Genomic DNA, 115,343 nt, shown 5'->3' on the forward strand with positions numbered 1-115,343 from the left:
CCGAGCGCGCCCCGGAGTCGCCGTGGTCGGTGCCACCCGCGTCGGGTCGCACCGCGGGCAGCACGGCCGTGGCGTCCGCGGGCCGCGCGGCCGAGGGGGGGGGGCCGACGGGGGGGGGCCCCGGCGGCACGGTTTGCGGCCCGGGGGGCGGCCCCCCCCGGCGCCGGGCCCCCACCCGGGGTCGGTCCCAAGGGCCGCCGGTCGTCGTCGCCGCGGGACCGGTCCACGGCGCGGCGCGGGTTCAGTTCAGCGCCGGGTGATCCGCGGCTGCCCGCGATCGTGCGGGCCCGGCTGCCCGCGCTCGTGGGGCCCCGGCTGCGCGGGAACCGCGCCGCCGACCTCGCCGCCGCCCTCCACCGGGACGGGGCCCACGCCCTCCCGGGCCGGTGCGCCACGACGTCCGAAGGGGTTCCAGCCCGTTCCCACCAGGACGCCGGCGACTACCGCCGTGCCGCCGATCGCGGACCAGGCGGTCGGCTGCTCGCCGAGGGCCAGCCAGGCTCCGAGGACGGCGACCACCGGCACCAGCATGGAGAACGGCGCCACCTTCCCCGCCTCGTACCGCTTCAGCAGGGTGGTCCAGATGCCGGAGCCGACCACCGAACCGGCCAGCGCGGTGTAGACGAGCGCGACCAGGCCGGGCCAGCCGTCGGCGGAGAACGAGGCGCCGAAGTCGCGCCATCCGGTGCCGGGGCCCTCCATGGCCGCCGAGAGCGCCAGCAGCGGAAGGGGCGGAACGACCGACATCCACAGGGCGAACCGCAGTGGGTGGTCGGGCCGCGCCTGCCGGCTGGCGATGTTGCCGAACGCCCAGCCGAGCGCCGCGAGCAGGGTCAGCAGCAGCGGGAGCAGAGCGGCGCTGCGGGCCCGCTCCACGGCGATCACGGACATGCCGACGACGGCGACCGCGACGCCGGCCAGCTGCCGCCGGGAGATCCGCTCCCCCAGCAGCAGCGCGCCGAGGAGCATGGTCAAGGGCGCTGCGGCCTGCACCACCACCGAGGCCTGTCCGGAGGGCATGCCCTGGTCGATGGCGAGGAAGAGCAGCCCGAACTGCATGGCGCCGAAGCCGAGTCCGTAGATCACCAGCCAGCGCAGCGCGACCTTCGGGCGGGGCACGAAGACCATCACCGGCACGGCCAGGACGACGAAGCGCAGCGCGGAGAGGAAGAACGGCGGGTAGTGGTCGAGCCCGACCCGCACCGCGAGGAAGTTCAGTCCCCACAGCACGGCGACGAGGACGGCGAGGAGTCGGTCCCGGACGCTCACCGGGCGGTGTCCCCCGTCAGAAGACCGGAGTTGACGACCCGTGAGCCGAGGCCGCGCAGGAAGAGTCCGTCGCCGATGGGCTTCTGCTCGTCCGCCGACTGGCGCAGCACCAGCACGTGGGCGGTGCCGTCCCCGTCCTCCAGGAGCCAGCAGAACATCATCACGCCCGGGCAGGACCCGGCCTTGAAGTAGGCCCTGCTCCACCGCGCCGGGTCGACGGCGATGCCGGGGTAGGCGGTCAGGATGTGCTCGACGGTTCCGGTGGTGTCCCGCGCGCTGTCGCCGCGCAGCCCGTCGAGGACGTGCAGGACGTCGTACGCCGTCATGTGCCAGTCGAGGCCGAGCCGGTGCACGGTCTCGCCGAGGTCGGAGCCGCGCACCGTCATCGGACGGGCGATCGTCCGCAGCAGCTTGCGTCGGCCCGCCTCGTCCCGCTCCGCCCACGCGGTACGCAACTCGGCTTCCCCCCATCCGAGTTCGAAGACCTCGTGGCTGGTCAGGAAGGGCCGCAGGAGCGCCGGGTCGTGGTGCCCCGACGCGGCGACGGCCCGCTCGACGGCCTCCCTGCCGATCCGGTCCGCGATCAGGTCGGCTCCGGTGTTGTCGCTCATCGCGATCATCTTGTAGGCGGTCTCGCGCACGGAGACGCGGGTGCCGTCCGGCAGGTCCTGCATGTCACCGGTGGGCAGGCTGCGCAGTTCGGGGCGGACGGTGACCTCGTCGTCCCAGGTCAGTTCGCCGTTCTCGACGGCCTGCACGAGGGCCCGCATCACGTAGAGCTTGTACGCCGAGCCGGTGGGCATCGGCCGGTCCGCGTCGGAGGCGTGCAGGACCTCGATCCCGTCGGGTGTCAGACGCGCCGCGAGGACGGAGTGCTCGACGCCGGGGGTGCGCAGCACGTCCTCCAGCGCGCCCCAGCCGGCGATCTCCGGGATCTGGATCTCGGGCAGGAAGGTGAGGATGCGGATCAGCCCGGAGGAGTCGAGCGTGAGCGACAGCGTGTGCCGCACACCCGTCGGGCCGGCCAGGGTGACCCAGCCCTTGTGCGCGATCGGCTGGTAGTCCAGGACGGTGAACGGCCCCTTCTCGCGCCACTCGCCGAGCGTCGCGGAGAAGCCCTGGCTGCGCCGGGGCGGGAAGGTGGGGACGAAGCGTTCGACCGTGACCTCGTCCGCCGCGAGGTCCGCTGCCGTGAGCAGCCCGACCGCCCAGCGCGCCGCCCCTCCCATCGGGGAGTCGTCGGCCGCGAGCACCGCCTCGGGGGCGGCGGACGGGGAACCAGGGGCTTGGATCATCATCGCTCCACTCAGCTCTCGGTGACCGTGATCGCGCCGCACGGGCACAGCTCGGCGCAGAGCCGGGCCGAGGCGTGCAGGGCGGGTTCGGGGGTGGCGTCGAGCAGGACGACGGTGCCGGTGGCCGGGTCCTGGTCGAAGAGACCGGGCTCGGCCGCGGCGCACCGGCCCATGGCGCAGCAGGCGTCGGGCACGATGGCGATCGTCAGGCCCGTCCCGCCCTCCGCGCCCTTCCCCGCGCCCGGCTCCGGGTCCGGGCCGCTCGGCTCGTGCTCGTCGCTCACCAGGTCACCGGCAGCGCGCCGAGCCCGTAACTCGACACCTCGTGGCGGAAGTCCAGCTCGTCGAAGGGGACCGCGAGCCGCACGCCGGGCATCCAGCGCAGGACGGCCCCGAGCATCTCCTCGATCTCGACCTTGGCGAGCCACTGGCCGAGGCACTGGTGGATGCCGTGGCCGAAGGCGAGGTGGCGGCGGGCGTCGCGGTGCGGGTCGAGGGTGTCGGGGGACGGGAAGACCCCCTCGTCGCGGTTGCCGGCGGCCAGCGAGAGGACGACGCCCTCCCCGGCCCGGATCGTCACGTCGTCGAGCCGGACGTCCTCGACGGCGGCGCGGGCCAGCCCGTTCTGCACGATGGAGTGGAAGCGCAGCAGTTCGTCGACCGCCTTCGGCAGCAGGCTCTCGTCCTTGGCGAGCGCGCCGGCCAGGTTCGGGTCGGTGGCGAGACTGAGCAGGCTGAGCGCGGCCTGGCTGGCGGTCGTGCCGTGTCCGGCGACCAGCAGCAGGCGGCACATCGGCACGAGCTCCTCCACGCTCAGCCCGCCGGTACGCACCTGCTCGGTCACCAGCCGGCTCACCAGGTCGGTGCCCGGGGCGGCCACCCGCTGCTCGACGAGGTCACGCAGGAAGCCGTCCAACTCGTCCCGCGCGGCGGCCACTTGGTCGGGCGTGTAGCCGCGGTCGATGAGGATGGCGCTGCGGCTCTCGATGAAGTCCCCCTCGGACACCCCGAAGAGCAGGGTGATGACCTTGGAGGGCACGGGTGTCGTGAGCCCGGTGACGAGGTCGACCGGCCGCTCGCCGGAGGAGACCAGCGCGGACAGCATCTCGTCGAGCAGATCCCGCAGCACCGGTCGCATCTCCTCGGCGCGGCGCGCCAGGAAGTCCCTCGTGAGCATCGAACGCAGCCGGGAGTGGTCCGGGTCGTCCATCCGGATGAAGGAGGCCGTGTGCGGTGCGGCGCGCACCAGTTGGGAGGTGCGGGTCAGCATCGGGAAGCCCGGGGCGCTGGTGACGGCGGTGAACCGGCGGTCACCGAGCACGGCCCGTACCCCGGCGTGCGAGGTGACCAGCCAGACCCGGCTGCCGTCCCACAGGGTGACCCTGCTCGCGGCCGGCCCGGCGCGCAGACCGGCCAGCTGCGGGGGCGGGTCCACGGGACAGCCCCGTGGCATCGGGTACGAGGGTGCCGCCTCCTCGTCCCGGAGTGCCGCGTCGTTCTGCATCATCCACCGCCTATCGCTGCGCAGGTCGCTGCACAGGGGTCGCGCCGACGTGCTGTCGCCGTCCCAATCTGCCGTGCTCGCGCGAAGGCGTCGCGGCCTGGGGTCCGGCGCGCATAACCGGCCGGAAACCGTCATAACCTGCTGCTCCTGCGGCCATTCACCCGGCCACGGCCCTGCTGCTAACGTCCTCGCGTCCCGACGGAACGGGGTCCGGCGTCCCGGCCGGAATGAGCAGGCGTCCCGGCCGAATCGGCCCGGCGTCCCGGCCGAATTCCCGGACCCGTCCGCCACCGGCACTCGCCCCCGGGGAGAACGATGACCATGACGTCAGCACTGCAGGGAAAAGTCGCGCTCGTCACCGGCGCGAGTTCGGGGATCGGCGCGGCCACCGCGCGGGCGCTCGCCGCGGAGGGCGCGGCGGTCGCCGTCGCGGCCCGCCGGGTCGACCGGCTGACCGCGCTCGCGGACGAACTCGCCGCGTCCGGAGCGACCGTGCACGTCGTCGAACTGGACGTGACCGACGAGCGGGCCGCGGCCGACGCCGTACGGTCCACGGTGGAGACGCTGGGGGGCCTCGACATCCTCGTGAACAACGCCGGGATCATGCTGCTCGGCCCCGTCGAGGACGCCGACACCACCGACTGGACCCGGATGATCAACACCAACGTCCTCGGGCTGATGTACATGACCCACGCGGCCCTCCCGCACCTGCTCAGGAGCCAGGGCACGGTCGTGCAGATCTCCTCGATCGCCGGCCGCGTCGCCGGGCGCGGGGCGGCGGGCTACAACGCGAGCAAGTTCGCCGTGAACGGCTTCAGCGAGGGGCTGCGCCAGGAGGTCACCGAACGCGGGGTGCGCGTGGTGGTCGTCGAGCCGGGCACGGTCGAGACGGAGCTGCGCGAGCACATCACCCACGCGCCGACGAAGGCCGCGATCGAGGAACGGGTCGCCAAGATCCGCCAGTTGCAGGCCACCGACATCGCCGAGGCGGTGCGCTACGCCGTCACCGCGCCGGCCCGCGCGACGGTCAACGAGATCTTCATCCGCCCGACCGACCAGGCCTGAGCGACCCCGCCCGACCCGGTCTCCGGACGGTCTCCGGTGCCTCTCCCGAATCGAGGAGAGCCCGGAGAGAGGACGTGCCTAGCATCACCGCAGCGCCATACGGAGAATTCGGCCACTCTCGAATTCATCGAGCCACTGCGGACAATCACACGGCACAGTCCTTGACCACAAAGGAAACCGACATTGTCTTCCGGGTCAGAAATAACGCCTGCGGTACATCCTGCACTCGCCTCTGTTCCCGACCGGCCGACACCCTTTCCCTCCTTTCCCCCATCCCCATCCCCTTCCCCCACCGCCACTCCCACGCCGGCGTCGTCCGGCGCCGTGGCCGCGGGCTTCCCCTTCACCCGACCCGACCTGTCCCTGCTGGACGCGGTCGGGCAGTGCGGGGACCTCGCCGAGGCCGCCCGCCGGACCGGGTCGCGGGGCGGCGCCGTGGAGCGCCAACTGGAGCGCCTGGACAAGGCGGTGGGACTGCCGCTGACCCTGCGCGGCCGGCACACGGCACGGCTCACCTCGGCGGGCTCGCGCCTGCTGGCCGCCGGCCGCCGGTTCTTCCGCCAGGTCGACCTCGCCGTCCGGACGGACATCTTCGGACACGGACCCGAGGCCGTCGACGCCCCCGCCGTCCTGGCCATCGCCTCCGCCGAACCGTTCCTGGAGGACGTCGTCGAGGACGCCGCCGCCGCCCTGGACATCCTGCTGTCGGTGCACCACGACACACCCCAGCAGGTCATGCGCAGGCTCGCCGGCTACCACGTGGACGCGGCCCACACCTGGAGCCTGGACGCTCCGGGCCGGTCCGTCGAACGCCCGCTACGCACCTACCCGGTCCTCGACGACCCGCTGTGGGTCACCCTGCCCCACGGTCACCGGCTGGCCGGCGGCGGCGCGGTCTCGCTCGCCGATCTGCGGGACGAGACCTGGGTGTCCGAGGTCGGCCCCGACTCCGAGGTCCTGGTCGCGCGGGTCTTCCAGGCGGCCGGGCTGCCCGCCCCCGCCGCCCTGCACGTCACCGGCGCCTCCGTGGCCCGGGGCATGCTGCGGCGCGGCGACGCGATCGGCCTCGGCTCCCCCACCCGCCCGGCCGTCGTCGCCCCCTCCGTGGTGCACCGGTCCGTCGTGGAGCGCCCCCACCGTTCCACCAGCCTCCTCGTCGACCCGACGGTCGTTCCCGGCGCGCTCGCGGAGCACCTGGCCGAGCTGCTCGCCGACCGCTACCTGCGGCGGTTCGCCGACCGTCACCCCGGTCTGCTCGCCGACCCCTGGTGGACACGCTGGTACCGCGAGCGCACGGCCGGAGCCACCCGCGGCGACGGTCCGGCGCCGGCCGCGCCCACGGCACCGGACACCGCGCAGGGCACCAGGAAGCTCGACGTCGACGACCTGCACGTCCTGCGGGCGGTGGCGCGGCACGGCAGCATCAACCGGGCGGCCGCGGTGCTCTCCATCAGCCAGTCCGCGCTGACCCGCCGCATCCACCGGCTCGAACTCGGCCTGGGCACACAGCTGTTGCTGCGCAGCGCACGGGGCACGGACCTCACCGGGTCCACCCGCAGCTTCCTGCACCGGCTGGGCCGCTTCGAGGCCGAGTTCCACGAGGCGGCGCAGTCCTGCCGGAGCCTCGCCCTGCCGGTGGTCACGGGGACCCACCGGCAGGACCCGCGCGCGGTGTCTCAGCTCGCCCCGAGCGCCACGTAGTCGTACATCCCGAAGGACCCGGTCACGTAGACGTTGCGGGCGTCCGGGTGCCGGTAGAGGAGCGAGCGCGGATACAGGTACGGCACGATCACCGCGTGCTCCATGGTGAGGCGGTCGATCCGGTGCCAGATCTCCGCGCGCTCGGCCTGGTCGGAGGAGGTCGCACCGCGGTCGAGCAGGGCGTTGATCTCCGGGTCGTCGAGCTCGCCCATGTTCTGGTTGCCGCGCTCCTTGATGGCCCGGCCGTCGACGATCTGCTGGAGGAACCCGTACCCGTCGGGGAAGTCGGCGCCCCAGCCGAACATGATGATCCCGATGCCGTGTTCGCGCAGATAGGCCGGGCAGCCGCCGTAGATGTCGAAGTAGTCGCCCGAGGGGAAGTCCAGGACCTCGGCCTCGATCCCGACCCGGGCGAGCCCGGCGGCCAGCGCCTCGGCGGCCCGGTACTCCTTCAGCCGGTCCTTACGGGCCGCGATCTTCGTCCGGAACCCGTCGGGCATCCCGGCGGCGGCGAGTTCGGCCCGCGCCGCGTCGAGGTCGCCACGCCCCTCGGGGCCCACCGGGTAGCGGTCGAAGTCCTGATGGCCGTCGAGGGTCGGCGGCAGGATCGTCGTCGCGATGTCCCCGCCGACCGAACCGCCGTACGCCTCCTGCATCGCCGCCTTGTCCGTGGCGAACTGCACGGCACGGCGCGCGTGCACGTTGTCGAACGGCGCGATCCGGCTCGACAGGCAGTAGATCCAGGTGAACCCGGACAGCGGGTTGTCGGCGTCGGCACGCAGCGCCGGGTCGGCCAGGATCCTCTCCTGGGTCGAGGGCTGGACGCCGAACCCGGCGAGGTCGATGTGCGCCTCCCCGGCGAGCAGCATCCGGTCCACCTCGTGCGGGTCCTTGCCGAGGTGCACCTCGATGCGCTCCGCCCGCTGCCTGCGGACCGGGTCGGTCTCCGGGTCCCAGTGCGGATTGCGTTCCAGGACGGCGAGTTCACCGCGGGTGTACGAGACCACGCGGTACGGGCCCGTCGCGACCGGCCGCAGCCGGTACGCCGCGCCGGTGTCGAGCCGGCGCGGCACCGGGGTCGTGCTCGGCATCGTCGCCAGCAGGTCCATCCCCGCGAACGGCTCGGCCAGCCGGAACACGAGGGTGCGCTCGTCGGGGGTCTCCAGGGTGACCGGCCCGTCCGTCTCGGGCTCACGCCACGGGCCGCCGTACTCGGTGCCCAGCAGATGCCGGAAGTAGGTGGGCCCCGCGCCGAGCACGTCCGTGCCGTAGTTGCTGCGGGCTATCGCGTACTTGACGTCACCGGCGGTGACCGGACCGCCGTCCTCGTACCGCAGCCCCTCGCGCAACCGGTACGTCCACACCCGGCCGCCCTCCGAGGCCTCGCCGAGGGACTCCGCCAGGTCCGGCACGAGGCGCTGGCCCGCCTTGCCCGGCGCGGTGTCGAAGGTGACGAGCGTCCGCCCGATCAGCCGCAGGAAGTTCCACGTGTACGCGTAGTAGGTGTTCCCCGGGTCCAGCGAGTCGAAGTCGTCGGTGCGGACGAGGCGGAGGGTGCCGCCGAGTGCGTCGCCCGGCCTCACCACGCCCCGGACGCCCGCGTCGTACCCGGCCGCCTCGCCGGTGGATGTCCTCGTGCTCTCCATGTCCCTGCAGCCCTCCTGCCGGATGCATTCCGCTCTCATCCTGGGGTCGCCCCCTGCCCCGGAGGGCCCCTGGACAGGGGGAACGCATAGCGACTGCGGGCTCGGCATACCCGTACCCGGGGGCGCTGTCCCCGGGCCCCCGCTCCACAATCGCCGGACGGGCTGGATATTCCGGCGATCGGCGGAGGGGGCGAGGGCCCGCTGGGGGTGGCCTCAGGTCGTGTACTCCGAGTTGAGGCGGACGTAGCCCTCGGTGAGGTCGCAGCCGTACACGGTGAACGCTCCCCCGGCGATCCCGAGGTCGATCCCGATGACCACCTCGTCCCCCTTCAGGTGCTCCGCGACAGCGGCCCGCACGGCGTCCTCCTCCACCACGTCGGCGGACCCCGCCGGGTACACCTCCGTCTCCCCGAACCGGATCCGCACCGCCTCCTGCTCGATGTCGGTGTCGTCGGAGCACTTCCCGACCGCCATCGCGACCCGGCCCCAGTTGGGGTCGCTGCCGTGCACGGCGGTCTTCACGAGCGGCGAGTTGACCACGGTCTTGCCGACCCGCTTGGCCTGGGCGGTGTCCCGCGCCCCGGTCACCCGCACCTCGATGAGCTTGCTCGCCCCCTCGCCGTCGCTCGCGATGTCCTTGACGAGCGCGAGGGCGGCCTCGTGGAGGACCTGTTCGAACTCCCCGGGATCGACGTCGCCGGCCAGCCCGTTGGCGAACAGGACCGCCGTGTCGCTGGTCGAGGTGTCCGTGTCGATGCTGACGGCGTTGAACGTCCGGTCCATGACCCGCCGGAAGATCCGGTCCTGCTCGGCGGGGTCGAGGCGGGCGTCGGTGGCGAAGAAGGTGAGCAGCGTCGCCATGTCGGGCTCCAGCATGCCGACGCCCTTGGCGATCCCGACGACCGTCGCGGCACCGCACCGCAGCCGGACCTCCTTGGGCCGGGTGTCGGTGGTCATGATGGCGCGGGCCGCCCGGTCGAAGCCGCCCTCGGGGAAGGGCAGCGCCAGCGACGCGAGGTGCTCGCGGATCTGCGGCATGGGGTACTGGCGGCCGATCACGCCGGTGGAGGCGACCAGCACCTCCGCCTCGGGCACGCCGAGCGTGGCGGCGACCGAGGCGCGGATCTCGCGCGCGTTGGCCTCGCCCTCCCCGCCGGTCGCGACGTTGGCGTTGCGGGCCAGCACGACAACGCCCCGCGCCTGTCCGTCGGCGACCGCCTCGCGGCTCAGCAGAACGCTCGGCCCGACGAACCTGGACCGGGTGAACACCCCGCTGACCTGGGCCGGGACGGTCGAGGCGAGCACGGTGAAGTCGTCCCGGCCGTCGTCGCCGAGACCGACCGGAGCGGTGTGCACGACGAAGCCCAGCGGCGTCGCCCGTGCCGTCGATGTGGAGTCGGACATGTCCATCGTCTCCCGTCTGTGGTGCTTGCAGTGAGCCAGCGTTTCACGCGCCGCTCGGGGCGCCGCCGAGAACGAGCCGAACGTGCCGCGGCCCCCTCCGCGCACCCCGGCGCCAGGACCGGGGTGCGCGAAGAGGGCTCGACGGCCGTGCGACGGACTCCGCCTAGCGGCGCGGGGAGAACGACACCACGTCGCCCGCCCGTTCGCCCCCCGACAACTGCCCGTTGCGCTCGGTCCTGATGTACACCCGGTGCAGCCAGCGGTCCTTGCCGTCCCAGCGCGGGCTGAACGGCGTACGGGCGTGCGTGGTACGGAAGTTGTCGATGATCAGAAGGTCGCCCGGGGTCAGCTTCACGGCCTCCGTCACATCATCCAGGGCCTGCGACAGCGCGGCGACGGCCTCCTTGTCGCCCGCCTCCTCGGGGGCGAGCAGCTCACGGTCGTAGCCGAGGAACGGGTCCTTCTCGTCGCCGTACAGCGCCTTGACCTCGGCGATCGCGCCCGGGTCCTCGACGCCGCCGCGGAAGGCGACGTCCACGCAGCACGGCAGCTTGCGGTCGAAGAGCCGCGCCTTCGTGTCGTCGTCGAGCAGGGTGAGCGCCTTGCGCACCGAGCCGACCAGCGTCTCGGCGCGGCGCTCGTGGTCCGCGCGGGAGCAGGCGAGCATGACGTAGTTCGGCTGGAGGACGTGGTACGCCATCTCGGTGTGGAACTCCAGCAGCGTCTCGGAGGTCTCCGAGCTGAGGTAGTGCGCGCCCGGCGAGGGATACACGTCGTGGTAGACCGTGCCGGAGCGCAGCTCGGCGTAGCCGGTGTGCAGTCCGAGCCGGCGGCCCGCCAGGGCGAGCATCGCCTCCATGAGCAGCCGGCCCCGGTCCGCCGGCGCGGGCGTCGAGACGGGCGTGGGCGGCAGTTCGCCCTCCGTCTCCAACGGCAGCCCGCGCAGCAGCAGATAGCCGTCCTCGGTGCCCTCGGCGTTGAACCTGTCGAGGGCGGCGCCTATGTCGCGCGGCAGCCGCTCGGACAGGGCCTTCGCCTGCTCCAGGAAGCCGTACAGGTCGGCGCGCGGCACCTCGGGGAGTTCGGCCGCGAGGGCACGCAGGTGTTCCTGGTGGGCGGTGCAGTCGATGATCGGAGAAGCCATGGGTGCGATGTCTCCTTTGCGTCTGGATGCGACGGGCGCGGGCCGTGCCGGGCCGGGACGGCCTCGGGGCTACGCCGGGGCGCGGTGGGCGCGCGCGTACTGGTAGAGCAGTTCGGCGCCGATCTCGGTGGCCAGGACGGAGGTGATCCCGGCGTGGTCGTACAGGGGCGAGACCTCCATGACGTCGAAGCCGACCGGTCTGAGGTCGCCGACGCAGCGCAGCAGGGCGAGGACCTCGCGGGAGCTCAGGCCGCCGGGAGCGGGGGTGCCCGTCCCGGGGGCGAAAGCGGGGTCGAGGACGTCGATGTCGACCGACACGTACACCGGCCGGCCGCCGACCCGTTCCCGTACGAGGTCCGCGGTGCCCGCCACCCCGAGGTCGCCGAACTCGTCGGCGGTCACGACGCGCACGCCGTTGCCGCGGGCGTAGTCGAGCGAGTCGGGCTTCGGGTTGTGGCCGCGGATCCCGATCTGCACCATCGCGGCCGGATCGATGAGCTTCTCCTCGATGCCGTGCCGGAAGGGCGTGCCGTGGTGGTACTGGCCGCCGTAGAACGCCGGGTTGGTGTCGGAGTGCGCGTCCAGGTGCACGACGGCGACGGGCCCGTGCTGCTCGGCCACGGCCCGCAGGGCGGCCACGGTCAGGGAGTGGTCGCCGCCCAGCATCATGAAGGCGGCGTTGCTCTTGAGCAGTTCCGAAAGATGCCGCTGCGCGGTCTCGATCGCGATGTTCATGTTGAAGGGCGTGAGGTCGATGTCGCCGCCGTCGACACAGTTGATGAGGTCGAAGGTGCCCGGGCCCCGGTCGATCCCGACGCCGTGGATGAGCCCGGACTCGTTGCGGATCGCGCGGGGTCCGAAGCGGGCGCCGGGCCGGTAGCTGGTGCCGCCGTCGTAGGGGGCGCCGATGACGACGACGTCGTAGCCGCGCGGGTCCTGGTCGTGCGGCAGGCGCATGAAGGTGGGGATCTGCGCGTAGCGGGGCGAGACGTGCGAGTCGATGCGTTCCACGGCTCAGTTCCCCTCCGGGAGGTCGTCGGCGCGCACGGTCCCGGCCGGGGCCGTGCGGCGGGTGTACGGCCTGGTGCTGGGGCCACGCGGTGGCCGGCCGGCGCGGGCGCGGGGCCCGCCGCCGGGGGATCTTCGGTGCGCTGTACGGGAGTTCGGTCCCGTGCGGCCGGCGGGCGCGCTCATGCCGCACCCCGCCCCAGCCGCTCGGCGACCGAGCGGACCACCTCGGTGGTGCTCACCTGGCCCGGGTCCTCGCCCGCCACCACGGTGCGGTCGAACAGCAACCGCACGACCTGCTGCTTGGCCGCGTCGACGGAGCGCTCCGCGATGCCCTCCTCCAGCAGCAGCAGCGAGAAGGACGAGGTGGTGCCGGAACCCTCGTGGACGCCCAGCTTCGGCCGCTTCACGGTCTGTTCGGGCAGCAGCTCGGCCATCGACGCCCGCAGCACCCACTTGTCGCGCCCGTAGCGGCGCTTGAGCCCCGCCTCCAGCGACACGAGCAGGTCGAGCACGTCACGGTCCCAGTAAGGGTGTGTGGACCAGTGGCCGCACACGGCGGACAGTACCGGCGACATCTCGTTGAGCCCGTCGTACGTCGCCATGTCGTACGCGACCGCCGTGTCGAGGTCGGGCAGGCGGTCCTCACGGTGCATGCCCGCGAGCGGGATGTCGGCGCCGTACCCGGTGAGCACCCGGCGGGGCGGCCCGTCGAGCGCGCGGTACAGCGCGACGAGGGGCAGCAGGTACTCGATGATGTTCGGGTCCTCCGACTCCGACGCCCAGACGGCGTACGGGAGTTGGCCGAGCAGGTCCGACGTCGGGACGGTGATCTCCCGGTGCCGGCTGCCGAGGTGGTCGGCGACCGTGCGGGCCTGCGCGAACTCGTCGGAGACGTCGGTGCCCATGGACAGCGAGTCGATCCGCCCGGCGGCCCGGTGGGCGAGCGCGGCCACGCCGGAGGAGTCGATGCCGCCGGACAGCACGACCAGCGGGGTGGCGCCGGGTGTGACGCGGGCGCTCACCGCCCGGTCGAGCGCCGCGTGCACGGCGTCCACGGCCTCGCTCTCGTCCATGACGCGGCGGGCCAGCGGCGGCGCCCAGGTGCGGTGTGCGGCCGCCGTGCCGGTGCCGAGGTCGATGTCCATCACGGTGCCCGCGGGCACCTGGTAGACGCCGGGAAGGCCGCGCACCCGGCGGGCGTCCGCGAACGGGAAGCCGCGCGGACCGCCGTGTCCGGACAGGGTCTTGGCCTCGGTCGAGGCCGTGACCTCGCCGGGGCCCGCGCACACGTACAGCGGGACGGAGCCGGCGTGGTCGGTGGCCAGCAGCACCCGCCCGCCGGAGCAGACGACCGCCGCGAAGCGGCCGTTGACCAGGCGGAAGGCGTGCAGGCCGTAGCGGCCCAGCAGGTCCAGCAGCAGCTGGGCGTCGCCCGCCGAGCCGGCGCCGGGTCCGAGGACGGAGGAGAGGTCGCCGCGGTTGTAGATCTCCCCGGCGAGCACGACGGCGGTGTCCCTGTCGTGCGCGAGGGCGGCGTCGGGCGGGGTCCCGGGGGTGTGCACCAGGGTCGTGCCGAGGGTCTGCGAGCGCAGTCTCAGGTCGACGCCGGTGTGGGTGCCCCGGGTGGCGAAGGCGGCTCGGGGGGCCCGGCCCCCGCTCGGACGAGCGGAGGCCAGGAACCCGAAGGCCGCGGGAAGGTCCTGGGAGGCCATGATCAGATGCTCAGTGCCCCGAAGCCACCGGGCTGGAAGTCGTAGTTGATCGGGACCTCGATCAGGAACGGGCGGCCGAGCCCGGCGCCCTTGCGCAGCGCGGCGAGCAGTTCCTGACGGTCGGTCGCCTTGGTCGCCTCGACTCCGTTGGCCTCGGCGAGGGCGACGAAGTCGACGCCGTTGAACTTGACCGCCGGGTCGTGGCTGCGGTGGTGACCGAGGTTCTGGTAGAGCTCGATCAGTCCGTTGGTGTCGTTGTTCACGACGACCGTGACGATGGGCAGGTTGAGGCGGGCGATGGTCTCCAGGTCGGCGCTGTTGGAGTGGAAGCCGCCGTCGCCCGCGATGAGGAAGGTGGGCTGGCCGGGGCGCGCGAGCTGGGCGCCCATGGCCGCGGGGATGCCGTAGCCGAAGCTGGAGCAGCCGGCCGAGGTGAGGAAGCCGAAGGGCTGGTCGGCGCGGGCGAACAGCACCCCGTAGTGCCGGAAGAAGCCGATGTCCGAGACGATCGTGCCCTCGCCGGACTCGGCGACCTCCTCCATGACGGTGTTCATGGAGTCCATGACCTGGTGGACCCGCATGCCGTCCTCGTGCACCGTCGGGTCCGCGAGGAACTCGGCGACCCGGGCGCGCAGCGGCTCGATGTCGTGGCGCTCCTTGGCCGGGAACGGGGCGGTGGCCGCGTCGAGGTGCTCGACGAAGGCGAGGACGTCGGTGACGACGTCGACGGTGGGCCGGTAGACGCGCGGGACCGGGTTGGCGGTGGGCGAGACGCGGACGGTCTTCTTCTCGGCGCCCTTCTGCCACATCGAGGGCCGCAGGTCCTCGGCGTAGTCGTAGCCGACGGTGAGGATGAGGTCGGCGGGGCCGAACAGGGTCTCCAGGGCGGGGAAGTCCAGGATGCCGTCCATGTAGCCGGTGACCGCGCCGTAGTTCAGCTCGTGTCCGTGCGGCAGGACACCCTTGGCTATGTAGGTCGTGATGACCGGCACGTTCAGCCGCTCGGCCAGCGCGCGGATCGCGGGCACCGCGCCGGAGCGGATCGCGGCGGCGCCGACCACCAGCACCGGGTGCTCCGCGGACCGGAACAGCTCGACGGCCTCGTCGGCGGCCTTCTGCCAGCCGTCCTGCACCGCGCCGATCGGCTTGCCCGGGGTGTTCGCCGGCGGGCGCTCCGCCTCGGCGTCGATGCCCTCGGAGGAACCGAGCAGGTCGACCGGCAGCGAGATGAAGCTGGGGCCGACCGGTTCCGTCATCGCGGCGGTCACCGCGGAGTCGACGAGGTCGGTGATCTCGTGCGGACGCTCCAGCTCCACGGCGTACTTGGACATCGGCGCGATGATCGACACGGAGTCCAGGCACTGGTGCGTGTCGTTGGGGAAGATGTCGTGCGACTCCGACTGGGCGGCCAGCGCGATGACCGGCGACCGGTCCAGGACCGAGGTGGCGATGCCGGTGGACAGGTTGGTCATGCCGGGGCCGAGCGTGGCCCAGCAGGCCTGCGGACGCCCGGTGATGCGGGCGAGCACGTCGGCGGCGACGCCGGCGGTGAACTCGTGCCGGGTGAGGACGAAGTCGATCCCCTCGACCTCGTCGAAGAGGATCGACGCGGCCTCGCGGCCGACCACGCCGAACACCTTCTCCACGCCGTGGTCACGCAGTCGCGCGAGGAGCGCGTGCGCTGCGGTCGGCTTGCTGCTGGGGCCGGTCGATACACGGGACATGGATGGTCTCCAGACTCGGTCAGCGGTGAACACGTCGCCGCAACCCTGACCAGAGCCGCTCTTCGCGGCCTCTCCCTGCCCTATCGGAGAGCCCGCCGGGGAGCACGCGGAGAGAATCCGAAGACCGGGCGGAACAATGGGTTCCGATTCAACTCTCTTCAAATCGGACAGAGTTCGTCCGATATCGCTTATCGGTGAACCCCACGCCTGATGAGTTCAGGCCACTGTTGATCCCGGCACGGGCCCCTCAGGCAGTCTTTTCTTCTGAGGTCTAGACCATTAAAGGCGAATGAGCGCTCGTTCCCGGCCAGCCCACCCGGGCGTATTCGGCCGGACCCCTGCGACGACCAAGCGGAGGGGTCGGATACCCGCCACCACCCGTCCATGATTTCTTTCTCCTTTACCTTGTCTTGAACCGTGCGTCCGGGGAGAGACCGGAGAGGGGCGGGCGATTAATCTGCGCCACATGATTCGTTCGGATGGCTACGTTGACCGCCCGCGGTACGACAGGCGCAGGTCCCGCCGTCGCGCCGTCGTATCAACGTTTGTGGCACTTGCGGCGACCGCCGGAATCGGCTACTGGGCATACAACGCCCTGGTCGAGGACGACGGGGACGATCCCCAGGTGAACGCGGCCGGCGGGCGGCTCGACACGTTCCTGACCGCGTGGGCGTCGGGCGACGCCCGGCGGGCGGCCCGGCTGACGGACACCCCCGAGAACGCCGAGTCGTTGATCAAGTCCGTCATGACGAACCTGGATCCGACCAGGACAGAGATCACGGCCGGCGCCGGAAAACGGGAAGCGGAAGGGGAAGTTGAGATTCCGTTCACCGTCAAGATGGCTCTTTCGGGCGCCGGGGATTACGAGTGGAACTCGAAGGCCCACCTCATCCGGAAGAACGGCAGCTGGACGGTCGAATTCCATACACCTCTCATTCACCCGGATATGGTTCCGGGCCAGACCCTCGCGCTGAAGTCCAAGGAACGCGCGGAGATCCTCGACCGCAACGGCGACGAACTGCAGTCCGCGTCGCTCGCCGGCGCCGTCGACCCGAAGACCGGAAAAGGCGTCTCCGGACTCCAGGCCCGCTACGACAAGCAGCTCACCGGAGGCGGCGGGGCGACCCGGTCCGTCGTCGTCGTGGAACGCGAGAGCGGCCGCGTCGTGAAGCGGCTCACCGGCTCCGGCAAGGCCGCCGGCAAGGCGGTGCGGACGACCATCGACCCGAAGGTGCAGGAGGCCGCCGCGGCGGCACTCGACGGCGTCAAGAAGAACGCGGCCGTGGTCGCCATCGACCCGGGCACCGGGGACATCCTCGCGGCGGCCAACCTGCCCTCCGGCATGAACCGCGCCCTGGAGGGCCGCTATCCGCCCGGCTCCACCTTCAAGGTCGTCACCTCCGCCGCCCTCCTGAAACAGGGGATGCGGCCCTCCGACAAGGCCGACTGCCCCAAGTTCGCCTACGTCAACGGCCAGCGCTTCGAGAACCAGGACCAGTTCGTGCTGCCCGCCGGCTCGACGTTCAAGGACGCGTTCGCCCACTCCTGCAACACCTTCTTCGTCGGGGCCCGCGGAAAGCTGTCCGCCTCGGCGCTGCACGACACCGCCGAGGCGTTCGGGATCGGCGGTTCCTGGGACGCGGGCACGGTCACGTACGACGGCAGCGTCCCGGTGGCCACCGGCGACAACGACAAGGCCGCCTCCACCATCGGCCAGGCCAGGACCCAGGCGTCGCCCCTCGTCATGGCCTCCATCGCGGCCACGGTCAAGGAGGGCACCTTCAAGCAGCCCGTCCTGGTGCCGGACGCCGTGAAGAAACGCTACGAGGCCCCCGCCCGGCTGGAGCCGGGCGTGGTCGGCAGCCTGCGCGAGATGATGCGCGCCACCGTCACCGACGGAGCGGGCTGGGCGCTCAAGGGACTCCCCGGCGAACCGCACGCCAAGACGGGCACCGCCGAGTTCGGCAACGACACCCCGCCCCGTACACACGCCTGGATGATCGGCTACCAGGGCGACCGCCAACTCGCCTGGTCGGTCCTCCTGGAGGACGGCGGATCCGGCGGCTCGGACGCCGGCCCGATCGCGGCCAGGTTCCTGAAGAACCTCGGCTGAGCCCGCACGACACCGACCGACCCACGGCCGCCGGCGGAACCTCCGTCGGCGCACGCCACCGAGAGACCCACCCATCCGTGACCAGCACAGCGGGACCGGCACCCCGGGACCGAAGCGGCGGGAACCGGCACCCCGGGACCCGCAGCGGTCGGATGTCACGGAGCACTTGAGCCGACGGTACGGGGGACGCACCAGCACGCTCCACGAAACGCCGACGGGACCACCCTCCAGGTCCCCGCGGCGGTTCCCTCCGCTCCGTCACCACCTCAGCCCCTGTTGGGCGACGGCTTGATACACACAAACAAGGGGAACCGTCATGAACAGCAGGACCAGCCTGACGATCCAGCTCCTCGGCCCCGTGACCCTGGTGAGAAACGGGATACCCATACCCATCCGGGGTCAGCGGCAGCGACGGTTCCTCGCTTCCTTGGCGCTGAAGCCCGGACAGGTCACCACCAAGGAAGCGATCATCGAGGACTCCTGGGACGGCGAACCGCCGCTGACCGTCTCCGGACAGCTCCAGACCTCCGCCTGGATGATCCGCACCGCCCTGGCCGACGCCGGCCTCACCCGGGACGCGCTCGCCTCGCACACCCTCGGCTACGAACTGCGCGTACCCGCCGACCGTATCGACGTCTTCGTCTTCCGCGACGCCGTACGGCACGTCCGTGAACTCCACGCCCGCGGCCAGTACAAGAGCGCCTCCGAGTCCCTCGACGGCGCGCTCGGCATGTGGCGGGGCGCCGCCCTCACGGACGTCACGTCGAGCCGGCTGCGCATGAAGGGCGACGCCCTGGACCGCGAACGCACGGCCGCCGCCGAACTGCGCGCCCTGATCGACGTCGGGCTCGGCCACTACGGCGAGGCGATCTCCCAGCTGTCGGAGCTGGTCGACCACGACCCGCTGCGCGAGGACCTCTACGCCGGGCTGATGAAGGCGTACTACGGCGAGGGGCGGCAGGCCGACGCCATCCGCGTCTTCCACCGCGCCAAGGAGATCCTGCGCGAGCAGATCGGCATCAACCCCGGCTCGCGCTTACGGGAGTTGATGCAGGCGATCCTCCAGCAGGACGAACAGCTCCTGCGGGCCACCGGCATCCCGCTCTCCGGGGACCGGGTGGGGTGAACCCGGCACCCGGCGGGCGGCCGGCCCCGGCCGCCCGGCGCGCGTGAGCGCACTCCCGCCGCACCTGGGGGTGTCGTCCGGACCACGGGTCCCCGAGATCCGCCGGACCCTCCCGACACCCCCGCCGGCCCCTCCCGACACCCGTGCCGCAATGACCGAAAATCCCCCCATACGCCACCCCCTGTCGTAGCGTTCCTCGGACTCATGACCCTCGTCAGTCGTCGGTCATCAGCCGTCAGAGGAAGCGGGGCAGAACATGGCCGGGCGGCGTGCGGTCCTCAAGGGAGTCCTGGCGGTGTCGGGCACGGCGGCCGGCGCCACCGGCCTGGTCGCGGCGGCACCGACGGGGCGCCGCGGCGCCCCGTACGCGACCTCCGTGGAAATGCGCTGGCTGGGCGTCTCCGGCTGGGAGATCGTCATCGACGGCGGCCGCAGCATCCTCTTCGACCCGTACCTGAGCCGGATGCCGTACGCGGACAGGAAGGGCGACCTGGACCCGTCCCTGCCTCTGCGCTGCGACCGTACGGCGGTGGAACAGCTCGCCGCCCACCACCTGCGCGGCGCCCCGGAACTGATCCTCGTCAGCCACGGACACTTCGACCACGTGGCGGACGTACCGCAACTGCTGGCCCGCCCCGCCTGGGCGAAGCACCGCATCCGCGCGGTGTGCGACGAGACCGTGGGCCATCTGCTGACGGCGATGGGTACACCACGCGCCCGAATGGACGATGTGATTCCGGTCAAGGGCGGCGAGTACCTCCAGTTCGACGGCTACACGGTCGAGGTGTTCCGCAGCCTGCACAGCCAGCAGGCCGACCACGGCTACTTCGCCCCCGGCAGCAGGACCGCCCCGCCCCGCCGACCCAGCACCCTGGGCGACCTCGTCGAGGGGGACACCCTGGCGTACCAGGTCACGGTGGACGGCGGACCGAGCATCCTCCTCATGGGCGCCAGCAACTTCGCGGAGCGCGAGCTGTCGGGCATCCGCCCCGACATCGCGACGATCGCGATGACCTCCCACTCGGCCCTCCACCGCTACGTGGAGCGCCTCCTGTCCGCGACCGGCAATCCGTCCCTGCTCATCCCGAACCACCACGACGACATGACCACCGCCCTCTCGAAGACCCCCTCGCTGCTGGCCGCCACCACCCCCACCACGGCGGCCGAGCAGCTGACGGCCGCCTCCGCCCCCTCCTCACGGGTCCTGAACCCGCAGCATCTGCGGGCCGTGGACGTCACCGCCGCGCTCGCCTGACCCCGGCGGCCCGGGCGCCGTCCGCCGCACGGATCGCCCCCGCGGCCCCGCGGGTCCATGCTGAGGAGAGCGGGCGCCCGGTCCAGCACCAGCGGGCGCCACGAGGTTCCGGAGGGCGTCATGAGCTCACCATCCGTCCCGCCGCCCGCGCCGGTCCCCCCGCAGGGGCCGGGCGGCACGGACAAGGGCCTCAAGGGCGGCGCCCTGGGCCTGTTCGCCAGCACGGTGATCGGGCTGGCCTCCACCGCACCCGCCTACAGCCTCGCCGCGACCCTCGGCGTCATCGTCGGCATCGTGGGCTTCCAGTCGCCGATCATCATCGTGCTCGCCTTCGTCCCGATGTTCCTGATCGCCTACGGCTACAAGGAACTGAACCGGGCCGACCCCGACTGCGGCACCACGTTCACCTGGGCGTCCCGGGCCTTCGGCCCCCGTACCGGCTGGCTCGGCGGATGGGGCATCGTCGCCGCCGACATCATCGTGATGGCCAACCTGGCGCAGATCGCGGGCGCGTACGGCTTCCAGCTGATCGGGGCGGACGGGCTCGCGGAGAACACCTTCTGGGTCACCTTCGTCGGCGTCGTGTGGATCGCCCTGATGACCCTGATCTGCTACATCGGCATCGAGCTGTCGGCCAACCTGCAGAAGGCCCTGCTCACCATCGAGATCGTGGTGCTGGTCCTGCTGGCGGTGACCGCCCTGGTCAAGGTCTACGGCGGCACGGCGCCCGCCGTCTCCTCCGAGATCCACTGGTCGTGGTTCAACCCGTTCGAGATCAACTCGTTCGACGACCTGACCAAGTCCATCCTCGCCGGGATCTTCATCTACTGGGGCTGGGACACCGCCGTGTCCGTGAACGAGGAGACCGCCGACCGCGACCGCACCCCGGGCCGAGCCGCCGTCATCTCCACCGTGATCCTGCTGCTGGTGTACCTCATGGTCACGACGTCGGCGCAGTCGTTCGCCGGCGTCGGTGACAAGGGCATCGGCCTCGGCAACCCCGACAACTCCGGGGACGTCCTGTCGAGCCTCGGCGCGGAGGTGTTCGGCACCGGGGGCTGGGGCACGGTCGCCACCAAGCTCCTGATCGTCATGGTCCTCACCTCGGCCGCGGCCTCCACCCAGACGACGATCCTGCCCACGGCCCGCACGACCCTGTCCATGGCCGCGTTCAAGGCCATCCCGCAGCGTTTCGCCCGCATCCACCCGCGCTTCCTCACCCCGACCTGGTCCACCGTCGGCATGGGGATCGCCTCGATCGCCTTCTACGTGATGCTGACGCAGGTCAGCGAGAACGTCCTCGCCGACTCCATCGGCTCCGTCGGCCTGATGATCGCCTTCTACTACGGCCTCACCGGCTTCGCCTGCGTCTGGTACTACCGCAGGGTCCTCACCCGCAGTCCACGCGACCTGTGGACCCGGGGCATCATGCCGGGCCTGGGCGGCCTGATGCTGCTCTACTTCTTCATCAACGCCTGCATCGTGTACGCCGCCTCCGACTACGGCAGCACCTCCTGGACCCTGCCGTTCCCGCCGCACTGGCAGCTCGGCGGTGTCTTCGTCACCGGCATCGGCGCCCTCCTCGTCGGCGCCGTCCTGATGCTCCTGTACGGCGCGTTCCGCCCGGGGTTCTTCCGCAAGGAGACGATCCCGGTCTCGGCCCACGACAAGGAGGGCCACTGACCGGCGGCGCCCCGCCCTTCGGGCGTCCCGCGCCACCGGGCGCACCGCCCCTTCGCCCTCAGGCGTCCCGCGACGCCCCCGGGAGCCCGTCGATCATCAGGCGGAGGGTGAAGTCGAAGCGGTCGTCCACCGTTCCGGCGGTGAGTTCGGCGGCGTAGCGCTTGGTGTGCGGGAAGGTGTCGTCGGGCAGGGCGGCGAACCGGCGCAGCAGTTCGTCGCGGCTCACGACCCAGTCGCCCTCCCCGCGGCCGAGCCAGCTGTTCACCAGGGCGACCTCGAGGCTGTAGGCGTTGACGTACAGCGACAGCGAGTCGAGGGCCCAGGCGGCGATCTGCGGTTCGACACCCCCCGCGAGCAGGAGGGCGAGCATGCCCTCGCCGACCCGCAGCGTCTCCAGGTTCGAGGGGGCGGCGGCGATGGCCGCGCGGGAGATCCCCGGATAGCGCAGGTACTGGTCGCGCAGCCGGGTGCAGACGCCGATGAGCTGCTGCCGCCAGCGCGCGGGGTCCGGCTCCGGCAGCTCGATCTCGGCGCACAGCCGGCCGATGAGCAGCTCGTCCAGGTCCTCCTTGTTGACCACGTGGGCGTAGAGCGACGAGGGCCCCGTCTCCAGCGCGGTGGCCACCCGCCGCATGGTGAGGGCGTCGTACCCCTCCGCCTCGACGATGCCGAACGCGGTGCCGATGATGGCCTCGACCGTGATCGGCTTCTTGCGCCCGCCGGACGGTCCACGCCGGGCCGCGGGCGCGCCCGTGCCGGTGCCGAGCTGGTGCCGGGCCGCGCGGCGTTGCTCAGGAGTCGGTGACATGGGGGCAGTCTAACCAATCGACGAACGGTGTTCCGCATTACCAAGAACACTGTTCGCCTTGCTAGGAACGACGTTCTTCTGTAGAACAGTGTTCGTGTCCATAGACCAGCGCTCGCCCGCAGCGCCCCCCACGCCTCCCTCGCCTCCCGCCGGCAACCCGCCGTCACGCACCGCATGGCTCGTCCTGACCGTCGTGGTCATGGCCGACGTCATGGACCTCATCGACTCCAGCATCGCGAGCCTCGCGGGACCGTCCATCCACGCCGATCTCGGCGGCGGACAGGTCACCGTCCAGTGGGTGCTCAGCGCCTACACCGCCGCCTTCGCGCTCGGTCTCGTCACCTCGGGCCGGCTCGGGGACGTCCTCGGACGCCGCCGCCTCTTCCTGCTCGGCATGACCGGCTTCACCCTGACCTCACTGGCCTGCGGCCTCGCGCCCGACCCGCTCTTCCTGATCGTCGCCCGCACCCTTCAGGGCCTGTGCGGATCGGTGATGATCCCGCAGGGCCTGGCCCTCGTGAAGGTCGTGTTCCCGCCGCAGCACCTGCGCAAGGCACTGACCCCCGTCGGCCCGCTGATGGGCATGACCATGGTCGGCGGGCCCATCCTGGCCGGCTGGCTGCTCCACCTGGACCTGTTCGGCAGCCAGTGGCGGTCCATCTTCCTCATCAACGTGCCGCTCGGCGTCCTGGCCGGCGCCCTCGCGTGGCGGGTGCTGCCCCGCCGGGGCGGCGAGGACCCGACCGCCCGCCTCGACCTCACCGGCGTCGGCCTGCTCACCGCGGCCTCGGCCCTGCTGATCGTCCCGCTCATCCAGGGGCGTGAACTCGGCTGGCCCGCCTGGACCTACGCCATGATGGCCGCCTCGGTCGTCCTGCTCGCCGCGTTCGTCGCCTCCCAGCGGCGCAGCCGCCACCCCGTCATCACACCGTCGCTGTTCCGCAAGCGCAGCTTCGTCGTCGGCCTGCTGATCGTCGCCGGGTTCTACGCCTCGCTCAGCGCGTTCGTCCTCGTCATCAACCTGCTGCTGCAGCAGGGCCTGCACTGGTCCCCGCTGCACACCGGCCTCACCCTGATCCCCTGGGCCCTCGGCACGGCCGTCGCCGTCCTCCTCGCGGGCGCCGTGCTCGCCGAGAGACTGGGACGCGCGACCCTGCACCTCGGGCTGGCCGTCGCCGTCGTCGGCCTGCTGTCCCTGTGGTGGTCCGTCGCCCACTTCGCCGCCGGCATCACCGTCTGGAACCTGGCCCCCGCGCTCGTGCTCACCGGCTTCGGCTCGGGCCTGGTCTTCGTGCCGCTGGTCGACTTCATCATCGGCGACGCCACCGCCGAGGAGGTCGGCACGGGCGCGGGCCTGCTCAACGCGGTCCAGCAGTTCGCGGGCGCTATCGGCGTCGCCGCCCTCGGCACGCTCTTCTTCACCAGGGTGGGCCACCCGTCCCTGAACTCCTACCTCTCCGCGGCGGAACTCGTCTTCGCCACAGCGGCAGCCCTGAACTTCCTCACCCTGCTCCTGGTAGGCCTGCTCCCCCGCCACGCCCAACAGGCCCACGGCTGACCCCACCCCACCAGTGCCTGCAACAGGGCATGAAAAAACCCCAGGTCACGGCGAGTGAGTCCTGGGGTAATTCCGAGCCGCCTTCGGGATTCGAACCCGAGACCTACGCATTACGAGTGCGTTGCTCTGGCCATCTGAGCTAAGGCGGCGCGTTGCCCACACCTATGGTGCGATCAGCAACGCGGTAAGTCTACACAGTTTCGAGGGGTGCTCCGCACACCCGTCGGGGGCACCGGGGAGTGCGGGTGCAACAGGGCTATGAGCAGCGCTTTCCCTTCTCCGGAGGGGTGCCCTGGAGGAGGTAGCGGTCGATCGCGGAGTCGATGCAGGCGCTGCCGCGGCCGTACGCCGTGTGCCCGTCGCCGACGTAGGTGAGGAGCGTCGCGGAGGAGAGCTGGGAGGCGAGGGACTGGGCCCACGGGTACGGGGTCGCCGGGTCCCGGGTGGTGCCGACGACGAGGATCGGGGCCGCGCCCTTCGCCTCGATGCGGTGCGGTTCCCCGGTGTTCTTCACCGGCCAGTAGGCGCAGTTCAGGGAGGCCCAGGCCAGCCCCTCGCCGAAGACGGGGGACGCCTTCTCGAACGAGGGCAGCGCCTCGTCCACCTGGTCCGGCGTGGAGAAGGCGGACGGCAGGTCGAGACAGTTCACGGCGGCGTTGGCGAACATCAGGTTCGCGTACTTCCCGTCGGCGTCCCGCTCGTAGTAGCTGTCGGACAGCGCGAGCAGGCCCGCGCCGTCCTTGCCCTTCATCGCCGAGGTCAGCGCCTCGCGCAGCTGCGGCCACGCCGACTCGTCGTACATCGCCGCGATCACCCCGGTCGTCGCGAGCGCCTCACCGACCTTGCGGCCGTCCGCGTCACCCGCCGGGATCGGCGTCTTGTCGAGCTGCTGGAAGAACGCCTTCAGGTTCCGGCCCACCTCGTCCGGGCCCGTACCCGCATCGCCCAACGGGCAGTCGCTGTGCCGGACACAGTCCTTCGCGAAGGACTGGAACGCCGTCTCGAACCCCGCCGTCTGCTCCTCGTTGAGCTTGCGCGCGGTCAGGGACGGGTCCAGCGCGCCGTCCAGCACCAGCCGGCCCACCCGCTCCGGGTAGAGCCCCGCGTACGTGGCTCCCAGGAACGTCCCGTACGACGCCCCCACGTAGTTCAGCTTCCGATCGCCGAGGACGGCCCGCAGGATGTCCATGTCCCGGGCCGCCTCGACGGTGGAGACGTGCCGCAGCAGTTCGGGCGACCGTTCACCGCAGCCCTCCGCGAACTTCTTGTACGCGGCGACCAGTTGGTCCCTCTCCCGGCCGTCGTCCGGCGTGCTGTCCGTTTGGGTGTACGTGTCCATCTCGGGGCCGGTGAGGCACTCGACCGGCTCGCTGCGGGCCACACCGCGCGGGTCGACCGCGACCATGTCGTAGCGGGCGCGGACGTCCGCCGGATACCCGATGCCGGCGTACGACTGGAGGTAGCCGATCGCCGAGCCGCCGGGGCCGCCCGGGTTGACCAGGAGCGAACCGATGCGTTGGCCCGGCCCCGTGGCCTTCTTGCGGGAGACCGCCAGCCGCACGTCACCGCCGTCCGGCTTGGCGTAGTCGAGCGGCGCCTTCATCGTGGCGCACTCGAAGCCGGGCACACCGCAGCTGCGCCAGTCCAGCTTCTGCGCGTAGTACGGCGACAGGGCCGCCGGGGTGGCACGCGGCAGCGCGGTCAGCACCGCGTCCGTCTTCGCGGCCGTCGCCGTGGAACTCCCCGAGGAGCAGGCGGAGATGAGCAGCGCCGCGGCGGCCAGCAGCAGGCCGCTCGCACGGAGGGGTCGGGTCGGCCGGGAGGTGCGCCTCAGGTACATCCCGCGAGCGTAACCGTGCGCGATCAATTGATCACCTTCAGTCGCTTGTGCGGCTCGTACGAGTGACTCGGTCAACATGTCACCGGATGCGGCACCCGCCAACGCCGGGCGGAGCGGACGGGGGACGCCCCCACAGGGCCGGTCCGTGCCACCCGGACGGCTCGCCCGGTGCCGGGGACCCTGCCCGCACGACGGGCACGAGAGGGAACCCGGCCCGCTCGCGGAACCGGCTCAGCCCGCCCGCAGTGCCATCGTCATCGCCTCCACCGCGAGCAGCGGGGCGACGTTGCGGTCGAGTGCCTCGCGGCACGCGGCGATCGCGTCGATACGGCGCAGGGTCGACTCCGGTGAACTGCCGCGCGCCAGCCGCTCCAGCGTGTCCCCCGCCTCCGCGTTGGCGATGGCCAGGCGGGAGCCGAGCTGAAGGGCGAGCACGTCGCGGTAGAACATGGTGAGGTCGATCAGCGCCAGGTCGAGGCTGTCGCGCTGCGTACGCGTTCTTCGACGCTTCTGCCGGTCCTCCAGCTCCTTCATGACGCCCGCCGTGCCCCGAGGCATCCGGCCGCCCTGCGCCGCGCCGAGCGCCGTCTTCAGGTCCTCGGTCTCCTTGACGTCGACCTCCTCGGCGAGCTGCTTGGCGTCTTCCGCAGCAGTGTCGATCAGCTCCTGGGCCGCCTTGAGGCAACTGCCGACGTCGTCGGTCCGCATCGGGAGCTTGAGGACCGCGGCCCGGCGCTGGCGGGCACTCGGGTCGGTGGCGAGGCGACGGGCCCGCCCGATGTGCCCCTGCGTTGCCCGCGCGGCGACGGCCGCCACGTCGGGCTCGACGCCGTCACGCCGTACGAGAATGTCGGCGACCGCCTCGACCGGCGGAGTGCGCAGCGTGAGCAGCCGGCAGCGGGAGCGGATGGTGGGCAGCACGTCCTCGATGGACGGCGCGCACAGGAGCCAGACCGTACGGGGTGCGGGCTCCTCGACGGCCTTCAGCAGGACGTTGCCCGCGCCCTCCGTGAGGCGGTCCGCGTCCTCGACCACGATGACCTGCCAGCGCCCGACGGCCGGGGACAACTGCGCGCGGCGGACCAGCTCGCGGGTCTCCTTGACGCCGATGGACAGCAGGTCGGTGCGGACGATCTGCACGTCGGCGTGGGTGCCGATCAGGCTCGTGTGACAGCCGTCGCAGAACCCGCAACCGGGGATTCCGCCGAGTGCGCGGTCGGGGCTGACGCACTGCAACGCGGCCGCGAAGGCGCGCGCCGCGGTGGAACGGCCCGAACCGGGCGGGCCCGTGAACAGCCAGGCGTGCGTCATCTTGGACGCCTCGGGGACCGGCGTGCTCGCGGCGACGGCCGTGACGAGGGCGTCGGCGTCCCGGGCAGCGGCGGCGAGCTGCTCGCTCACCTTCTCCTGGCCCACCAGGTCGTCCCACACAGGCATGGGGCCCGCCCTTCCGTCGCGTTTTGTCGTGCGTCGTCCATTGTGCGGGTCCCCACCGACAATCGGCCCCGGCGGTCCCTTCTCGGCACCGAGAACGTGCGGTTCTCCGGCACCGAGAACGTGGGGCTCTCCGGCACCGAGAAGACGCGGAGCGCGGCCGGCCGCGCTCCGGACGTCCGTTCACTGCCGGCGCCGGTTCAGAGGGCCTCGGTGCCGGCCCGCCCACCGGGCGCCGGGCGGAGGGCACGGGCAGGCGCGGCGCACGAAGGTGCGGCGCGCCTGAACCCGTGCGGAACGGATCTCCTTGGAACCCGCGGACTCCGAGGAGTCCACGGACTCCAAGGACTCCAAGGACCGGCCGAGGCCGGTCGGCAGCCCGCCTGCGCGGTCCTACCGGCGGCGCCTGCCGCGTCCCTCGTCCCGGTCGTCGTCGTCGCGCGGGCCGAGCAGCTCGTCCGCCAGGGTCGGAAGGTCGTCGAGCGGGGTCTCCTCGGCCCAGTCGGAACGGGGCCGGCGCCGCGGGGCGCCGCTCTCGTCCACCTGGGGCAGTTCACGCGTGCGGTCGACGGAGTTCTCGGGCTCCCGCTCCGGCGTCGACGCCGGCCGCTCGTCGCGGAAGAAGCCTCGGGGCATCCGGTCGGCCGGAGCACCGGACGGCGCGTCGGCCGAAGCCTCCGCACCCCGGTCCCGTACCGGAGGAAGCACGGCCGTCTCGTCCGCCGCACCCGGGGTGACGGGCGGGAGCACCGCGGTCTCGTCCGCCGCGCGGTCAGGCGTCGGCGGCTTCGGCAGCGTGGCCGTCTCCTCGACGTCGCGCCGCGGCTCCCTGCGGGAAGCCGAGCGCGCCCCGGAGTCGCCGTGGTCGGTGCCACCCGCGTCGGGTCGCACCGCGGGCAGCACGGCCGTCTCGTCCGCGGGCCGCGCGGCCGAGGGGTCGGGCACGACGGGCGTGGGCACCGTCGTCTCGTTGTCCGGCACGGGGGCCGGCGCGGTCCGTGAGGACGCGCGCGCGGTGGACCCGACCCCGGACGCCGAGGCGTTCGTGGCGTCGCCGGTCCGTCCCGCACCGGAACCGGAACCGGCCCCAGTCATTCCACCGGCCGGCGCGGAGGTCCCGAAGCCCGCTCCGGTCTTCGACGCCGCGGAACCGGCCGAAGCCGCCGCGGCTGCCGAAGCGGCCGCCGCGTCCGCGGCGAGCTGCCGGGCCTGCTCGGCCCGCAGCAACGCCTCTTCGGCCTTGCGCTGCTTCTCCAGGCGACGCTCCTCGGCCTCGGCCCGCAGACGCGCCTCCTCCTCGGACTGCCGGCGCAGACGCTCCTGCTCGGCGGCGCGGACCTGCTCCTCGGCGAGCTTGCGGACGCGCTCCTCCTCGGCACGACGACGGGATTCCTCGGCACGCTGCCGGGCCTCCTCCGCCTGCCGCTCGGCCTCGCGCCGCTGTGCTTCCTCCAGCTCGCGCCGCTTGCGCTCCTCTTCCTCGGCGCGCAGCTTCGCGAGCTGTTCCTGCCGCTCGCGCTCTTGGCGCTCCTCCTCGGCCTTGCGGGCGGCCTCGGCCTCGGCCTTGCGCCGGGCCTCCTCCTCCGCGGCCTTGCGCGCCTCCTCCTGAGCCTTCACCTCGGCCTCGGACAGGGGCAGCATCGTGTCGAGCCGGTGCCGGACGACCGTGGTGACGGCCTCGGGCTCCTGGGCCGCGTCGACCACCAGGTAGCGGCCCGGGTCGGAGGCGGCAAGCGTGAGGAAACCGGACCGCACGCGCGTGTGGAACTCCAGCGGCTCCGACTCCAGTCGGTCGGGCGCCTCGGTGAACCGCTCGCGGGCGGCTTCCGGCGACACGTCGAGCAGCACCGTCAGGTGCGGGACGAGACCGTTGGTCGCCCACCGGTTGATCCGGGCGATCTCCGTCGGGGACAGGTCGCGGCCCGCACCCTGGTAGGCCACGGAGGAGTCGATGTAGCGGTCGGAGATGACGACGGCGCCGCGCTCCAGCGCGGGCCGCACCACCGTGTCGACGTGCTCCGCGCGGTCGGCCGCGTAGAGCAGCGCCTCGGCGCGGTGCGAGAGCCCGGCGGACGACACGTCGAGGAGGATCGAGCGCAGCCGCTTGCCGACGGGCGTGGCGCCGGGCTCACGGGTGACCACGACCTCGTGGCCCTTGCCGCGGATCCAGTCCGCGAGGGCCTGCGCCTGCGTCGACTTGCCCGCTCCGTCGCCGCCCTCCAGGGCGATGAAGAAGCCGTTCGTGGTCGGCACCTGGTCCGGATCGTCGCCGCCGCGCAGCGCGTCCAGCAGGTCCTTGCGCAGCGGCACCCCGGAACGGTCGTCGACCTTCGCGAGCACCACGGCGGCGACGGGCAGCAGCAGCGCGCCGACCAGCATCAGGGTGAAGGCGGCGCCGCCGTGCGCGAAGACGAACTTGCCGTTCTCCAGGCGGTGCGGGCCGATGGCGGCGGCCACCAGGGGCGCCACGATCGCGCCGGCTCCCACGGCGAGCCGTACGACGGCGTGCAGGTGCTCCGTGGTCCGGGCGCGCCGGTACTCCTCGGTCTCCTGGTCGAGCAGGGCGTGCCCGGTGTTGGCGGCGACGCCCGCGCCGACGCCCGCGAGGGCGACGATCAGCAGCACGGTGGTGACGTCCGGGACGAGTCCGGCGGCCAGCAGCGCGACGCCGGTGAAGGCGATCGCGATGGCGAGCAGCCGGCGCCGCGACAGCGACGGCAGCAGCGAGGGGGCCGTCCGGATGCCGGCGACGACACCGCCGGTCAGGGCGAGCACCAGCAGTCCGTAGGTGACCGGTCCGCCGCCGAGGTCCTTGGCCTCCAGGACGGCGACGGCGACGGCGGCCGAGATGGCTCCGGCGACCGCCGCGCAGGCCGGCACCAGGAGCGGGATCGCGCCGGTGCGGCCCTTGTCGACGCCGGTGCCGGTCTTCGGGCGCCGCAGTCCTTCGAGCGGCGAGCGCGCGCGGGGGGTGCGGGCGTCGGGCAGTTCGAGGAAGGTGACGACGGACAGGCAGGCCGCGAAGAGTCCGGCCGCGACGTACGAGGCGAGGGCGGCCTGGTGCTGGTCGAACCAGTCGATCCCGGCACCCAGCAGGTTGCTGACGAGGGAGACGACGACCAGGGTGGCGGCCGCGACCGGCACGGAGACGAACGCCGTACGCAGCGACAGCCGCCGCAGCGCGTCCATGTGGTCCGGCAGCGGGCGCACCGTGGCACCCTCCAGCGGCGGCGCGGGCAGCAGCGCCGGGGCCGCACCCTCCCGGCACACCGACCAGAACCGTTCGGCGACTCCGGCCACGAAGGCGATGACGAGGAGGACGGCGAGGGCGTTGTCCGGGGTCCAGTCGATCCACATCGGCGCGACGATGAGGAGCCCGGCCCGCAGACCGTCCGCTCCGAGCATGGTCCAGCGCCGGTCGAGGAGACCGTCGGGTGAGGTCAGGGTGGTCAGGGGTCCCAGGAGTACGGCTCCGAAGAGCAGCGTCGCGAGGACGCGTGCTCCGAAGACGGCCGCCACGGCGAGGGCCGCTCCGCGGTAGCCACCGCCGAAGGATCCCTCGGAGATCGCCGCCTGGAGGGCGAGGACGACCAGGACGAGCAGGGCGAGCGCGTCCGCGACACCTCCCACAAGGTGTGCGCTCCACAACCGCTTCAACTGCGGTTGGCGCAACAGCGCGCGGACGGCGCGCTCGCGTGAATCCGCGACCAGGGAGTCGTCGGGGGCCGGATTGTGGGCCGTTGGCTGCTCGGCTCGCGTCATCCTGCCAGCCTATCCGGACCCACTGACTCCCCGAAGGGGTGCCCGAACATACGGACGCCCCCGCACCTTTCGGTACGGGGGCGCACATGCTCTGACGTGGGCGGGAAGCCTGTGAACACCGCTGGATCGCGGAAAGTTCACGGGCTCTGGAGCCCGGCTTCGCCGCTCCGGTGGCGGGACCCGCCCGGGCGGCCGACCGAACCGGCCGCACGCTCGGGAAGCCCCCGGATTCGGCTGGTTTCCACCGGTCTCGGGCGAGTTCGGCCGAGTCGGCCGGCCTCGGGCCGAGGCCGGCTCAGCCTTCGGAGGCCGCCGTCTTCTTCGCGGCGGTCTTCTTGGCGGGCGCCTTGGTGGCGGCCGCCTTCGCCGTCGTCGTCTTCTTGGCGGCCGTCTTCTTCGCCGGTGCCTTCTTCGCGGTCGCCTTCTTGGCCGGCGCCTTCTTCGCGGTCTTCTTCGCCGGGCCCTTGGCGCGCTTCTCGGCGAGCAGCTCGTAGCCGCGCTCCGGGGTGATGTCCTCGACGCTGTCGTCGGACCGCAGGGTCGCGTTGGTCTCGCCGTCGGTCACGTACGGACCGAAACGGCCGTCCTTGACCACGACGGGCTTCTGGCTGACCGGGTCCTCGCCCAGCTCCTTGAGCGGCGGCTTGGCGGCCGCGCGGCCCCGCTGCTTGGGCTGGGAGTAGATCTCCAGCGCCTCTTCCAGCGTGATGGTGAAGAGCTGGTCCTCGGCCGTGAGCGACCGCGAGTCCGTGCCCTTCTTCAGGTACGGCCCGTACCGGCCGTTCTGCGCGGTGATCTCGACACCCTCGGCGTCCTTGCCGACGACGCGCGGCAGGGACATCAGTTTGAGGGCGTCCTCGAGAGTCACCGTGTCGAGGGCCATCGACTTGAACAGCGACGCCGTCCGCGGCTTCACGGCGTTCTTGCCCGTCTTCGGGGTGCCCTCGGGGAGCACCTCGGTGACGTACGGGCCGTAACGGCCGTCCCTGGCGATGATCTGGTGACCCGACTGCGGGTCGGCGCCCAGCTCGAAGTCGCCGCTCGGCTTGGCGAGCAGTTCCTCGGCGAGTTCCACGGTCAGCTCGTCCGGCGCCAGGTCCTCCGGCACGTCGGCGCGCTGGTGGTTCTCGGAGTCCTTCTCGCCGCGCTCCACGTACGGGCCGTAGCGGCCGACGCGCAGCACGATGCCGTCGGCGACCGGGAAGGAGGACACCTCACGGGCGTCGATGGCGCCCAGGTCGGTGACGAGTTCCTTGAGGCCGCCCAGGTGGTCGCCGTCGCCGTTGCCGGCCTCGGCGGCACCGGCCGCGTCGCCCTCGCCGAAGTAGAACCGCCTCAGCCACGGCACGGCCTGCGCCTCGCCCCGCGCGATGCGGTCGAGGTCGTCCTCCATCTTGGCGGTGAAGTCGTAGTCGACGAGCCGGCCGAAGTGCTTCTCCAGGAGGTTGACCACGGCGAACGACAGGAAGGACGGCACGAGGGCCGTGCCCTTCTTGAAGACGTAACCGCGGTCGAGGATCGTGCCGATGATCGACGCGTACGTCGACGGGCGGCCGATCTCGCGCTCTTCGAGTTCCTTGACCAGCGAGGCCTCGGTGTAGCGGGCCGGCGGCTTGGTGGCGTGGCCGTCGACCGTGATCTCCTCGGCGGACAGCGGGTCGCCCTCGCTGACCTGCGGGAGACGGCGCTCACGGTCGTCGAGCTCGGCGTTCGGGTCGTCCGCGCCCTCGACGTACGCCTTCAGGAAGCCGTGGAACGTGATCGTCTTGCCGGACGCGCTGAACTCGGCGTCCCGGCCGTCGGAGGACGCGCCCGCGATCTTCACGGTGACGGAGTTGCCGACCGCGTCCTTCATCTGCGAGGCGACGGTCCGCTTCCAGATCAGCTCGTACAGCCTGAACTGGTCGCCGGTCAGACTCGTCTCGGCCGGGGTGCGGAAACGATCACCCGAGGGGCGGATCGCCTCGTGCGCCTCCTGGGCGTTCTTGACCTTCCCGGCGTACGTGCGCGGCTGGGCCGGCAGGTAGTCGGCGCCGTACAGCTGCGTGACCTGGGCGCGGGCCGCGCCGATCGCCGTCTCCGACAGGGTCGTGGAGTCCGTACGCATATAGGTGATGAAGCCGTTCTCGTACAGCTTCTGGGCCACCTGCATGGTCGCCTTCGCACCGAAGCCCAGCTTGCGCGAGGCCTCCTGCTGGAGCGTCGTCGTACGGAACGGTGCGTAGGGCGAACGGCGGTACGGCTTCGACTCGACCGAGCGCACCGCGAAGTTCGTGTCCTGGAGGGCGGCGGCGAGCGCGCGGGCGTTCGTCTCGTCCAGGTGGAGCGTGTTCGCGCCCTTGATCTGGCCGAGCGAGTCGAAGTCGCGGCCCTGGGCGACGCGCTTGCCGTCGACCGAGGTCAGACGGGCGACCAGGTTGGACGGGTCGCTCGCGTCCCCGGCGCGGCCGGTGCCGAAGGTGCCGGTCAGGTCCCAGTACTCGGCGGAACGGAAGGCGATGCGCTCGCGCTCCCGCTCGACGACGAGCCGGGTCGCGACCGACTGCACACGGCCGGCCGACAGGCGCGGCATGACCTTCTTCCACAGGACCGGCGAGACCTCGTAGCCGTAGAGGCGGTCGAGGATACGGCGGGTCTCCTGGGCGTCGACCATGCGCTTGTTGAGCTCGCGCGGGTTGGCGACGGCGCTGCGGATCGCGTCCTTGGTGATCTCGTGGAAGACCATCCGGTGGACGGGAACCTTGGGCTTCAGGACCTCCAAGAGGTGCCACGCGATGGCTTCGCCCTCGCGGTCCTCATCGGTGGCGAGGAAGAGTTCGTCGGAGTCCTTCAGCAGGTCCTTGAGCTTCTTGACCTGGGCCTTCTTGTCGGCGTTGACGACATAGATCGGCTGGAAGTCGTTCTCGACGTCGACGCCGAGGCGGCGGACCTCACCGGTGTACTTCTCGGGCACCTCCGCGGCGCCGTTGGGGAGGTCACGGATGTGCCCGACGCTCGCTTCGACGACATAGCCGGGGCCGAGATAGCCCTTGATCGTCTTCGCCTTGGCAGGCGACTCGACGATGACGAGTCGGCGGCCGCCGTGTGCGGTGTCGCTGGTCGGGGACAACTTCGCTCTTCTTTCCGGTCGACGCGGTGCTCCCCGGGGGCTCGGCTCCCGGGGGTTCGGGTCATGCTGACGCTGCGGAGTGTGACGGTACATCCCGCCCCCGTGTCAAACGGGAAAAGCCCGCAACGGCCACTCGAACGGTAACCCGACTACCGCCATTCCTGCCGCCCGGAGTGCCGACCAGCTCTTTCGGGCCCATCCGGAGCGTAACTTCCCAGTTACCGGAGTCGCGATCCTCACGCGCGTTGTCCCTCGCGCGTGAGGGGCTCCCTCAGAGTCGGGTGAAGCACCACATTCCGACCGTGAGCGCCACCGCTCCGGCGAGAGTCGCGAGGGTCGCCGATGCGACGCGGTTCACACCGTGGGCCACCGGCTCGCCCTGCCGCAGCCTGATCCCGGTCCAGGCGAGCAGCCCGCCCCCGAACAGGGCGAACACCACCCCTGTGAAGATCGTCGGTCCGCTTTCCATGGATCTGCCCTTCCGCCCCGAGTACCGGACTCGGGAGGCTGACACGCCCCGGCGACGCCGGCGCGAACCCACGGTGAACGCACGGCGACCGCCGACCCGTGCCGGGCCTCGACCCCGCCCGTACCGAGCCTCGCCTCGGCCCCGTCCGAGCCTCGACCGGGCCTCGGCCCGCCCAGCTCGGGCCCCCGCCGCCGGGCCGCACTTCGTCGTCCGTGTCCGGCGTGGCGGCCGGAGGACTGCCGCCGATCGACACCCGCGGGCTCGTCCCACGCGCACCACCCGGCCCGGAACGGGTTGGCCGGTTCCGCGTCCCGGGGCGCGGCGCCGCTCGGGACGGGTGACGCGCCGCTCGGCCGCACCTCCCGATCCGGGATGCCCGCCCGTACCGCCCGCTCGCTACTCGACCGGCTCCAGGAACCCCTGCTCCACCAGCAGGCGGATCTGCGCGGGCGTCCGGTCGCGCAGCAACACCGGATCCTCGCCGACCAGTTGGGCGATGGCATCGAGGATCCGACCGGCGCTCAGCGTGCCGTCGCACACACCGGCGAAGCCCGCGCCGACCGTGTCCACCTTGGTGGCTCTGCGCATCCCGCGGTGCTGACGCAGCACCACATGCTCCGGATCCTCCGCACCGGGGAGCCCGACCTGCTCCTGCACGATCTCCGTCACGAGCCTGAAGTGCCCGGCGAGCAGGCCCGCGTCGTCGTGCGCCCGCAGATAGTCGACCCGGTCGAAATGGGCGCGCACGGTCTCACCGAGGGGCTGTTCCACCGAGTGCGGCCACTCCTCGACGGTGATCGACGGCTCGGCGGCGGACGTCCTGCGCAGGGTGATCCAGCCGAAGCCGACGGCCTTCACCTTGCGTGCCTCGAACTCGTCGAGCCACGCGTCGTAGAGCGCCTGGTACTCCGCCGGGTCGGAGCGGTGGTCTCCGGCGTCGCGAAGCCACAACTCCGCGTACTGCGTGACGTCCTGTACCTCCCGCTGAACGATCCACGCGTCACAGCCGCGCGGCACCCAGGAGCGGAGCCGGTCCTGCCAGTCCTCGCCCTCCACGTGCTGCCAGTTGGCCAGGAACTGGGCGTACCCCCCTTCGTTCAGCCGGTCCCCCGCCTCCTGAACGAGCGTGCGGCACAGATCGTCCCCGGCCATGCCTCCGTCGCGGTACGTGAGGCGGGCGCCGGGCGAGATGACGAAGGGCGGGTTCGACACGATCAGGTCGTACGTCTCGTCGGCGTGGACCGGCTCGAAGAGGGAGCCCTCACGGAGGTCGGCGGCGGGAGCGCCGGAGAGGGCGAGGGTCAGCGCGGTGATGTGCAGGGCACGGGGGTTCAGGTCGGTCGCCGTCACGCGCGTGGCGTGCTGCGCGACGTGCAGGGCCTGGATACCGGAGCCGGTGCCGAGGTCGAGCGCGGAGTCGACGGGCGTGCGGACGGTGATGCCGGCCAGCGTCGTGGACGCGCCGCCCACGCCGAGGACGACACCTTCCTCCCGGCTGCCGATGCCACCGGCGCCGCCGACGGCGCACCCGAGGTCGGACACGATGAACCAGTCCTCGCCGTCGAGCCCGCCGTACGGGCGGATGTCGACGGTCGCGGCCACCTCGTCCTCGCCGGCCGGGGTCAGCCAGCCGCTCTCCAGGGCGTCCTCGACGGGCAGCACGCCGGCCACGCGCGCGTGGGCCACAGGCTGCTGGAGCAGGAACAGCCGGACGAGCGTCTCCAGCGGTGTGTCGCCCCGGGTCGCCCGGAGGGCGGGCACGGTCTCGCTGCGCGCCAGCGCCGCGTAGGCGGGGGCGCCGAGCAGGTCGAGGAGTCCGTCGGCGGTGAAGGAGGCGCCGAGCAGGGCGCTCCGGAGCCGGACGGCGACGTCGGCGCGGTCGGACGAGGGCAACGGTGACAGGCTGCTGTGGCTCACGCCTCCCATTGTGTCCGCTGTCGTCCGCGGGCACCCACACCTGTGGACAGAGCCCTGTCTGCGCCTGTGGACAACCCTGCCGTGCGCTCCGGCCGAAGGGGCCGCCGAACGCGGCACGTCGAGAGCGTCAGGCTCTCGGCGTGCCGGCGCACGGAAGGCTTCCGCCTCGCGGGTCCGTCGGGGCGGCTCCTTGCGGCTTCCGGGCCCCGGATGCCGACCAGGCCGACCGCGAGCGGCTCTCAGCCCTGGGTGGCCGCCGGGCTCCCCGAGGCGGTCTTGCAGCTCTCCTGCTGCGACATCGCCTTGCCCACGTCACCCTCCTCAAGCTTCTTCAGCGCGTCGTTCCCGCTCTGGCTCAGCTTGTCGAGCTGGGTGGCGACGTCCTTGAGGCCGTCGGCGAACTTCGCCTGGTCCTTGGTGTTGAGCTTGTCGACCTGCTTCTTCAGGTCGGCGTACGACGCCGAGATGCCCTTGAGTTCCTTGACCGCGTTGGTCTGCTTCGTCTTGCCGTCCTCGACGTCCGGAGCTCCGGCGTTGTCGACGGCGGTGCCGATCGCCTGGTAGGCGTCGGACATGTCCTGGAAGGCCTTTGCGTCCGTCTTCTGGACGGCTTCCGGCGTGCTGTTGTCCGAGGTCTGCTTCTGGATCGCGGCGTTCGCGTCCTCGATCTTCTGTGCCTGCGGCTTCACCGCGTCACAGACCTGCTTGGCCCAGGAGTCCAGCTTGTCGTTGCCGTCGTCGCTGCTGCATCCGGACAGCGCGAGTACCAGTACCGCACCGCCGGACAGTGCGGCCGCGAGCTTCTTGTTCACCGGTTTGGTCCCTTCCATGGCTCTCGGCCCCGGAACATACACGCCAAGTGGGCTACACCAGTATGCCGAATGTCCGCTAAGACCCTTATTGAAGCCATTTGCACCAAGCGAGAGAAGGCTCACGGCCCCGAAGTGAACACACACAGGGCGGGCGCACGACGTGTCAACACACGCCGTGCGCCCGCCCGTTGACTCTGCCCCGACCCGGCACGCGAACCCGTGCCGCGCCGGGGGCGCGTCGGGTGAGCTACGAAACCGCCGCCGGATCCGCCGACTTGGCGACCCCGTCGGTGTCGTCCTCCTCGTCCCCCATGGCGATCCCGCGCCGCTTGGAGATGTACACGGAGCCGCCGATCACCAGGAAGGCGAGGATCGCGATGAACACCCGTACGCCGACGCTCTTGTCGTCGCCGTACGAGAACTTGACGATGGCCGGAGCGATCAGCAGCGACACCAGGTTCATGACCTTCAGAAGCGGGTTGATCGCAGGGCCCGCCGTGTCCTTGAAGGGGTCACCGACCGTGTCACCGATCACCGTGGCGGCGTGGGCCTCGCTGCCCTTGCCGCCGTGGTGTCCGTCCTCGACGAGTTTCTTGGCGTTGTCCCAGGCACCTCCGGAGTTGGCGAGGAAGACGGCCATGAGCGTGCCGGTGCCGATCGCGCCCGCGAGGAACGAACCGAGAGCCCCGACGCCGAGCGTGAACCCGATCGCGATCGGTGTGAGCACCGCGAGCAGACCGGGGGTGGCCAGTTCGCGCAGCGCGTCCTTGGTGCAGATGTCGACGACACGCCCGTACTCCGGCTTCTCGCTGTAGTCCATGATCCCGGGGTGCTCGCGGAACTGCCGCCGCACCTCGTAGACCACGGCGCCCGCGGACCGCGACACCGCGTTGATCGCCAGCCCCGAGAAGAGGAAGACGACCGCGGCGCCCGCGATGAGACCCACCAGGTTGTTGGGCTGCGAGATGTCCATCATCAGGTTCATCGGCGCGCCCGGTCCGGAGACCTTCTCGCCCACGTCGCTCGCCGCCGTGGTGATCGCGTCACGGTACGAGCCGAAGAGGGCCGAGGCGGCGAGGACCGCGGTGGCGATGGCGATGCCCTTGGTGATGGCCTTGGTGGTGTTGCCTACGGCGTCCAGGTCGGTGAGCACCTGCGCGCCCGCGCCCTCGACGTCGCCGGACATCTCGGCGATGCCCTGCGCGTTGTCGGAGACCGGTCCGAAGGTGTCCATCGCGACGATGACGCCGACGGTGGTCAGCAGACCGGTTCCGGCGAGCGCGACCGCGAACAGCGCCAGCATGATCGACGTACCGCCGAGCAGAAACGCCCCGTACACGCCGAGGCCGATCAACAGGGCGGTGTAGACGGCCGATTCGAGACCGATGGAGATGCCGGCGAGGACGACGGTGGCCGCGCCGGTCAGGGAACTCTTGCCGATGTCCCGGACGGGACGGCGGCTGGTCTCGGTGAAGTAGCCGGTCAGCTGCTGGATCAGCGCGGCCAGCACGATGCCGATCGCGACGGCCAAGACCGCGAGGACACGTGGATCGCCGCTCTTGGCCTTGATCGCCGCGTCCGTGACACCGTCCAGTTCGCCGTAGGAGCCCGGGAGGTAGATGTAGACGGCCAGGGCGACCAGCACCAGCGAGATCACCGCGGAGATGAAGAACCCACGGTTGATCGCGGACATGCCGCTGCGGTCCGAGCGGCGGGGGGCCACCGCGAAGATGCCGACCATCGCGGTGAGGACACCGATCGCGGGCACGATCAGCGGGAACGCGAGCCCGGCGTCACCGAACGCCACCTTGCCGAGGATCAGCGCGGCGACGAGCGTCACGGCGTACGACTCGAAGAGGTCGGCGGCCATACCGGCGCAGTCGCCGACGTTGTCGCCCACGTTGTCGGCGATGGTCGCGGCATTACGGGGGTCGTCCTCCGGAATGCCCTGCTCGACCTTGCCGACCAGGTCGGCGCCGACGTCGGCGGCCTTGGTGAAGATGCCGCCGCCGACGCGCATGAACATGGCGATCAGTGCCGCACCGAGACCGAAGCCCTCCAGGACCTTCGGCGCGTCGGCCGCGTACACGAGCACCACACAGGAGGCGCCCAGCAGACCGAGCCCCACCGTGAACATGCCGACGACGCCACCGGTACGGAAAGCGATCTTCATGGCTTTGTGCGAGACCGCGGTGAGATCCTTTTCGGGCTCACCCTCTGCCGGGGTCGCTTCCCGCGCGGCGGCGGCCACGCGGACATTGCTCCGAACGGCGAGCCACATACCGATATAGCCGGTGGTCGCCGAGAACGCCGCGCCGATCAAGAAGAAGATCGATCGGCCGGCGCGCTGATTCCAGTCGTCCGCGGGAAGCAGCATGAGCAGGAAGAACACCACGGCGGCGAATACGCCGAGCGTGCGCATCTGTCGTCCCAGGTAGGCATTGGCGCCCTCCTGGATCGCCTTCGCGATCTCCTTCATGCTGTCGGTTCCCTCGCCGGCCGCGAGAACCTGGCGCACCAGGATCCCCGCGACCACGAGCGCGGCCAGCGCGACGACGGCGATGACCACCACGATGAGGCGGTTGCCGTCCGTCAGGACCGCGGCTGCGAGGGTTGTGGGATGGCCAAACTGCTGAGGGGTAGAAAGCCCCGCCATTCGTCCTCCTTGACGCTTGGGCTGAGCTCAAGATGTGGACGGATTCTAGGTACCGGAACCTGATCAAAACAGTGGGCGGTAAGCGGAATTAATCTTGACGTACTCTTCAGCAAATGATCGCCGAGCGCCACAGGGCCCGAATGGAGTAATGCCTCTGAGGCATTGACGCGTGATCCAGATATCACGCCACTGATCGTGAATGAATTCACGAAAGGCCGTAAGCGATCACCCGTACAGCCGCCCTACAGGGCGCGTGCCGACGCGGCACATGCCTCGGACGTGGCGGAAGGGTCCTGAGGGAAACGGCGGACGCGGCGGAGCGGGGCGCCGCGCGGGACCCCGGACATGCCGAAGGGCCCCACCGAGTAGGGCCCTTCGGGGCAAGAAAAAAGAGGGGCGGTTGTCAGGTAAGAGCCACGGCCGGCGGCGTGGTGGGCCAGCTCATCCTGATCAGTCCGCCGTTCTCTCCGGCGATGACTTCCACGTCGTCCACGAGACCGCTGATGACCGCGAGGCCCATCTCGTCCTCTTCGGTCTCCACATCCGGGCCGCCGGAGGCGGCGCCGGACGCCGCTCCACCGGGCACCGAACCGGGCGCCTCGTCACCGACCTCGATGGAGAACTGCTTCTCCTCCTCGATCAGCGACACATGCACGGGAGCCGAGATGCCACCGCTCTGGTGCAGCCCGACGGCACGAGAGCAGGCCTCGCCGACAGCGAGCCTGACCTCGTCGAGTACGGCCTCGTCCACTCCGGCCCTGCGCGCCACCGCTGCCGCCACCAGTCGGGCGGTCCTGACGTGCTCGGGCAGCGCGCTGAAGCGGAGTTCAACGGTGGCCATGCATCCCCCTCTGAACTACGGGCGTGCTGTCAGGAGGCCGGGCCGCGGGCCCGGCCTCCCACTTCTCGAGCCCGGGCCGGAACCCGGGAGACCGGTGGTCAGTCGGTCGCGTTGACCGCCTCATCCACCGAGGTGTGAATCGGGAACACCTTGGTGAGACCGGTAATACGGAAGATTTTCAGAATGCGCTCCTGGTTGCAGACCAGACGCAGCGAGCCCTCGTGGGCACGGACGCGCTTCAGGCCGCCGACCAGCACGCCGAGACCGGTGGAGTCGAGGAAGTCCACGCCCTCCATGTCGACGACGAGGTGGAAGCTGCCGTCGTTCACCAGCTCGACCAGCTGCTCGCGCAGCTTGGGCGCGGTATATACATCGATTTCGCCGCCGACCTCGACGACCGTACGGTCGCCATTGGGGCCGGACACATTGCGAGTCGACAGGGACAGGTCCACGGATCCTCCAGCACCTTGCTATCGAGCGGTCGCCCCATGGGACACCTCGGCAGAGCCCCCGGGACGGTTCGCCAGCCGCGATGGCATTCAATCACTTACCGGCAGGCGTGCACGACGCCTTGGGTCCATTGTCCGTCACGCCAGTGACACACTCGATGCCGATGGCCAAGAATCACCGATCCGATCGATCCTCGACGGACACAGCTTCCCGCCCCTCGCCGAGTACGGTCCTGGACCGGCTCGCCTCGGGGCCGAGCCGGGCTTCGCGCATCACTCATACGGAGCACTTGCCCCCGCGAGCGGGTCGCCATGCCGTCTGGCCGGACCGGATCCGTTCGGAGGTCATCGCCGCGGTGCAGGCCGCGGGTATCGAACACCCGTGGGCCCACCAGGCCCGCGTCGCCGAGCACGCCCTGGACGGCGAATCGGTGATCGTCGCGACGGGCACCGCCTCCGGCAAGTCCCTGGCGTACCTCGTCCCGGTCCTCACAGCCCTCCTGGACGGCTCCGAGGCGCCGAACGGCCGTGGAGCCACCGCGCTGTACCTGGCGCCCACGAAGGCCCTCGCAGCCGATCAGCGGCGTTCCGTGAAGGAACTTTCACAACCGCTCGGCAATGCGATACGCCCGGCCGTGTACGACGGCGACACGCCGTTCGAAGAACGCGAGTGGGTTCGCCAGTACGCGAACTACGTCCTGACCAACCCCGACATGCTGCACCGCGGGATACTGCCCTCCCACCCCCGCTGGGCCTCCTTCCTGCGCTCCCTGCGCTACGTCGTCATCGACGAGTGCCACACCTACCGCGGTGTCTTCGGCTCCCACGTCGCCCAGGTGCTGCGCCGCCTGCGCCGCCTGTGCGCCCGCTACGGGGCCTCCCCCGTCTTCCTGCTGGCCTCCGCGACCGCCGCCGAACCCGCCGTCGCGGCCCGCCGTCTGACCGGCCTCCCGGTCGTCGAGGTCGCCGACGACGCCTCCCCTCGCGGAGAACTGGTGTTCGCCCTCTGGGAGCCCCCGCTCACCGAACTGCACGGTGAGAAAGGTGCACCCGTCCGGCGTACGGCAACCGCCGAAACGGCCGATCTCCTCACCGACCTCACCGTCCAGGGCATGCGCTCGATCGCCTTCGTACGGTCCCGGCGTGGCGCCGAGCTGGTCTCGGTCATCGCCCAGGAACGCCTCGCCGAGGTCGACCGCTCGCTCGCCCGGCGCGTCGCCGCCTACCGGGGCGGTTACCTCCCCGAGGAACGCCGCGCCCTGGAACGTGCCCTGCACTCCGGCGAACTCCTCGGCCTCGCCGCCACCACCGCCCTCGAACTAGGTGTCGACATCTCCGGCCTCGACGCCGTCGTCATCGCCGGCTATCCCGGCACCCGTGCCTCGCTCTGGCAGCAGGCGGGCCGCGCAGGCCGCTCCGGGCAGGGCGCGCTGGCCATCCTCGTCGCCCGCGACGACCCGCTGGACACCTTCCTCGTCCACCATCCCGAGGCTTTGTTCGACCAACCGGTCGAATCCACCGTCCTCGACCCCGACAACCCGTACGTCCTCGCCCCGCACCTGTGCGCCGCTGCGGCCGAGATCCCCCTGACCGACGCCGACCTCGAACTCTTCGGCCCCGCCACCGCCGATCTGCTGCCGCAGCTGGAGGCCGCGAAGCTGCTGCGCCGCCGGGCGACGGCCTGGCACTGGACGCGCCGCGAACGGGCCGCCGACCTGACCGACATCCGCGGCGGGGGCGGCACCCCGGTGCAGGTCGTCGAGTCCGGCACCGGGCGGCTGCTCGGCACGGTCGACGCGGGTGCCGCGCACACGGCGGTCCACGAGGGCGCGGTCCACCTGCACCAGGGCCGCACGTACCTGGTGCGCAAACTGGACCTTGAGGACTCCGTCGCCCTGGTCGAGGAGGCCAGCCCCCCGTATTCGACGGTCGCCCGCGACACCACCTCCATCGCCGTTCTCGAAACCGACATCGAAGTCCCCTGGGGCGACGGACGGTTGTGCTACGGCTCCGTCGAAGTCACCAACCAGGTCGTCTCCTTCCTCCGTCGCCGTGTCATCACCGGCGAGGTGCTCGGCGAGACGAAGCTCGACCTCCCTCCCCGCACACTCCGTACGCGCGCCGTCTGGTGGACGGTCACCGAGGACCAGCTGGACGCGGCGCGGATCAACCCGGAGATCCTCGGCGGCGCCCTGCACGCCGCCGAACACGCTTCCATCGGCATGCTGCCGCTCTTCGCCACCTGCGACCGCTGGGACATCGGCGGCGTCTCGGTCCCCCTCCACCCGGACACGCTCCTGCCCACCGTCTTCGTCTACGACGGCCACCCGGGCGGCGCCGGATTCGCCGAGCGCGCCTTCCACACGGCGCGCTCGTGGCTCATCGCCACCCGCCAGGCCATCGCCTCCTGCGAGTGCGAAGCCGGCTGCCCTTCCTGCATCCAGTCCCCCAAGTGCGGCAACGGCAACGACCCCCTGCACAAGCGAGGCGCCGTACGCCTCCTCACAGAACTCCTGCGGGCTGCGCCGGACGAGTGACGCCGCCCGCCCCGCGGCGCCCCGCCCCGCTCGGCTCGGCTCGGCTCGGCTCGGCTCGGCTCGGCTCAGCTCGGCTCGGCTCGGCTCGGCTCGGCTCGGCTCGTCAGGGTCTCGTGCGTCCCGCCACGAGCGCCGCATTTCCCATGGGCGCTCGCGAGGCCGGTGGCCGAGCAGGCCGCGCCGCCTCCGCCTCCGGAACGGGCAGCTGCACCGGCACCGGCACCGCGGGCGGTATCGACTACGAGTTCGTCGGGACCTTCCGCCCCGCAGGCACTTCCGCCCTCGTGGATGGCTGTTCCTCCGGCCCGGCTGCCGCTCTCTCCTCCGACTCCGCGGCAACCGCCGGCCCCAAGCGGGCCTCCCTCTCCTCGATCGCATCGGTTCCCGCGGATGGCTCCCCCCTCGGCGGTCGCCATGCCTCAGCCCGCGCAGAAGCCTCAGGTCCTCCGGAGGACTCCGTCCCCGGCGGTACCGATGCTTCGGTATCGGGTGGACCGGCGGCATCCGTCCCCGGCGGTCCCGCCCGCGCCCTGGCCTCGGACGTGAACAGTCCGTCCTCCGACGCCGCCGTCACATCCGAGATCTCCCCCTCGACCGCACACCGGACGAGCCGAGCGTTCTGCGCCCGGGCCACCCGGTCCGCGCGGGCGCACGCGGCCACGCTGCCGTCGCTCCAGTGGTCGGCCGCGGCGAGGGCCGCCAGATCGGCTGCCCCTGCCGCCCGGTGCCGCGCCACGGCGGCGTGTCCCATCACCAGCACCACACCGAACACGGCACAGAGTGCGGCCATCGCGCCGACCGTCCACACGGTGGCCGACCCTCGGTCGGAGGGCCTTCCCCTCCTCGCACTCTCCCGGGCCCTACCCCCGCTCTCGTCACCTCCCGTCTCGCTCCGTCCCCGGCGCCTGTCCCGCCAGGCGCTCCGCCTGCTCATCGTCCGCTCACCCCCACCGTCTCCTCCGCCAGCGCCACCGCCTCGTCGCCGACCCCCAGGGAGAGCGTCGTGGGGCCCGGCGTCCGCGCGTCGACCGTCACCCTGACCAGGTCCGTCTCACGGCTCACCGTGACCTTGGCGCCGGCGGGGGCTACTCGCCGAGCGGTCGCCACGACGGCTTCCTGCGAGTCCTGGCGTGCCGCCGCCCGGGCACCCGCCCTCGCCGCGTCCACGCACTGGATCTGCGCGGACGCGGCGAGCAGGGCCCAGACCAGCGAGATCCCGACCAGTACCAGTGAGGGCAGGACCACCGCCGCCTCGGCGGTCACGAAACCACCGTCCCTGCCGGCTCCGCTCTCCCTCAACAGGGCCGCGCGTTCCCCTCGTTCACGTCTGGCCATTGAGTGCCCGCCCCACGATGCCCTGCAGTTCCTCGCTGACCTGCCCGCTCGTCACCACCTTGTAGAGCACGGCGGCGAAGGCCACCGCCGCGATGACTCCGACCGCGTACTCGGACGTCACCATCCCCGCGTCCCTGCGCACCAGTCGTGCGAGCATCCACGCCCGCGTCCGCGTACGTCCTCGCCTCAGAACCCGTACCGTCCTGCGCATTTCCAACCCCCGTAAGGTCGAACCCTGTCTGTCGTGTGGTCCACGTGCCGCGGTCCACCTGTCTTCGTCAGTCACCACCTCCGTCCGTCAGCCGGCACCTCCTTTCAGCAGCCCGCCGGCCAGCCCGATCACCACGGGCAGTACGCCGATCGCGAGGAACGCGGGGAGAAAGCACAGCCCCACAGGCGCGGTGACCATGACGGCAGCCCGGCGTGCCCGTGCCGTCGCCGTGCGGCCCCACTCGGCGCGGGCCTCCGCCGCGAGCCTCCCGACCGGCACGGCCGCCGGCACGCCCGAGTCACCCGCCCGTTCCAGCAGCCGCGCCAGCCCCTGGGCACCCGGTATCGACGCCAACCTCCGCCACGCCTCGACCGGTTCACCCCCGAGCCGCACCTCCGCCGCACCTCGTGCCAGCCGCTCGCCCACCGGTCCGCCCAGGGCCTCACCCACCGCCTGCGCCGCCGTCACGGGACTCGCACCGGCCGCGATGCAAGCGGCCACCAAGTCTGCGGCGAGCGGGAGTTGCCGGGCCGCCACGGCTTCGTCGTACTCGACGGGATCCCCGGCCGCCTTCCGCAGCTTCCTCTCCCGCCACCACCGGATCCCGACGCCGGCCGCCAGGCCCACCACAGCCCCGACGAGACCGCCGACCAGGATCCAGCCCACACACACTGCGGCCGGCACGGACAGCCACCTGCGGCCGGAGCCGCCGAGGTCGAAACGCCGTCGCGGTGGAGGCGCCTCCAGGGCCAGCAGCACGGCCAGCCGTCCGCGCATCCTTCGCTCGCGCCGCACCGCCCCGATCCACCGGGCGGACGATCCGAGCAGGAGCACCCCGCACACCGCCGCCCCCAGCCTGTGGACAACGTCCAGACTCATGTCGCCTCCGCTCCTCGTACGATCCGCAGCGCCCACCACAGGCCCACGCCCTCCAACACCCCGCCGACCAGCAGGCACCCCAGCCCCGGACCCGTGTGCAGCAGCACGTGCAGCGGATCGGCGCCGAGCGCCGTGCCGAGCAGAAGACCGAGAACCGGAAGGCCCGCGAGCATCGAGGCCGTCGAACGGGAGCCCGCCAACTGCGCCCGCATGTCCGCTCTCTGATCACGCTCGGCACGCAGCGCACCCTCCAGCCGGTCCAGCCCCGCTGCGAGTCCCGCACCCCGGTCCACGGCGACGCGCCAGCACGCGGCGAGTCCCACCAGACCGTCGGCGCCGGGCTGACGAGCCGCCTCCGTGAGCGCACCCGGCACATCCCCTCCGAACCGGGCCGCCGCCAGCACCATCGGCTGCCCGCCACCGAGCCCGTCCGAGTCGCGCGCCGCTCCGAGCAACGCCTCACCCGGCTGCCGTCCAGCCCGCACCTCACCGGCGAGAGCACCGCACAGGGCGATCACCGCGTCGCCGCGCCGCTCCCTCTCCCGCCGCGCCTCCGACGCCCGCCTCACCCGGCCCAGCAACGGGACTCCGGCCGCCCCCAGGAGAAGAGGCACCAGCGAGGAGCCGATCACCGCGATCACCAACCCGGCCACGAGCGACCAGAGTTCAGGCCGCATCCGTGCCCGCAGGCGCCTCCACTCGGCGCCGGCCCGCTCCCGGTGGGGCGGACCGACCCCCTCGGCCACGCCGCCCGCCAGCAGCAGCCGCGCCCTGCGCGCTTCCGCGCCGCGCCCGCTCATCAGCCAGGCCGCGATCCCGGCACACGCCATGGCGGCACTCACGTGCACATTCGCCGTCTCACCGATCGCCATCCCACTCTCCGTCCGCCTCCCGGCCACCGGGCGCGGGTGCGCCCCCTTCTCGGCCCGTTGCCGCAGGGGCCCTAGCAGTTCTCGTAGCGCCCTCGACCCCGTGAACTCCCCGCGCGTCGATGCGAATCGGCCCCTGATGGGCTTGTCCGCCGTCCCGAAGCAGCCCCCGCAACCGCTCCCAGCCGCGCTCGTACGCGAAGGCCTCATCGCCCCACCGAAGGGCCGGCACGGTGAACACCAGCCCCGACGGGTCGCGTTCGAGGACGTGCACCTCGGCGATCCGGCGTCGGCCCGCCCGGTCCCGGACGAGGTGCAGCACCACGGACAACGCCGCCGCCAACTGGCTGTGCAGAGCCGCCCGGTCGAGCCCTGCCGCGGTACCCAGCGCCTCCAGGCGGGCCGGAACCTGCGCCGCCGCATTGGCGTGGACCGTGCCGCAGCCGCCCTCGTGACCCGTGTTCAGCGCCGCCAGCAGCGAGACGACCTCAGGGCCGCGCACCTCACCGACGACCAGCCGGTCCGGGCGCATCCGCAGGGCCTGTCGGACCAGGTCCTGGAGCGCGACGAGCCCGACGCCCTCCTGGTTGGCCGGACGCCCCTCCAGGCGCACCACATGCGGATGGTCGGGCCGCAGTTCCGCCGAGTCCTCGGCGAGCACGATCCGCTCACCGGGGCCCACGAGACCCAGCAGCGCGCTGAGCAAGGTCGTCTTGCCCGACCCCGTGCCTCCGCTGATGAGGAAGGACAACCGCGCGTCCAACAGCGCTCTGAGCACCCGGTCCCCTCCCGGTGGCACCGTCCCCGCCGCGACCAGTTCCTCGAGCGTGAACGCACGCGGCCGCACGACGCGCAGGGAGAGGCAGGTGGACCCGACGGCGACGGGTGGCAGCACCGCGTGCAGCCGTGTCCCGTCGGGCAGCCGGGCGTCCACCCACGGCCGGGCGTCATCGAGCCTTCGGCCCGCCACGGCCGCGAGCCGTTGCGCGAGACGTCGTACGGCTGCCGCGTCCGGGAAGGAGACGGATGTCAGCTCCAGGCCGCCACCCCGGTCCACCCACACCCGGTCGGGTGCCGACACCAGGACGTCGGTCACCGACGGGTCGGCGAGCAGCGGTTCGAGGGGGCCGCTGCCGACCAGCTCCGACCTCAACCGGTCAGCCGCACCGAGGACTTCGGCATCCCCGAGCACCCGGCCCTGCGCACGCAGTGCCTGCGCCACCCTCGCCGGGGTCGGTTCGGAACCGCTCTCGGCGAGCCACCGGCGCACTCCGTCCAGCAACTCGGCGGGCTCGTCGGCCACGGACCATGTGTCCCCCGGTGTTCCGAGCGCCTCTCCGGCCGCGGCCCACGCTTCCGCCCTGCCGGTCGGAAAGCCTCGGGGTAAGCCCCTCGCATCTGTCGTGCCGGCCATCCGACTCCCGTACGCCCCCGCGCCGTCCCCGGGTCGCGCACCCGATGTCCCCGTGGGCGACGCGTACGCAGGGCCGTCCCGCGCGTCCGTCCGCCCGTACGGCAAGCCCTGGCGCGGATCCAGCGGCCCCCTGCCCTGTCGACCTTCGAGGCCCGCTCCGCAGTCCATGCCTGTCGTCGCGTCCCAGCTCATACGCCCCCTCCTTCGACCGCAATCCGCTCCCAGAAGGCCGCACAGAACCGGGCCAGTGGCCCGCGGGCCACACTCCCGGGCGGCGGGCCGCCGTCCAACGGGAAGGGCTCTTCAGGCACTTCACCCACCAGGGGCAGGTCGAGCAGTCGAGCGACCTCGCGGTCGTCCAGCCCCGGGGCGAACGGGCCCCGCACCGCGACCCGCAGATCGCGCAGGACCATGCCGGCCGCGGACGCCATTCGCCCGGCCGCCGCGATGGCGCGCAGATCGCCCGGGACCACCAGCACCCCCACATCGAGCTGGGAGAGGACCTCGGCGACCCCCTCGTCGATGCGGCGGGGCAGGTCGACGACGACCGCGCCGCCACGTCGTCTGGCGGCGGCCAGTACCGCTCGTACGGCTCGCGGCGGGATGGTGACCGCGTCACCCCTGTCCCAGCTGAGGACCCGGAGGGCGTGCAGTTCGGGCAGAGACTCCTCCAGGGCCCCGCCGCCGACCCGGCCGCGGGAGGCGGCGAAGGCAGGCCAGCGCAGTCCCTCGGCCGCCTCTCCGCCCAGGAGTACATCGAGTCCGCCGCCCAGGGGATCCGCGTCCACGAGCAGGGTGCGCCTTCCCTGGCGCGCCGAGGTGAGGGCGAGTGCGCAGGCCAGCGTGGACGCGCCGGCACCGCCGCGGCCGCCGAGGACGCCGACGGTGAGGGCGGGCCTGCCGATGCCCTCGGTCACGTCGGCGATGCGGTCGACCAGCCACTGCTCGCCGTCCGGCAGCATCAGGACGTGGTCGGCCCCGATCTCGACGGCTCGTCGCCAGACTCCGGAATCGTCCTGATCCCGGCCGACAAGCACGACCCCCCTTCTCCGGGTGGCCCCGCGCACCCGCGGAGCGGCGTCGTCGCCCACCAGGACGAGGGGGGCCGCCTCCCAGCTGTCCCTGCGTTCCGGAATCCCGTGATGGACCTCGGGCCGTGCTCCCGCCGCCGCGCAAAGGCGCAACAGGTCGTCGAGCAGTTCGACGTCCTCGGTGACGATCAACGGTCCGCCCTGCCGCCCCTCGGCGGTGGGCGGCCGGTCGTGTGTGATGGTTCCCGCCACGATCTCCAGCCCCCTTCGCTGCTTCTTGCGCGGGGCCCTCCAGGACCCCGCGATTCACGCCCGTATGAAGAGCCGGCCGGCGGCCTCCATATGAACGGCCGATACGAACCGGCCGAACGCGTCCGACAAACGGAACCCGCCATGAACTGGCGGCGAGCGGAGCGCGTGGGAATCACGGTGCAGCGATCCCGGAAATCGTGTGGATCTTGGTCGAAAACTGTGGACAACTCAGTGGCTGTGAATATCGCCTTCACTCATACCGGTGAGCTCTCAATATCTTCCACAGAGCAGCCTCATGACTACACACAGTCATGAATCATGGACATGAAAAAAGCGCGGCCTGAACGGTGCCGAAGGGCTCCGAGGCCGCGCAGAAGAGGGAAGGAAAAGCATCCGGACATGCGACGACCCCCGCCGGGGGGGAGAGCGGGGGTCGTCCCCACGGCCGACTCGGGGGGGGAGGAGCCGGACCGGGTTAGCACGGTCGCGAACGATCCGTGACTTCCATGGTGTACCCGAGAGCCTTCTCAGGCAAACCCACGCGCCTCACCTTACGCCGAATGGTGGGCCCTATGCTCAACCTTGTGGAAAGCCACTCCTTGCCCCGTACAGCCGCCTTCTTTGACCTGGACAAGACGGTCATTGCGAAGTCGAGCACGCTCACGTTCAGCAAGTCGTTCTACCAAGGCGGACTGATCAACCGCAGGGCGGCCTTGCGCACCGCGTACATCCAGTTCGTGTTCCTGGCCGGTGGTGCCGACCACGACCAGATGGAACGTATGCGCAAGTACCTGTCGTCGATGTGCCGCGGCTGGAACGTCCAGCAGGTCAAGGAGATCGTCGCCGAGACGCTCCACGACCTCATCGACCCGATCATCTACGACGAGGCCGCCTCGCTCATCGAGGAGCACCACACCGCCGGACGCGACGTCGTGATCGTGTCCACGTCCGGGGCCGAGGTGGTCGAGCCGATCGGTGAACTGCTCGGCGCGGACCGCGTGGTGGCCACCCGCATGGTCGTGGGCGAGGACGGCTGTTTCACGGGCGAGGTGGAGTACTACGCGTACGGGCCGACGAAGGCCGACGCGATCAAGGACCTGGCCGCGTCCGAGGGCTACGACCTCTCCCGCTGCTACGCCTACAGCGACTCGGCGACCGACGTGCCGATGCTGGAGTCCGTCGGCCACCCGCACGCCGTGAATCCCGACCGCGCCCTGCGCCGTGAGGCGGTCGCCCGCTCCTGGCCGATCCTGGACTTCCACCGCCCCGTCCGCCTCAAGCAGCGGCTGCCCAACCTGTCCGTACCGCCCCGGCCGGCCCTGGTCGCGGCCGCGGCCATAGGAGCGGCGGCCGCCACGGCCGGGCTCGTCTGGTACGCGAGCCGGCGCCGCGCCGCGGTGGTGTGAACAACCCCGCCCCAGGGGGCGGGCACACACGTCTCGCGCGAGCCCCGAAGCGAGCGCCACGCGTGCGCGTGCAGCCCGCGAGCGCCCTTTTCCCACCCTTTGAACCTAAAAGTAAAGAAGTGTGGCCAGGGGTTCCGCTTCCTCCGGACCAGGAGTACAAAGGGGTTAACGGCCCGCGAGACCAAGGACATCCGCGAGGATCACCTTTGAACGCAACAAGGCCCCACGGACCGAGCATGGACATCGAGCACCCACGCGACGTCGACCCGTCGATTACGGGCCAGCCGCACCAGGTGACGGGCCGAAGTTCCCGACCTGATGGGCAACATCCGAGGACGCTTGGTAACCCGGTGAACATGCCAGCGGCGGTACGAGACCTCGTACCGCCGCAACCCTGTCCAGGGTGTGTCCCCTTCCCGGCCCGCGGACCGGGAAGCCTGTCACGCTAGGCCGCGCCTCGCTGAAGCGCCTCGCAGACCGCCGCGGACTCCCGCGCGCCCAGCTCGACAGCCTTGCCGCAGTGGGCGATCCACGCAGCCATGCCCTCCGGCGTGCCGGAGACATAGCCGTCCAGCGCCGCCAGATAGGCCGCGCGGCCCAGCTCCGCGTGACCGACCTCCACCGGACAGATCGACTTGGGGTCGAGACCACTGCCGATCAGCACGATGCGCTCGGCCGCGCGCGCGACCAGACCGTTGCGGGACGTGAAGGGGCGCACGGCGATCAGCTCACCGTGCACGACGGCCGCCGTGACCAGCGCGGGCGCGGAACCACCGGCGATGATCAGCTGCGAGAGGCCTTCGAGCCGGCCGGCGACCTCGTCCGCGTCCGGCAGCGGCAGCTCCACCAAGGGCTCGTCGACCCGCTCGCCGCGCTGCCGCGGCCGACCGGTGTCGTCACCCTGGTCCGCCGCCGCCACCAAATGCAGCCGGGCCAGTACCCGTAGGGGCGACTGCCGCCAGATGGACAGGAGTTGCCCCGCCTCGGCGGTCAGCCGCAGGGCCGCGCCGACTGTGCGCGCCTCGTCGTCCGAGCTGAAGTCGGTCCGTCGGCGCACCTCTTCGAGAGCCCAGTCGGCTCCGGACACCGCCGCCGAACCGCGCGCACCACGCAGCGCCGCCTCGGATGTGATCTCGTTGCTGCGGCGCCGCATGATGCGGTGCCCGTAGACCCGGTCCACGGCCTTGCGGACGGACTCAACGGATTCGGCCACCCCGGGAAGCGAGGCCAGCGCCGCGAGCGGATCGGCGGTCGCACCTGTCGTACTCATGAGTACGACCCTACGCACCTCACGGCCGCACCCCACGAAGGAGTGGTCTTCTTCACGCAGTGCGACCACAGAGTGCGATCAACGCACTACTCTTGGTGAACATGAAAATTGCTTTCGTCGGGAAGGGCGGCAGCGGCAAGACCACCCTGTCGTCGCTCTTCGTCCGTCACCTCGCCGCCTCAGGGGCTCCGGTCGTCGCCGTGGATGCCGATATCAACCAGCATCTCGGGCCCGCACTCGGCCTTGAGGAGACGGAGGCCGCGGCCCTCCCCGCCATGGGTGAGCGACTGCCCCTCATCAAGGACTACCTGCGCGGTTCCAATGCGCGCATCACCTCCGCCGAGACGATGATCAAGACAACCCCGCCCGGCCAGGGGTCGCGGCTGCTGCGGATCGACGAGACCAACCCGGTGTACGAAGCCTGCGCGCGACCGGTGGAACTCGACGGCGGCACGGTCCGTTTGATGGTCACCGGCCCGTTCACCGAGGCCGATCTGGGAGTTGCCTGCTACCACTCCAAGACCGGCGCGGTGGAGCTCTGCCTGAACCACCTCGTCGACGGCCCCGGCGAGTACGTCGTGGTCGACATGACGGCCGGCTCCGACTCCTTCGCGTCGGGACTCTTCACCCGCTTCGACATCACGTTCCTCGTCGCCGAGCCGACCCGGAAGGGGGTCTCCGTCTACCGCCAGTACAAGGAGTACGCCCAGGACTTCGGCGTCACCCTCAAGGTCGTCGGCAACAAGGTGCAGGGCCAGGACGACATCGACTTCCTGCGCGCGGAGGTCGGCGACGACCTCTTGGTGACGGTCGGACACTCCGACTGGGTGCGCGCCATGGAGAAGGGCCGGCCGCCCCGGTTCGAGCTCCTGGAGGAGGTCAACAGGCAGTCCCTCTCCCGCCTGAAGACCGCCGCCGACGCCACCTACGAGCTGCGCGACTGGGATCGGTACACGCGTCAGATGGTGCATTTCCACCTGAAGAACGCGGCCAGTTGGGGCAACACGAGGACCGGGGAGGACCTCACGGAGCAGGTCGACCCCGCCTTCGTGCTGGGTGAGAGCCCGCTGGCCACAGCCTGAGCAGCCGGACGGCCCCAGCTCCTCCGAAGAGGGGCGAGGGGCCGGTCCGGACGGGTGCGTCCCTACTGCTTGAGGGCCGGCGCGCCGGGGACGCCCTTCGGGGCCGGGGCGGGGCTTCCGGAGAGGAAGGACGCCCAACCCTGCCGAGGAGCCTCACCGACACCGAGGCCGCGGAGCTTGGCGACGGTGGCCGGGTCCTGGGCGTCGAGCCAGTCGGCGAGCTGCCGGAAGGAGACGCAGCGGACCTCGGCCTTGTTGCAGACCCCCTGGACGACCTCGTCGACGGCACGCATGTAGTTGCGGCCGTTCCAGGACTCGAAGTGGTTGCCGATCACCAGGGGCGCGCGGTTCCCGTCGTAGGCGCGCTCGAAGCCCTTGAGCAGGCCGTCACGCATCTGGTCGCCCCAGAGCTGCTGCTTGTCGGGGTCGCCCTGGGTCTGGGTGCCCGACTGGTTGACCATGAAGTTGTAGTCCATGGTCAACTGCTCGTAGGAGTGGCCGGGGAAGGGCACGAGCTGCATCGACAGATCCCACAGCCCCTCCTTCTTCTGCGGCCAGAGCTGGTCGTTGACGCCGCTGGTGTCGTAGCGGAAGCCCAGCTGGTGGGCGGCCTTCATGAAGTTCTCCCGTCCCTCCAGACAGGGAGTGCGGGCGCCGATGAGTTCCTTGTCGTAGTCGAACGGAAGCGCCGATTCCTTCTTGAGCCCCGTGTTGGTCTTCCAGGACTTCACGAACGACTTCGCCTGGGCGATCTCGCTCTTCCAGTCGGCGACCGACCACTGGCCGACCCCGCCCTCCGTGCCGCAGAAGTGGCCGTTGAAGTGGGTGCCGATCTCGTTGCCCTCCAGCCACGCGCCGCGCAGCTGCTTCACGGTGTCCTCGATGCCCTGCTGGTCGTTGAAACCGATCTCCGAGCTGCCGGCCGAGTGCTGGGGCGGCCGGTACAAATCGCGCTTCTCCTCCGGCAGCATGTACACGCCACTCAGGAAGTACGTCATGGTCGCGTTGTTGGCCTTGGAGATCTTCCGGAAGTGGGAGAAGAGCTTCTGGCTGTCCTCGCCGGCACCGTCCCAGGAGAAGACCACGAACTGCGGCGGCTTCTGGCCGGGCTTCAGGCGCTCGGGCCGGGGCAGATGCGGCTGCGCCCCGGTGTACGAGGTGGAGCCGTCGCCGATCAGACGGACCGCTGCCTTGGGGGCGGGCGCGCCTTCCGCCTTCTTCACGGTCTGCGTGGCGTGGGAAGAGGGTGTACCGCCCGCGCAACCGGCGAGCGCCATGGCGCAGGCCGCGGCGAGTGCTGCACCCGCGGCGATCCTCTGGGTGGCGGCCATCTCCGCCCTCCTTTTCCTCGGTCGGTCAACCCCTGGTCAGGGCGTCATGGGGTTGGTGTGCAGCCGTGTTGCCGACAGCGCCGCCAAGGTTTCACGGGACCGAGAAGGAATAAGTACGACAAGCCGATAAAAAGCTCCCTTCACTCCAGAGGGTGATTTACTGCCCCATTTGCTCCGATTTACCGCATGAGCGCTTTACCCTGCATTACGATCCGTTTACCGAGCGTTGAAAATCCCGCCGCTGCACGCCGTGACCCACGGCCGCGACCCGCCCCCCGCCGCAATCGGACGGGGGACCACCTGTTCCGCGACCGCGCTGCCCCGGAGGAGACGGGAACATGTCTGCCTGCGTCCCCACTCGCGCCGCCGATCCCACTCGGCCCGCCCACACCCACCAGCCTCACAGCCCCCCACCGACCCCACCCCGCCGATTCCGCATCGAGAGCGCGGACCTGTCGGCCGCCATCGCGGTCTTCCTGATCGCCCTCCCGTTGTCCCTCGGCATCGCCCTCGCCACCGGCGCCCCGCTCCAGGCCGGCCTCGTCGCCGCCGCTGTGGGCGGACTCGTGGCCGGGCGCGTCGGCGGTTCGGCGCTCCAGGTGAGCGGCCCCGCCGCCGGCCTGACGGTCGTCACCGCCGAGCTGATCCAGCACTACGGCTGGCGAGCGACCTGCGGCATCACCGTGCTCGCCGGCATCACCCAACTCGGCCTCGGCTGCCTGCGCGTCGCGCGGACGGCACTCGCGGTCAGCCCCGCGATCGTGCACGGCATGCTCGCCGGCATCGGCGTCACCATCGCCGTCGCCCAGTTGCACATCGTGCTCGGGGGCGTGCCGCAGAGCTCCGTCCTCGACAACCTCGTCGGCCTGCCGGACCAGGTGGCGCGCATGCAGCCCGCCGCGGTGTCCATGAGCGTGCTGACGCTGGTGCTCCTGTTCGCCTGGCCGCGCCTGCCCGGGCGAACCGGCCGAATGCTGCGCAAGGTGCCCGCCGCCCTGGTCGCCGTCGCCGGCGCCACCGCGACCGCCTCGCTCGCCGGACTGACCCTTCCCCGGGTCGACCTGCCCTCCTGGAGCAGCCACGCACTGGCCGGACTCCCCGAAGGCCCTGTACTCGGCATCGCCGCCGCCGTCCTCACCGTGACGCTGGTGTGCAGCGTGCAGTCGCTGCTCGGCGCCGTCGCGGTGGACAAGCTGGTGAGCGCCCGGCCTGAACTCCAGGCCCGCGTGGGCCGTTCCCGCCTCGACAGGGAACTCCTCGGCCAGGGCGCCGCCAACGTCGTCTCCGGCGCGCTCGGCGGACTGCCGGTCGCCGGTGTGGCCGTCCGCAGTTCCGCGAATGTCCAAGCGGGCGCCGTGAGCCGGAACTCCACGATGCTGCACGGCGTTTTCGTTGTAGTCGCCGCGCTGCTGATGGTCCCGATCCTGGAGCTGATCCCCCTCGCATCGCTCGCCGCCCTGGTGATGGCCGTCGGCATCCAGATGGTGTCCCTGCACCACATCCGCACGGTCACCCGCCACCGCGAAGTGCTGGTCTACGCCGTCACCACACTCGGCGTCGTGTTCCTCGGAGTCCTCGAGGGCGTGGCGCTCGGGGTCGCCGTGGCCGTCGGTGTCGCCCTGCACCGTCTCACCCGCACCCGCATCACGCACGAGGAGAAGGGAGGAGTCCATCACGTCCGCGTACGAGGGCAGTTGACGTTCCTGGCGGTGCCGCGACTCAGCCGCGCCCTCCACCTCATCCCGCGCGGGGCCGACACCGTCGTGGAGTTGGACGGCTCGTTCATGGACCACGCGGCGTACGAGTCACTGCAGGACTGGCAGAGCGGGCACAGCGCCCAGGGCGGCACGGTGGAGATCACCGGCCGGGCCGGGACCCGGATCGCCGAGCCGGCCGACTCCGCGCACTGCCGCTGCCGACCCTGGACGCCGTGGCGGAACCATCACTGCGAGGATCCCAGCGCCATGGGACCCACCTCCCGTTCCGACGGGGACGACCAGGAGGCCGGTGAGCCCCGGCCGAGCGGGCACCAACTGGCGCGCGGCATCAGCGCGTTCCAGCGGAACACCGCTCCCCTGGTGCGCGAGGAGCTGGCCAGGCTCGCGCGGGAAGGGCAGCGGCCGTCGCAGCTGTTCCTGACGTGTGCCGACTCCCGGCTCGTCACATCGATGATCACCTCCAGTGGTCCGGGTGACCTCTTCGTCGTGCGGAACGTGGGCAACCTCGTGCCGTTGCCCGGGGAGGAGAGCGGGGACGACTCGGTGGCCGCCGCCATCGAGTACGCCGTGGACGTGCTCAAGGTGCGGTCCATCACCGTGTGCGGGCACTCCGGATGCGGGGCCATGCAGGCGCTGCTGGCGTCGGAGCCCGGAGGGGCCCTCACGCCGCTCAAGCGGTGGCTGCGACACGGGCGGCCGAGCGTGGAGCGGATGACCGACGCGGACCGGCCGAAGCCGCGCCTCACCGGACGGGAACCCGCCGACACGGTGGAGCAGCTCTGCCTGACCAACGTGGTGCAGCAGTTGGAGCACCTGCGGGCGCACGACTCCGTCGCGCGGGCGCTGCGCGAGGGCGCGCTCGAACTGCACGGGATGTACTTCCACGTCGGTGAGGCCCAGGCGTATCTCTTGGCCGACGGGCTCGAGGCCGAGGTGTTCGGGCACGTGGGCGCGGCGGACGATCTGCGTCACCCCGCTTGAGCGACGCTGGTGCGCGGCCCCGGTCGACAGGGCCGCGCACCCCGCCTGCCACCTGATGACCCCCTTTCCCTTCCCTCGCTTTCCCTTCCCTTCCTCGGCGCTCTCCGCCGCACTCTCTCGATCTCCCTCCTCCGCCGTCGGCCCACCGCGACGGTGCGTCCGGCAGGTGGGAGAGGGGCGGCGGCGCCGGGCAGGGTGTTCCGTGAACCCGGTGTCCGCGTCGTCCGTGCATCAGAGTGTGGCCCCGCCCGCCAGGGCGTCCGCCCTCGTGTGATCTTGTGGGGGCCGGCCGGGCCGCACCCCGTGGCGAGGACGCGTCACAGGGCCGACGAGCCGGAGCGGCGACGGACGATAGGTCTAAACCAATTTGGGGCCGACCCTTGTCACCGAGCCCCCCGGTCTGATGAGCTGTGGCCTGGGACACAACGGACACCCTGGGAAAGGGAGATGTCGTGAGCAACGAAAGCCTGGCCAACCTGCTGAAGGAAGAGCGCAGGTTCGCGCCGCCCGCCGACCTGGCGGCGAACGCCAATGTCACCGCGGAGGCGTATGAGCAGGCCAAGGCTGACAGGCTCGGCTTCTGGGCCGAGCAGGCCCGCCGGCTGACCTGGGCCACCGAGCCGACCGAGACGCTGGACTGGTCGAACCCGCCGTTCGCGAAGTGGTTCGCCGACGGCAAGCTGAACGTCGCGTACAACTGCGTGGACCGGCACGTCGAGGCCGGCAACGGCGACCGCGTCGCCATCCACTTCGAGGGTGAGCCGGGCGACAGCCGTGCCATCACCTACGCCGAACTCAAGGACGAGGTCAGCCGGGCCGCCAACGCGCTGACCGAACTCGGTGTAGGCAAGGGCGACCGGGTCGCCGTCTACCTGCCGATGATCCCCGAGGCCGTCGTCGCGATGCTGGCCTGCGCCCGGATCGGCGCCGCGCACTCGGTGGTCTTCGGCGGCTTCTCCGCCGACGCGATCGCCACCCGCATCAAGGACGCCGACGCGAAGCTGGTCATCACCTCCGACGGCGGTTACCGCCGCGGCAAGCCCTCCGCCCTCAAGCCCGCCGTCGACGACGCGGTCAGCCGGGCCGACGGGGTCGACAAGGTGCTGGTCGTGCGCCGTACCGGCCAGGACGTCGCCTGGACCGAGGGCCGCGACGTGTGGTGGCACGACATCGTCGGCAAGCAGTCGGCCGAGCACACGCCGGAGGCGTTCGACGCCGAGCACCCCCTGTTCATCCTGTACACCTCCGGCACGACGGGGAAGCCCAAGGGCATCCTGCACACCTCCGGCGGCTACCTCACCCAGGCCTCGTACACGCACCACGCCGTGTTCGACCTGAAGCCGGAGAGCGACGTGTACTGGTGCACCGCCGACATCGGCTGGGTCACCGGACACTCGTACATCACCTACGGACCGCTCTCCAACGGCGCGACGCAGGTCATCTACGAGGGCACCCCGGACACCCCGCACCAGGGCCGGTTCTGGGAGATCGTGCAGAAGTACGGCGTGACGATCCTCTACACCGCACCCACCGCGATCCGCACGTTCATGAAGTGGGGCGACGACATCCCCGCGAAGTTCGACCTGTCCTCGCTGCGCGTCCTCGGCTCGGTCGGTGAACCGATCAACCCCGAGGCCTGGATGTGGTACCGCAAGCACATCGGATCCGACAAGACGCCGATCGTCGACACCTGGTGGCAGACCGAGACCGGCGCGATGATGATCGCTCCGCTGCCCGGCGTCACGGAGACCAAGCCCGGCTCTGCCCAGCGCGCACTGCCCGGAATCGCCGCCACCGTCGTCGACGACGAAGCCAACGAAGTACCGAACGGCGGCGGCGGCTACCTGGTGCTGACCGAGCCGTGGCCGTCGATGCTGCGCACCATCTGGGGCGACGACCAGCGCTTCCTCGACACGTACTGGTCGCGCTTCGAGGGCAAGTACTTCGCCGGTGACGGCGCGAAGAAGGACGACGACGGCGACATCTGGCTGCTGGGCCGCGTCGACGACGTGATGCTCGTGTCCGGCCACAACATCTCCACCACCGAGGTCGAATCCGCCCTCGTCTCCCACCCCTCGGTCGCCGAGGCCGCGGTCGTGGGCGCCGCGGACGAGACCACCGGACAGGCCATCGTCGCGTTCGTCATCCTGCGCGGCACCGCGTCCGCCGAGGACGAGAACCTCGTCGCCGACCTGCGCAACCACGTCGGCACCACCCTCGGCCCGATCGCCAAGCCCAAGCGGGTCCTCCCGGTCGCCGAACTGCCCAAGACCCGCTCCGGCAAGATCATGCGCCGCCTGCTGCGCGACGTCGCCGAGAACCGCGCGGTCGGTGACGTCACGACCCTCGCCGATTCCACGGTGATGGACCTGATCCAGGCCAAGTTGCCGGCAGCGCCCAGCGAGGACTGACGCGGGACTTTTTCCCCTAAGGCCGCCCAAAAGGGGTGGCGGGGCATCCGGTTTCCGGAGCTCCGCCACCCCTTCCGCGTCTTTCGGCACCTCTGGCTCGGTTACGAGCACCCCGGCTCGATTCCCGTGCCTCGCGGTCGGTTCCAGGCCCTGTCGGTCAGCTCCGGGCACCCGAGCGCGATCGGAGCGACCAGCGCGGCGTCACGCCGTCACGTGTCCGCTTTACCCGTAATGTGAAGACGCCCGGTGCCGACCCGGGCCGCACTTTGGGTACGGTAGTAAGCAAAACGTCAAAGACGCGACAAGATCCATCATGGTGTGCCGGGAAGTCTGGTCGGCGAGTGCTCAGTCCTGCCTGCCGACCGGAGGTCCTCACCGTGACCGCGCCCCGCACCAGCACCCGTAAGTTCTTCGGACGGATGTCCCTGCCCGAACGCAACTTCGTCGCGGAGGCGTTGCGCACCGAGACCGTCGGCGGCGTTCTCCTGCTGATCGCGGCGATCGTCGCGCTGATCTGGGCCAACACCCTGCAGGACAGCTACGCGAGCGTCTCGCACTACCACTTCGGACCCGCCGCGCTCGGACTCGACCTGTCCGTGGCGCACTGGGCGGCCGACGGCCTGCTCGCCGTGTTCTTCTTCGTCGCCGGAATCGAGCTGAAGCGCGAACTGGTCGCCGGGGACCTGCGCGACCCCAAGGCCGCACTGTTGCCCGTGGCCGCCGCGGTCTGCGGCATGGCCGTCCCCGCGGTCGTCTACACCCTGACCAACGTGGTCGGCGGCGGCTCCCTCGACGGCTGGGCCGTCCCCACCGCCACCGACATCGCCTTCGCGCTCGCCGTACTCGCCGTCATCGGGACGTCGTTGCCGTCCGCGCTGCGCGCCTTCCTGCTCACCCTCGCCGTCGTCGACGACCTGTTCGCGATCCTGATCATCGCGGTCTTCTTCACCGACTCCATCAACCTCCCCGCACTCGGCGGGGCCGTCGTCGGCCTCGGCGTCTTCTGGCTGCTGCTGCGCAAGGGCGTCCGCGGCTGGTACATCTACGTGCCGCTCGCCCTCGTCATCTGGGGGCTGATGTACAACAGCGGCATCCACGCCACCATCGCCGGTGTCGCGATGGGCCTGATGCTGCGCTGCCATCCGCTCGAAGGCGAGGACCACTCCCCCGGCGAGCACATCGAACACCTGGTGCGCCCGGTGTCGGCAGGCCTGGCCGTCCCCCTGTTCGCCCTGTTCAGCGCCGGCGTCTCGATCTCCGGCGGAGCCATCGGCGACGTCTTCACCCGGCCCGAGACCCTCGGCGTCGTGCTGGGACTCGTCGTCGGCAAGGCCGTCGGCATCTTCGGCGGCACGTGGCTGACGGCCCGGTTCACCCGCGCCTCGCTCAGCGACGACCTCGAATGGGCCGACGTCGGCGCCGTCGCCACCCTCGCCGGAATCGGCTTCACCGTCTCGCTGCTCATCGGCGAACTCGCCTTCGTCCGCAACACGGCCCTCACCGACGAGACCAAGGCGGCCGTGCTGATCGGCTCGCTCATCGCGGCCGTGTTCGCCACGGTTCTGCTGAAGATACGGAACGCCAAGTACCGTGCGCTGTGCGAGGCGGAGGAGCGCGACGAGGATCTCGACGGCATCCCCGACATCTACGAACAGGACAACCCGGCGTACCACCTGCGCATGGCCGAGATGTACGAGCGGAAGGCCGCGGAACACCGCAGGCTTGCCGAAGTGGCGGGTGGGGCAAGCGAGGGGAACGACGGTCCGGCATGATCTGACAGGACCGCACAAACACATGCAGAAGAGGGAGATCGCGATGAGTGCACCCGACGGCAGCCCGGTCGGCGCCGAACGCAGCATCGGCCAGTTGTTCGCCTCGGCGACGACCGAGATGTCCGCGCTGGTGCACGACGAGATCGCACTGGCGAAGGCGCAGCTCAAGCAGGACGTCAAGCGCGGAGCGGTCAGCGGCGGCGCGTTCTCCGCGGCCATCGGCGTGCTGATCTTCTCCCTGCCGATGCTCAGCTTCGCGCTCGCCTACGGCATCCGGACCTGGAGCGACTGGAACCTCGCGATCTGCTTCCTGCTGTCGTTCGCGGCGAACGTGCTGGTCGCGGCCGTCCTCGCACTGATCGGCCTGTTCTTCGCGAAGAAGGTCAAGAAGAGTCAGGGCCCGCAGAAGGTGGCCGCCTCCGTGAAGGAGACAGCGGGTGTCCTGCCGAACGCCAAGCCGCACCCCCGGCCCGCGCCGGTCGAGGACGCCGTCAAGGCTGTGGCACGCTCGTCCTCATGACGGACCCCGCCACACCTTCGGCCCAACCCGCCTCGGCCGTTCGGATCGAAATTCCCGGACGCACGGTGACCCATCGGGACGTGGCCGCCAACGGCGCGCGCTTCCACATCGCCGAGGTCGGCGACGGCCCGCTCGTCCTGCTGCTGCACGGCTTCCCGCAGTTCTGGTGGACCTGGCGGCACCAGCTGGGAGAGCTCGCCGACGCCGGGTTCCGGGCGGTCGCCATGGACCTGCGCGGCGTCGGCGGCAGCGACCGCACCCCGCGCGGCTACGACCCCGCCAACCTCGCCCTCGACATCACCGGGGTCATCCGGTCCCTGGGCGAGCCCGACGCCGCGCTGGTCGGGCACGACCTGGGCGGCTACCTGGCGTGGACCGCGGCCGTCATGCGGCCCAAGCTGGTCCGCCGGCTCGCCGTATCGTCCATGCCGCATCCACGGCGCTGGCGGTCCGCGATGCTCTCCGACGTCCGGCAGACCACGGCGGGCTCGTACATCTGGGGGTTCCAGCGTCCCTGGATCCCCGAGCGCCAACTCGTCGCCGACGAGGGCGCCCTGGTGGGCCGTCTGGTCCGGGAGTGGTCGGGTCCGCGGCAACCGGACGACGAAGCCGTGGAGACCTACCGTCGGGCCATGTGCATCCCGTCGACCGCGCACTGCTCCGTCGAGCCGTACCGCTGGATGGTGCGGTCCATGGCCCGCCCGGACGGCATCCAGTTCAACCGGCGCATGAAGCGGCCCGTGCGCGTGCCGACCCTGCATCTGCACGGCTCGCTCGATCCGGTGATGCGGACACGCAGCGCGGCGGGCTCCGGCCAGTACGTCGAAGCGCCGTACCGCTGGCGGCTGTTCGACGGGCTCGGGCACTTCCCGCACGAGGAGGATCCGGTCGCCTTCTCCACCGAACTGATCAACTGGCTGAAGGATCCGGAACCCGATCGGTGACCTGAGAGTCACCCCTGCGGAACCGTCCGGACACGGGCCGTATCGCGCCGGTCGCGGGGACGGTGAACACCTGTCCTTCGAACAGCCAATTGCCTGACGCATAGGCCAATTGAGGGCTCCGCGCGAGGTTATGGACCTTGGGGCCCGGGCAGACGTCGGGGTATGGGCTGGACGCACGACTACAGTGACGCAGCACGCAATCGCCGCTCGGCCTCGGGTCTGAGCTCCCATCAGAGGGGCACCCCGCAGCTGACGGGTGTCGATCCTCGCGTGGGGATTCCGCACATTCTGCGCCGCCGGGCCCGCTGGGTCTCGGTACGGCTCCGCCATCCCCGCGGCTGACGCCCCGACCGTCGGTCAGAGCGCGCAGCTGTCGCTGTCCACCTGCTGATTGGCCGTCCGCCCCTTGGCGATGTCCTTCTGGATCTCGTCCGCGGTGAGCGCGTAGCCGGTGTCGGCGTCGTCCAGCGACTTGGCGAAGACCACTCCGTACACCTTGCCCTCGGGTGTCAGCAGCGGTCCGCCGGAGTTGCCCTGACGGACCGTCGCGTACAGCGAGTAGACGTCGCGGCGCACCGTCTTGCGGTGGTAGATGTCCGGCCCGTTGGCCGTGATGCGGCCCCGCACGCGCGCCGGCTGCACGTTGTACGAGCCGTTCTGCGGGAAGCCCGCCACGATCGCGCTGTCCCCGCTGCTCGCGTCCTCGGTGCTGAACCGCAGGGCGGGCGCCTTCAGGTCCGGTACGTCGAGGACGGCGATGTCGCGCTCCCAGTCGTACAGGACGACCTTCGCGTCGTACTTCCGGCCCTCTCCGCCTATCTGGACCGTCGGCTCGTCGACCCCGCCGACCACGTGCGCGTTGGTCATCACCCGGCGGTCGCCGAAGACGAATCCGGTGCCTTCGAGGACCTTGCCGCAACTCTGGGCGGTCCCCATGACCTTGACGATGGAGCGCTGCGAGCGCGCGGCCACGGGGCTGGCGGCGAGCGCCGGGTCCGGGGGCCGGACCTCCGTGATGGGTTCGTTGGCGAAGGGGCTGAACACCTGCGGGAAGCCGTTCTGCGCGAGGACCGAGGAGAAGTCGGCGAACCAGGTGTTGGCCTGTGAGGGCAGCGCCCGGGACACGCCGAGGAGCACCTTGGAGCTGCGGACCTCCTTGCCGAGCGTCGGCAGCGTCGTGCCCGCGAGGGCCGAACCGATCAGCCAGGCCACCAGGAGCATCGCCAGGACGTTCACGAGGGCGCCGCCCGTCGCGTCCAGGGCGCGGGCCGGGGACCAGGTGATGTACCGGCGGAGCTTGTTGCCGAGATGGGTGGTGAGCGCCTGGCCGACGGAGGCGCAGACGATCACGACCACCACGGCGACGACGGCCGCGCTCGTGCTCACCTTGCTGTCCGCGGTCGCCCAGCCCCAGATCACCGGGAGCAGATAGACGGCGACGAGGCCGCCGCCCAGGAAGCCGATCACCGACAGGATGCCGACGACGAAGCCCTGGCGATAGCCCACGATCGCGAACCACACGGCGGCGACCAGCAACAGGATGTCCAGCACATTCACGGAGGTCACCTTGTCATGCGCGCCAGTCGAGCGGGACCTGCTTCTCGCGGTCCCACGGGCGCTCCCAGCCCGCGTAATGCAGGATCTTGTCGATCACCCCGGCCGTGAAGCCCCAGACCAGGGCCGATTCGACCAGAAATGCGGGGCCTCGGTGTCCGCTGGGGTGCACGGTGGTCGCACGGTTGGCCGGGTCCGTGAGATCCGCCACGGGGACCGTGAAGACGCGGGCCGTCTCACCCGGGTCGACGACTCCGACCGGCGTCGGCCGGCGCCACCACCCGAGGACCGGGGTCACCACGAAGTGGCTCACCGGGATGTACAGCTTCGGCAGGACGCCGAAGAGCTGGACACCGCTCGGGTCGAGGCCTGTCTCCTCCTCGGCTTCGCGCAGGGCGGCGCGCAGCGCGCCCTCGCCCGCCGGGTCGCCGTCCTCGGGGTCGAGGGCGCCGCCGGGGAACGACGGCTGCCCGGCGTGTGATCTGAGGGTGCCGGCGCGCTCCATGAGCAGCAGCTCGGGGCCGCGCGCGCCCTCGCCGAACAGGATGAGCACGGCGGACTGGCGCCCCGTGCCGTTCGTCGGCGGCAGGAAGCGGCTCAGCTGGAGCGGTTCGACCGTCTCCGCGGCGTGCGCGACCGGATCCAGCCAGTCGGGCAGTCCTTCTCTGGAGAGCTGCACCTGTCCGTCCTGCGTGTTGCTCGCGTCCCGTGTGTTGCCCGTGCGCGTCATCGCCACCCCCGTTCTGCTGTTCCCAACGCCCGCCGGGGCCGAGTTCGTTCCGTCATCCGGCGCCCAGTGGGGGTGCGGGGATGCCTCCCGCGTCCAGATAGGACTGCGGGGGGTTGAGCCGCTGGCCGGGGAAGCCGCCCTTCTCGTACTTCAGGAGCTTCCTGGCCTTCTCCGGATCGGTCTCGCCCTCCCCGTACGCCGGGCAGAGCGGGGCGATGGGGCAGGCGCCGCAGGCCGGCTTGCGGGCGTGGCAGATGCGGCGGCCGTGGAAGATCACGTGGTGCGACAGCATCGTCCACTCGCTCTTCGGGAAGAGCTCGCCGACGGCGGCCTCGATCTTGTCCGGCTCGGTCTGCTCGGTCCACTGCCAGCGCCGCACCAGCCGCTGGAAGTGGGTGTCCACGGTGATCCCGGGCCGCCCGAACGCGTTGCCGAGCACGACGAAGGCGGTCTTGCGGCCCACTCCGGGCAGCTTCACGAGGTCTTCGAGCCGTCCGGGCACCTCTCCCCCGAAGTCGTCCCGCAGGGCCTTGGAGAGCCCTATGACCGACCTGGTCTTGGCCCGGAAGAACCCGGTCGGGCGCAGGATCTCCTCGACCTCCTCCGGGTTGGCCTCGGCGAGGTCCTCGGGTGTCGGGTACTTGGCGAAGAGCGTCGGCGTCGTCTGGTTCACCCGGAGGTCGGTGGTCTGTGCGGACAGCACGGTGGCCACGATCAGCTGAAAGGGATTCTGGAAGTCCAGCTCCGGGTGGGCGTACGGATACACCTCGGCGAGCTCGCGGTTGATCCGGCGGGCCCGGCGCACGAGAGCGGTGTGCGACTCGTCGCGCGGCGGCGCGGCGACGGCGGGCTGCCCGGGCGGGGCCTTCTTGGCGGCGGCTTTCTTGGCTGCGGTCTTCGCGGGCGCGGTCTTCTTCGCCGCGGCCTTCACGGGCGCGGCCTTCGTTCCGCCGGTGCTCGCAACCGCCGCCTTCTTGGCTGCGGCGGACGCGGTCTTCGCGGGCGCGGTCTTCTTGGCCGCCGCCTTCGCGGCCGCCGCCTTCTTGGCTACGGCTTTGTCGGGCGCCGCCTTCTTCGAAGCGGACTTCTTGGACGCGGCCCCTGACGAGGCGGCCTTCTTGGCAGCACTCCCCAGGGAAGCTGATTTCTTGGCGGCACCCCTCGCGGCGGCAGCCGTCTTGGCGGCCGCACTCCCCGCGGGAGCGGCCTTCCCGGAGACATCCTCCACAGGAGCACCCTTCTTGGAGACCGCCTTCTTGGAGGCTGTCTTAGTGGCCGTCACCTTCTTGACGGCCTCTTTCACCGGTGTCCGCTTCGCCCTTTTTGTCGGCTCTTTGGTTCCGTCGGGGATCTGTTCGCCCACAGCGGAATCACGACGTACAACCATCCGCTCAGCCCCCTAGGCCTGTGCTCTCACCGGCGATTTGGACACCCGGCCAGCCTAGAGCCCGGCACCGACATCCGCCCCGGACCCTGAAGATCGGCCCCCAATTGGCCCCCTGCCGCACTCGTTGGGACGCCAGTGCGGCAGACTTGTGACTGATCACACTGTTTGGACCGTCCGGCAAGATGGGGAACACGGTCCCCTGGTACCAAGGGGGAACAAGATCCCCTGAGCAGGTCGACAAGGAGAGAACTCGTGGACGACGTTCTGCGGCGCGCCCCGCTCTTCGCGGCGCTCGATGACGAGCAGGCCGCGGAGCTCCGCGCCTCCATGAGTGAGGTGACGCTCGCGCGCGGCGATGCTCTCTTCCATGAAGGGGACCCCGGAGACCGCCTCTACGTGGTCACCGAGGGCAAGGTGAAGCTGCACCGCACCTCCCCCGACGGACGCGAGAACATGCTGGCCGTGCTCGGCCCCGGTGAGCTGATCGGCGAGCTGTCGCTGTTCGACCCGGGCCCGCGTACGGCGACCGCCAGCGCCCTCACCGAGGTCAAGCTGCTCGGCCTCGGCCACGGCGACCTCCAGCCGTGGCTCAACGCACGCCCCGAGGTGGCCGCCGCCCTGCTGCGCGCCGTCGCCCGGCGCCTGCGCAAGACCAACGACCAGATGTCCGACCTGGTCTTCTCCGACGTGCCCGGCCGTGTCGCCCGCGCCCTCCTCGACCTCTCGCGCCGCTTCGGCGTGCAGTCGGAAGAGGGCATCCACGTGGTGCACGACCTCACGCAGGAGGAGTTGGCCCAGCTGGTCGGCGCCTCCCGAGAGACCGTCAACAAGGCACTCGCCGACTTCGCGGGCCGCGGCTGGCTCCGCCTGGAGGCCCGCGCGGTGATCCTGCTCGACGTGGAGCGGCTCGCCAAGCGCTCGCGCTGACGCCTTTGCCCGTACGTCTACGGGGCCCGTCTCTACCGGAGACCGGGCCCCGTTGCCGTTGGGGAGTCCCCAGCCGTTGAGGAGTCCTAGATGAGCCCGTGCTCCCGCAGGTACTCCATCTGCGCCCGGACCGAGAGTTCGGCGGCGGGCCACAGGGAGCGGTCCACGTCCGCGTAGACGTGCGCGACGACCGCTTCCGGGGAGCGGTGTCCGTCCTCGACCGCCGTCTCCACCTGGGCGAGCCGATGGGCGCGGTGGGCGAGATAGAACTCGACCGCCCCTTGCGCGTCCTCCAGGACGGGCCCGTGCCCGGGCAGCACCGTGTGGACGCCGTCGTCGACCGTGAGGGACCGGAGCCGGCGCAGCGAGTCGAGATAGTCGCCCAGGCGGCCGTCGGGATGGGCCACCAGCGTCGTCCCCCGACCCAGGACGGTGTCCCCGGTCAGCACGGCCTGATCGGCCGGGAGATGGAAGCACAGCGAGTCGGCGGTGTGCCCCGGCGTGGCGACGACGACGAGTTCGAGCCCGCCGACGCCGATCACCTCGCCCGGAGCGAGCCCCTCGTCGCCCAGCCGCAACGCCGGGTCCAGGGCCCGCACCTTCGTGCCGGTCAGCTCGGCGAACCGCCCGGCGCCCTCCGCGTGGTCGGGGTGTCCGTGCGTCAGGAGGGTCAGCGCGACGCGTTTTCCGGCCTTCTCGGCCGTGTCCAGCACGTTCCGCAGGTGGACGTCGTCCAGGGGGCCCGGGTCGATGACCACCGCGAGCTCGGAGTCCGGCTCGGACACGATCCACGTGTTCGTGCCGTCCAGGGTCATCGCGGAGGCGTTGGGGGCGAGGACGTTCACCGCGCGCGCGGTGGCGGAGCCCGAGAGGACACCGCCTCTGGGCTGTCCGGGGAGGGCGGCTGCGTCGGTCATGCGGAGGCTCCGCCCGTCGGGATGTGCTTGGTGAACTCGTCGTGCCCGGGCCACGAGAGGACGACCTCACCGTCCTCCAGGCGCGCCTGGGCCAGGACGGGGGTCATGTCGCGTTCCGCCGCCGCGGCGAGGGCGTCGGCGGCGCTCTCGCGCTCCACGACGCCCCGCAGCGTCGCGATGGTGGGCGGCATCATCAGGAGCTCGCCCTTGTCGTATCCGGCGGCCGCGTCGGCGGGGCGGATCCACACGGTCCGGTCGGCTTCCGTCGAGGCGTTGCGCGTGCGCTGACCCTCCGGGAGGACGGCCACGAAGAACCACGTGTCGTAACGCCGGGACTCGAACTCGGGGGTGATCCACCGGGCCCAGGCCCCGAGCAGGTCCGAGCGGAGCACGAGGCCCCTGCGGTCGAGGAACTCGGCGAAGGACAGGTCCCTGGCGACCAGGGCGGCCCGGTCCGCCTCCCAGTCGTCACCTGTCGTGTCCCCGACCACGGTGTCCGGGCCGGGTCCTGCGAGCAGGACGCCCGCCTCCTCGTACGTCTCGCGTACGGCCGCGCAGACGATGGCCTGCGCCGAGGCCTCGTCCACTCCGAGTCGCTGCGCCCACCACGCGCGCGTGGGGCCCGCCCAGCGGATCTGCTGCTCGTCGTCGCGGGGGTCCACGCCGCCGCCCGGATACGCGTAGGCGCCTCCGGCGAAGGCCATGGAGGCGCGTCTGCGCAGCATGTGCACCACAGGGCCGCTCTGGCTGTCCTTGACCAGGATCACGGTGGCCGCGCGCCGGGGTGTGACCGGCGTCAGCGTGCCCTCGGTGAGAGCCCGGATCCGATCCGGCCACTCCGCCGGAAACCACTGCCCATTCCCCATGGCCGGAGGCTATCCCGAGCCGGGCGGATGTTCGAGACCCCACCGCCCCACGAGCACTTTTCGCCCCCTGGGCCCCCATCCCCGGGGCTCCGCCCCGGACCGCGCACCTCAGACACCGGAGGGGCGGGGTCCGGGGCGTACAGGCGCGGCCCCGATCCGCTGAGCGGACCGGGGCCGCAAGCGCACCCTCGCAACACCTGGAGGGCTACGCGTGCGTGAGTTCCACCTGGATCTCGACCTCGACCGGCGCGTCCAGCGGCAGCACGGCCACCCCGACCGCGCTCCGGGCGTGCACGCCCTTCTCGCCGAGCACCGCGCCCAGCAGCTCGCTCGCGCCGTTCAGCACGCCCGGCTGCCCGGTGAAGTCCGCCGCGGAGGCGACGAAGCCCACGACCTTCACGACCCGCGCGATGCGGTCCAGGTCGCCCACGACCGACTTCACGGCCGCCAGGGCGTTCAGCGCGCACGTCCGGGCCAGCTCCTTGGCCTCCTCGGCCGTGACCTCGGCGCCCACCTTCCCGGTGACCGGCAGCTTTCCGTCCACCATCGGAAGCTGGCCGGCGGTGTACACGTACACGCCCGACTGCACGGCCGGCTGGTAGGCCGCCAGCGGCGGGACGACGCCGGGCAGCTTCAGGCCGAGCTCGGCGAGCTTCGCCTCGACCGCCCCGCTCATGCGGACTTCTCGCGCTTCAGGTAGGCCACCAGCTGCTCGGGGTTGTTCGGCCCGGGCACGACCTGGACGAGCTCCCAGCCGTCCTCGCCCCAGGTGTCCAGAATCTGCTTCGTGGCATGGACGAGCAGCGGCACGGTTGCGTATTCCCACTTGGTCATATGGCCGACTGTAGCCGCTGCCGAGGACCACCCACCGCCCCAGGCGACCCACCACATCCGGCCACATCGCCCCGTTCCGCGCGCAGCTTGTCCACAGCCTCCTGCTTACTCCGGCCGCGGACTGGTTAGGCTCGAATACGTGAGCAGGCTCCAGGTCGTCAGCGGCAAGGGCGGTACCGGCAAGACCACGGTGGCCGCAGCCCTAGCGCTCGCCCTCGCGACAGAGGGCAAGCGCACCCTCGTCGTGGAGGTCGAGGGCAGACAGGGCATCGCGCAGCTATTCGAGACGGAGGCGCTGCCCTACGAGGAGCGGAAGATCGCCGTCGCTCCGGGCGGCGGGGAGGTGTACGCCCTCGCCATCGACGCGGAACTGGCGCTGCTGGACTACCTCCAGATGTTCTACAAACTGGGCGGCGCCGGCCGGGCCCTCAAGAAGCTCGGCGCGATCGACTTCGCGACCACCATCGCGCCCGGTGTGCGGGACGTCCTCCTCACCGGCAAGGCCTGCGAGGCGGTGCGGCGCAAGGAGAAGAGCGGCCGCTTCACGTACGACTACGTGGTGATGGACGCGCCCCCGACGGGCCGCATCACCCGCTTCCTGAACGTGAACGACGAGGTCGCCGGACTCGCGAAGATCGGCCCGATACACAACCAGGCCCAGGCCGTCATGCGGGTTCTCAAGTCTCCGGAGACGGCGGTCCACCTGGTGACGCTGCTGGAGGAGATGCCCGTACAGGAGACCGCGGACGGGATCGCGGAACTGCGCGCCGCGAAACTCCCCGTGGGCCGGATCGTCATGAACATGGTGCGCCCCGCGCTCCTCGACGGCACCGATCTGGCCCTCGTGGAGACCGCGCCGCGCACGGCGATCGCCAAGTCGCTCTCGTCGGCCGGCCTCGGCGGTGCGCGCCGCGGCGGACTGGCCGAGCGGCTGGTGGACCCGCTGCTCGAACAGGCGGAGGAGTACGCCGAGCGGCACGCCCTGGAGACCGAGCAGCGCAGCGTGCTGGCCGAGCAGGGTCTGCCCCTGCACGAACTGCCGCTGCTCGCCGAGGGCATGGACCTGGCCGGCCTGTACCAACTGGCCGCACAGCTGCGGAAGCAAGGGATGTCATGAGTCTGGACCCCGCTCGTGTCCTCGACCTCGACCCGCTGCTCGACGACCCCACGACCCGCATCGTGGTGTGCTGCGGCTCGGGCGGCGTCGGCAAGACGACCACGGCGGCGGCTCTCGGCCTGCGTGCCGCGGAGCGCGGCCGCAAGGTCGTCGTCCTCACCATCGACCCCGCGCGCAGGCTGGCGCAGTCCATGGGCATCGACTCGCTCGACAACACCCCGCGCCGGGTGAAGGGCGTCGAGGGCAGCGGAGAGCTGCACGCGATGATGCTCGACATGAAGCGGACGTTCGACGAGATCGTCGAGGCGCACGCGGACGGCGAGCGGGCGACCGCCATCCTGAACAACCCCTTCTACCAGTCGCTTTCGGCGGGCTTCGCGGGCACGCAGGAGTACATGGCGATGGAGAAACTCGGCCAGTTGCGGGCGCGCGACGAGTGGGACCTGATCGTGGTCGACACCCCGCCGTCCCGCTCCGCGCTGGACTTCCTGGACGCCCCGAAGCGCCTCGGTTCCTTCCTGGACGGGCGGCTGATCCGGCTGCTGACGGCGCCGGCGAAGCTGGGTGGCCGGGCGGGCATGAAGTTCCTGAACGTCGGGATGTCGATGATGACCGGCACCCTGGGCAAGCTCCTCGGGGGCCAACTCCTCAAGGACGTACAGACGTTCGTGTCCGCGATGGACACCACCTTCGGCGGATTCCGCACCCGCGCGGACGCCACGTACAAGCTGCTCCAGGCGCCCGGCACGGCCTTCCTCGTGGTGGCGGCTCCGGAGCGGGACGCTTTGCGGGAGGCGGCGTACTTCGTCCAGCGGCTGGCCGCCGAGGACATGCCGTTCGCGGGTCTGGTGCTCAACCGCGTGCACGGGAGCGGAGCGGCCCGGTTGTCCGCCGAGCGGGCGCTCGCCGCCGCGGAGGATCTTGATTCGGCCGTGTCGGAGGACGAGGAATCCGCCACCGCGGAAAATCTTGACGCGGCCCGCATTGTCGATCAGGGGGACGGGAAAGCTGGACTTCGTAACTCTCCCGACACGTACGGCAGTTCAGATTCCACGGCTTCCGAGACAGCAGCTCCTGACGAAGGCTCCCCCGACGCCCCGCCCAGGACGGCCGCCACGGACAGCACCCCCGACACGGACGGGACCGCCGCCACGGACCCCGAGCGCTCCGTCGACCAGCTCACCGCAGGCCTGTTGAGGCTGCATGCCGAGCGCATGCAGCTGCTCTCCCGCGAGCAGCGCACGCGGGACCGCTTCACCGCGCGCCACCCCGAGGTGGCGGTGGCGGAAGTGGCGGCGCTGCCCGGCGATGTACACGATCTGGCGGGACTGCGGGACATCGGGAACCGGCTCGCGGCCCACAAGCCGGAGCTGCCCGAGAGTTGAGCAGGCGGCAACCGTCGCCTTCAGGGCGCTCGAAGCAGGACGCGTAGAGCACCTTGGCCCCCCACGGCGCTGCGGATTGCCGAAGGGTGCTCCGGACGCCCGGACGGACCCCGGGCAGCCTGACCGCACCGCGCACTTCGCCCGGTCGGCACGCCTCAGCGGCGCGAGGGGCGAAGGGTGGCACATCCCACCCCGCGCGCCCGGACCTTCCCGCCCGGACACGCACCGTCTCGGCTCGGCACCGCGAACACTCCACGGTCACCTCGGCGTCTCGGACACCGCAGCGCCCCGGCCGTCTCGACGTCTCCTGCGGGGCACCTCGGGATCCGGTCGCCCGGCGGGCGACCGCGAACGGCCCTCAGCCCACCGCCGCGTAGCGCTCGTACACCTCTTCCTCGTCCAGAGGGAGCAGGCCCGCCCCGCGCTCGTACTCGGTACGCGCGGTCTCCAGCAGGCGACGCCACGAGGTGACCGTCGGCCGGCGGCGCAGCAACGCGCGGCGCTCCCGCTCGGTCATGCCACCCCACACGCCGAATTCGACGCGGTTGTCGAGCGCATCGGCGAGGCACTCCGTGCGTACCGGACATCCGGTGCACACTGCCTTGGCCCTGTTCTGCGCTGCTCCTTGAACGAACAGTTCATCCGGATCGGTAGTGCGGCAGGCCGCCTGCGCACTCCAGTCGGTTACCCAGCCCATACCGGCGCCGTCCTCTCCCGAATCGAGGCTCCCCCACGGCGGCAGCGGCATATTCACCGCCGCCAGTTGAGGACGTTACGGAAGGCGGGCACAGCGCAACACCCCCTTCGGGCCCAATCTTGAATGGCCCGAACGGACTATGCGTAAGCGGCAGATCACCCGGGGGAGTGAGCTGAGGACATGCCTGACTATCCCGGCAAACCGGGACAGTTCAGTTGAGTCACAACGGACGCCGGGTGACACACAAGGCTGATTCGGACACGCCCTCCACAGAAATCGTGGAACCTCCGGAACGATTCGGGGTCGCCGGACGTATTGATACGTAGCCGCACTGCTGTGACAGTTGAGAGCAGCTTAGGCCAAGGCATATACGCGTGTCCGGCGAATGAGAACGTAGGCTGCCCTCATGCCAAAGAAGCGCTCGGGCGGTGGTCTGTCCCCTACGCAGCAGGCCGCCAAGTTCCTCGGTGTCAGCGTGCTCGCGGGCGCCGTCATGGCCGGAATCGCCCTGCCCGCCGCCGGCGCGCTCGGCCTCGCGGCCAAGGGTTCCGTCCAGGGGTTCGACGACATTCCGGACAACCTGAAGAGTCCCGCGCTGAGCCAGCGGACCACGATCCTGGACAGCAAGGGCGGTCAGATCGCGACGGTCTACTCGCGCGACCGCACGGTGGTCGACCTCAAGGACATGTCGCCGTACATGCAGAAGGCGATCGTCGCGATCGAGGACTCGCGCTTCTACCAGCACGGCGCCGTCGACCTGAAGGGCATCCTGCGCGCGGTCAACCAGAACGCGCAGAACGGCGGAGTGGCCCAGGGCGCCTCCACCCTGACCCAGCAGCTGGTGAAGAACTACTTCGTGGAGGAGGCCGGCGACGACCCGACGAAGGTCGCGCAGGCCACCCAGCAGACCATCGGCCGCAAGATCCGCGAGCTGAAGTATGCGATCCAGCTGGAAGAGAAGCTGGGCAAGAAGAAGATCCTCGAGAACTACCTGAACATCACGTTCTTCGGGGAGCAGGCCTACGGAGTCGAGGCCGCCGCCCAGCGCTACTTCTCCAAGCACGCCAAGGACCTGAACCTCCAGGAGTCGGCGCTCCTCGCGGGCATCGTCCAGTCGCCCAGCCGGTACGACCCGGTCAACGACGAGGAAGAGGCCACCAAGCGCCGCAACACCGTCCTGGAGCGCATGGCCGAGGTGCACGACATCTCCCAGGAAGAGGCCGACAAGGCCAAGGCGGCCAAGCTCGGGCTGCACGTCAGCGAGCCGAAGAACGGCTGCATCACGGCGGTCGCGGGCGCCAGCTTCTTCTGCAAGTACGTGGAGAACGTCTTCAAGAGCGACCCGGTCTTCGGCAAGACGCGGGAGGCCCGCGCCAAGGTCTGGAACCAGGGCGGCCTGACGATCCGTACGACGCTCGACCCGCAGGCCCAGGAGTCGATCCAGACCTCGATAAAGGATCACGTCAACAAGTCCGACAAGGTCGCGGCGGCGGGCACCCTGGTCGAGCCGGGCACCGGCAAGATCCTCGGGATGGGCCAGTCGAAGCCGTACGGCTACGGGAAGAACGAGACCGAGTACAACTACTCGGTGAACTACGGCATGGGCGGCTCGAACTTCGGCTTCCCGACCGGTTCGACGTTCAAGCCGTTCGTGGCCGCGGCGGCGCTGGAGCAGGGCAAGCCGGCGACGCAGCAGTACTCGTCACCGAACAAGATGCCGTACCCCAGCCCCGTGCAGACCTGCGGCAGCAAGCCGTGGACGAACCAGTCGAACGAGGTCGTCCCGAACGAGAGCGCCTCCGAGGTCGGTCCCTACCGGCTGAAGGAGGCGATGGCGAAGTCGGTCAACACCTACTTCGTGCAGATGATCTCCGACATCGGCCTGTGCCCGGTGATCAACCAGATCGACAAGCTCGGCGTCGTGCAGGGCAACGGCGACAAGCTCCCCCAGGTGCCGTCCATCGCCCTGGGCGCCAAGGGCATCTCGCCGCTCACGATGGCCACGGCGTACGCCGCCTTCGCGTCCCGCGGCATGTACTGCACGCCGGTCGCCATCGAGTCGATCAGTCAGCAGATCGGTGAGCGCGAGAAGTCCCTCGAAGTACCCAAGTCGACGTGCTCGCGGGCCATGTCGGAGAAGACCGCGGACACCGTCAGCACCCTGCTGAGCGGCGTGATCGACTCCGGTACGGGCCAGCAGGCCGGCCTCACGGACCGCGCCAACGCCGGTAAGACGGGTACCACCGACGAGCGCAAGAACGCCTGGTTCGTCGGCTACACGCCGAACCTGTCCGGCGCCGTCTGGGTCGGCAGCGCCTCCCAGCGGGTCCACATGGTGGGCATCTCGATCGGCGGCGTCTACCACGACAAGGTCTACGGCGGTGAGGTCCCCGGACCGATCTGGCGGGACCTGATGACGGGCGCGCTCGTCGGCAAGGAAGCCCCCTCCTTCAACAAGGTCGACATCCCCGACCTCGACAAGGACAAGGACAAGAACCGGGACAAGGGCGGCGACGACGGCAACAACGGGAACCCTAACGGCAATACGGGCGGCAACGCCAACGGCGGGGCCACTTTCGGGAACACCATCAGCGGCCAGAGCGACGGTGGCGGGACGATCCCGACGCCTTCCTTCTCCATCCCCGAGGGATTCATCCAGGGGAACAGCAACAGCGGTACCGGGAACGGCGGCAACGGAGACGGCGGCCAACGCTGACCCGTACGCCCTGACGTTCAGGCGTCCCGACGTCCCGGCTTCGGTCATGGAAAAGGGCACCTTCGCGGCGGAGGAAGCGGCACACGCGCTTCCCGCTCCGCCTCGAAGGTGCCCTTTTCCGCTGCCGTACCCACGGTCGCCGCTCGTCCCTCATCCAGGACGAGGACGCCCGCGAAGGCGCGGACCCGTGAAGGATCAGCCCGCGAGCAGCTGCTTCACGATGGCGGCGACGCGGCCGCCCTCGGCCTGACCGGCCACCTTCGGGTTCACGATCTTCATGACCTGGCCCATGGCACGCGGCCCCTCGGCGCCCGCCGCCTTCGCCTCCTCGACCGCCTGGGCGACGATCTGCTGAAGCTCCTCGTCGGACAGCTGCTTGGGCAGGTACGCGGCGAGCACCACACCCTCCGCCCGCTCCCGCTCGGCCGACTCGGCACGCCCGCCCTGCGCGAAGGCCTCGGCCGCCTCACGGCGCTTCTTCGCCTCGCGCGTGATCACCTTCTGCACTTCGTCGTCGGAGAGCTCGCGCTTGGTCTTGCCCGCGACCTCCTCGTTGGTGATCGCGGAGAGGGTGAGCCGGAGCGTCGAGGAGCGCAGCTCGTCGCGCCCCTTGATCGCGGCGTTGAGGTCTTCCTGCAACTTCGACTTGAGCGTGGTCATGCCGCCAAGTGTCGCAGGTGCGGTGAGGTGGCCGCCCGTTGATTTCGCCGCGCGCCCGAAGGGCACCCAACGCCCGGCGGGCGGAAGCCGCAGGGTTTCGTACGGGGTTGTCCACAGGGGGGCACGCGGACTTGGCGGGGTCTGACACGATGGACGTATGCGCGCGCGATACGGAGTACCCCTGGGAATCACGGCGGTGGGCGCCGCCGGTCTGCTCTACTCGGCAGGGTTCGAGGCCCGTTCCTTCCGCCTCCGGCGGGTGACGGTCCCGGTCCTGCCGCCGGGCATGCGACCGCTGCGCGTCCTGCAGGTCTCCGACATCCACATGGTGAGCGGGCAGCGCAAGAAGCAGCGCTGGCTGCGTTCCCTGGCCGGCCTGCGCCCCGACTTCGTGATCAACACCGGGGACAACCTGTCGGACCCCGAGGGCGTGCCCGAGGTCCTGGACGCGCTGGGCCCCCTGATGGAGTTCCCGGGGGCGTACGTCTTCGGTTCGAACGACTACTACGGCCCCAAACTTCGCAACCCCGCCCGGTACTTGTTCGAGAAGGCCCAGGGCCGTCACGGGCTGAACGGCAACAAGCCGGCGGTGAGCGCCATCCACAACCCGTGGGAGGACCTGCGGGACGGCTTCGACACCGCGGGCTGGCTGAACCTGACGAACACCCGGGGCACGCTGAAGATAGAGGGCTCGGCGATCGAGCTGACGGGCCTCGACGACCCGCACATCAAGCGCGACCGGTACGCGCGCGTGGCCGGCGGCCCGTCCGAGTCCGCCGACTTCTCGATGGGCGTCGTGCACGCCCCGTACCTGCGCACCCTGGACGCGTTCACCGCCGACGGCTACCCCCTGGTCCTGGCGGGCCACACCCACGGCGGCCAGCTCTGCCTCCCCTTCTACGGCGCCTTCGTGACCAACTGCGACCTCGACACGGACCGCGTCAAGGGTCTCTCCACCCACACGGCAGAGGGGCGGACCTCGTACATGCACGTCTCAGCCGGCTGCGGCACGAACCGCTACACCCCGGTCCGCTTCGCGTGCCCGCCTGAGGCGTCGCTGCTCACGTTGGTGGAGCGGAAGTAGCGGGGCGGAGGTAGCGGGGCGCAAGTAGGAGACGCGGGGGACCATCAAGGTCCGGCCGGGCATCCCCGAGAGGGCGGTCAGGCGCGTCCGCGCCGGAGTCCGGGCGGCCCCGGCGCGTCCGTGCCGGAGTACGGACGGACCGGGCCCCTCGGACCGGAGCCCGCTCGGACCGGAGCCCCCTTCGCTCCACCCCCCGACACCCACTCGCCGCATCCCATATCGCCCGATTCGACCCATCCGCTTAGCGTGGGGCCATGATCACCCCCATGCCCCGGGACATACCCGATCTCCCCGCGATACCGGGTATCTCTCCGCCGATCGTCTCCTTCGTCCCGGCGACGGCGGTCGTCACGCCCACGCGCCGCCTCTTCACGGCGGTCTTCCGCATCCTCGTGGCCCTGGCGGCGGTGGCCGGCGTGGCCATCGACGTGAAGCTGGGCACCCCGGTCCGGGTGCTGAGCTATTTCACGATCCAGACCAACCTGCTCGTCGCCGTGGTCTTCGTGGCGTCGGCCCACCGCGCCTGGTCGGCCCGCCGCCCCCTGCCCGGAGTACTGACGGGCGGCACGCTGATCTACATCTCGATCACGGGCCTGGTGTACCACCTGCTCCTGGCGAACGAGTCCACTCCGTTCTCCATGACCGGAGGCGTCGACACCCTCTCCGGCTGGCACGCGGTGGCGAACCACCTCCTGCACACGGTGACGCCGGTTGCCGTGGCGCTCGACTGGCTGCTGCTGACACGGCCCGCCCCGCTGGCGTTCCGGAACGCGGTGACCTGGCTGCTCTACCCGCTCGCCTACCTGGTGTTCTGCCTGGTCCGCGGGGCGGTTATGTCGCCGGGGAGCCCGGCGCGCTATCTCTACCCGTTCGTCGACGTGGACCGCCACGGTTACACCGGGGTCCTCGGCAATACCGCCATCCTCGGCGTCGCCTTCTACGCCCTGGCCCTGCTGATCGTCGCGGTCGACCACGTCCGCCCGGACCCGGTCCGACGCCGCGCACGAAGCCTCGGAAACCGGATTTCGTCTCCCGGCGCCAGTGGGCTAAAGTAAACGACGTCGCCGCGAGAGCAGCGACGATCGGGGTGTAGCGCAGCTTGGCAGCGCGCTTCGTTCGGGACGAAGAGGTCGTGGGTTCAAATCCCGCCACCCCGACAGCTAAATCGCAGGTCAGGCCCGGTGCTGAGAAATCAGCACCGGGCCTGTCTCGTTCTCCAGGGGCTCTGGAGAAATCCGGGAGAAGATCTTGGAATACCGGCCCCAGCAGCACCGGTTGCCACGGCCTTGAGCCTCGCCCCAAGAAGTCGTGGAGCGCGACGCTCAGCGCCGGGTGACTCATCGCCAACGAGCCATCGGCCAAGCCCGTTCAGCCGGGCCCAGAGCTCGCCAGGGGGACTGGGGTACGAGCTGCACCTCACCGCGCGCGCCCCGTCGGCGCCGCGAGGTGCCAGGCGCCGCTCGCGTGCGAGGTCTACGACGCCATGTACGCGCGGGAGATGCCGGCGTGGCTGGGCCCGTAGGGTCGCGTCCGCTCCCTGAGGAAATCCTGTGCGGCCGTGAACTCTTCGCGGGGCAGCGGGGAACAACGGGTGACACGCTCGACCCCACCCGCTGACGGAGGACCCGTGACCGGACCACCGGCGCTCGATCCCGGTGACGAACGCGACGGCCATGTCATCGCGCAGTCCCTGGAACATCCGGAGCTGTTCGCCCGGCTCTACGACCGGTACGCACCCGACATCCACCGGTACGCGGCCCGGCGTCTCGGCGACCACGCGGCGGACGACGTCACGGCCGACACGTTCCTGACCGCGTTCCGGGTGCGTGCCCGCTGCGACGCCTCGCGGGCCAGCGCCCGGCCCTGGCTGTACGGGATCGCCGCGCACCTCATCGGCAAGCAGCGCCGGAAGGAAGTACGCGGTCTGCGTGCGCTGGCCAGGACCGGCCACGACCCCGTCGCGGCCGGCTGGGTCGAGGACACCGCGGACCTGGTCGCCGACCGCGCCCCGCTCGCGGACGCGCTCGCCGCGCTGTCCGCCGCCGACCGGCATGTGCTGCTGCTCGTGGCCTGGGCCGACCTGCCCTACCAGGAGGTCGCCGAGGCGCTCGGCATACCCGTCGGGACCGTGCGGTCCCGGCTCAACCGGGCCCGCCGCAAGGTACGGGCCGCGCTGGGTGCCGACCCGGCGTTTCGGGGCGAAGTGGCGGAGGTGGTCCGGCCGTGAACGTGGACGAGATGAAGGACGTACGCGAGTTCCGGGCCGGGGCGCCGAAGCCCGACCGGGCACGGCTCGCCAAGGGTCGGGACCGGCTGAGCAGTGCCGCGGAGCGTGGCCGGGGACGCAGGCTGCGGGCCGACTGGCGGCTCGCAGCGGTCGGAGCCGCCGCCGCGCTCACCGCGGTGGCCGTGCTGGCCTACGGCCTCGGAGGGGGCGGTCACAGTGGTGCGGAGCGCACGGTGCCGGCTACGACGCGGACGGTGCCTGGTTCGGTGAAGGAGGTGCTGGAGCGGGCCGCCTCCACGCTGGAGCGGGCCGATCCGGGGCCCACACCGCACGCGGGCCAGTGGATCTACGAGAAGGAGCTCTCGGCCACTCCCGGAATGTGGCCCAAGAGCACCACCCAGCCCGAGCCGGAGCCAAAACCCCGGGAGCGCTGGGTGCGGTACGCGGACCCGCGCTTCGAGAACGGCAAGGAGGGCGACGACCGCTCCATGCGCGAACGCCTCCGCTTCCTCGACGAGCTGCCGGACGACCCGGCCGCAGTCCTGAAGAAGGTCCGCGCCTACTACCCGTCCGGGAAAGGCAGCACCCAGTCCGAGGGGGAGCAGGACATGAGTGGGCTGCGTGTGCTGTTCGCGTCCCAGCCCATCCCGCCACAGACGCTCGCCAAGATGTACCGCGCGCTGGCCACGGTCCCCGGCGCCGAGGTCACCGACCACCTCGTGCGGGACCTCGCCGGCCGGGACGCCATCGCAGTCGGGCACGACGACAAGGGACAGAAGATCCGCCGCGAGATCCTGATCGACCCGCACACCTACCAGTACCTCGGCGACCGGTGGGTCGTGGTCAAGGACCACAAAGTTTCGTTCCCGGGCGCCGACGACATCCCTGACCGGCCCTGGAAGGCGGGCGACCTCATGTTCCAGAACGCGCTCCTGGCCGCGGGAGTCGTCGACCACAAGGGCGACCGCCCCTGACATCCGGCGGGGGCGCCGAAGCCGTTCGGCAGCAGTTCAGAGGGCCCTTACCGGGTAGGTAGGGGCCCTCTGACGTTGTCGCGTGTCCTTCCGGGCGGCCGGCCCTCCGCGGCGCGGCCGGAGCTCACCCCCTCAAGCCTCCAGCCAGGCCCTCCGGTGCCGGGCGACGCTGTGGATCCTGGTGACCTGGGAGGGGGTCCAGATGCCGGTCAGGGGGGCCAGGGCTGAGACTTCGCGTTCTCGGTAGACCCTCACCTTGAGTTGGGTCGCCTCGACCTTCAGGTCGGTGATGCCGACGAAGACGAGGACCGGCTCGACCGGGACGGGGAATCCGCAGTAGTGGCCGAGGACGCGTTGGACGCGCTCCGCTTCGGAACGGCTCGTGCGGGCGTACGGCCGGGGGTCGCCGTTGTCGACCTTCACGGCGTCGTCGCCGACCCAGACCGGCTTGCCCGGATGGTTCTTGGTGTTGATGCTGAAGACCCCGCCGGGCCCGATCAGGAGGTGGTCGAGATCCACGTCCCCGGGCAACGGGATGGAGTGCAGGACGTGCCATCCGTGCCGCCGCAGCCGGTCGAGTTCGGCGCCGACGCGGCGTCCGCCCTCCGCGCCCTTGCGCCACGAGTCCCCGTCGGCCGGGCGCCCGAGTATGCGGGCCAGGGCCCGTGTCACGGGACCGGCCGCGGACTCGTCGGTCCTCGGCCGAAGCGCCGTGCCAGGGGCGTTCTCCGCCAGGTCGTCGGGTGGGGTCAGGGGTGGCAGGAGGGGGGTCGGGTGGTGGGGGGTCGGGTGGTGCGGGGTCGGGTGGTGCGGGGTCGGGCGGTGGGGGGTCGCCGCCACTGCCTGCGGTGCCTCCGATGCCTGCGCTGCCCGGGCTGCCTCCGATGCAGGCGCTGTTTCCGGTGCCTGCGCCGGCTTCGATGCCGGCGCCGCCTCCGGGGCCGGACCTCTGTGCAGGCCGCCTTGGAGCCGGCGGATGTCCGGCGCCGCCCGGCGGGACGATGGCCCCTCACGGAACGGTGCTCCCGCGTGCGACGGTGCCCCCTCACGAGACGGGGCCCCCGCGTGCGACGGTGCCGGTGACTCCTGCCTTCCCGGTAAGTGCGGTGCGAGTACGGACGTCACCGGCTCCAGGTACTCCGTGCGCAGGACGGTGATCGTGCCCGTCGTGCAGTCGGCCCAGCCCACTGCCGTGCCGTCGGGAAGATTGGCGTAGAGACGGTCGTGCCCGAACCGCCTCCATCGAACGACTGTGAGCTGAAGCATGGTTGCCCCCTCTGACCTCGTCGGTGCCGATGTCGACATGGCAGCAGCGTGAGGACGGCACGCACAAGGGCGCGCTGGGGGCGGGCGGTTCCTCGCCCGTCGAACGAATCGTGAGGGCCGGGCGAGAAGGTGCTGGGCAGAGGCCCCGTCACACGATGGCGACCGGGCCCCCGCCGTGCCCCCCTCAGGCGAACTGGCCCGGGCGGTAGCTGCCCGCCGGCTGCTGGACCATGACGTTGCCCCGGTTGAAGGCGTTGATGAGAGAGATGACGCAGACCAGGGTGGCGAGTTGCTCCTCGTCGTAGTACTTGGCGGCGTTCGCCCAGCACTCGTCCGTGACCCCGCCCGCCGCGTCGGCGATGCGGGTGGCCTGCTCCGTCAGCTCCAGGGCCGCGCGCTCGGCGTCGGTGAACACCGTGGCCTCACGCCAGGCCGCGACGAGGTTGAGGCGTACCGACGTCTCCCCGGCGTGCTCGGCGTCCTTGGTGTGCATGTCGGTGCAGAAACCGCAGCCGTTGATCTGGCTGGCGCGGAGCTTCACCAGTTCCTGCGTCGCGGCCGGCACGGTGGAGTCCGCGAGCGCCCTGCCCGCCGCGGTGAGGTGCTTTCCGAACTTCGCGGCGACCGGGCTGGCGAACAGGTTCAGACGGGCTTCCATGGCTTCTCCTAGGTCACGTGTGCCGCACATGCGGTGGCTTCCGTGGTGCTTCGACCCCTTGGACGGAACGGACCCCGTCCGTTGTGACATCGCCGCCTGTGACCCGCGTCCCGCCCCGGCGGACCGAGCGACGACGGGCGGATCTCATCCGGCACTGGAACCGCCTGGGCCAGTGCGGCAGTCTTCTCTCCCGTGGTGAACCTTCCGTCTCCGAGCGCCTCGCCCGACACCGCCGCCGCTCACATGGTGGTGGCCGGTGACGACGCCCTGGCGCACCGGCTGGCCGCCGAGTTGCGCGGGGTCTACGGCGAACAGGTCACCCTCGTCGTACCGCCCGCGCAGCGGAGTGTGCGACCGCCGGTGGTGGGCCGGACACGGGCCACAGCGCTTTTCGACCGCGTCTCCGCAGCCGTCAACAGGGCCTCCGGGAACGGGAATGGGACCGGGAACGGGAACGGTGGCGGGGACGGCACCGCCCTCGCCGGTGGGCGCGCGGGCGAGCCCACCGGTTCCGAACGGGTCGTGGAGGCCGCCGAGCTGACCGAAGAGGTGCTCGGCGAGGCCGGGGTGGAGCGGGCCGCCGCGCTGGCTCTCGTGTACGACGACGACGAGACCAACATCCGTGCCGCCCTTACCGCGCGGCGGCTCAACCCACGGATCCGGCTCGTCCTGCGGCTCTACAACCGACGCCTCGGGCAGCACATCGAAGCCCTCCTCGACCAGGCCTCCGCCCTCGCCGGTGTCCCGCTCCGCGCCGGGGCTCCCGGCTCCGGGGCCCCAGGAGACGCCACCGGTCCCGGCGACCCCGGCCGTGACGTCTCCGACGCGTCCACCACCGTCCTGTCCGACGCCGACACCGCCGCGCCCGCCCTGGCCGCCACGGCCGTGGCCGGTACCAGCAAGGTCGTACAGACCGACGGGCTGATGCTCCGCGCGGTCGAGCGTCCGCCACCGGGACCGGGCGAGGTCGCCGATCCCGGCCTGTGCACCCTCGCGTTGCTGTCCGCCACGACCAACGACCCCGCGGGCGCGGACGGTTCGGAGGGCAGTGGCTCCCAGGGGCCTCAACTGCTGCCCGACGCAGGGGCGGTGGCCGCGGCAACCGGGCGCGGCACCGTCGTCCTGGAGAACGTTTCGTACACCGGTCCGGAACTCTCCTCCGGACTCGGCGTCGTGCCGTCCTTCGGTTCGCTGTTCTCGCGGCGGCTGCGCTGGTCGTTCGCCGGTCTCGTCGCGTGCGTGGTCGGACTCGCCGTGGCGTCGATGCTGGTCACCGGCGAGAAACCGCTCCAGGCCACCTATCTGACGCTGCTCGACCTGTTCGCCATCAACGACCCGGCCACCGGTCAGCCGCTGGGGCGCCAGATCCTCCAACTCTGTTCCGGCATGGTCGGGTTGCTGCTGCTACCGGTGCTGCTTGCCGCCGTACTGGAGGCGCTGGGCACGTTCCGCAGCGGGTCCGCGCTGCGCAAGCCGCCGCGAGGTCTGTCCGGGCACGTGGTGCTGCTCGGCGTCGGCAAGATCGGCACCCGGGTGCTGGCCCGGCTGCGCGAGCTGCACATCCCCGTGGTGTGCGTCGAGGCCGACCCGGAGGCGCGCGGGCTGGCGCTCGCCCGGCGACTGCGCGTGCCGGTCGTGCTGGGAGACGTGACGCAGGAAGGTGTGCTGGAGGCCGCCAAGATCCGCCGGGCCCACGCACTGCTCGCGCTGACCAGCGCGGACACCACGAACCTGGAGGCCGTGCTGTACGCCCGCAGCGTGCAGCCCGATCTGCGCGTGGTCCTGCGGCTGTACGACGACGACTTCGCGACCGCGGTGTACCGCACCCTGCGGGCCGCGCATCCCGGCGCGCTCACCCGGAGCCGCAGCGTGTCCCATCTGGCCGCGCCGGCGTTCGCCGGGGCGATGATGGGGCGGCAGATCCTCGGGGCGATTCCGGTCGAGCGCCGGGTGCTGCTGTTCGCCGCGGTCGACGTGGGCGGCCATCCGCAGTTGGAGGGGCGCACGGTGGGTGAGGCGTTCCGTGCCGGGTCGTGGCGGGTGCTCGCCCTCGACACCGCGTCGCGAGGACAACGCCGGGCGGCCTCGGCGGCGGCCTCGCGCGGCCCCAGCTTGGTGTGGGACCTGCCCGCCACGCACGTCCTTAAGTCCGAGGACCGCGTGGTGCTCGCGGCGACCCGACGCGGGCTCGCCGAACTGCTCGGACGACAGCCCCAGCAGCGGGCCGGCAGCAGCTGACCCGGCCGGCGGCCGGGACGGAGGCCGGGACGGAGTCCGGTACGCGCCGCCCAGCACGCTCCCTCGCCCCGGCCGACCCGCCCCGGCCACCCGCCCCGCAGCGCCTAAGCGGTAGCTGTGGCAGCAGCGGTAGCGATAGCAGTTACGGCTACCGCTACAGCCGCAGCTGAGGTCCGATCCGCCGCAACCGCCACCGCAACCCGATCTACTTCCCCAAGTACCTCTCCGCGAAGTCCAGTTCCAGGCGGACCTGCTTGATGCGTTCGTCGACGACCAGGGAGCCGTGGCCCGCGTCGTACCGATACACCTCGTGAGGGGCTTGGCGGGCGGCGAGGCGGGTGACGTAGTTGTCGATCTGGCGGATGGGGCAGCGGGGGTCGTTCACGCCGGCCGAGATGTAGACGGGGGCCTTCACCGCGTCGACGTAGGTCAGCGGGGAGGACGCCTCGAAGCGCTCGGGGACCTCTTCCGGGGTGCCGCCGAGCAGCGTGCGGTCCATCGCCTTCAGTGCCTCCATCTCGTCGTGGTACGCCGTGACGTAGTCGGCGACCGGCACGGCGGCGATGCCGAGGGTCCACGCGTCGGGCCGGGTGCCGAGGCCGAGCAGGGTGAGGTAGCCGCCCCAGGATCCGCCGGTGAGGATCAGCCGCTCGGGGTCGGCCAGACCGGAGTCCACCGCCCAGGCGCGGACCGCCTCGATGTCCTCCAGCTCGATGAGGCCGACGCGGTGCTTGAGCGCGTCCGTCCACGCGCGGCCGTAACCCGTGGAGCCACGGTAGTTGACCCGGACCACCGCGTAGCCGTGGTCGACCCAGGCCGCCGGGCCCGCCGCGAACGAGTCGCTGTCGTGCCAGGTCGGACCGCCGTGGATGTCGAAGACGGTGGGGAGCGGACCGGTGGTGCCGGCCGGCTTCTGGATCAGGGCGTGGATGCGGCCACCGGGCCCCTCGACCCAGACGTCCTCCACGGGGACCGACCCCGGGGACTTCAGGCCGGGCGGGTCCAGGACGACCGTGCCGGCCGTGGAGCGGACCACCGAGGGCTCGGCCGCCGAGGACCACAGGTACTCCACCGTGCCGTCCGGGCGGGCCGTCGCTCCGGAGACCGTGCCCGGCGGGGTCGGGACCTCGGTCAGCTCGCCGGAGGCGAGGTCGTAGCGCCAGAGGTCGCTGCGGGCCTCGAAGCCGTGGGCGACGAGGAGGGCCGAGCCGTCCGGATACCACTCGGCGGCCACGTCACCGGGGAGGTCGAGCGCCAGGTCCGTCTGCTCGCCGGTCGACACGTCCCACACCAGGGGCTCCCAGCGGCCCCGCCGCTGATGCCCGATGAGCAGCCGGCTGTCCCCGTCCACCGGTGCGAAGCCCAGCACTTCGAGGCCCAGCTCGACGGTGCCGCCCTCGGTGTCGTCGAGCTCGGCGACCGAGGAACCGTCCGGGCGCAGCACCCGCAGCGCGGAGTGCATCGCGTCGCCGTGCTCGGTGTGCTCGATCGCGATCAGCGAGCCGTCGTGCGCGAGGTCGCCGACGCCGGCGGACTCGCGGTGCCGGTAGATCTCCACCGGGGGCTCGCCGGCCCGCGCCAGGTGGATCGTCGAACCGTCGTCGTCCGTCGAGCGGCCGACCACGGCCGTCCGTCCGTCGCGGCCGATGGCCAGGCCCGCGGGGTAGGAGGCGTCGAGACCGGGGACGGCCGGTTCATCGGTCTCGCCGTCGGCCAGGGCGGCTTCGAAGGGGCGGCGGCGCCAGATGCCGAACTCGTCGCCGTCCTTGTCGTCGAACCACCAGATCCACGCGCCGTCGGGCGACAGCACGCCGTCCGTCGTACCGTTCGTCCGGTGGGTGACCTGGCGCTGGTCCCCCGTCGCACGGTCCCAGGCGTACAGCTCGTACGTCCCTGTCGCGTTCGAGACGAACAGGGAGCGGTGCGGGGCGTCCTCCGCCCAGTCCGGCAGCGACACCCGGGGGGCCCGGAAGCGCTTCTCCCAGTCGGGCATGTCTGCCTGCTGCTGCTCGATGGACCTGCTGCTGTCAGTCATGGCCCCATAGTGCCTGGCCCGGGCCGCAGCGCGCCGACGGGATCCCGAGCCTGTGGACAACTCCCCCGCCGGTGGGCGTCACGCCTCCCGCAGGCGGGCCGGAGCACACCCGGCGGGCACGGTGTCCGCGCAGGTCGGACCGTGTGTCAGTGGCGGGGTGCAGACTTTCCGCATGACCGATCTGCGCTCCACCGTCGAGAGCTACTGGGCAGCCGCCGACGCCCGGGACTGGGACGCGTTCGCGGGCCTGCTCGCCGAGGACGTCGTCTACACCCTGCCGCAGACGCGGGAGCGCATCAGCGGCAGAGAGCGGTACGTCGCGTTCAACCGCGAGTATCCGGGGGACTGGCGCGTACGGATCGAGCGGATCGTGGCCGAGCCGGGTCACGCGGTCTCTTGGATCCTTCTGGCCGTGGGCCTGGAGGAGACGCAGGCGATCACGTTCTTCACGGCCGACGAGGACGGCAGGATCACCGCGGTCACCGACTTCTGGCCCGAGCCGTACGAGCCGCCGGCGGGCCGGGAGCGTCTCGTGGAGCGCTACTGAGCGGGCCCCACGGCCGAGCCCCGTGGGGCGGCACCGTACCGTGGACGATGTGTACCGGTTCCTGCTGACGCCCCGCTGGTGGGGGATCAACGTCTTCGTGCTGTTGGCCATCCCCTTCTGCATCTTCATGGGGTCATGGCAGTTGGGGCGCTTCGAGGACCGAGTGCAGGACCACCGGACGGCGGACGAGGCCGCCTCGGCGGCCAAGACGGACCCCGCCAGGCCGCTGGCCGGCATGCTGCCCGTGACCACCCAGACGTCCGGCAAGCAGACCATCGCGACGGGCCGGTACGGCAAGCAGCTCCTCGTGCCCGACCGCGAACTCGACGGCAGGCAGGGGTTCTACGTCCTGACGCTGCTGCGCGTCGACGGCGGCAGGGCGCTGCCCGTGGTCCGCGGATGGCTGCCCGGGGACGCCGACCCGGCGAAGGCCCCGGCCGCCCCCGGCGGCGAGGTCACCGTCACGGGCGCGCTCCAGGCCTCCGAGAGCCCCGGGTCGAACGGTGTCAGCACGGCCGGTGGACTTCCCCCGGGGCAGACCGCCGCGATCAGCGCCGCGTCGCTGGTGAACCTGGTGCCGTACACCCCGTACGACGCCTGGATCACGCTCGAAAAGGCCGACGCCGGCATGAAGGCCGTGCCGCCGGCCGCGCCGCAGAACACGGGCCTCGACCTCAAGGCGTTCCAGAACCTCGGCTACACCGGTGAGTGGTTCGTCTTCGCGGGCTTCGTCGTCTTCATGTGGTTCCGGCTGCTGCGCCGCGAGGTGGAGTTCGCCCGCGACGCCGAGCTGGGCCTGTTCCCGGACGCCGGCCCCGAGGAGCCCAGCGCTTCCGGATCCGTGTCCGCCCCCGGGACGGGCGACCGCGGGACCAAGGACGACCGCGGGACCAATGACGACAGCGACAGCGACAGCGGCGAAGTCAACGCCGGCGCTGACGCGACACCCTCCACCACCGCCTAGCGACCCCGGCGGCCTCCCGGCCGCTCAGCCGCCCAGCCGCCTCCGGCAATCGCGACGGCCCCGACCGGCCACCGTCCGGCGAACGCGAAGGCCCTTCGCGCATCCGCCGCCGGGGCGGGCGCAAAGGGCCGTCCGTGCCACCGGCGCCCACCAGGGTGCCGGGACCGTCCGCCGACGAGCGGCGGTTTCCGCGCTGTCCAGCCGCTGCCGGTGGTGGCGGCGGCCGGTCAGGCGGACGTCAGGCGGACGTCAGGATGCCGGTGTGGATGACCGTGCCGGCGCAGGCGTTGGCCACGTCCACCGAGGCACCCGCACCCCCCGTGGCCGCCGTGCTGGACACGAGGACACTGCCGTCCTGCACACCGTCCTCGACGTAGAGCTGCGGAGCCGCACCGACCCCCTCCGACGCTGTGCCGCCGCTGTCGGTGGCGCCCTCGGTGGGCGTCGGGTCCGGGGACGGCGGGATGGTCGGGCAGGTCTCCGAGGGCACCCAGGCGAACTTCACCACGTACGAGCCGCCCGGCTGCAGGACCAGGGAGGTCACCTCCGTCGAGGGATCGGGCAGTCCGCCGGCCGCGTCGCCCGCGACATGGCTCGCCACACCGATCTTGGCCTGCTCCGCCGCGCCCTGGGCCGAGGCGTTGAAGCTGCCCGCGCCGGTGACCGTGCAGGCGGTGGTGGAGACGTTCGAGACGGTGAAGGAGCCGTAGACCGCGCCCGTGGAGTCCGGGCCGGCGGCGGTGCCGGTGGCTCCGCCGAGCTGCTCCGTCGTGCACGCGGCCGCGTTCAGGGCCGACGCCGACGGACCGGCACCGCCCGTGGCGGCACCGCTGCCCGCGCCATGGCCCTTGCCCGGCTTCTCGGTCCGGCCTCCGGTGTCCTTGCCCTTGGACGTGCCGCCCGAGCCGCCGGCCTCCTTGCCGTCGCCGGTGCCCGTGCCCTTGTCCTGGTTCGCGCCGCCCTGGGCGGCGGAGCTGTTGGCCGCGATGGACGGGTTGGCGTTCGCCCCGGAGGAGTTGGAGACGTGGACGAACGCCGGGATCGCCGTGCCCATGAAGAGCGCGGCGGCGGCCATGCCGACCACGGCCTGGCGCTTGCGGGCCCGCCGGGCCGGTACGGCGCGGCGCAGGTGGGCCAGGGTGCCGTCGGTGGGTTCGATGGTGTCGACGGCCTGGTGCAGCAGTCGGCGCAGCGCCAGCTCGTCCGAGCCGAACCCCTCGGCTTCCGGTCCGTCCTGCCCGTGGATGTCGGGCTGTTCGTCTGGGCCGTGGTTCACAGTTCCGTTCCCAGCGTGCGATTGCTTGTGCTCAGGTTCCGGGCGCCCCGGGTCGCCGGGACGCCCCCGATCGTCGGAGGTGCTCATGCCGACGCCTCCATGGCGACGCGCAGCGCGGCGATACCGCGCGAGCCGTACGCCTTGACCGAGCCCAGGGAGACGCCGAGTGTCTCGGCGACCTGGGCCTCCGTCATGTCCGCGAAGTAGCGCAGGACGAGGACCTCGCGCTGGCGGCGCTGGAGTCCCTTCATCGCCTTGATCAGCGCGTCGCGCTCCAACTGGTCGTAGGCGCCTTCCTCGGCGCTCGCCATGTCGGGCATCGGCTTCGAAAGGAGCTTGAGGCCGAGGATGCGACGGCGCAGGGCCGAGCGCGAGAGGTTGACGACGGTCTGCCTCAGGTAGGCGAGCGTCTTCTCCGGGTCACGCACGCGCTTGCGCGCCGAGTGCACCCGGATGAAGGCCTCCTGGACGACGTCCTCGCAGGAGGCGGTGTCGTCCAGCAGGAGTGCCGCCAGGCCGAGGAGCGAGCGGTAGTGCGCCCGGTACGTCTCGGTCAGGTGGTCGACGGTCGTGCCCGCCGCCGCGATGTCCTCGGCGCCGTCACGCTGGTCCGGAATGCGGGTAGGCCGCGTCGCAGGCATGGGCGCGATCACCGGCATGCCGCCGGGCGAGCCGGGGCTGCGGGGTCGGCGGGGTGGACGCAGGGCGGTGCCCCTCGTCTGTACCGCGGTGAATTCGAGTACCTCTGCCACGCCAGTTGGACACACGTCCCCCCTGGAGGGTTGTACGCGACGGTCGTCACATTCGCGCCGGACGCCACATTCGCCTGAACACCGCCCTCCGGTACGCCCGTTGGACCGCCCGCCGGAACGCCGTACGGCGCGTGCGGCGATGCACTAGATGCCCTCATGCGTACCAGCTCTTCCCCTGTGCCCCATATGACTGCTGCCCCCGTCGCCCCTGAACGGCGACCGCAAAGACGCTCCCCGCCCTCCGCGCGGTTGCGGAGAGCGGGGAGGGAAATCTTCGGACGCCGACGTGGGTCGATTCAAGTGGTCCGGACCATTAAATTGATCACTGAACCAACACAGATCTTACAAAGGTCTCTCCGAACAGCCACCAAGATTCCGGCTGGTGGACGCGCGGAGCGCAGAACCTGCGGGACGACACGGGTCCCGACGTCCGCGGTTACGCGCCGGCGATCTCCGCCGCCACCAGCTCCGCGATCTGAGCGGTGTTCAACGCAGCACCCTTGCGCAGGTTGTCACCGCACACAAACAGTTCGAGGGCAGTCGAATCGTCGAGGGAGCGGCGGACCCGACCCACCCAGGTCGGGTCGGTTCCGACGACGTCGGCGGGAGTGGGGAACTCACCGGCGGCGGGGTTGTCGAACAGCACGACACCGGGCGCGGTGGCCAGGATCTCCCGTGCCTTGTCGACGGTGACCTCGCCCTGGAAGCGGGCGTGGACGGTCAGCGAGTGCGTGGTGACGACGGGGACGCGGACGCAGGTCACGGCGACCTTCAGCTGGGGCAGCGCGAGGATCTTGCGCGTCTCGTTGCGGACCTTCATCTCCTCCGAGGACCAGCCGTCCTCGGCGAGCGACCCGGCCCACGGCACCACGTTCAGCGCGACCGGCTCCGGGAAGGGGCCCGTGTCGTCACCGACGGCCCGGCGTACGTCACCGGGGCTGGTGCCCAGTTCCGTACCGGCGACCAGGGACATCTGCCGGCGCAGGGTCTCGACACCGGAACGGCCGGCGCCGCTGACGGCCTGGTAGGAGGAGACGACGAGTTCGCGCAGCCCGAACTCGGCGTGCAGGGCGCCGAGCGCCACGATCATCGAGAGGGTGGTGCAGTTCGGGTTCGAGACGATCCCGCGGGGGCGCACGCGTGCGGCGTGCGGATTGACCTCGGGGACGACGAGGGGCACTTCCGGGTCCATCCGGAAGGCGCCCGAGTTGTCGACGACGACCGCGCCCTTCGCGGCGGCGATCGGCGCCCACTGGGCGGCCACCTCGTCCGGTACGTCGAACATGGCGACGTCGACCCCGTCGAAGGACTCCTCCGACAGGGCCACCACCTCGACCTCCTCACCGCGCACGGCCAGCTTGCGGCCGACGGAGCGCGGCGAGGCGATCAGACGGATCTCGCCCCAGATGTCCGCGTGCTGGGACAGGATCTGGAGCATGACCGAGCCGACGGCTCCGGTCGCACCCACGACCGCGAGCGTCGGTCGTCCGGTCATCGCCCGGTGCCCCCGTAGACGACGGCCTCGTCGCTGTCGGAGTCGAGTCCGAAGGCGCTGTGCACGGCGCGGACGGCTTCGTTGACGTCGTCGGCGCGGGTGACCACCGAGATGCGGATCTCGGAGGTCGAGATCAGCTCGATGTTGACGCCGGCGTCGGTGAGGGCCTCGAAGAAGCCCGCCGTGACTCCCGGGTTCGTCTTCATGCCGGCGCCGACGAGGGAGATCTTGCCGATCTGGTCGTCGTAGCGCAGCGACTCGAAGCCGATCACGCCCTTCGCCTTCTCCAGGGCGTCGATGGCCTTGCGACCCTCGGTCTTGGGGAGTGTGAAGGAGATGTCCGTCAGGCCCGTGGTGGCCGCCGACACGTTCTGCACGATCATGTCGATGTTGATCTCGGCATTGGCGATGGCGCGGAAGATCGCGGCGGCCTCGCCCGGCTTGTCCGGGACGCCCACGACCGTGACCTTGGCCTCGGAGGTGTCGTGAGCGACACCGGAGATGATGGCCTGCTCCACCTTCTGGTCCCCTTGCTGGTTCTGTGCGCTGCTGACCCAGGTGCCCTGGAGCCCGCTGAAGGACGAGCGCACGTGGATCGGGATGTTGTAGCGGCGGGCGTACTCCACACAGCGGTGGAGGAGCACCTTGGAGCCGGAGGCGGCGAGCTCCAGCATGTCCTCGAAGGCGATCCGGTCGATCTTCTTCGCCTTCTTCACCACCCGCGGGTCGGCGGTGAACACGCCGTCCACGTCGGTGTAGATCTCGCACACCTCGGCGTCGAGCGCCGCGGCCAGCGCGACGGCCGTGGTGTCGGACCCGCCGCGGCCCAGCGTGGTGATGTCCTTCTTGTCCTGCGAGACGCCCTGGAACCCGGCGACGATGGCGATGTTGCCCTCGTCGAGCGCCGTACGGATACGGCCGGGGGTGACGTCGATGATCCGGGCTTTGTTGTGGACCGAGTCGGTGATGACGCCTGCCTGGCTGCCGGTGAAGCTCTGGGCGCTGTGGCCCAGGTTCTTGATCGCCATCGCCAGCAGGGCCATGGAGATCCGCTCTCCGGCGGTCAGCAGCATGTCGAACTCTCGTCCGCTGGGCATCGGAGATACCTGCTCGGCGAGATCGATCAGCTCGTCCGTCGTGTCGCCCATCGCGGAAACGACCACGACCACCTGGTGGCCGTTCTTCTTCGCTTCCACGATTCGCTTGGCGACGCGCTTGATGCCCTCGGCATCGGCTACGGAGGAACCTCCGTACTTCTGCACGACAAGGCCCACGTGCGCTCCTCGCTCAATCCGTCTCTGCACCGCACAACTGCGGTCGGCTCAGTCTAACGAGCGGCCGGATTTCCCTTCCGAGGTATCGCATCGTGAGATGTCCCGCTCACGACGTGATCACTCGGGATGTCAGGTCAGCAAGGGACATCCGGCCGCTCCGAGACGGCACCTGCCCGTCCTTCGGCCGGGCCACTCCGAAAGTGCCCGGTGTCACATCCCGCGACACCGGGCCGTTGGGCGGACGGGCCGGCTACTTGACGGTGCGCAGGCCGAGCGGGCCGGCGATCTCCTGGGCCATGACCTGGCCCGCCTCCTCCGCGAGGGCGTCCTCGCCGAGGTCCTGGTCGGTGTCGAGTCCGTTCAGGTCGTCCAGGGGCTGGTTCAGCCGGACGTGCGCCACCAGCGACTGGAGGGCGCGCAGGGCCCCGGAGGCGGTGGAGCCCCAGTTCGAGAAGTAGGAGAACTGCCACCACCACATGGCTTCCGTGGTGCGGCCGGCCCGGTAGTGGGCCATGCCGTGGCGCAGGTCGGCCATGACGTCGGCGAGGTCGTCGGAGATACGGCAGGCGACCGGTGCCTTGCGGGGCTCGTAGGGGTCGAACACCTCGGAGTAGACGTCGATCGGTTCGAGCATCACCGCGAGCCGCTCGCGCAGGATGTCGACGTCCGGTTCGGGACCCAGGTCGGGCTCGTACCGCTCGTCGGGGACGATGTCCTCGTGCGCGCCGAGACGGCCGCCCGCCAGGAGGAGCTGGGACACCTCCAGGAGGAGGAAGGGCACGGCCGAATCCGGCTCGTCGCCCTTGGCCACCTCGGTGACGGCGACCAGGAAGCTCTCCACCTGGTCGGCGATCTGGACCGAGAAGTCGTCGGGGTCGGGGCTCGTCGCGTGAAGCGTGGCGTCAGACATCTAGGAGTCGTCTCCCCTCGAAGGCACGGCCGAGCGTGACCTCGTCCGCGTATTCCAGGTCGCCGCCCACCGGGAGGCCGCTGGCCAGGCGGGTGACCTTGAGGCCCATGGGCTTGATCATGCGGGCGAGGTACGTGGCCGTGGCCTCGCCCTCCAGGTTCGGGTCCGTCGCCAGGATCAGCTCCGTGACCGTGCCGTCGGCGAGACGGGTCAGGAGTTCCCTTATCCGCAGGTCGTCCGGGCCGACGCCCTCGATCGGACTGATCGCGCCGCCGAGGACGTGGTACTTGCCCCGGAACTCACGTGTCCGCTCGACCGCGACGACGTCCTTCGGCTCCTCGACCACACAGATCACCGTGAGGTCGCGGCGCGGATCGCGGCAGATGTTGCAGAGCTCCTCCTGCGCGACGTTGCCGCAGGTCGCGCAGAAGCGGACCTTCGCCTTGACCTCCATGAGGCACTGCGCGAGCCGGCGGACGTCCGTCGGCTCCGCCTGGAGGATGTGGAAGGCGATCCGCTGCGCGCTCTTGGGACCGACGCCGGGGAGCCGCCCCAGTTCGTCGATGAGGTCCTGAACCACGCCTTCGTACAACGGACTGCCTTTCCGAGTGCTTCGGTACCGCCTGGTTCCGTCTTCCGTCTTTCCTTGTGCGTACGGTAGTTGGCCGCCGCCGGTCTTAGAAAGGCAGACCGGGAATGCCGCTGCCGCCGCCGAGCCCCTGGGTGAGCGGGCCGAGCTTCTGCTGCTGGAGCGCCTGAGCGTTCTCGTTGGCCGCCTGGACGGCCGCGACGACGAGGTCGGCGAGCGTCTCGGTGTCCTCGGGGTCGACCGCCTTCGGGTCGATCACCAGACCGCGGAGCTCTCCGGAACCCGTCACGGTCGCCCGGACCAGACCGCCTCCCGCCTGGCCTTCGACCTCCGTCCGCGCCAGTTCCTCCTGGGCGTTCGCCAGGTCCTGCTGCATCTTCTGGGCCTGCTGCAGCAACTGCTGCATATTGGGCTGGCCACCACCGGGAATCACGATCAGCTCCTGGTTTCGAGTACGGCTGTACGGACCGTTTTTCCTGTCCAGCACGAGCCTACGTGGTCGACCGGCCCGTCGCCCAAGCACTCTTTCGAGTGAGACCGTCTTGACGCCTATACCTGATCAAGGGCCTCTTCCGGGCGGAAAAGCGGGGAAACCCGGGCCATCGCCACCCATTGGGCGGTAGGAAGGGGGCGGCGCTTGCGTACCACGCGTCACACGGCATCACCACAGGGTCAGTGCCGTCGGCTGCGCGGGCGCGATCCGTCGGCGCCGTCCGCGCGGGCGCCCGCCGTCTTCTGGTGCCATCCGTTCCGTTGTCGTCACCGTCGTCAGTGAGGAGTGCCGGGTGAGTCAGCCGGAGATGCAGCCCGAGGGTCCGCCCCAGGAGGGGCGGAGCGAGGGGGCGGGGCTGCGGCCGGGCGATCTGACGGGCCGGCCATTTCCGCTCGGCGACTGGGGGGAGCCCGCCGACCGGCTCCACGAGCTGTACCGCTGGGTGGAACAGGGGGCCCTCGACACGGCGACCTGGTATCTCGGCGACCGTACGGGCAAGCGGTGGGGGGCGCGGCTGCTGCGGTGCGGGGCCGCGGTCGGCGCCGTCGCCGGGGCCGCGCTGCCGCTGCTCGACCTGACCGGATCGGTGGGCGGGGTGGCGCCCTGGGGATATCTGGCGCTGTTGCTCGCCGTCGCCTGTGTGGCCGTCGACCGGTTCTTCGGGGTGACCTCCGGGTGGATAAGGGACGTGGCCACCGCGCAGGCGGTGCAGCGGCGCCTTCAGGTGCTCCAGTTCGACTGGGCGTCGGAGAGCGTGCGGGAGGTCCTCGGCCCCACCGACGGGACGGCCGGCGAGGCGGCCGAGCGGTGCCTCGGGGTGCTGCGGAAGTTCACGGAGGACGTCACGGAGCTGGTGCGCACCGAGACGGCGGACTGGATGGTGGAGTTCCGCACGGGTCCGGCGCCGCTCGGCATCCAGTCCTCGGCGGTCGGCGCGCCCCGGGTCGACGGGGGCCATCTCAACGGACGCGTCCCGCTGCCGCCGGGCACCCGCCCGAACATGCCCCGCCAGCGCCCGCCGGAGCCCCGTTGAGGAGGGTCCGCCGGGCTCGGTGAGGCAGGGGGCGGCGCGCGAGCGTCAGCCCGCGCCGCAGATCTTCAGCCCGACCGGCGTCCCGCACGGCAGGTGGCCGTGGGTGCGGACGACGTCCTGGCCGCTGCCCCGGCCGACGTAGGACAGGAAGCTGGAGGCGAGCGAGTCGGCGGGCGGCTGCCCGTAGGTGTAGGCGTACTCGATCTCCCGGTACGGGTAGTCCGAGGTGCCGTGTTCCAGGTCCTCGACGGAGGCGGTGTGGCCGTCGAGGCCCAGCCGGTGCAGCCCCTGGTGCCCGATGGCGTTGTTGAGTTCGCTGTAGCCGATCGCGCCGGGCAGCCGGGCGACCGTGTTCAGCACCTGGTCGGTGGAGTCGAGCTCGCAGCGCACGAGCGGCGCCGTCGCGTCGTCCTTGTGGACGCAGTCCAGTGAGGAGTTGGCGATCTCGCCGCGCCCGAGCACGCGCCGCTGGAACACCTGCCGGGTACCGGAGTTGGCGTCCCGGCTGACGAGCAGGACCGGCCGGTCGGGTCCACCGAGCTGCTTCCAGTTCCTGATCTCGCCCCGGTACAGCCGCCGTACGTCCGTCAGCGACAGGTTCTTGAGCGGGATGTCGTCGTTGGCGACCAGCGCGAAGACCGAGACCGCGACCCGGTTCTCCCGCAGCCTGGGGAAGTCGCCCGGCTTGGGCCCGTCGGAGAGGGCGACGACGGCCGGTGATCCGTTCTTCGACTCCTGCCCCGCCGCGTCGAGTTCGCGCACCCCGGCGGTGCTGCCGTGGGCGTCGACGGTGATGGTGGAGCCCGCGCAGTCCTCCTCGTACTTCTCGGCGAGTTCGCGCATCACGGGCTCGAAGGCGGTGGAGCCGGTGACCGTGAGGGTGCCCCGCGCGCAGCCGATCGGGGGCGGGGAGTCGTCGCGCAGCACGACGATCAGCGCGAGGGTGACGACGCACACCGTGAGCAGCACGGTGATCAGCCGGGCGGCGCGGCTGAACAGCGGCGGCTGGTCGTCCGGTGTCGTACTGCGGTTGGGCCGCACCTCGCCGTCGCGGATGCCGCCGATGATCCGTATCGGGCATCCCACGTCACCGCCGGACAGCAGCACGAGCAGCTTGAAGTGCTCGCCCCGGTTGAGCGGAACGCGCGGGATGCGCAGGGTGCCGTCCGCGTAGCCGAGGCCGGCCGCCACGGTGAAGTGGTCCATCAGGTGGTCGGTGCCGGGCGGCTGGGTCACGGACACGCCGCGGATGGTGCGGTCGGTGAACACCGCGGTCAGGCCGTACCGTTCGCGGCTCGTGTAGTCGTCCCCGGCGATGCTCTGCGAGCCGTCGTTCTCGATCCGCAGCAGGACGAGGGTGGCGTCGGACATGCCGGGGGTCTCGTCGAACAGACCGAGCCGTACGTTCGCGCGCCCCGAGCGGACGTCGTCGCCGATGGGGTTGTCCATCTGCACGCGGTAGCCCAGCCGTTTCCGGCGGGGCACCCTGCGTTCGTACCAGACCATCACGGCGGAGGCGACGACACCGATGACGGCGGTTCCGACGGCCACGACGTTCTCTGCGCTCAGCCACTCCACTGCGCGTCACTCCCCCGGGCACTGCGGTCCGGTCACCGTACGGCGTCGGCCGGAAACAGCCGTCATACACGAGGTGAACTTCAACAGCCTTCAGGAGACGGGGAGTTGGCGTGGTCCGCCGCCGGTCAGCGGGGGTGCCGTCCGCGGACCGCTCAGCCGCTCTTCTCGTAGGTCAGCGCCTCGCCCGAGGTCGTGTTCACCCTGCGCAGGCCGCCGTCCGACAGGAGGGTGATCTCGGACGCGGAGCCCGGGGAGCAGGAGGACAGCGGTTCGCCGGAGGTGACCTGGGAGGGGCCGATCTCCAGCGTGCCGCCGGCCGGGGCGCTGCTGAGGGTGGCCCGGAAGACGCAGTGGTAGGTGCCGCTGCCGGCCGGGCCGTCGGCGGTGAGCGTGAGGACGGGGTCGCCGACCTCGCCCTGCTCGATGGTCAGCCGGCGGGTGTTGTGGCCGGTGGCGTTGTCGATGGTGGTGTCCCAGGTGCCGAGGAAGGCCTCGGGGACGGTGCCCGCGGCCGAGGTCCCGGCGCTCGGGGAGGGAGACGCGGCGGACGGCGCCTGCGAGGCGCTCCCGTCCGGTGACGCGGGACCGGCGGAGGCCGCGGGTGACGCCTTGGAGTCGTCGTCGCCGCCGCTGCCGCCGCCCTTCATCAGCGCGTACACACTGCCGCCCGCGCCGAGCGCGACGACCAGGGCCACCACGACGAGGAAGGCGGTGGACCGGCCGCTGCGGCGCGCGGGTTCGGGCCCGGCCGGGACGGCCGCGGGACCGTAGGGCGGGGTCGGGCCGTAGGGCGGGGTCGGGCCGCCGGGACCGTAGGGGGTGGCGGCACCCGGGCCGTACGGGGGCGTCGAGCCGTACGGCGCCGGCGGGCCGCCCCAGCCCGCCTGCGGATAGCCGTACGCGGCCTGGGCCGGGCCCTGTCCGGTGGGCTGCGGGTGCTGCTGCGGATAGCCGTACGCGGGGTGCGGGCCGGCGGGCGCCGGCGGAGGCATGCTTCCCGCGCCGGCGACGAGCGTGGGGAGATGGTTCACCGGGCCGGGGCCGCCCGGCGCGGGCGGGGCCGCCCCGTCCTCGGGCGGGGCGGGAGCGTGCTCCGGGGACGCCTCGGCGGACGCGCCGGGCGTCGCGGAGGAGGCGGAGGGCGACGGCGAAGAGGAGGGGGGCGGGCCGGCGGGGACGGGCGGGGCGGCCGGCGGCTTGGACAAGTCCGGTGTGGGAGCCGGACGTTCGGGTGAGGGCGGCAGGGCCGGGCGGACCGGAGCGGCGGCGACGGCCGGGGCCTGCCGCTCGTCAGGGTCCTCGGCGTCCAGCAACTGCACCGCGTGACGGCCGAGTTGGGCGACCAGTGCGCTGGGCAGCCAGGGGTCGCGGGTGCGGCCGTCGGCGACGGTGTCCTCCGCGCCGGTGCGCGCCAGGATCTCGTCGAGGCCGGGCCGGGCCGCCGGGTCCTTGCGCAGGCAGGCGCGCACGAGGTCGGACAGGCTCTCGGGCACCCCCGACAGATCGGGTTCCTCCTGCGCGATGCGGAACATCATCGCGTGCACACCGCTGTTGGACGCGCCGAACGGCAGGGCGCCGGTGGCGGCGTACGAGAGGACCGAGCCGAAGCAGAAGATGTCGCAGGCGGGGGTGACGCGGTCGCCGCGCACCTGCTCGGGGGCCATGAAGCCGGGCGAGCCGACGAGCGCGCCGGTGCGGGTGAGGCCGCCGTCGGTCACCGTCTCCAGGGCGCGGGCGATACCGAAGTCGATGACCCGCGGGCCGTCGATGGTGACCAGCACGTTCGACGGCTTGAGGTCGCGGTGGATGAGACCCGCGGCGTGGATGTCCTGGAGCGCGTGCGCGAGTCCGGCGGCGAGGATGCGCACGGACCGCTCGGGCAGCGCGCCGTGGTCGTGCCCGACGACGGTCTGCAGCGAGGGCCCGGCGACGTAACCGGTGGCCACCCACGGGATCACGGCCTCGGTGTCGGCGTCCAGGACGGGCGCGGTCCAGTACCCGCCGACGCGCCGCGCGGCCTGCACCTCCTGGCGGAACCGGGCCCGGAACTCCTCCTGTTCGGCGAGTTCCTCACGGACGAGCTTGACGGCGACGGTACGTCCCCGGTCGGACCGGGCGAGATAGACGTGCCCCATTCCGCCGGCGCCGAGCCGTGCCAGCAGCCGGTACGCCCCGATCTGCCGCGGATCCCCCGCGCCCAGTTTCTCCATGGCAGCGCCCACCCTCCCCCGTGTGTGTGCAACAGCCCGAGGATAGTGCGACCCCACAGGCCCGCGGGTGGGCCACTGTCTACGGTTCCGTCACGGATCGTGCCGGTTCGGTAACGGGAAGCGGGGGTTCCGCGAGGTCCTCCGCGGCGAGGGAGTCGAGGACGGCGGAGAGGCGCTCCAGGACCTGGACGGTCTCGGCGAGCGCGTCCGGGCCGAGGGCTTCGGCGACCCGGTCCGCATAGACGGCGTGACCGGGGCCGATCGCGGCGATGGCGGCGCGGCCCTGTTCGGTCGGGGCGAGAAGCTTGGCGCGCCGGTGGGCGGGGTTGGGCCGGTACGCGGCGAGGCCCTTCTCGACGAGCAGGTCCGCGACGCGCTGCACGCTCTGCCGGGTGATGCCCATGACGCGGGCGATCCCGGAGACGGGCAGGGGTTCGCCGAGGACGGCGCCGAGGACCTGCCACCAGGCGGCGGTGATGCCGGCCGGCCGGGCCAGGTCCTCGGCCACGGAGAGGTACTGCCCGTTGAGCCGGAACACCGCGAGCGCGCTGCGGCTGAACAGGTCCTGGCGCTGCCGGCTCACCGGCCCGCCTTCTCCAGCACGGCGTAGGCCGCGGCGTCGGAGTCGTGGAACAGCCGGTACCAGGCGTCCAGGACCTCTCCCTCGTGGACCCCGAGGAGACCCAGGACCTCGCGGGCGAAGGCGACGGGTTCGGTGGGTCCCGCGGTGACGAGGAGCCCGTCGGTGACGGCGTCCGTGTCGACGTACCGCTCGCCGCCCCCGTAGCCCGTGGCGGCCAGGTAGAAGGAGACCGCGCTGGTGTGGGCCCGGTCGTCGAGCAGGCCCTCGCGGGCGAGGCCGGCGGTCGCCCCGCAGATCGCGGCGACGGGCACTCCGGCGTCGAGGAACGCGCGGGCGGTGCGGGCGAAGGGGGCGAGGTCACCGGAGGTGTCCCAGAGGGAGGCGCCGGTGAGGACGAGCAGCGAGCTGCCCTCGGGGCGCAGCTCGTCGAGCGCGAGGTCGGGCAGCACGCGCAGGCCGCCCATGGTGGTGACCGGCTCGCGGCCGGGGCCGACGGTGCGGACCGTGTACCCGGCGCGGGCGAGGTGGGCCGTCGTGTGGCCCGTCTCCCAGTCGGCGAAGGTGTCGTACACGGCGAGGTGGACGGGCTTGCAGGGCGTGGTGCCCGCGGCGGTGTCCGTGGTGGCGTTCATGTCGGTCACTCCTCCTCGACGGACGGAAGCCTGTGCAAGCATGCTGTCAATTCGACAGCATGCTGTCAATAGGAGGAGCGTGTCGGCCGGACACGCCGTGGGGTGTCCGCGAAGCCCGACAGACTGTCGCGGAAAGCCCCCGTCCACAGACAGGACGCCGATACCGCGTCCGGTCCGTGGACATTTACGCTGCGCGCATGACCCCTCAGCCCAACCCCCAGGCCGGCGCCGCAGTGAAGGCCGCGGACCGCGCGCACGTGTTCCACTCCTGGTCAGCGCAGGAGCTCATCGACCCGCTCGCCGTCGCAGGCGCGGAGGGGTCGTACTTCTGGGACTACGAAGGCAAGCGGTATCTGGACTTCACCAGCGGGCTCGTCTTCACCAACATCGGCTACCAGCACCCGAAGGTCGTCGCCGCGATCCAGGAACAGGCCGCGACCCTGACCACGTTCGCGCCCGCCTTCGCCGTCGAGGCCCGCTCGGAGGCCGCCCGGCTGATCGCCGAGCGGACCCCCGGCGACCTGGACAAGATCTTCTTCACCAACGGCGGCGCGGAGGCCGTCGAGAACGCCACCCGGATGGCCCGGCTGCACACCGGCCGCCCGAAGGTGCTCTCCGCCTACCGCTCGTACCACGGCGCCACCTCCACCGCGATCAACCTCACCGGCGACCCCCGGCGCTGGCCGAACGACAACGGATCGTCCGGCGTCGTCCGCTTCTGGGCGCCGTTCCTGTACCGCAGCCCCTTCCACTCGGACAGCGAGCGGCAGGAGTGCGAGCGCGCCCTGACGCACCTGGAGGACACGATCGCCTTCGAGGGGCCGGGGACCATAGCGGCCCTCATCCTGGAGACGATCCCCGGCACGGCCGGCATCATGACGCCGCCGCCCGGCTACCTCGCCGGGGTGCGCGAGATCTGCGACCGCTACGGGATCGTCTTCATCCTGGACGAGGTCATGGCCGGGTTCGGGCGCACCGGCAAGTGGTTCGCGGCCGACCACTTCGACGTGACGCCGGACCTGATGACCTTCGCCAAGGGCGTGAACTCCGGCTACGTCCCGCTGGGCGGCGTGGCGATCTCCGCCGAGATCGCCGAGACCTTCGCCAGGCGGCCCTACCCCGGCGGGCTCACCTACTCGGGTCACCCGCTGGCCTGCGCCGCCGCCGTCGCGACGATCAACGTCATGGAGGAGGAGGGGATCGTCGGCCAGGCCGCCACCATCGGCGAGACCGTCATCGGACCGGGCCTGCGCGAGCTGGCGGAACGGCACCCGAGCATCGGCGAGGTGCGCGGCACGGGCGTCTTCTGGGCGCTGGAGCTGGTGAAGGACCGGGAGACCCGGGAGCCGCTGGTCCCGTACAACGCGGCGGGCGAGGCGAACGCGCCGATGGCCGCGTTCGGGGCGGCGGCCAAGGCCCGCGGTCTGTGGCCCTTCATCAACATGAACCGCACGCACGTCGTGCCGCCGTGCAACGTCACCGAGGCCGAGGCCAAGGAAGGGCTCGCGGTGCTGGACGAGGCGCTGTCCGTCGCGGACGAGCACACGGTCTGAGGCCGTAGCGGTTCCCGCCCCTGTGCCCCCGCCCGGCCCGCCCCTCCCCGTCAGGGGCGCGGGTGCGGGCGGGTGGGGCCCGGTCGCGCGGCTCCCCGCGCCGCTACGGGCGGCGGGACCCGCCCGCCGAATCCCACCGCGTATGGTGTCCTGCTCGGGGAGACACGCGACGGGGAGTGAGACCACCACCATGGCCGGCACCGGCCGCGCGGGCGGCGTAACCCGCAGCACCCTGCGCCAGCAGATCGCGGACGCGCTCCGCGACGAGGTGCTCGGGGGCCGGCTCCAGCCGGGCCAGGAGTTCACGGTCAAGGAGATCGCCGAGCAGTACGGCGTCTCCGCCACCCCCGTCCGCGAGGCCCTGGTCGACCTGTCGGCCCAGGGGCTGCTGGACGCGGACCAGCACCGCGGCTTCCGGGTGCACGAGTACTCCGCCGCCGACTACCGCGGCATGATCGAGGCGCGCGGCCTGGTCACCGAGGGCATGTTCCAGGCCCTGGTGGCCGGCGGCATGCGGCAGTTCGACGATCCGCGCGCGGTCGCCCTCCTCGCCGGTGTCCGGCGCCGCGGCGAGGAGGCCCAGCGCGCGGCCTCGGCCGGCGACCTGAACATCCTCATCGGGTACGACCTGCGGTTCTGGCGCGAACTCAGCAGCCTCTACGGCAACCCCTACCTCGGCGACTTCCTGCACCGGCTGCGGGTCCAGTCCTGGGTCTGCACGGTCCAGCACCTGCGCCATGTCGCGGACCTCAGGGGTCACCTGTGGTCGGCCCACACGGAGCTGGTGGACGCCCTCGCCCGCCGCGACCCCGGGACGGCTCGGGCGATCGTGACGGCGTACAACGAGCACGCGCTCGGCCTCATCGAACACCTCGACGCGGAATGAACCCACGGGTCCGCCGGGTACGGACTTGCGTACGGCCCCCTTCACAGGACCGCCACGCGCACTACGCTGCCCTGACCACCGTGCACCCCAAGGAGCAAGAGGAGCCGTCTGTTGGCCTGTGACCTGTGGTTGGTCCCGCTCGTCGACGTGCTGTGCCACACCCCCGACAACCCCTTCGCCGAGGAACTCGCGCTCTACGACAAGGTGCTCGCCGAGGCCGGACTCCCACCCGTCCCGGTGTACGCGTACATGCCGGGCCTCTCGGGTGACGTCGCCCCGGTCGCCGGCTTCGACTACGACGCGCTGCACTTCCTGCGCCGCGCCTACCTCCTCCAGATGTGCGGGCTCGCCGTCACACCCGTCGACGAACTGGGCGGCGACTACGAGCAGTTGCTGGAGATGTTCGAGACGAACGCCCAGCAGTCCCATCTGGTCTGGCACTACGACCACGCGGGCGCCTACGTCCCGGTCGACTTCCCGCATCCGCTGGCCAACGACGAACTCCTCGCGGGCGGCGGCCCCCTGGGCTCCTCCCACGCCCTGCTGCGCGAACTCGAGTTCGTGGCCCCCGCCATCGGCATCGACCCGGCCAACCCGCCGGCCCCGCCGCAGCCCCCCAGCGCTCCCACCGAGCTGGAGGAGCCGGCCGCCCCCGCCCCCTACGACGCCAGCCCCTTCGCCCGCGAACGCCATGTCTGGCTGGGCCTGCACGCCGCGGCGACCCGCAGCCTCGCCCAGGGCTCGATGATCATCTTCAGCTGACCGGGGATTCCCGGCGCCGAGGAACGCGGCGGCCCAGCCCTCGCCCCGTCGGGTGAGGCCTGGGCCGCGCTTCTCGTGAGGTCAGGCGCGCTGGGCGGCGGCGAGCCTCTTCGCGGACGCGCGTCGGCGCGGCTGGAGCGGGTCGACCAGCACTCCGGACCCGAGGCCGGGCGTCTGCGTCCAGTGGCGGATCTTGTCGGCGACCTCGGTGAGGCGGGGGTCGGACGGTGCCACGTCGATGGAGAAGAGGGACTCGTCGGGAGTTCGCCGGTCGTCGCCGCCCCAGCGGACCACGCCCTCGCAGTCGGCGAGGATGTCCCGGATGACCAGTTCCTCCAGGGGGTAGAAACCGCCGCGGACCCCTGAGGGGTAGGAGCCGGGGCGGATCTGGAGGGCGGTGCCGGACGCCTGGTTGGACTCGGACAGGCCACGGCGCACGGAGTCCGGGGTGCGCCAGCCGACGACGTCGCCCTTGCGCAGCGCGTCGATCTCGTAGTGGAACCGGTGCACGACGTGGACGAGCACGGTCTCGACGTCGCCCATGCGGACCTGGACGTCGACAGGCGTGCCGGGCACGGGTCTCGTGTAGACGTTCCCGCGGTCGTCGACGACCTTCTCCATCGTCCAGCCGTTCCTGGACTTGATACCGCTCTCCACCCGGGCCTTGCGTGCCGCGGCCCGCGCCTGGGCCTTCCTCAGGGAGGCGCGGAGCGCGGCCGGGTCCGGGCGGCCGTCCGCCGCGTAGCCGGGTGTGCTGAACAGGGGGGAGGCGAGGGTGGCGCCTGCGGCCAGGAAAGCGGCACGGCGCAGCACGGTGCGGCGCGGGATGTTCGCCGTCATGAGACTTCCTCCTTGCGTCGGGCGAGCGCGATGGCGGCGAGGGTGAGCGCGACGGCGCCCGCCCCCAGCACGGCCACCGCCGGGTTGATGTACGACGGGACGACCGCTTCGAAGGTGTGCCCGTCGCTGGTGCGACAGCCGAAGTGCAGGGGGATGAACGAGGGTTCGTAGCCGGTGAGCCGCCGGGAGCCGATCGCCGTGTCGCACGCCTGGGACCGGTCCGCGTCGTCGAAGAAGAAGAGGTGCAGCAGACCCCAGGTGTACATGCCGGCCGCGGCGGCCCAGACGAGGGACCTCGTGGCCTTGAGGGCCGTCCTGTCGGTCCGGGCCCTCCGGGCGGGCAGGAGCAGCCGGATCCCGTGGACGACGAGCCACGGGGTGGCGACGAGTCCGGCCAGGGTCAGCAGGAGGACGGCCACGGAGTTGTGGCCAGCGTACGGCTGGTCTCCAGACATCACGCGCTGTCGCTTCCTGTCACAGGTTCCGGGAGATGGAGTTGTACTTCTCCATCACGTAGTACAGCCCCACCCGCTTCTTGGCCTCGGTGAACGCCGGTTCGGCCGGACCCTGGTAGCGCCGCAGGACGTCGTAGATCTCGGAGTCGTTGTAGTCCAGACGCGGTGAACGCATGGCGGGCGAGTCGTCGTCGCCGCCGATCTTCCCGTCGATGTCCCACATGTCGATCACGAAGACGCTGGTCAGCGCGAACTCCTCGTCGTCGTGCGCCTTCTTCCAGATCGAGTACTTGTCGTCGTCGCTGGAGGCGTCGAGGATCGGACGGCCGGTCACGTAACCGGCGTTGAGGCAGTAGTTCCAGGCACCGACGAGGGTGAGGGCGCGCTGCTTGGCGATCCCGGTGGACGAGTCCTTGATGAACTGTCCCGTCGTGTTGTACGCCAGGATCGTGGCTTCCCACGCCGCCTCGTCGAGGGGCTCGATGTGCCGCATCTCCCAGTACGCCGAGGTCTGGACGAGCGCTTTGCGGATGCCGTACTTGTTCGACAGGCTCGTGATGAGCTCGTCGTGGTCGACGACGGTGGACTGGAAACACTTCCAGTGCTGGTAGCTCCGGGTGCCGCCGTCGAGCGGATAGCCGAGGGACTCCATGTACTTGCCGACGTCCGTCTGCATGGCGGTGAGCACGGAGTCGTCGAGGCGGGTGTCGTTCTTGAGCGTCCGCGGCGCGTCGAAGGAGCCCTGCCCGGTGTCGCGCCCCGAGGCGATGTTGTTGTCGATCTCGATCGCGCCGTCGCCGGAGCCGACGGTACGCGTGACGACCTGGTCGTAGGCCCAGTTGCCGGGCAGTGGGTATCCGAAGTTCCCGGAGAAGCCGGAGGACAGGTCCGAGACGAACGAGGCGCCCGCGTGGCCCGCTTCGGAGACCCGGGTGCACACGTTGCGCGGCCCGTAGACGCCGATCGCGAAGCGGTTGCCGTCGTCCGCGATCGCGTCCTCTATGCCCTTGAAGTGCGGCAGGACGCTGTCGGTCACGTCCTGGTCGAGGGCGTCGAAGTCGACGGCGAAGAAGATCCGGGTGCCGGACCTGAAGCCGTGGTCCAGGGCGGCGTTCACCGCGGCCTGTCCGGCGGTGCGGCCCGCGATGTAGGTGAAGTCGGAGGCGTCCCGGCCGTACGTCTGGTAGATCGGGAAGCAGCGCAGCCCGGCGGCGGCGATGGCGGCCAGTTCACCCTCCTGGATGGCCTTCTCGTAGGGCTTTCCGCCGGTCGGGTTGGTGAGATAGCGCCCGAGGTACTTGATGCCGTCCGCCTTGAGCGCGGCGGCCCGGGCCGGCGTGACGCGGGTGACGCCGTCGCAGGCCTCGCCCTTGCGGGACTGGTCGCCGTAGGAGACGAGCAGCGACGCCCAGGTGGAGAAGTCGCCCTTGCCGGTGGCGGGGAGGGCCGCGAAGGACTGGAACGAGGAGACCGCCGAGGACAGGGCACTGGTGAAACTCGAAGTGAAGGTGACCGGGCGCTGGTTGAGGATCATCGCGCCCGAGAACAGCTGCACCCAGGGTCCCGAGTCGCCGGTGGTGACGGTGTGGCTCTTCAGGCCGCTCTGGGTGCCGGGGCCGAAGACGCCGTTGGCCGTGCCGTCGGCCATGCCTATCTCGTACTGGACGGCGAACAGAACCGACTTGGCGACGTCGCGCGAGTGATGGCCGTCGGCCGGAATGATGGTGAAGTCACGGCGGGACACATAGGTGCCGTTGAGCCATCTCTGCACGGCTCTGATGCTCTCCGAGCCGCCGTTGACGGTGACGTAGGCGTCCATGTTCAGCAGACCCTTGAACACCTTCGGCACCAGGTCGCCGCCGGGATAGGTGAAGTCGACGCCCATGTCCTGCTTGAGCTTGGCCATCGACGCCTGCACACGTGAGCTGTAGAGGCCGTCGATGTCACCCCCGTCGTATCCCTTGCAGTACAGGCCGGACTGGATGATCCGCGCGAAGTTCGCGGAGGGGACGGTGGCGCTGTTGAGGCTCGGGTACTTCGACGCGAGCGTTGACAGCGTTGTCGGACCGAAGGTGTCCGACAGGCTCGTGATGCCCAGCTCGTACTGGAGGGCACGGGTCAGGCCGAACATCGTCGGCCAGCCGGTGACTCCGGTCTCGGGAATGCGGTCGATGCCGAGCTTGCCTTCATAGGCGCCATTGATGAACGCCTGCGCTCTGCGCACCATCTCGTCGGCCACGGGGGCTCCTGTTCCGTTGCGGAGGACTCGTACTCGGTCGAGCGGTCGGTCGGAATCGATCGGTCGAGCAGTCGAACAACGTCTGGTGGCCGCCGGGCGTGTGATCACCATAGGCAGAGCGTGATCAGCAACTGCAAGTAAAATCGGGGGAGTTGACGGACATTGGCGTGAAAACAACACCGCCGCCGCCACCCTCCGGGGAGGAGGAGGGAGGCGGCGGCGGAGTGCTGGGCGGGGTTTCCGCGGGGTGGTCAGAAGACCGGGGTGCCGTCCTGGGTCAGCCGCCAGTTGGCGGCGGCGAAGTCCGCCGGGTCCAGGGAGCCCTTGGCCGTCACGTAGTCGATCATCAGCTGGCGGATCTCGTTGGTGGAGCTGTAGGCGATGTCGGCGGCGGCGATGTGCGGGTAGCCGCTGCCGCCGTTGGCCCGGTAGTTGTTGACGGCGACGACGAAGACCTGGCCGTCGGCGACCGGGGTGCCGGCGTAGGAGAGGTTCTTGATCCTGGACCCTTCCGGCTGCGCGATGTCGATGTCGTACGAGACGCCCGCCGCCGTGTCGTACATGTAGTCCCAGAAGCTGTTGGCGTTGGTGAGGGTCGCGGTGTCGACCTTCGTACCGGCCGGGACCTGGTGGTAGTACTTCGCCGCGTACTCCAGGTAGTCCTTGAGCTGCGCGCCCGTGAGCTTCTTGCCGTACAGGGTGTTGTCGTAGATGTAGAGCCCGGCCACGTCGCGGATGGTGACGTCGCCCTGCGGGATGTCGGCCGTCCTGCTGAAGGGCGCGGCCACGGAGATGAGCGGCAGGGCCGCGTCGGCCGTCGACAGGCCGGTGGCGACGGTCGCCAACTGGACCTGGTGGATGAAGTCCATGACGGGGACGTCCTTCCAGCACGCCTCCGCCGCGGAGAGGTCGGCGGTGCACGTGCCGACCGGGGTGTTGACGTACTTCACCACCAGCTCGTGGTCCGCCGTGAGGAGCCCGGTGATCTCGGCGTCCTCCTCGACGGTGTTGCTGTTGAGGGTCTGCGCCTTCGTGCTCGTCACCTTCCACTGCCCGTGGACGAGTTCGAGCTCGAAGTCGAAGACGGTCAGCCGCATGCCGTAGCAGTACGGCTCGGAGAGGACGACGTCCTTGCCGGTCCCGGTGTTCGTCACCGTGTAGGAGGAGACCTCGGTGTGGGTGTGACCGACGAGGATCGCGTCGATACCGGGGACCTGCTGGGCGACGAGGTTGGAGGCGTTCTCCACGTAGGGCAGTTCGTCGCCGTACGACGAACTGCCGTCCAGACCCGAGTGGTCGGTGAGGAAGACCACGTCGCAGCCGAGCGCCCGCATCCGCGGCACGTACTTCTTCGCCTGCTCGACGAGCCCGGTGAACGCCATCTTCCCGGCGACGTTGTCCTTGTCCCACAGGGCGATTCCGGGGTTGGTCAGGCCGAGGATGCCGACCTTGATGTCCGGGGCGCCGGGGACGCGAACGCGCTTCACGGTGTACGGCTGGAAGGCCGGCCGCAGGGTCTTCGCGTCGAGCGCGTTGGCGCCGAGCAGCGGGAAGTGGCACTGCTCCTCGAAGCGGCGCAGCGTCTCGATGCCGTAGTTGAACTCGTGGTTGCCGAGCGCGGCGGCGTCGTACCGCATGGCGTTCATCGCGATCGCCATCGGGTGCTTGGGGCCCCGCTTGCCGCCGGTGCCGACGATGGGGTCGACGCGCGCGTAGTAGTACGCCAGCGAGGTGCCCTGGATGATGTCACCGGCGTCGACGAGCAGGACGCGGTCCTCGCCCTTGGCGGCGCGCTGCTGCTTGACGAGGGTCGCGACGCGGGCGACACCGACCGAGTTGCCCTTGCTGTCCTGGTAGGCCGCGTCCGTGTAGTAGTCCCAGTCGAAGACGTGGCTGTGCAGGTCGGTGGTGCCGAGGATCGAGAACGACCAGGTGCGCGGCGGCTTCGGCGGCTTGCGGTGGGCCGCCTGCGCGGGCGTCGCCGCGACCGTGCCCGCGACGGCCACGGCCGCACCGGTGACGGCGGACTTCTTGACGAACTCCCGGCGGTTCAGGGGAGGGACGGGCATGGAGGACACTCCTGGGACGAGGGCGAGGGGGCGGGCGTACGAGCCCGTGCGGGGTCTTCGAGGTCTGCGAGCCGTGCGGGACTACACGCGTAGAGCGTGGTCGCCGACGGGCCCCTCGGGAACCAGGAGCACCCCATCTCCCGGTCAAGTAACGGTCAGTTCGCGCCGCCCCGGGACACCCCGCCCCCTGCCTTCAGGACGCGTTCACCTCCCCGGCGGACCCCGGGCACGGCAGCGCCCCCGGCCGGAGATCCGGCCGGGGGCGCTGGTCCGCCTGAGGTCCCGTACTAGATGAACGAGTTGATCTCGATCGTCTCGTCACGGCCCGGGCCGACGCCGATCGCGGAGATCGGGGCGCCGGACATCTCCTCCAGGGCCCTGACGTACGCCTGGGCGTTCTTCGGGAGGTCCGCGAAGGTCTTGGCCTTGGTGATGTCCTCGGACCAGCCGGGAAGCGTCTCGTAGATCGGCTTCGCGTGGTGGAAGTCGGTCTGCGAGTACGGGAGTTCCTCGACGCGCTTGCCGTCGATCTCGTACGCCACGCAGACCGGGATCTCCTCCCAGCCGGTCAGGACGTCCAGCTTGGTGAGGAAGAAGTCCGTCAGGCCGTTCACGCGGGTCGCGTAGCGGGCGATGACGGCGTCGAACCAGCCGCAGCGCCGGTCACGGCCGGTCGTCACACCGCGCTCGCCGCCGATGCGCCGCAGCGCCTCGCCGTCCGCGTCCAGCAGCTCGGTCGGGAACGGACCCGAGCCGACCCGGGTCGTGTACGCCTTGAGGATGCCGATGACCCGGCTGATCCTGGTCGGGCCGACACCGGCACCCGTGCAGGCGCCGCCCGCGGTCGGGTTCGACGACGTCACGAACGGATACGTGCCGTGGTCGATGTCCAGGAGCGTGCCCTGGCCGCCCTCGAAGAGCACGACCTTGTCCTGCTCCAGCGCCTGGTTCAGCACGAGCACGGTGTCCGCGACGTACGGCTGGAGCCGGTCCGCGTAGGCCAGCAGCTCCTCGACGACCTGGTTCACCTCGATGGCGCGCCGGTTGTAGAGCTTGGTGAGCAGCTGGTTCTTGACCTCCAGCGCCGCCTCGACCTTCTGGATGAGGATCGACTCGTCGTAGAGGTCCTGGATGCGGATGCCGACGCGGTTGATCTTGTCCGCGTAGGTCGGACCGATGCCGCGTCCGGTGGTGCCGATCTTCCGCTTACCGAGGAAGCGTTCCGTCACCTTGTCCACGGTGACGTTGTACGGCGTGATGATGTGAGCGTTTCCGCTGATCAGGAGCTTGGAGGTGTCGACACCGCGCTCGTTCAGTCCGTTCAGCTCGGAGAACAGGACCGACGGGTCGATGACGACTCCGTTGCCGATCACCGGAGTGCACTCCGGCGTGAGGATTCCGGAAGGGAGGAGGTGGAGGGCGTATTTCTGATCGCCCACGACTACCGTATGGCCGGCGTTGTTGCCGCCCTGGTAGCGCACCACATAGTCCACGGATCCACCGAGCAGGTCGGTGGCCTTTCCCTTGCCTTCGTCACCCCACTGAGCACCGAGCAGCACAAGTGCGGGCACAGGCGTACACCCCTTCCGGGCGGGGCATGTCCAAGGTCGGGGACGTACGCGGCTGCTTCGTGACACAGCTGAGTACGCCGGCGACCACCTTTGGCCGCGACCGTCGGACCGGATGCCCCGGAATAGACGAAGCCCCTGGCGCAATAGCGCAAGGGGCTCTTGCACAAAGATGCTACCCGAGGAAGCGAGGCAGGACCGAGGTGGCGGCTTCCGACCAGCTTCTGGTGGTCATCGACCCGGTCGCCCGACGGACGGACGGCGAGTCCGTGCGCATCGCGAAAGACGTGCTCAGCGCGGGTGCGGCGACCAAAGTGTGTCTTCCGGAGGGACCCGAGGAATTCGCCCGGGCGCTGCTCCGACGGGGTGCGCGGCGCCCCGTCGTGATCGGGGACGACGGCGCCCTGCTGCGGGCGGTGGCCCTGCTCCACCGGCAGCGCGAGCTGGCCGGGTGCGGGCTGTCCCTCGTGCCCGTGGGCGGCGTGCTGGCGCTGTCCCGCGCGCTCGGTGTGCCGACGGGCGCCGTCGCGGCGGCGCGGACCGTCCTCGACGGCGCCGAGCGCCGCCTCGACCTGCTCGTGGACGACAGCGACGGCGTGGTGCTCGGCGCGCTGCGCATCCCGTCCCTGCCCGCCCGGCCGGCCGCCGCGCTGGGCACGGTCCCGACCGGGGAGCCGGGAGAGGACGGCGCCCACCCCTGGCTGCGCACCTGCCAGTCGCTGGTGCGCACGCTCGCCTCCCGTCCCGCCCGACCGGCCGTGGGCCCCGCCCACAGTCCCTCCCGGCTGCGGATCGAGGTCGACGGCGTGTGCGTGGTGGACCTGGACCAGCCCGTGGAGGCCGTGTCGGTGACCCCCGGGGCGTCGGGGACCGGCGCCGTGATCGAGGTCCGTCCGGTGTCCGTGGGCGCCGAGGCCGCCCCGCTCCGGCTGATCGGACACCGGGTCACGGTCTCCGGTGCCGACTTCCGCTACCGCGCGGACTCCGTGGTGAGCGGCCCGGTACGGACCCGGACGTGGACGGTGCGGGAGTCGGCCTGGGGGCTGACGCTGCCCACGCCGCGCTGAGGGGCCCTTCCGCCGGCGCGGAGGCCGTCACACCTCACACCTCGACCTTCAGGCCCTCCAGACCGCGGATCACGAAGCCCGGCTTGCGGACCGGCTCCTCGGTGAGCCGGAGCCCGGGAGCCCTGGTCAGGAGCGCGCTCATGGACGCGGCCAGCTCGATGCGGGCCAGCGGGGCGCCGATGCAGTAGTGGATGCCCGCGCTGAAGGAGATGTGCGGGTTCTCCGCCCGGGACAGGTCCAGCGTGTCCGGGGAGGCGAACACCTCGGCGTCACGGTTCGCCGAACCGAAGAGCAGCGCGATCTCCGCGCCCCGCGGCACCGTCGTCCCGTCGATCTCGATGTCGTCGAGGACCCAGCGCTCGAACAACTGGAGCGGGGTGTCGTAGCGGAGCAGTTCCTCGACCGCCGACGGGATCAGCGTGTGATCGGCCCGCAGATCGGCCAGCTGCGCGGGGTGCCGGAACAGGTTCCACCAGCCGGTGACCGTGGAGTTGACCGTCGCCTCGTGCCCCGCGTTCAGCAGCAGGACGCAGGTGGAGATCATCTCCTGCTCGGTGAGCCGGTCGCCCGCGTCGTGCGCCGCGATCAGCCCCGAGATCAGGTCGTCCGCCGGTTCCTTGCGCCGGGCCTCGATCAGCACCCGCAGATACTCGGTGAACTCCACCGACGCGCGGACCGCCCGCGTCGCGACCTCCTCGGACGGGTTCAGCTCGTACATCCCGCAGATGTCCGCCGACCAGGGCCGCAGCGGCGCGCGGTCGGACTCCGGGATGCCCAGCATCTCCGCGATCACGGCCACCGGCAGCGGCTCCGCCACGTCGGTCAGCAGATCGCCGCCGCCCGCCTCCACCAGCCGGCCGACCAGCTCACCGGCCAGCCCCTCCACGTACGGCTTCAGCCGCTCCACCGTGCGAGGGGTGAACGCCTTCGACACCAGCCGGCGGATCCGGGTGTGGTCCGGGGGCTCCAGGTCCAGCATCCCGTGGTCGTTGAGCGTGTGGAACGGCTCCTGCTCCGGCGGCGGCGCCGTCCGGCCGAAGTCCTCGTGCGTGAACCGGTGCTGGTAGGTCCGGCCGAGCCTGCGGTCCCGCAGCAGGGCCGACACGTCCGCGTGATGCGGCACCAGCCACTGGTTCGTCGGCTCGTAGTGGTGCACCCGGCCCCGCGCGCGCAGTTCCTCGTACGCCGGGTACGGATCCGCCACGAACGCCGGGTCCCACGGGTCGAAGGCCCCCGGGGCCGGACTCTTCGAGGCGGACGTCTCCAAAGCTGCCATGACCGGACGCTAGCCCGAGGCGACCCCCGCTGAACAGGGGTGACCGGGGCGAGGTGCCCGGCGGCGGACGGGCCGGGTCGGGCCGGGGGGCGTCAGCGCGGGGTGACCAGGCGGGCCTCGTACGCGAACACGGCCGCCTGCGTACGGTCCCGCAGGCCCAGCTTCACCAGGATGCGGCTGACATGGGTCTTGATCGTCGACTCCGCCACGACGAGCCGCCCGGCGATCTCCGCGTTCGACAGTCCCTGCGCGATCAGCACCAGCACCTCCGTCTCCCGGTCGGTCAGGTCCCCGTAGGCCGCGTGCGCCGTCGCCGACATCCGGGGAGTGTCCGCCAGCTTGGAGAACTCCGTGATCAGCCGCCGGGTGACCGAGGGGGCGAGGAGCGCCTCCCCGGCCGCCACCACCCGTACGCCGTCCGCGAGTTGGCGTGCCGACGCGTCCTTCAGCAGGAAGCCGGACGCTCCCGCGCGCAGCGCCTGGTACACGTACTCGTCGAGGTCGAACGTCGTCAGCACCAGGACCTTCGCGGCGCCGTCCGCCGCGACGATCTCCCGGGTCGCCTCGATGCCGTTCATCTCCGGCATGCGGATGTCCATCAGGACGACGTCCGGGGCCAGTTCGCGGACCTGGTCCACCGCCTCGCGGCCGTTGACCGCCTCGCCCACCACCTCGATGTCCGGCATCGCGCCGAGCAGCACCGAGAAGCCCTCACGGACCATCATCTGGTCGTCGGCGATCAGTACCCGG

Annotated in this window: 91 protein-coding genes, 2 tRNA genes and 1 pseudogene (1 of these 94 running past the window's edge); 33 read left to right on the forward strand and 61 right to left on the reverse strand. The window is 71.2% G+C overall.

Going from position 1 to position 115,343, the window contains the following annotated elements; all coding sequences use genetic code 11:
• Positions 1–246: 246 nt before the first annotated feature.
• The 4 genes from ABZT74_RS00005 to ABZT74_RS00020 all read right to left on the reverse strand — a co-directional run bounded on the left by ABZT74_RS00005 (position 247) and on the right by ABZT74_RS00020 (position 4,071).
• The gene (locus ABZT74_RS00005) at positions 247–1,269 is read right to left on the reverse strand and encodes an EamA family transporter (RefSeq protein ID WP_356432529.1); all 1,023 of its coding nucleotides are present in this window, start codon (positions 1,267–1,269) and stop codon (positions 247–249) included.
• A complete protein-coding gene (locus tag ABZT74_RS00010) occupies positions 1,266–2,567 on the reverse strand; it encodes a serine hydrolase (RefSeq protein WP_356170462.1) in 1,302 nt (433 codons plus the stop codon). The genes ABZT74_RS00005 and ABZT74_RS00010 overlap by 4 nt, the downstream gene beginning before the upstream one ends.
• Positions 2,568–2,575: 8 nt before the next feature.
• Entirely contained in the window at positions 2,576–2,737 is a 162-nt protein-coding gene (locus ABZT74_RS00015) for a ferredoxin (protein WP_355882257.1), read from the reverse strand.
• A 107-nt stretch (positions 2,738–2,844) separates the two neighbouring features.
• Complete coding sequence (locus ABZT74_RS00020; RefSeq protein ID WP_355882150.1) at positions 2,845–4,071, reverse strand: cytochrome P450; 1,227 nt, start codon at positions 4,069–4,071, stop codon at positions 2,845–2,847.
• A 318-nt stretch (positions 4,072–4,389) separates the two neighbouring features.
• Here ABZT74_RS00020 and ABZT74_RS00025 point away from each other — a divergent pair, with 318 nt between their 5' ends.
• A complete protein-coding gene (locus tag ABZT74_RS00025; RefSeq protein WP_355882152.1) occupies positions 4,390–5,133 on the forward strand; it encodes an SDR family NAD(P)-dependent oxidoreductase in 744 nt (247 codons plus the stop codon).
• A 324-nt stretch (positions 5,134–5,457) separates the two neighbouring features.
• Positions 5,458–6,834: a LysR family transcriptional regulator gene (locus ABZT74_RS00030; RefSeq protein WP_356170465.1), complete on the forward strand. Its 1,377-nt coding sequence runs from the start codon at positions 5,458–5,460 to the stop codon at positions 6,832–6,834.
• Here ABZT74_RS00030 and ABZT74_RS00035 read toward each other — a convergent pair.
• The 6 genes from ABZT74_RS00035 to ABZT74_RS00060 all read right to left on the reverse strand — a co-directional run bounded on the left by ABZT74_RS00035 (position 6,810) and on the right by ABZT74_RS00060 (position 15,475).
• Positions 6,810–8,480: an ABC transporter substrate-binding protein gene (locus ABZT74_RS00035; protein ID WP_355882158.1), complete on the reverse strand. Its 1,671-nt coding sequence runs from the start codon at positions 8,478–8,480 to the stop codon at positions 6,810–6,812. The genes ABZT74_RS00030 and ABZT74_RS00035 overlap by 25 nt on opposite strands.
• 213 nt (positions 8,481–8,693) lie before the next feature.
• Positions 8,694–9,884 carry a bifunctional glutamate N-acetyltransferase/amino-acid acetyltransferase ArgJ gene (argJ, locus tag ABZT74_RS00040; protein ID WP_356170467.1) on the reverse strand — a complete coding sequence of 397 codons (1,191 nt, stop codon included), beginning with the start codon at positions 9,882–9,884 and terminating at the stop codon, positions 8,694–8,696.
• A gap of 163 nt (positions 9,885–10,047) precedes the next feature.
• Positions 10,048–11,028 (reverse strand): clavaminate synthase Cs1, encoded by a 981-nt coding sequence (gene cs1 / locus ABZT74_RS00045; RefSeq protein ID WP_356170470.1) that lies wholly within the window; start codon positions 11,026–11,028, stop codon positions 10,048–10,050.
• Between the two features lie 69 nt (positions 11,029–11,097).
• Positions 11,098–12,039 carry an agmatinase gene (gene speB / locus ABZT74_RS00050; RefSeq protein ID WP_355882167.1) on the reverse strand — a complete coding sequence of 314 codons (942 nt, stop codon included), beginning with the start codon at positions 12,037–12,039 and terminating at the stop codon, positions 11,098–11,100.
• Between the two features lie 179 nt (positions 12,040–12,218).
• Entirely contained in the window at positions 12,219–13,751 is a 1,533-nt protein-coding gene (locus tag ABZT74_RS00055; protein ID WP_356170473.1) for an asparagine synthase-related protein, read from the reverse strand.
• A 2-nt stretch (positions 13,752–13,753) separates the two neighbouring features.
• The gene (locus ABZT74_RS00060) at positions 13,754–15,475 is read right to left on the reverse strand and encodes a thiamine pyrophosphate-binding protein (protein ID WP_355882173.1); all 1,722 of its coding nucleotides are present in this window, start codon (positions 15,473–15,475) and stop codon (positions 13,754–13,756) included.
• Positions 15,476–15,941: 466 nt separating this feature from the next.
• Between ABZT74_RS00060 and ABZT74_RS00065 the strand changes: the two genes are divergently transcribed.
• The 4 genes from ABZT74_RS00065 to ABZT74_RS00080 all read left to right on the forward strand — a co-directional run bounded on the left by ABZT74_RS00065 (position 15,942) and on the right by ABZT74_RS00080 (position 21,652).
• Positions 15,942–17,588 (forward strand): penicillin-binding transpeptidase domain-containing protein, encoded by a 1,647-nt coding sequence (locus tag ABZT74_RS00065; RefSeq protein WP_356170475.1) that lies wholly within the window; start codon positions 15,942–15,944, stop codon positions 17,586–17,588.
• Positions 17,589–17,904: 316 nt separating this feature from the next.
• Positions 17,905–18,714, forward strand: coding sequence for a BTAD domain-containing putative transcriptional regulator (locus ABZT74_RS00070; RefSeq protein ID WP_355882179.1), 810 nt, complete (start codon positions 17,905–17,907; stop codon positions 18,712–18,714).
• A gap of 256 nt (positions 18,715–18,970) precedes the next feature.
• On the forward strand, positions 18,971–19,969 hold the full coding sequence (locus ABZT74_RS00075) for an MBL fold metallo-hydrolase (protein WP_356432533.1): 999 nt from the start codon (positions 18,971–18,973) through the stop codon (positions 19,967–19,969).
• A gap of 120 nt (positions 19,970–20,089) precedes the next feature.
• The gene (locus ABZT74_RS00080) at positions 20,090–21,652 is read left to right on the forward strand and encodes an APC family permease (RefSeq protein ID WP_356170477.1); all 1,563 of its coding nucleotides are present in this window, start codon (positions 20,090–20,092) and stop codon (positions 21,650–21,652) included.
• Positions 21,653–21,710: 58 nt separating this feature from the next.
• Here ABZT74_RS00080 and ABZT74_RS00085 read toward each other — a convergent pair whose 3' ends face one another.
• Positions 21,711–22,460: a TetR/AcrR family transcriptional regulator gene (locus ABZT74_RS00085; RefSeq protein ID WP_356432536.1), complete on the reverse strand. Its 750-nt coding sequence runs from the start codon at positions 22,458–22,460 to the stop codon at positions 21,711–21,713.
• A gap of 94 nt (positions 22,461–22,554) precedes the next feature.
• Here ABZT74_RS00085 and ABZT74_RS00090 point away from each other — a divergent pair, with 94 nt between their 5' ends.
• Positions 22,555–24,018, forward strand: a complete 1,464-nt coding sequence (locus ABZT74_RS00090) for a DHA2 family efflux MFS transporter permease subunit (protein ID WP_356170483.1) — start codon at positions 22,555–22,557, stop codon at positions 24,016–24,018.
• A gap of 75 nt (positions 24,019–24,093) precedes the next feature.
• Here the strand turns inward: ABZT74_RS00090 and ABZT74_RS00095 are convergent.
• The 11 genes from ABZT74_RS00095 to bldG all read right to left on the reverse strand — a co-directional run bounded on the left by ABZT74_RS00095 (position 24,094) and on the right by bldG (position 41,310).
• Positions 24,094–24,167: transfer RNA gene (locus tag ABZT74_RS00095), tRNA-Thr, on the reverse strand.
• A 107-nt stretch (positions 24,168–24,274) separates the two neighbouring features.
• Positions 24,275–25,858 carry an alpha/beta hydrolase gene (locus tag ABZT74_RS00100; protein WP_356432540.1) on the reverse strand — a complete coding sequence of 528 codons (1,584 nt, stop codon included), beginning with the start codon at positions 25,856–25,858 and terminating at the stop codon, positions 24,275–24,277.
• 231 nt (positions 25,859–26,089) lie between these two features.
• A complete protein-coding gene (locus ABZT74_RS00105) occupies positions 26,090–27,295 on the reverse strand; it encodes a DNA polymerase III subunit delta' (protein ID WP_356170494.1) in 1,206 nt (401 codons plus the stop codon).
• 390 nt (positions 27,296–27,685) lie between these two features.
• Positions 27,686–31,054 carry a dTMP kinase gene (gene tmk / locus ABZT74_RS00110; RefSeq protein WP_356432543.1) on the reverse strand — a complete coding sequence of 1,123 codons (3,369 nt, stop codon included), beginning with the start codon at positions 31,052–31,054 and terminating at the stop codon, positions 27,686–27,688.
• 295 nt (positions 31,055–31,349) lie between these two features.
• Complete coding sequence (gene topA, locus ABZT74_RS00115; protein WP_355882203.1) at positions 31,350–34,163, reverse strand: type I DNA topoisomerase; 2,814 nt, start codon at positions 34,161–34,163, stop codon at positions 31,350–31,352.
• Between the two features lie 271 nt (positions 34,164–34,434).
• Positions 34,435–34,632 (reverse strand): hypothetical protein, encoded by a 198-nt coding sequence (locus ABZT74_RS00120; protein WP_356432546.1) that lies wholly within the window; start codon positions 34,630–34,632, stop codon positions 34,435–34,437.
• A gap of 396 nt (positions 34,633–35,028) precedes the next feature.
• The gene (locus tag ABZT74_RS00125) at positions 35,029–36,549 is read right to left on the reverse strand and encodes a class I SAM-dependent methyltransferase (RefSeq protein WP_356432549.1); all 1,521 of its coding nucleotides are present in this window, start codon (positions 36,547–36,549) and stop codon (positions 35,029–35,031) included.
• A 239-nt stretch (positions 36,550–36,788) separates the two neighbouring features.
• Entirely contained in the window at positions 36,789–37,379 is a 591-nt protein-coding gene (locus ABZT74_RS00130) for a small secreted protein (RefSeq protein WP_355882212.1), read from the reverse strand.
• A 229-nt stretch (positions 37,380–37,608) separates the two neighbouring features.
• The gene (locus ABZT74_RS00135) at positions 37,609–40,017 is read right to left on the reverse strand and encodes a sodium-translocating pyrophosphatase (RefSeq protein WP_356432552.1); all 2,409 of its coding nucleotides are present in this window, start codon (positions 40,015–40,017) and stop codon (positions 37,609–37,611) included.
• A 403-nt stretch (positions 40,018–40,420) separates the two neighbouring features.
• Positions 40,421–40,858 carry an ATP-binding protein gene (locus ABZT74_RS00140; RefSeq protein WP_355882218.1) on the reverse strand — a complete coding sequence of 146 codons (438 nt, stop codon included), beginning with the start codon at positions 40,856–40,858 and terminating at the stop codon, positions 40,421–40,423.
• Positions 40,859–40,956: 98 nt separating this feature from the next.
• Complete coding sequence (gene bldG / locus ABZT74_RS00145; RefSeq protein ID WP_037625427.1) at positions 40,957–41,310, reverse strand: anti-sigma factor antagonist BldG; 354 nt, start codon at positions 41,308–41,310, stop codon at positions 40,957–40,959.
• An 80-nt stretch (positions 41,311–41,390) separates the two neighbouring features.
• Here bldG and ABZT74_RS00150 point away from each other — a divergent pair, with 80 nt between their 5' ends.
• Entirely contained in the window at positions 41,391–43,844 is a 2,454-nt protein-coding gene (locus tag ABZT74_RS00150; protein WP_356432555.1) for a DEAD/DEAH box helicase, read from the forward strand.
• A 508-nt stretch (positions 43,845–44,352) separates the two neighbouring features.
• Here ABZT74_RS00150 and ABZT74_RS00155 read toward each other — a convergent pair.
• From ABZT74_RS00155 to ssd, 7 genes and pseudogenes are all read right to left on the reverse strand, one after another.
• Positions 44,353–44,673 (reverse strand): annotated as a pseudogene (locus ABZT74_RS00155) (Rv3654c family TadE-like protein); the annotation flags it as partial.
• Between the two features lie 101 nt (positions 44,674–44,774).
• A complete protein-coding gene (locus ABZT74_RS00160; RefSeq protein ID WP_356432558.1) occupies positions 44,775–45,179 on the reverse strand; it encodes a TadE family type IV pilus minor pilin in 405 nt (134 codons plus the stop codon).
• Positions 45,166–45,336 (reverse strand): DUF4244 domain-containing protein, encoded by a 171-nt coding sequence (locus ABZT74_RS00165; protein WP_355882228.1) that lies wholly within the window; start codon positions 45,334–45,336, stop codon positions 45,166–45,168. Before ABZT74_RS00165 ends, ABZT74_RS00160 begins: the two co-directional genes overlap by 14 nt.
• Positions 45,337–45,477: 141 nt before the next feature.
• Positions 45,478–46,269 carry a type II secretion system F family protein gene (locus ABZT74_RS00170; RefSeq protein ID WP_356432561.1) on the reverse strand — a complete coding sequence of 264 codons (792 nt, stop codon included), beginning with the start codon at positions 46,267–46,269 and terminating at the stop codon, positions 45,478–45,480.
• Entirely contained in the window at positions 46,266–47,141 is an 876-nt protein-coding gene (locus ABZT74_RS00175; protein ID WP_356432564.1) for a hypothetical protein, read from the reverse strand. Before ABZT74_RS00175 ends, ABZT74_RS00170 begins: the two co-directional genes overlap by 4 nt.
• Positions 47,128–48,441 carry a TadA family conjugal transfer-associated ATPase gene (locus ABZT74_RS00180; RefSeq protein ID WP_356432567.1) on the reverse strand — a complete coding sequence of 438 codons (1,314 nt, stop codon included), beginning with the start codon at positions 48,439–48,441 and terminating at the stop codon, positions 47,128–47,130. Before ABZT74_RS00180 ends, ABZT74_RS00175 begins: the two co-directional genes overlap by 14 nt.
• Positions 48,442–48,740: 299 nt before the next feature.
• Positions 48,741–49,835 (reverse strand): septum site-determining protein Ssd, encoded by a 1,095-nt coding sequence (gene ssd, locus ABZT74_RS00185; RefSeq protein WP_356432570.1) that lies wholly within the window; start codon positions 49,833–49,835, stop codon positions 48,741–48,743.
• 572 nt (positions 49,836–50,407) lie between these two features.
• Here ssd and ABZT74_RS00190 point away from each other — a divergent pair.
• Positions 50,408–51,241: an HAD-IB family hydrolase gene (locus tag ABZT74_RS00190; RefSeq protein ID WP_355882243.1), complete on the forward strand. Its 834-nt coding sequence runs from the start codon at positions 50,408–50,410 to the stop codon at positions 51,239–51,241.
• A gap of 445 nt (positions 51,242–51,686) precedes the next feature.
• On the opposite strand, the gene ABZT74_RS00195 is transcribed toward ABZT74_RS00190, so the two are convergent.
• A complete protein-coding gene (locus ABZT74_RS00195; RefSeq protein ID WP_355882246.1) occupies positions 51,687–52,511 on the reverse strand; it encodes an oxidoreductase in 825 nt (274 codons plus the stop codon).
• Positions 52,512–52,612: 101 nt separating this feature from the next.
• Between ABZT74_RS00195 and ABZT74_RS00200 the strand changes: the two genes are divergently transcribed.
• On the forward strand, positions 52,613–53,593 hold the full coding sequence (locus ABZT74_RS00200; RefSeq protein WP_356170535.1) for an ATP-binding protein: 981 nt from the start codon (positions 52,613–52,615) through the stop codon (positions 53,591–53,593).
• 62 nt (positions 53,594–53,655) lie between these two features.
• On the opposite strand, the gene ABZT74_RS00205 is transcribed toward ABZT74_RS00200, so the two are convergent.
• A complete protein-coding gene (locus ABZT74_RS00205) occupies positions 53,656–54,924 on the reverse strand; it encodes a hypothetical protein (protein ID WP_356432573.1) in 1,269 nt (422 codons plus the stop codon).
• A gap of 338 nt (positions 54,925–55,262) precedes the next feature.
• On the opposite strand from ABZT74_RS00205, the gene ABZT74_RS00210 reads away from it, so the two are divergent.
• From ABZT74_RS00210 to ABZT74_RS00235, 6 genes are all read left to right on the forward strand, one after another.
• Entirely contained in the window at positions 55,263–57,623 is a 2,361-nt protein-coding gene (locus ABZT74_RS00210; RefSeq protein WP_356432576.1) for a SulP family inorganic anion transporter, read from the forward strand.
• 410 nt (positions 57,624–58,033) lie between these two features.
• Positions 58,034–60,034 (forward strand): acetate--CoA ligase, encoded by a 2,001-nt coding sequence (gene acs / locus ABZT74_RS00215; protein ID WP_356170544.1) that lies wholly within the window; start codon positions 58,034–58,036, stop codon positions 60,032–60,034.
• 377 nt (positions 60,035–60,411) lie between these two features.
• Complete coding sequence (nhaA, locus tag ABZT74_RS00220; protein ID WP_356432579.1) at positions 60,412–61,806, forward strand: Na+/H+ antiporter NhaA; 1,395 nt, start codon at positions 60,412–60,414, stop codon at positions 61,804–61,806.
• Positions 61,807–61,849: 43 nt separating this feature from the next.
• Positions 61,850–62,326 carry a phage holin family protein gene (locus tag ABZT74_RS00225; protein ID WP_164372865.1) on the forward strand — a complete coding sequence of 159 codons (477 nt, stop codon included), beginning with the start codon at positions 61,850–61,852 and terminating at the stop codon, positions 62,324–62,326.
• The gene (locus ABZT74_RS00230) at positions 62,323–63,270 is read left to right on the forward strand and encodes an alpha/beta hydrolase (RefSeq protein WP_355884542.1); all 948 of its coding nucleotides are present in this window, start codon (positions 62,323–62,325) and stop codon (positions 63,268–63,270) included. Before ABZT74_RS00225 ends, ABZT74_RS00230 begins: the two co-directional genes overlap by 4 nt.
• A 162-nt stretch (positions 63,271–63,432) precedes the next feature.
• Positions 63,433–63,612 (forward strand): hypothetical protein, encoded by a 180-nt coding sequence (locus ABZT74_RS00235; RefSeq protein WP_356432581.1) that lies wholly within the window; start codon positions 63,433–63,435, stop codon positions 63,610–63,612.
• Between the two features lie 15 nt (positions 63,613–63,627).
• Here ABZT74_RS00235 and ABZT74_RS00240 read toward each other — a convergent pair whose 3' ends face one another.
• From ABZT74_RS00240 to nth, 3 genes are read right to left on the reverse strand one after another with little or no spacing between them, the layout of a single operon-like run.
• Positions 63,628–64,827, reverse strand: a complete 1,200-nt coding sequence (locus ABZT74_RS00240; RefSeq protein ID WP_355884539.1) for a MarP family serine protease — start codon at positions 64,825–64,827, stop codon at positions 63,628–63,630.
• Between the two features lie 13 nt (positions 64,828–64,840).
• Positions 64,841–65,554, reverse strand: a complete 714-nt coding sequence (locus ABZT74_RS00245) for a CoA pyrophosphatase (RefSeq protein WP_356432584.1) — start codon at positions 65,552–65,554, stop codon at positions 64,841–64,843.
• Between the two features lie 52 nt (positions 65,555–65,606).
• The gene (gene nth, locus ABZT74_RS00250; protein WP_356433015.1) at positions 65,607–66,689 is read right to left on the reverse strand and encodes an endonuclease III; all 1,083 of its coding nucleotides are present in this window, start codon (positions 66,687–66,689) and stop codon (positions 65,607–65,609) included.
• 504 nt (positions 66,690–67,193) lie between these two features.
• Between nth and ABZT74_RS00255 the strand changes: the two genes are divergently transcribed.
• The gene (locus ABZT74_RS00255; RefSeq protein WP_016642758.1) at positions 67,194–67,868 is read left to right on the forward strand and encodes a Crp/Fnr family transcriptional regulator; all 675 of its coding nucleotides are present in this window, start codon (positions 67,194–67,196) and stop codon (positions 67,866–67,868) included.
• An 86-nt stretch (positions 67,869–67,954) separates the two neighbouring features.
• On the opposite strand, the gene ABZT74_RS00260 is transcribed toward ABZT74_RS00255, so the two are convergent.
• The 4 genes from ABZT74_RS00260 to ABZT74_RS00275 form a co-directional block, all read right to left on the reverse strand.
• On the reverse strand, positions 67,955–68,785 hold the full coding sequence (locus ABZT74_RS00260; protein ID WP_356432587.1) for an MBL fold metallo-hydrolase: 831 nt from the start codon (positions 68,783–68,785) through the stop codon (positions 67,955–67,957).
• Positions 68,782–69,651 carry an NUDIX hydrolase gene (locus ABZT74_RS00265; protein WP_355884533.1) on the reverse strand — a complete coding sequence of 290 codons (870 nt, stop codon included), beginning with the start codon at positions 69,649–69,651 and terminating at the stop codon, positions 68,782–68,784. The genes ABZT74_RS00260 and ABZT74_RS00265 overlap by 4 nt, the downstream gene beginning before the upstream one ends.
• Positions 69,652–69,856: 205 nt before the next feature.
• Positions 69,857–70,327: a RidA family protein gene (locus ABZT74_RS00270; protein WP_355884531.1), complete on the reverse strand. Its 471-nt coding sequence runs from the start codon at positions 70,325–70,327 to the stop codon at positions 69,857–69,859.
• Entirely contained in the window at positions 70,324–70,485 is a 162-nt protein-coding gene (locus tag ABZT74_RS00275; RefSeq protein ID WP_075033571.1) for a DUF4177 domain-containing protein, read from the reverse strand. The genes ABZT74_RS00270 and ABZT74_RS00275 overlap by 4 nt, the downstream gene beginning before the upstream one ends.
• Before the next feature lie 139 nt (positions 70,486–70,624).
• Between ABZT74_RS00275 and ABZT74_RS00280 the strand changes: the two genes are divergently transcribed.
• Both ABZT74_RS00280 and ABZT74_RS00285 read left to right on the forward strand, forming a co-directional pair.
• Positions 70,625–71,602, forward strand: coding sequence for an ArsA-related P-loop ATPase (locus ABZT74_RS00280; RefSeq protein WP_355880349.1), 978 nt, complete (start codon positions 70,625–70,627; stop codon positions 71,600–71,602).
• A complete protein-coding gene (locus ABZT74_RS00285; RefSeq protein ID WP_356170564.1) occupies positions 71,599–72,987 on the forward strand; it encodes an ArsA family ATPase in 1,389 nt (462 codons plus the stop codon). The genes ABZT74_RS00280 and ABZT74_RS00285 overlap by 4 nt, the downstream gene beginning before the upstream one ends.
• A 358-nt stretch (positions 72,988–73,345) precedes the next feature.
• Here ABZT74_RS00285 and wblA read toward each other — a convergent pair whose 3' ends face one another.
• Complete coding sequence (wblA, locus tag ABZT74_RS00290; RefSeq protein WP_028799159.1) at positions 73,346–73,684, reverse strand: transcriptional regulator WblA; 339 nt, start codon at positions 73,682–73,684, stop codon at positions 73,346–73,348.
• A gap of 406 nt (positions 73,685–74,090) precedes the next feature.
• Between wblA and ABZT74_RS00295 the strand changes: the two genes are divergently transcribed.
• Positions 74,091–76,400, forward strand: a complete 2,310-nt coding sequence (locus tag ABZT74_RS00295; protein ID WP_356170567.1) for a transglycosylase domain-containing protein — start codon at positions 74,091–74,093, stop codon at positions 76,398–76,400.
• A gap of 195 nt (positions 76,401–76,595) precedes the next feature.
• Here the strand turns inward: ABZT74_RS00295 and ABZT74_RS00300 are convergent, their stop codons facing one another.
• A complete protein-coding gene (locus ABZT74_RS00300) occupies positions 76,596–77,060 on the reverse strand; it encodes a GatB/YqeY domain-containing protein (RefSeq protein WP_355880341.1) in 465 nt (154 codons plus the stop codon).
• Between the two features lie 157 nt (positions 77,061–77,217).
• Here ABZT74_RS00300 and ABZT74_RS00305 point away from each other — a divergent pair, with 157 nt between their 5' ends.
• The 5 genes from ABZT74_RS00305 (at position 77,218) to ABZT74_RS00325 (ending at position 81,345) form a co-directional block, all read left to right on the forward strand.
• Positions 77,218–78,144 (forward strand): metallophosphoesterase, encoded by a 927-nt coding sequence (locus tag ABZT74_RS00305; protein ID WP_356432591.1) that lies wholly within the window; start codon positions 77,218–77,220, stop codon positions 78,142–78,144.
• A 254-nt stretch (positions 78,145–78,398) separates the two neighbouring features.
• Positions 78,399–79,199, forward strand: coding sequence for a Pr6Pr family membrane protein (locus tag ABZT74_RS00310; protein ID WP_356432594.1), 801 nt, complete (start codon positions 78,399–78,401; stop codon positions 79,197–79,199).
• A gap of 28 nt (positions 79,200–79,227) precedes the next feature.
• Positions 79,228–79,301, forward strand: a tRNA-Pro gene (locus tag ABZT74_RS00315).
• A gap of 470 nt (positions 79,302–79,771) precedes the next feature.
• Complete coding sequence (locus ABZT74_RS00320) at positions 79,772–80,371, forward strand: sigma-70 family RNA polymerase sigma factor (protein ID WP_356432597.1); 600 nt, start codon at positions 79,772–79,774, stop codon at positions 80,369–80,371.
• Positions 80,368–81,345: a CU044_5270 family protein gene (locus tag ABZT74_RS00325; protein WP_356432600.1), complete on the forward strand. Its 978-nt coding sequence runs from the start codon at positions 80,368–80,370 to the stop codon at positions 81,343–81,345. Before ABZT74_RS00320 ends, ABZT74_RS00325 begins: the two co-directional genes overlap by 4 nt.
• 132 nt (positions 81,346–81,477) lie before the next feature.
• Here the strand turns inward: ABZT74_RS00325 and ABZT74_RS00330 are convergent, their stop codons facing one another.
• A complete protein-coding gene (locus ABZT74_RS00330) occupies positions 81,478–82,017 on the reverse strand; it encodes a nuclease-related domain-containing protein (RefSeq protein WP_356432603.1) in 540 nt (179 codons plus the stop codon).
• A gap of 778 nt (positions 82,018–82,795) precedes the next feature.
• Positions 82,796–83,269 carry a carboxymuconolactone decarboxylase family protein gene (locus tag ABZT74_RS00335; RefSeq protein ID WP_356432606.1) on the reverse strand — a complete coding sequence of 158 codons (474 nt, stop codon included), beginning with the start codon at positions 83,267–83,269 and terminating at the stop codon, positions 82,796–82,798.
• A 243-nt stretch (positions 83,270–83,512) separates the two neighbouring features.
• Between ABZT74_RS00335 and ABZT74_RS00340 the strand changes: the two genes are divergently transcribed.
• Positions 83,513–85,507: an NAD-binding protein gene (locus ABZT74_RS00340; protein WP_356433017.1), complete on the forward strand. Its 1,995-nt coding sequence runs from the start codon at positions 83,513–83,515 to the stop codon at positions 85,505–85,507.
• 205 nt (positions 85,508–85,712) lie between these two features.
• Here the strand turns inward: ABZT74_RS00340 and ABZT74_RS00345 are convergent, their stop codons facing one another.
• Positions 85,713–87,542, reverse strand: a complete 1,830-nt coding sequence (locus ABZT74_RS00345; protein ID WP_356432609.1) for a prolyl oligopeptidase family serine peptidase — start codon at positions 87,540–87,542, stop codon at positions 85,713–85,715.
• Positions 87,543–87,714: 172 nt separating this feature from the next.
• Between ABZT74_RS00345 and ABZT74_RS00350 the strand changes: the two genes are divergently transcribed.
• Together ABZT74_RS00350 and ABZT74_RS00355 are read left to right on the forward strand one after the other, a co-directional pair.
• Positions 87,715–88,089 (forward strand): nuclear transport factor 2 family protein, encoded by a 375-nt coding sequence (locus tag ABZT74_RS00350; RefSeq protein ID WP_356432612.1) that lies wholly within the window; start codon positions 87,715–87,717, stop codon positions 88,087–88,089.
• Positions 88,090–88,138: 49 nt separating this feature from the next.
• The gene (locus ABZT74_RS00355) at positions 88,139–89,053 is read left to right on the forward strand and encodes an SURF1 family protein (RefSeq protein ID WP_356432615.1); all 915 of its coding nucleotides are present in this window, start codon (positions 88,139–88,141) and stop codon (positions 89,051–89,053) included.
• Positions 89,054–89,291: 238 nt separating this feature from the next.
• On the opposite strand, the gene ABZT74_RS00360 is transcribed toward ABZT74_RS00355, so the two are convergent.
• The 7 genes from ABZT74_RS00360 to ABZT74_RS00390 form a co-directional block, all read right to left on the reverse strand.
• Positions 89,292–90,329 carry a hypothetical protein gene (locus ABZT74_RS00360; RefSeq protein ID WP_356432618.1) on the reverse strand — a complete coding sequence of 346 codons (1,038 nt, stop codon included), beginning with the start codon at positions 90,327–90,329 and terminating at the stop codon, positions 89,292–89,294.
• An 83-nt stretch (positions 90,330–90,412) separates the two neighbouring features.
• Positions 90,413–91,081 carry a SigE family RNA polymerase sigma factor gene (locus ABZT74_RS00365; RefSeq protein WP_356170655.1) on the reverse strand — a complete coding sequence of 223 codons (669 nt, stop codon included), beginning with the start codon at positions 91,079–91,081 and terminating at the stop codon, positions 90,413–90,415.
• A gap of 436 nt (positions 91,082–91,517) precedes the next feature.
• On the reverse strand, positions 91,518–92,576 hold the full coding sequence (locus ABZT74_RS00370; RefSeq protein ID WP_356432621.1) for an aspartate-semialdehyde dehydrogenase: 1,059 nt from the start codon (positions 92,574–92,576) through the stop codon (positions 91,518–91,520).
• Positions 92,573–93,850 carry an aspartate kinase gene (locus tag ABZT74_RS00375; RefSeq protein ID WP_355880306.1) on the reverse strand — a complete coding sequence of 426 codons (1,278 nt, stop codon included), beginning with the start codon at positions 93,848–93,850 and terminating at the stop codon, positions 92,573–92,575. Before ABZT74_RS00375 ends, ABZT74_RS00370 begins: the two co-directional genes overlap by 4 nt.
• A 250-nt stretch (positions 93,851–94,100) precedes the next feature.
• Positions 94,101–94,760, reverse strand: a complete 660-nt coding sequence (locus tag ABZT74_RS00380; protein ID WP_355880303.1) for a DUF5063 domain-containing protein — start codon at positions 94,758–94,760, stop codon at positions 94,101–94,103.
• On the reverse strand, positions 94,753–95,352 hold the full coding sequence (gene recR / locus ABZT74_RS00385; RefSeq protein ID WP_328749050.1) for a recombination mediator RecR: 600 nt from the start codon (positions 95,350–95,352) through the stop codon (positions 94,753–94,755). Before recR ends, ABZT74_RS00380 begins: the two co-directional genes overlap by 8 nt.
• An 85-nt stretch (positions 95,353–95,437) precedes the next feature.
• Entirely contained in the window at positions 95,438–95,782 is a 345-nt protein-coding gene (locus ABZT74_RS00390; protein ID WP_081218502.1) for a YbaB/EbfC family nucleoid-associated protein, read from the reverse strand.
• A gap of 352 nt (positions 95,783–96,134) precedes the next feature.
• On the opposite strand from ABZT74_RS00390, the gene ABZT74_RS00395 reads away from it, so the two are divergent.
• On the forward strand, positions 96,135–96,875 hold the full coding sequence (locus ABZT74_RS00395; RefSeq protein WP_355880298.1) for an SLATT domain-containing protein: 741 nt from the start codon (positions 96,135–96,137) through the stop codon (positions 96,873–96,875).
• 45 nt (positions 96,876–96,920) lie between these two features.
• On the opposite strand, the gene ABZT74_RS00400 is transcribed toward ABZT74_RS00395, so the two are convergent.
• From ABZT74_RS00400 to ABZT74_RS00415, 4 genes are all read right to left on the reverse strand, one after another.
• Positions 96,921–98,453 carry a substrate-binding domain-containing protein gene (locus tag ABZT74_RS00400; RefSeq protein ID WP_355880295.1) on the reverse strand — a complete coding sequence of 511 codons (1,533 nt, stop codon included), beginning with the start codon at positions 98,451–98,453 and terminating at the stop codon, positions 96,921–96,923.
• Between the two features lie 152 nt (positions 98,454–98,605).
• Positions 98,606–100,663, reverse strand: a complete 2,058-nt coding sequence (locus ABZT74_RS00405; protein ID WP_356432625.1) for a serine/threonine-protein kinase — start codon at positions 100,661–100,663, stop codon at positions 98,606–98,608.
• Between the two features lie 79 nt (positions 100,664–100,742).
• Entirely contained in the window at positions 100,743–101,246 is a 504-nt protein-coding gene (locus tag ABZT74_RS00410; RefSeq protein WP_356432628.1) for a MarR family transcriptional regulator, read from the reverse strand.
• The gene (locus ABZT74_RS00415; RefSeq protein ID WP_356432631.1) at positions 101,243–101,878 is read right to left on the reverse strand and encodes a DJ-1/PfpI family protein; all 636 of its coding nucleotides are present in this window, start codon (positions 101,876–101,878) and stop codon (positions 101,243–101,245) included. The genes ABZT74_RS00410 and ABZT74_RS00415 overlap by 4 nt, the downstream gene beginning before the upstream one ends.
• 197 nt (positions 101,879–102,075) lie before the next feature.
• Here ABZT74_RS00415 and ABZT74_RS00420 point away from each other — a divergent pair, with 197 nt between their 5' ends.
• From ABZT74_RS00420 to ABZT74_RS00430, 3 genes are all read left to right on the forward strand, one after another.
• The gene (locus ABZT74_RS00420) at positions 102,076–103,431 is read left to right on the forward strand and encodes an aspartate aminotransferase family protein (RefSeq protein WP_356432634.1); all 1,356 of its coding nucleotides are present in this window, start codon (positions 102,076–102,078) and stop codon (positions 103,429–103,431) included.
• A gap of 190 nt (positions 103,432–103,621) precedes the next feature.
• On the forward strand, positions 103,622–104,317 hold the full coding sequence (locus ABZT74_RS00425) for a GntR family transcriptional regulator (RefSeq protein ID WP_355880280.1): 696 nt from the start codon (positions 103,622–103,624) through the stop codon (positions 104,315–104,317).
• Between the two features lie 111 nt (positions 104,318–104,428).
• The gene (locus tag ABZT74_RS00430; protein ID WP_355880277.1) at positions 104,429–105,079 is read left to right on the forward strand and encodes a hypothetical protein; all 651 of its coding nucleotides are present in this window, start codon (positions 104,429–104,431) and stop codon (positions 105,077–105,079) included.
• An 81-nt stretch (positions 105,080–105,160) separates the two neighbouring features.
• On the opposite strand, the gene ABZT74_RS00435 is transcribed toward ABZT74_RS00430, so the two are convergent.
• From ABZT74_RS00435 to ABZT74_RS00455, 5 genes are all read right to left on the reverse strand, one after another.
• Entirely contained in the window at positions 105,161–105,919 is a 759-nt protein-coding gene (locus ABZT74_RS00435; protein WP_356432637.1) for a hypothetical protein, read from the reverse strand.
• The gene (locus ABZT74_RS00440; protein ID WP_356170670.1) at positions 105,916–106,377 is read right to left on the reverse strand and encodes a hypothetical protein; all 462 of its coding nucleotides are present in this window, start codon (positions 106,375–106,377) and stop codon (positions 105,916–105,918) included. Before ABZT74_RS00440 ends, ABZT74_RS00435 begins: the two co-directional genes overlap by 4 nt.
• Positions 106,378–106,393: 16 nt before the next feature.
• A complete protein-coding gene (locus ABZT74_RS00445) occupies positions 106,394–108,613 on the reverse strand; it encodes a glycoside hydrolase domain-containing protein (protein WP_356170673.1) in 2,220 nt (739 codons plus the stop codon).
• Positions 108,614–108,864: 251 nt separating this feature from the next.
• Positions 108,865–110,682 (reverse strand): 5'-nucleotidase C-terminal domain-containing protein, encoded by a 1,818-nt coding sequence (locus tag ABZT74_RS00450; RefSeq protein ID WP_356432640.1) that lies wholly within the window; start codon positions 110,680–110,682, stop codon positions 108,865–108,867.
• 287 nt (positions 110,683–110,969) lie between these two features.
• Positions 110,970–112,253 carry an adenylosuccinate synthase gene (locus ABZT74_RS00455; protein ID WP_356432643.1) on the reverse strand — a complete coding sequence of 428 codons (1,284 nt, stop codon included), beginning with the start codon at positions 112,251–112,253 and terminating at the stop codon, positions 110,970–110,972.
• Between the two features lie 200 nt (positions 112,254–112,453).
• Here ABZT74_RS00455 and ABZT74_RS00460 point away from each other — a divergent pair, with 200 nt between their 5' ends.
• The gene (locus ABZT74_RS00460) at positions 112,454–113,317 is read left to right on the forward strand and encodes a diacylglycerol kinase family protein (RefSeq protein ID WP_356432646.1); all 864 of its coding nucleotides are present in this window, start codon (positions 112,454–112,456) and stop codon (positions 113,315–113,317) included.
• Positions 113,318–113,351: 34 nt separating this feature from the next.
• Here ABZT74_RS00460 and ABZT74_RS00465 read toward each other — a convergent pair whose 3' ends face one another.
• Positions 113,352–114,593, reverse strand: a complete 1,242-nt coding sequence (locus ABZT74_RS00465; RefSeq protein ID WP_356170682.1) for a cytochrome P450 — start codon at positions 114,591–114,593, stop codon at positions 113,352–113,354.
• Between the two features lie 92 nt (positions 114,594–114,685).
• Positions 114,686–115,343 carry the 3' portion of a response regulator transcription factor gene (locus ABZT74_RS00470; RefSeq protein ID WP_356170685.1) on the reverse strand. Its footprint extends 44 nt past the window's final position, so only the last 658 of its 702 coding nucleotides appear in the window; its start codon lies beyond the right edge, outside the window; it ends in the stop codon at positions 114,686–114,688.

Origin of the sequence: Streptomyces sp. NPDC005302, assembly GCF_040607345.1 — a bacterium.
Lineage (GTDB): Bacteria > Actinomycetota > Actinomycetes > Streptomycetales > Streptomycetaceae > Streptomyces.

What these genes read in the sequence shown, in the direction of transcription:
- ABZT74_RS00010 (WP_356170462.1), bottom strand. Translation starts at nt 2,567, where the DNA reads ATGATGATCCAAGCCCCTGGTTCCCCGTCCGCCGCCCCCGAGGCGGTG.
- ABZT74_RS00015 (WP_355882257.1), bottom strand. Translation starts at nt 2,737, where the DNA reads ATGGGCCGGTGCGCCGCGGCCGAGCCCGGTCTCTTCGACCAGGACCCG.
- ABZT74_RS00020 (WP_355882150.1), bottom strand. Translation starts at nt 4,071, where the DNA reads ATGATGCAGAACGACGCGGCACTCCGGGACGAGGAGGCGGCACCCTCG.
- ABZT74_RS00025 (WP_355882152.1), top strand. Translation starts at nt 4,390, where the DNA reads ATGACGTCAGCACTGCAGGGAAAAGTCGCGCTCGTCACCGGCGCGAGT.
- ABZT74_RS00035 (WP_355882158.1), bottom strand. Translation starts at nt 8,480, where the DNA reads ATGGAGAGCACGAGGACATCCACCGGCGAGGCGGCCGGGTACGACGCG.
- argJ (WP_356170467.1), bottom strand. Translation starts at nt 9,884, where the DNA reads ATGTCCGACTCCACATCGACGGCACGGGCGACGCCGCTGGGCTTCGTC.
- cs1 (WP_356170470.1), bottom strand. Translation starts at nt 11,028, where the DNA reads ATGGCTTCTCCGATCATCGACTGCACCGCCCACCAGGAACACCTGCGT.
- ABZT74_RS00055 (WP_356170473.1), bottom strand. Translation starts at nt 13,751, where the DNA reads ATGGCCTCCCAGGACCTTCCCGCGGCCTTCGGGTTCCTGGCCTCCGCT.
- ABZT74_RS00060 (WP_355882173.1), bottom strand. Translation starts at nt 15,475, where the DNA reads ATGTCCCGTGTATCGACCGGCCCCAGCAGCAAGCCGACCGCAGCGCAC.
- ABZT74_RS00065 (WP_356170475.1), top strand. Translation starts at nt 15,942, where the DNA reads ATGATTCGTTCGGATGGCTACGTTGACCGCCCGCGGTACGACAGGCGC.
- ABZT74_RS00070 (WP_355882179.1), top strand. Translation starts at nt 17,905, where the DNA reads ATGAACAGCAGGACCAGCCTGACGATCCAGCTCCTCGGCCCCGTGACC.
- ABZT74_RS00075 (WP_356432533.1), top strand. Translation starts at nt 18,971, where the DNA reads ATGGCCGGGCGGCGTGCGGTCCTCAAGGGAGTCCTGGCGGTGTCGGGC.
- ABZT74_RS00080 (WP_356170477.1), top strand. Translation starts at nt 20,090, where the DNA reads ATGAGCTCACCATCCGTCCCGCCGCCCGCGCCGGTCCCCCCGCAGGGG.
- ABZT74_RS00085 (WP_356432536.1), bottom strand. Translation starts at nt 22,460, where the DNA reads ATGTCACCGACTCCTGAGCAACGCCGCGCGGCCCGGCACCAGCTCGGC.
- ABZT74_RS00100 (WP_356432540.1), bottom strand. Translation starts at nt 25,858, where the DNA reads ATGTACCTGAGGCGCACCTCCCGGCCGACCCGACCCCTCCGTGCGAGC.
- ABZT74_RS00105 (WP_356170494.1), bottom strand. Translation starts at nt 27,295, where the DNA reads ATGCCTGTGTGGGACGACCTGGTGGGCCAGGAGAAGGTGAGCGAGCAG.
- tmk (WP_356432543.1), bottom strand. Translation starts at nt 31,054, where the DNA reads ATGACGCGAGCCGAGCAGCCAACGGCCCACAATCCGGCCCCCGACGAC.
- ABZT74_RS00120 (WP_356432546.1), bottom strand. Translation starts at nt 34,632, where the DNA reads ATGGAAAGCGGACCGACGATCTTCACAGGGGTGGTGTTCGCCCTGTTC.
- ABZT74_RS00130 (WP_355882212.1), bottom strand. Translation starts at nt 37,379, where the DNA reads ATGGAAGGGACCAAACCGGTGAACAAGAAGCTCGCGGCCGCACTGTCC.
- ABZT74_RS00135 (WP_356432552.1), bottom strand. Translation starts at nt 40,017, where the DNA reads ATGGCGGGGCTTTCTACCCCTCAGCAGTTTGGCCATCCCACAACCCTC.
- ABZT74_RS00140 (WP_355882218.1), bottom strand. Translation starts at nt 40,858, where the DNA reads ATGGCCACCGTTGAACTCCGCTTCAGCGCGCTGCCCGAGCACGTCAGG.
- ABZT74_RS00150 (WP_356432555.1), top strand. Translation starts at nt 41,391, where the DNA reads ATGGCATTCAATCACTTACCGGCAGGCGTGCACGACGCCTTGGGTCCA.
- ABZT74_RS00160 (WP_356432558.1), bottom strand. Translation starts at nt 45,179, where the DNA reads ATGGCCAGACGTGAACGAGGGGAACGCGCGGCCCTGTTGAGGGAGAGC.
- ABZT74_RS00165 (WP_355882228.1), bottom strand. Translation starts at nt 45,336, where the DNA reads ATGCTCGCACGACTGGTGCGCAGGGACGCGGGGATGGTGACGTCCGAG.
- ABZT74_RS00170 (WP_356432561.1), bottom strand. Translation starts at nt 46,269, where the DNA reads ATGAGTCTGGACGTTGTCCACAGGCTGGGGGCGGCGGTGTGCGGGGTG.
- ABZT74_RS00175 (WP_356432564.1), bottom strand. Translation starts at nt 47,141, where the DNA reads ATGGCGATCGGTGAGACGGCGAATGTGCACGTGAGTGCCGCCATGGCG.
- ABZT74_RS00190 (WP_355882243.1), top strand. Translation starts at nt 50,408, where the DNA reads ATGCTCAACCTTGTGGAAAGCCACTCCTTGCCCCGTACAGCCGCCTTC.
- ABZT74_RS00195 (WP_355882246.1), bottom strand. Translation starts at nt 52,511, where the DNA reads ATGAGTACGACAGGTGCGACCGCCGATCCGCTCGCGGCGCTGGCCTCG.
- ABZT74_RS00200 (WP_356170535.1), top strand. Translation starts at nt 52,613, where the DNA reads ATGAAAATTGCTTTCGTCGGGAAGGGCGGCAGCGGCAAGACCACCCTG.
- ABZT74_RS00205 (WP_356432573.1), bottom strand. Translation starts at nt 54,924, where the DNA reads ATGGCCGCCACCCAGAGGATCGCCGCGGGTGCAGCACTCGCCGCGGCC.
- ABZT74_RS00210 (WP_356432576.1), top strand. Translation starts at nt 55,263, where the DNA reads ATGTCTGCCTGCGTCCCCACTCGCGCCGCCGATCCCACTCGGCCCGCC.
- ABZT74_RS00225 (WP_164372865.1), top strand. Translation starts at nt 61,850, where the DNA reads ATGAGTGCACCCGACGGCAGCCCGGTCGGCGCCGAACGCAGCATCGGC.
- ABZT74_RS00230 (WP_355884542.1), top strand. Translation starts at nt 62,323, where the DNA reads ATGACGGACCCCGCCACACCTTCGGCCCAACCCGCCTCGGCCGTTCGG.
- ABZT74_RS00235 (WP_356432581.1), top strand. Translation starts at nt 63,433, where the DNA reads ATGGGCTGGACGCACGACTACAGTGACGCAGCACGCAATCGCCGCTCG.
- ABZT74_RS00245 (WP_356432584.1), bottom strand. Translation starts at nt 65,554, where the DNA reads ATGACGCGCACGGGCAACACACGGGACGCGAGCAACACGCAGGACGGA.
- ABZT74_RS00260 (WP_356432587.1), bottom strand. Translation starts at nt 68,785, where the DNA reads ATGACCGACGCAGCCGCCCTCCCCGGACAGCCCAGAGGCGGTGTCCTC.
- ABZT74_RS00265 (WP_355884533.1), bottom strand. Translation starts at nt 69,651, where the DNA reads ATGGGGAATGGGCAGTGGTTTCCGGCGGAGTGGCCGGATCGGATCCGG.
- ABZT74_RS00270 (WP_355884531.1), bottom strand. Translation starts at nt 70,327, where the DNA reads ATGAGCGGGGCGGTCGAGGCGAAGCTCGCCGAGCTCGGCCTGAAGCTG.
- ABZT74_RS00275 (WP_075033571.1), bottom strand. Translation starts at nt 70,485, where the DNA reads ATGACCAAGTGGGAATACGCAACCGTGCCGCTGCTCGTCCATGCCACG.
- ABZT74_RS00285 (WP_356170564.1), top strand. Translation starts at nt 71,599, where the DNA reads ATGAGTCTGGACCCCGCTCGTGTCCTCGACCTCGACCCGCTGCTCGAC.
- wblA (WP_028799159.1), bottom strand. Translation starts at nt 73,684, where the DNA reads ATGGGCTGGGTAACCGACTGGAGTGCGCAGGCGGCCTGCCGCACTACC.
- ABZT74_RS00295 (WP_356170567.1), top strand. Translation starts at nt 74,091, where the DNA reads ATGCCAAAGAAGCGCTCGGGCGGTGGTCTGTCCCCTACGCAGCAGGCC.
- ABZT74_RS00300 (WP_355880341.1), bottom strand. Translation starts at nt 77,060, where the DNA reads ATGACCACGCTCAAGTCGAAGTTGCAGGAAGACCTCAACGCCGCGATC.
- ABZT74_RS00305 (WP_356432591.1), top strand. Translation starts at nt 77,218, where the DNA reads ATGCGCGCGCGATACGGAGTACCCCTGGGAATCACGGCGGTGGGCGCC.
- ABZT74_RS00310 (WP_356432594.1), top strand. Translation starts at nt 78,399, where the DNA reads ATGATCACCCCCATGCCCCGGGACATACCCGATCTCCCCGCGATACCG.
- ABZT74_RS00335 (WP_356432606.1), bottom strand. Translation starts at nt 83,269, where the DNA reads ATGGAAGCCCGTCTGAACCTGTTCGCCAGCCCGGTCGCCGCGAAGTTC.
- ABZT74_RS00340 (WP_356433017.1), top strand. Translation starts at nt 83,513, where the DNA reads ATGGTGGTGGCCGGTGACGACGCCCTGGCGCACCGGCTGGCCGCCGAG.
- ABZT74_RS00345 (WP_356432609.1), bottom strand. Translation starts at nt 87,542, where the DNA reads ATGACTGACAGCAGCAGGTCCATCGAGCAGCAGCAGGCAGACATGCCC.
- ABZT74_RS00350 (WP_356432612.1), top strand. Translation starts at nt 87,715, where the DNA reads ATGACCGATCTGCGCTCCACCGTCGAGAGCTACTGGGCAGCCGCCGAC.
- ABZT74_RS00370 (WP_356432621.1), bottom strand. Translation starts at nt 92,576, where the DNA reads ATGACCGGACGACCGACGCTCGCGGTCGTGGGTGCGACCGGAGCCGTC.
- ABZT74_RS00380 (WP_355880303.1), bottom strand. Translation starts at nt 94,760, where the DNA reads ATGTCTGACGCCACGCTTCACGCGACGAGCCCCGACCCCGACGACTTC.
- ABZT74_RS00405 (WP_356432625.1), bottom strand. Translation starts at nt 100,663, where the DNA reads ATGGAGAAACTGGGCGCGGGGGATCCGCGGCAGATCGGGGCGTACCGG.
- ABZT74_RS00415 (WP_356432631.1), bottom strand. Translation starts at nt 101,878, where the DNA reads ATGAACGCCACCACGGACACCGCCGCGGGCACCACGCCCTGCAAGCCC.
- ABZT74_RS00420 (WP_356432634.1), top strand. Translation starts at nt 102,076, where the DNA reads ATGACCCCTCAGCCCAACCCCCAGGCCGGCGCCGCAGTGAAGGCCGCG.
- ABZT74_RS00425 (WP_355880280.1), top strand. Translation starts at nt 103,622, where the DNA reads ATGGCCGGCACCGGCCGCGCGGGCGGCGTAACCCGCAGCACCCTGCGC.
- ABZT74_RS00435 (WP_356432637.1), bottom strand. Translation starts at nt 105,919, where the DNA reads ATGACGGCGAACATCCCGCGCCGCACCGTGCTGCGCCGTGCCGCTTTC.
- ABZT74_RS00450 (WP_356432640.1), bottom strand. Translation starts at nt 110,682, where the DNA reads ATGCCCGTCCCTCCCCTGAACCGCCGGGAGTTCGTCAAGAAGTCCGCC.
- ABZT74_RS00465 (WP_356170682.1), bottom strand. Translation starts at nt 114,593, where the DNA reads ATGGCAGCTTTGGAGACGTCCGCCTCGAAGAGTCCGGCCCCGGGGGCC.